The 111,982-nt window shown below is 62.6% G+C and carries 104 protein-coding genes, 2 tRNA genes and 4 pseudogenes; 54 read left to right on the plus strand and 56 right to left on the minus strand.

The features are described from left to right. Window positions 1-190: 190 nt before the first annotated feature. Entirely contained in the window at window positions 191-1,351 is a 1,161-nt protein-coding gene (locus tag AC0NID_RS19540; protein ID WP_473455554.1) for an MFS transporter, read from the plus strand. A gap of 23 nt (window positions 1,352-1,374) precedes the next feature. Here the strand turns inward: AC0NID_RS19540 and AC0NID_RS19545 are convergent, their stop codons facing one another. Next, window positions 1,375-1,911 (minus strand): hypothetical protein, encoded by a 537-nt coding sequence (locus AC0NID_RS19545; RefSeq protein WP_473455553.1) that lies wholly within the window; start codon window positions 1,909-1,911, stop codon window positions 1,375-1,377. A gap of 135 nt (window positions 1,912-2,046) precedes the next feature. On the opposite strand from AC0NID_RS19545, the gene AC0NID_RS19550 reads away from it, so the two are divergent. Both AC0NID_RS19550 and AC0NID_RS19555 read left to right on the plus strand, forming a co-directional pair. Then, the gene (locus AC0NID_RS19550; protein WP_473455552.1) at window positions 2,047-4,122 is read left to right on the plus strand and encodes a prolyl oligopeptidase family serine peptidase; all 2,076 of its coding nucleotides are present in this window, start codon (window positions 2,047-2,049) and stop codon (window positions 4,120-4,122) included. Between the two features lie 221 nt (window positions 4,123-4,343). After that, window positions 4,344-5,723, plus strand: a complete 1,380-nt coding sequence (locus AC0NID_RS19555; RefSeq protein WP_473455551.1) for an aspartate aminotransferase family protein — start codon at window positions 4,344-4,346, stop codon at window positions 5,721-5,723. Between the two features lie 331 nt (window positions 5,724-6,054). Here AC0NID_RS19555 and mmsB read toward each other — a convergent pair whose 3' ends face one another. Next, window positions 6,055-6,939: a 3-hydroxyisobutyrate dehydrogenase gene (gene mmsB / locus AC0NID_RS19560; RefSeq protein ID WP_473455550.1), complete on the minus strand. Its 885-nt coding sequence runs from the start codon at window positions 6,937-6,939 to the stop codon at window positions 6,055-6,057. A 146-nt stretch (window positions 6,940-7,085) separates the two neighbouring features. Then, window positions 7,086-8,252, minus strand: a complete 1,167-nt coding sequence (locus tag AC0NID_RS19565; RefSeq protein WP_473455548.1) for an isobutyryl-CoA dehydrogenase — start codon at window positions 8,250-8,252, stop codon at window positions 7,086-7,088. 146 nt (window positions 8,253-8,398) lie between these two features. Between AC0NID_RS19565 and AC0NID_RS19570 the strand changes: the two genes are divergently transcribed. Next, complete coding sequence (locus AC0NID_RS19570) at window positions 8,399-9,013, plus strand: dimethylsulfonioproprionate lyase family protein (protein WP_473455546.1); 615 nt, start codon at window positions 8,399-8,401, stop codon at window positions 9,011-9,013. Then, window positions 9,013-10,485, plus strand: coding sequence for a cobyric acid synthase (locus AC0NID_RS19575; protein WP_473455545.1), 1,473 nt, complete (start codon window positions 9,013-9,015; stop codon window positions 10,483-10,485). The genes AC0NID_RS19570 and AC0NID_RS19575 overlap by 1 nt, the downstream gene beginning before the upstream one ends. Here the strand turns inward: AC0NID_RS19575 and AC0NID_RS19580 are convergent. From AC0NID_RS19580 to AC0NID_RS19590, 3 genes are all read right to left on the minus strand, one after another. Continuing rightward, a complete protein-coding gene (locus AC0NID_RS19580; protein ID WP_473455544.1) occupies window positions 10,482-10,904 on the minus strand; it encodes a VOC family protein in 423 nt (140 codons plus the stop codon). The two genes, AC0NID_RS19575 and AC0NID_RS19580, sit on opposite strands and share 4 nt — an antisense overlap. 103 nt (window positions 10,905-11,007) lie before the next feature. Then, window positions 11,008-11,841, minus strand: a complete 834-nt coding sequence (locus AC0NID_RS19585) for a helix-turn-helix domain-containing protein (protein WP_473455543.1) — start codon at window positions 11,839-11,841, stop codon at window positions 11,008-11,010. A 99-nt stretch (window positions 11,842-11,940) separates the two neighbouring features. Further along, entirely contained in the window at window positions 11,941-12,111 is a 171-nt protein-coding gene (locus tag AC0NID_RS19590) for a hypothetical protein (protein ID WP_473455542.1), read from the minus strand. Window positions 12,112-12,252: 141 nt separating this feature from the next. Here AC0NID_RS19590 and AC0NID_RS19595 point away from each other — a divergent pair, with 141 nt between their 5' ends. After that, window positions 12,253-12,684: a tellurite resistance TerB family protein gene (locus AC0NID_RS19595; protein ID WP_473455541.1), complete on the plus strand. Its 432-nt coding sequence runs from the start codon at window positions 12,253-12,255 to the stop codon at window positions 12,682-12,684. A gap of 14 nt (window positions 12,685-12,698) precedes the next feature. Here the strand turns inward: AC0NID_RS19595 and AC0NID_RS19600 are convergent, their stop codons facing one another. The 5 genes from AC0NID_RS19600 to AC0NID_RS19620 all read right to left on the minus strand — a co-directional run bounded on the left by AC0NID_RS19600 (window position 12,699) and on the right by AC0NID_RS19620 (window position 19,195). Next, on the minus strand, window positions 12,699-14,321 hold the full coding sequence (locus tag AC0NID_RS19600) for an ABC transporter ATP-binding protein (protein ID WP_473455540.1): 1,623 nt from the start codon (window positions 14,319-14,321) through the stop codon (window positions 12,699-12,701). Then, window positions 14,318-15,187, minus strand: a complete 870-nt coding sequence (locus AC0NID_RS19605; protein ID WP_473455539.1) for an ABC transporter permease — start codon at window positions 15,185-15,187, stop codon at window positions 14,318-14,320. Before AC0NID_RS19605 ends, AC0NID_RS19600 begins: the two co-directional genes overlap by 4 nt. After that, window positions 15,184-16,131 (minus strand): ABC transporter permease, encoded by a 948-nt coding sequence (locus AC0NID_RS19610; protein WP_473455538.1) that lies wholly within the window; start codon window positions 16,129-16,131, stop codon window positions 15,184-15,186. The genes AC0NID_RS19605 and AC0NID_RS19610 overlap by 4 nt, the downstream gene beginning before the upstream one ends. A 133-nt stretch (window positions 16,132-16,264) precedes the next feature. After that, a complete protein-coding gene (locus AC0NID_RS19615) occupies window positions 16,265-17,746 on the minus strand; it encodes an ABC transporter substrate-binding protein (protein WP_473455537.1) in 1,482 nt (493 codons plus the stop codon). A 165-nt stretch (window positions 17,747-17,911) separates the two neighbouring features. Beyond that, window positions 17,912-19,195, minus strand: a complete 1,284-nt coding sequence (locus AC0NID_RS19620) for an acetylornithine deacetylase/succinyl-diaminopimelate desuccinylase family protein (RefSeq protein ID WP_473455535.1) — start codon at window positions 19,193-19,195, stop codon at window positions 17,912-17,914. A 205-nt stretch (window positions 19,196-19,400) separates the two neighbouring features. Here AC0NID_RS19620 and AC0NID_RS19625 point away from each other — a divergent pair, with 205 nt between their 5' ends. Both AC0NID_RS19625 and AC0NID_RS19630 read left to right on the plus strand, forming a co-directional pair. Next, window positions 19,401-19,829, plus strand: coding sequence for a L,D-transpeptidase (locus AC0NID_RS19625; protein WP_473455534.1), 429 nt, complete (start codon window positions 19,401-19,403; stop codon window positions 19,827-19,829). 53 nt (window positions 19,830-19,882) lie between these two features. Further along, window positions 19,883-20,968, plus strand: coding sequence for an IS630 family transposase (locus tag AC0NID_RS19630; protein WP_473455533.1), 1,086 nt, complete (start codon window positions 19,883-19,885; stop codon window positions 20,966-20,968). A 272-nt stretch (window positions 20,969-21,240) separates the two neighbouring features. On the opposite strand, the gene AC0NID_RS19635 is transcribed toward AC0NID_RS19630, so the two are convergent. Continuing rightward, complete coding sequence (locus AC0NID_RS19635) at window positions 21,241-21,906, minus strand: hypothetical protein (RefSeq protein ID WP_473455532.1); 666 nt, start codon at window positions 21,904-21,906, stop codon at window positions 21,241-21,243. After that, window positions 21,907-23,308, minus strand: a pseudogene (locus AC0NID_RS19640) (selenium-binding protein SBP56-related protein). A gap of 320 nt (window positions 23,309-23,628) precedes the next feature. Here AC0NID_RS19640 and AC0NID_RS19645 point away from each other — a divergent pair. From AC0NID_RS19645 to AC0NID_RS19655, 3 genes are all read left to right on the plus strand, one after another. Continuing rightward, entirely contained in the window at window positions 23,629-24,711 is a 1,083-nt protein-coding gene (locus AC0NID_RS19645) for a substrate-binding domain-containing protein (RefSeq protein ID WP_473455531.1), read from the plus strand. Window positions 24,712-24,787: 76 nt separating this feature from the next. After that, window positions 24,788-27,043, plus strand: coding sequence for an ABC transporter permease (locus AC0NID_RS19650; RefSeq protein WP_473455530.1), 2,256 nt, complete (start codon window positions 24,788-24,790; stop codon window positions 27,041-27,043). Next, window positions 27,036-27,815, plus strand: coding sequence for an ATP-binding cassette domain-containing protein (locus AC0NID_RS19655; protein WP_473455529.1), 780 nt, complete (start codon window positions 27,036-27,038; stop codon window positions 27,813-27,815). The genes AC0NID_RS19650 and AC0NID_RS19655 overlap by 8 nt, the downstream gene beginning before the upstream one ends. A 231-nt stretch (window positions 27,816-28,046) precedes the next feature. Here the strand turns inward: AC0NID_RS19655 and AC0NID_RS19660 are convergent, their stop codons facing one another. From AC0NID_RS19660 to AC0NID_RS19695, 8 genes are all read right to left on the minus strand, one after another. After that, window positions 28,047-29,042 carry a lipid A biosynthesis lauroyl acyltransferase gene (locus AC0NID_RS19660; protein WP_473455528.1) on the minus strand — a complete coding sequence of 332 codons (996 nt, stop codon included), beginning with the start codon at window positions 29,040-29,042 and terminating at the stop codon, window positions 28,047-28,049. 4 nt (window positions 29,043-29,046) lie between these two features. After that, complete coding sequence (locus tag AC0NID_RS19665) at window positions 29,047-30,075, minus strand: zinc-binding dehydrogenase (RefSeq protein ID WP_473455527.1); 1,029 nt, start codon at window positions 30,073-30,075, stop codon at window positions 29,047-29,049. A gap of 36 nt (window positions 30,076-30,111) precedes the next feature. After that, on the minus strand, window positions 30,112-31,383 hold the full coding sequence (locus AC0NID_RS19670) for a beta-ketoacyl-ACP synthase (RefSeq protein WP_473455525.1): 1,272 nt from the start codon (window positions 31,381-31,383) through the stop codon (window positions 30,112-30,114). 78 nt (window positions 31,384-31,461) lie between these two features. Continuing rightward, window positions 31,462-32,649, minus strand: coding sequence for a beta-ketoacyl-ACP synthase (locus AC0NID_RS19675; RefSeq protein WP_473455524.1), 1,188 nt, complete (start codon window positions 32,647-32,649; stop codon window positions 31,462-31,464). A 57-nt stretch (window positions 32,650-32,706) separates the two neighbouring features. Further along, complete coding sequence (locus tag AC0NID_RS19680) at window positions 32,707-32,988, minus strand: acyl carrier protein (protein ID WP_010909964.1); 282 nt, start codon at window positions 32,986-32,988, stop codon at window positions 32,707-32,709. A 177-nt stretch (window positions 32,989-33,165) separates the two neighbouring features. Beyond that, the gene (locus AC0NID_RS19685; RefSeq protein WP_473455523.1) at window positions 33,166-34,308 is read right to left on the minus strand and encodes a slipin family protein; all 1,143 of its coding nucleotides are present in this window, start codon (window positions 34,306-34,308) and stop codon (window positions 33,166-33,168) included. Window positions 34,309-34,732: 424 nt separating this feature from the next. Further along, complete coding sequence (locus tag AC0NID_RS19690) at window positions 34,733-35,623, minus strand: IS3 family transposase (RefSeq protein WP_474033314.1); 891 nt, start codon at window positions 35,621-35,623, stop codon at window positions 34,733-34,735. Beyond that, complete coding sequence (locus AC0NID_RS19695) at window positions 35,623-35,979, minus strand: helix-turn-helix domain-containing protein (RefSeq protein ID WP_474033315.1); 357 nt, start codon at window positions 35,977-35,979, stop codon at window positions 35,623-35,625. Before AC0NID_RS19695 ends, AC0NID_RS19690 begins: the two co-directional genes overlap by 1 nt. A gap of 160 nt (window positions 35,980-36,139) precedes the next feature. On the opposite strand from AC0NID_RS19695, the gene AC0NID_RS19700 reads away from it, so the two are divergent. Beyond that, complete coding sequence (locus AC0NID_RS19700; protein ID WP_473459469.1) at window positions 36,140-37,327, plus strand: IS481 family transposase; 1,188 nt, start codon at window positions 36,140-36,142, stop codon at window positions 37,325-37,327. A gap of 41 nt (window positions 37,328-37,368) precedes the next feature. Here AC0NID_RS19700 and AC0NID_RS19705 read toward each other — a convergent pair. Both AC0NID_RS19705 and AC0NID_RS19710 read right to left on the minus strand, forming a co-directional pair. After that, window positions 37,369-37,437: transfer RNA gene (locus AC0NID_RS19705), tRNA-Ile, on the minus strand. Window positions 37,438-37,442: 5 nt separating this feature from the next. Further along, window positions 37,443-37,513: transfer RNA gene (locus tag AC0NID_RS19710), tRNA-OTHER, on the minus strand. A gap of 146 nt (window positions 37,514-37,659) precedes the next feature. Here AC0NID_RS19710 and AC0NID_RS19715 point away from each other — a divergent pair. Genes AC0NID_RS19715 through AC0NID_RS19725 form a run of 3 tightly spaced genes read left to right on the plus strand, consistent with a single transcriptional unit; the run spans window position 37,660 to window position 39,340 of the window. Beyond that, a complete protein-coding gene (locus AC0NID_RS19715; protein ID WP_473459471.1) occupies window positions 37,660-37,884 on the plus strand; it encodes a hypothetical protein in 225 nt (74 codons plus the stop codon). A 17-nt stretch (window positions 37,885-37,901) separates the two neighbouring features. Further along, window positions 37,902-38,483: a glutathione S-transferase N-terminal domain-containing protein gene (locus tag AC0NID_RS19720; protein WP_473459473.1), complete on the plus strand. Its 582-nt coding sequence runs from the start codon at window positions 37,902-37,904 to the stop codon at window positions 38,481-38,483. Continuing rightward, window positions 38,480-39,340 (plus strand): alpha/beta fold hydrolase, encoded by an 861-nt coding sequence (locus tag AC0NID_RS19725; RefSeq protein WP_473459475.1) that lies wholly within the window; start codon window positions 38,480-38,482, stop codon window positions 39,338-39,340. Before AC0NID_RS19720 ends, AC0NID_RS19725 begins: the two co-directional genes overlap by 4 nt. 137 nt (window positions 39,341-39,477) lie before the next feature. Here the strand turns inward: AC0NID_RS19725 and AC0NID_RS19730 are convergent. Together AC0NID_RS19730 and AC0NID_RS19735 are read right to left on the minus strand one after the other, a co-directional pair. Further along, window positions 39,478-40,421 (minus strand): IS630 family transposase gene (locus AC0NID_RS19730; protein ID WP_474033316.1). Its coding sequence is split into 2 segments (ribosomal slippage): window positions 39,478-40,085 and window positions 40,085-40,421, totalling 945 coding nucleotides; the frame shifts between segments, so codons are not numbered across the junction. A 147-nt stretch (window positions 40,422-40,568) separates the two neighbouring features. Continuing rightward, window positions 40,569-41,117, minus strand: a complete 549-nt coding sequence (locus tag AC0NID_RS19735; protein ID WP_473459502.1) for a histidine phosphatase family protein — start codon at window positions 41,115-41,117, stop codon at window positions 40,569-40,571. A 170-nt stretch (window positions 41,118-41,287) separates the two neighbouring features. On the opposite strand from AC0NID_RS19735, the gene AC0NID_RS19740 reads away from it, so the two are divergent. The 4 genes from AC0NID_RS19740 to AC0NID_RS19755 all read left to right on the plus strand — a co-directional run bounded on the left by AC0NID_RS19740 (window position 41,288) and on the right by AC0NID_RS19755 (window position 45,739). Next, window positions 41,288-42,235, plus strand: coding sequence for an AEC family transporter (locus AC0NID_RS19740; protein ID WP_473459504.1), 948 nt, complete (start codon window positions 41,288-41,290; stop codon window positions 42,233-42,235). Between the two features lie 458 nt (window positions 42,236-42,693). Then, window positions 42,694-44,151, plus strand: coding sequence for an NAD-dependent succinate-semialdehyde dehydrogenase (locus AC0NID_RS19745; RefSeq protein ID WP_145723113.1), 1,458 nt, complete (start codon window positions 42,694-42,696; stop codon window positions 44,149-44,151). Continuing rightward, complete coding sequence (locus AC0NID_RS19750; RefSeq protein ID WP_473456626.1) at window positions 44,152-45,183, plus strand: aldose epimerase family protein; 1,032 nt, start codon at window positions 44,152-44,154, stop codon at window positions 45,181-45,183. A 325-nt stretch (window positions 45,184-45,508) separates the two neighbouring features. Then, entirely contained in the window at window positions 45,509-45,739 is a 231-nt protein-coding gene (locus tag AC0NID_RS19755) for a hypothetical protein (protein ID WP_095488311.1), read from the plus strand. A 1,529-nt stretch (window positions 45,740-47,268) separates the two neighbouring features. Here the strand turns inward: AC0NID_RS19755 and AC0NID_RS19760 are convergent. Continuing rightward, window positions 47,269-47,915: pseudogene (locus AC0NID_RS19760) on the minus strand (transposase); the annotation flags it as partial. 1 nt (window position 47,916) lies between these two features. Then, window positions 47,917-48,261 (minus strand): annotated as a pseudogene (locus AC0NID_RS19765) (IS110 family transposase); the annotation flags it as partial. A gap of 456 nt (window positions 48,262-48,717) precedes the next feature. Here AC0NID_RS19765 and AC0NID_RS19770 point away from each other — a divergent pair. Next, complete coding sequence (locus tag AC0NID_RS19770) at window positions 48,718-49,503, plus strand: DUF899 domain-containing protein (RefSeq protein ID WP_473456627.1); 786 nt, start codon at window positions 48,718-48,720, stop codon at window positions 49,501-49,503. 31 nt (window positions 49,504-49,534) lie between these two features. Here AC0NID_RS19770 and AC0NID_RS19775 read toward each other — a convergent pair whose 3' ends face one another. Beyond that, complete coding sequence (locus AC0NID_RS19775) at window positions 49,535-51,541, minus strand: putative bifunctional diguanylate cyclase/phosphodiesterase (RefSeq protein ID WP_473522311.1); 2,007 nt, start codon at window positions 51,539-51,541, stop codon at window positions 49,535-49,537. A 316-nt stretch (window positions 51,542-51,857) separates the two neighbouring features. Between AC0NID_RS19775 and AC0NID_RS19780 the strand changes: the two genes are divergently transcribed. Then, window positions 51,858-52,898, plus strand: coding sequence for a class I SAM-dependent methyltransferase (locus AC0NID_RS19780; RefSeq protein ID WP_473456629.1), 1,041 nt, complete (start codon window positions 51,858-51,860; stop codon window positions 52,896-52,898). A gap of 121 nt (window positions 52,899-53,019) precedes the next feature. On the opposite strand, the gene AC0NID_RS19785 is transcribed toward AC0NID_RS19780, so the two are convergent. Further along, on the minus strand, window positions 53,020-53,949 hold the full coding sequence (locus tag AC0NID_RS19785) for a sugar kinase (protein WP_473456630.1): 930 nt from the start codon (window positions 53,947-53,949) through the stop codon (window positions 53,020-53,022). A gap of 298 nt (window positions 53,950-54,247) precedes the next feature. Here AC0NID_RS19785 and AC0NID_RS19790 point away from each other — a divergent pair, with 298 nt between their 5' ends. Together AC0NID_RS19790 and AC0NID_RS19795 are read left to right on the plus strand one after the other, a co-directional pair. Continuing rightward, window positions 54,248-54,688, plus strand: a complete 441-nt coding sequence (locus AC0NID_RS19790; protein ID WP_473456631.1) for a FixH family protein — start codon at window positions 54,248-54,250, stop codon at window positions 54,686-54,688. A 7-nt stretch (window positions 54,689-54,695) separates the two neighbouring features. Continuing rightward, window positions 54,696-55,895, plus strand: a complete 1,200-nt coding sequence (locus AC0NID_RS19795) for a cytochrome-c peroxidase (RefSeq protein ID WP_473456632.1) — start codon at window positions 54,696-54,698, stop codon at window positions 55,893-55,895. A gap of 262 nt (window positions 55,896-56,157) precedes the next feature. Here the strand turns inward: AC0NID_RS19795 and AC0NID_RS19800 are convergent, their stop codons facing one another. Further along, the gene (locus AC0NID_RS19800; protein ID WP_473456633.1) at window positions 56,158-56,610 is read right to left on the minus strand and encodes an Lrp/AsnC family transcriptional regulator; all 453 of its coding nucleotides are present in this window, start codon (window positions 56,608-56,610) and stop codon (window positions 56,158-56,160) included. A gap of 162 nt (window positions 56,611-56,772) precedes the next feature. Here AC0NID_RS19800 and putA point away from each other — a divergent pair, with 162 nt between their 5' ends. Beyond that, window positions 56,773-60,384, plus strand: a complete 3,612-nt coding sequence (gene putA / locus AC0NID_RS19805; protein ID WP_473456634.1) for a bifunctional proline dehydrogenase/L-glutamate gamma-semialdehyde dehydrogenase PutA — start codon at window positions 56,773-56,775, stop codon at window positions 60,382-60,384. A gap of 64 nt (window positions 60,385-60,448) precedes the next feature. On the opposite strand, the gene hmuQ is transcribed toward putA, so the two are convergent. From hmuQ to AC0NID_RS19825, 4 genes are all read right to left on the minus strand, one after another. After that, the gene (gene hmuQ / locus AC0NID_RS19810; RefSeq protein ID WP_473456635.1) at window positions 60,449-60,763 is read right to left on the minus strand and encodes a heme-degrading protein HmuQ; all 315 of its coding nucleotides are present in this window, start codon (window positions 60,761-60,763) and stop codon (window positions 60,449-60,451) included. A gap of 68 nt (window positions 60,764-60,831) precedes the next feature. After that, entirely contained in the window at window positions 60,832-61,938 is a 1,107-nt protein-coding gene (gene tolA / locus AC0NID_RS19815; RefSeq protein WP_473456636.1) for a cell envelope integrity protein TolA, read from the minus strand. A gap of 7 nt (window positions 61,939-61,945) precedes the next feature. After that, a complete protein-coding gene (locus AC0NID_RS19820) occupies window positions 61,946-62,389 on the minus strand; it encodes a hypothetical protein (protein WP_473456637.1) in 444 nt (147 codons plus the stop codon). A gap of 5 nt (window positions 62,390-62,394) precedes the next feature. Next, entirely contained in the window at window positions 62,395-64,644 is a 2,250-nt protein-coding gene (locus AC0NID_RS19825; RefSeq protein ID WP_473456638.1) for a TonB-dependent hemoglobin/transferrin/lactoferrin family receptor, read from the minus strand. A gap of 208 nt (window positions 64,645-64,852) precedes the next feature. Here AC0NID_RS19825 and hemP point away from each other — a divergent pair, with 208 nt between their 5' ends. From hemP to AC0NID_RS19850, 5 genes are read left to right on the plus strand one after another with little or no spacing between them, the layout of a single operon-like run. Beyond that, window positions 64,853-65,059: a hemin uptake protein HemP gene (hemP, locus tag AC0NID_RS19830; protein ID WP_292157314.1), complete on the plus strand. Its 207-nt coding sequence runs from the start codon at window positions 64,853-64,855 to the stop codon at window positions 65,057-65,059. Window positions 65,060-65,070: 11 nt separating this feature from the next. After that, a complete protein-coding gene (locus AC0NID_RS19835; RefSeq protein WP_473456639.1) occupies window positions 65,071-66,144 on the plus strand; it encodes a hemin-degrading factor in 1,074 nt (357 codons plus the stop codon). An 11-nt stretch (window positions 66,145-66,155) separates the two neighbouring features. Continuing rightward, on the plus strand, window positions 66,156-67,064 hold the full coding sequence (locus AC0NID_RS19840; RefSeq protein WP_473456641.1) for a heme/hemin ABC transporter substrate-binding protein: 909 nt from the start codon (window positions 66,156-66,158) through the stop codon (window positions 67,062-67,064). Between the two features lie 10 nt (window positions 67,065-67,074). Beyond that, window positions 67,075-68,178: a FecCD family ABC transporter permease gene (locus AC0NID_RS19845; protein WP_473456642.1), complete on the plus strand. Its 1,104-nt coding sequence runs from the start codon at window positions 67,075-67,077 to the stop codon at window positions 68,176-68,178. 28 nt (window positions 68,179-68,206) lie between these two features. Continuing rightward, window positions 68,207-68,995 carry a heme ABC transporter ATP-binding protein gene (locus AC0NID_RS19850; RefSeq protein ID WP_473456643.1) on the plus strand — a complete coding sequence of 263 codons (789 nt, stop codon included), beginning with the start codon at window positions 68,207-68,209 and terminating at the stop codon, window positions 68,993-68,995. A gap of 13 nt (window positions 68,996-69,008) precedes the next feature. Here the strand turns inward: AC0NID_RS19850 and rirA are convergent, their stop codons facing one another. Further along, window positions 69,009-69,470, minus strand: coding sequence for an iron-responsive transcriptional regulator RirA (gene rirA, locus AC0NID_RS19855; protein ID WP_473456644.1), 462 nt, complete (start codon window positions 69,468-69,470; stop codon window positions 69,009-69,011). Between the two features lie 209 nt (window positions 69,471-69,679). Here rirA and AC0NID_RS19860 point away from each other — a divergent pair, with 209 nt between their 5' ends. The 3 genes from AC0NID_RS19860 (at window position 69,680) to AC0NID_RS19870 (ending at window position 72,219) form a co-directional block, all read left to right on the plus strand. Beyond that, window positions 69,680-70,975, plus strand: coding sequence for a DUF445 domain-containing protein (locus tag AC0NID_RS19860; RefSeq protein WP_473456645.1), 1,296 nt, complete (start codon window positions 69,680-69,682; stop codon window positions 70,973-70,975). Window positions 70,976-71,070: 95 nt separating this feature from the next. Next, window positions 71,071-71,499, plus strand: a complete 429-nt coding sequence (locus tag AC0NID_RS19865) for a phasin family protein (protein WP_473456646.1) — start codon at window positions 71,071-71,073, stop codon at window positions 71,497-71,499. 222 nt (window positions 71,500-71,721) lie between these two features. Then, window positions 71,722-72,219, plus strand: a complete 498-nt coding sequence (locus tag AC0NID_RS19870; protein ID WP_473456647.1) for a MaoC family dehydratase — start codon at window positions 71,722-71,724, stop codon at window positions 72,217-72,219. Between the two features lie 27 nt (window positions 72,220-72,246). On the opposite strand, the gene AC0NID_RS19875 is transcribed toward AC0NID_RS19870, so the two are convergent. Further along, entirely contained in the window at window positions 72,247-73,650 is a 1,404-nt protein-coding gene (locus AC0NID_RS19875) for an aminotransferase-like domain-containing protein (protein WP_473456648.1), read from the minus strand. Between the two features lie 106 nt (window positions 73,651-73,756). On the opposite strand from AC0NID_RS19875, the gene AC0NID_RS19880 reads away from it, so the two are divergent. Further along, the gene (locus tag AC0NID_RS19880) at window positions 73,757-74,620 is read left to right on the plus strand and encodes a DMT family transporter (protein ID WP_473456649.1); all 864 of its coding nucleotides are present in this window, start codon (window positions 73,757-73,759) and stop codon (window positions 74,618-74,620) included. A gap of 52 nt (window positions 74,621-74,672) precedes the next feature. Here the strand turns inward: AC0NID_RS19880 and AC0NID_RS19885 are convergent, their stop codons facing one another. Both AC0NID_RS19885 and maiA read right to left on the minus strand, forming a co-directional pair. Continuing rightward, entirely contained in the window at window positions 74,673-75,713 is a 1,041-nt protein-coding gene (locus AC0NID_RS19885; RefSeq protein WP_473456650.1) for a zinc-dependent alcohol dehydrogenase family protein, read from the minus strand. A 177-nt stretch (window positions 75,714-75,890) separates the two neighbouring features. Beyond that, the gene (gene maiA / locus AC0NID_RS19890) at window positions 75,891-76,541 is read right to left on the minus strand and encodes a maleylacetoacetate isomerase (protein ID WP_473456651.1); all 651 of its coding nucleotides are present in this window, start codon (window positions 76,539-76,541) and stop codon (window positions 75,891-75,893) included. Window positions 76,542-76,684: 143 nt separating this feature from the next. On the opposite strand from maiA, the gene AC0NID_RS19895 reads away from it, so the two are divergent. Then, window positions 76,685-77,368, plus strand: coding sequence for a response regulator (locus AC0NID_RS19895; RefSeq protein WP_473456652.1), 684 nt, complete (start codon window positions 76,685-76,687; stop codon window positions 77,366-77,368). On the opposite strand, the gene AC0NID_RS19900 is transcribed toward AC0NID_RS19895, so the two are convergent. The 3 genes from AC0NID_RS19900 to AC0NID_RS19910 all read right to left on the minus strand — a co-directional run bounded on the left by AC0NID_RS19900 (window position 77,369) and on the right by AC0NID_RS19910 (window position 80,341). Beyond that, the gene (locus tag AC0NID_RS19900) at window positions 77,369-77,587 is read right to left on the minus strand and encodes a hypothetical protein (protein WP_474033318.1); all 219 of its coding nucleotides are present in this window, start codon (window positions 77,585-77,587) and stop codon (window positions 77,369-77,371) included. A 267-nt stretch (window positions 77,588-77,854) separates the two neighbouring features. Then, complete coding sequence (locus tag AC0NID_RS19905) at window positions 77,855-79,195, minus strand: ATP-binding response regulator (protein WP_473456653.1); 1,341 nt, start codon at window positions 79,193-79,195, stop codon at window positions 77,855-77,857. 9 nt (window positions 79,196-79,204) lie between these two features. Further along, window positions 79,205-80,341 carry an FIST N-terminal domain-containing protein gene (locus AC0NID_RS19910; protein WP_473522312.1) on the minus strand — a complete coding sequence of 379 codons (1,137 nt, stop codon included), beginning with the start codon at window positions 80,339-80,341 and terminating at the stop codon, window positions 79,205-79,207. A gap of 235 nt (window positions 80,342-80,576) precedes the next feature. Between AC0NID_RS19910 and AC0NID_RS19915 the strand changes: the two genes are divergently transcribed. The 4 genes from AC0NID_RS19915 to AC0NID_RS19930 all read left to right on the plus strand — a co-directional run bounded on the left by AC0NID_RS19915 (window position 80,577) and on the right by AC0NID_RS19930 (window position 85,168). Beyond that, the gene (locus AC0NID_RS19915) at window positions 80,577-81,008 is read left to right on the plus strand and encodes a DUF6841 family protein (RefSeq protein WP_473456655.1); all 432 of its coding nucleotides are present in this window, start codon (window positions 80,577-80,579) and stop codon (window positions 81,006-81,008) included. Window positions 81,009-81,264: 256 nt separating this feature from the next. Continuing rightward, a complete protein-coding gene (locus tag AC0NID_RS19920; RefSeq protein ID WP_473456656.1) occupies window positions 81,265-81,756 on the plus strand; it encodes a (2Fe-2S)-binding protein in 492 nt (163 codons plus the stop codon). A 131-nt stretch (window positions 81,757-81,887) separates the two neighbouring features. Beyond that, window positions 81,888-84,236, plus strand: coding sequence for a xanthine dehydrogenase family protein molybdopterin-binding subunit (locus tag AC0NID_RS19925; RefSeq protein ID WP_473456657.1), 2,349 nt, complete (start codon window positions 81,888-81,890; stop codon window positions 84,234-84,236). Between the two features lie 134 nt (window positions 84,237-84,370). Then, window positions 84,371-85,168, plus strand: a complete 798-nt coding sequence (locus AC0NID_RS19930) for an FAD binding domain-containing protein (protein WP_473456658.1) — start codon at window positions 84,371-84,373, stop codon at window positions 85,166-85,168. Between the two features lie 170 nt (window positions 85,169-85,338). Here the strand turns inward: AC0NID_RS19930 and AC0NID_RS19935 are convergent, their stop codons facing one another. From AC0NID_RS19935 to AC0NID_RS19950, 4 genes are all read right to left on the minus strand, one after another. Beyond that, a complete protein-coding gene (locus AC0NID_RS19935) occupies window positions 85,339-85,740 on the minus strand; it encodes a hypothetical protein (RefSeq protein ID WP_473456659.1) in 402 nt (133 codons plus the stop codon). Window positions 85,741-86,483: 743 nt separating this feature from the next. Further along, window positions 86,484-86,969, minus strand: a complete 486-nt coding sequence (locus AC0NID_RS19940) for a GNAT family N-acetyltransferase (RefSeq protein WP_473456660.1) — start codon at window positions 86,967-86,969, stop codon at window positions 86,484-86,486. Continuing rightward, window positions 86,966-87,730, minus strand: coding sequence for a copper homeostasis protein CutC (locus tag AC0NID_RS19945; protein WP_473456661.1), 765 nt, complete (start codon window positions 87,728-87,730; stop codon window positions 86,966-86,968). Before AC0NID_RS19945 ends, AC0NID_RS19940 begins: the two co-directional genes overlap by 4 nt. A 128-nt stretch (window positions 87,731-87,858) precedes the next feature. Further along, window positions 87,859-88,767 (minus strand): LysR family transcriptional regulator, encoded by a 909-nt coding sequence (locus tag AC0NID_RS19950; RefSeq protein ID WP_473456662.1) that lies wholly within the window; start codon window positions 88,765-88,767, stop codon window positions 87,859-87,861. Window positions 88,768-88,892: 125 nt separating this feature from the next. Here AC0NID_RS19950 and AC0NID_RS19955 point away from each other — a divergent pair, with 125 nt between their 5' ends. The 3 genes from AC0NID_RS19955 to AC0NID_RS19965 all read left to right on the plus strand — a co-directional run bounded on the left by AC0NID_RS19955 (window position 88,893) and on the right by AC0NID_RS19965 (window position 90,989). Beyond that, window positions 88,893-89,396, plus strand: coding sequence for a nuclear transport factor 2 family protein (locus AC0NID_RS19955; RefSeq protein WP_473456663.1), 504 nt, complete (start codon window positions 88,893-88,895; stop codon window positions 89,394-89,396). A 61-nt stretch (window positions 89,397-89,457) separates the two neighbouring features. Next, window positions 89,458-90,438, plus strand: coding sequence for an alpha/beta hydrolase (locus AC0NID_RS19960; RefSeq protein WP_473456664.1), 981 nt, complete (start codon window positions 89,458-89,460; stop codon window positions 90,436-90,438). After that, entirely contained in the window at window positions 90,435-90,989 is a 555-nt protein-coding gene (locus tag AC0NID_RS19965; RefSeq protein WP_473456665.1) for a nuclear transport factor 2 family protein, read from the plus strand. The genes AC0NID_RS19960 and AC0NID_RS19965 overlap by 4 nt, the downstream gene beginning before the upstream one ends. A 31-nt stretch (window positions 90,990-91,020) precedes the next feature. On the opposite strand, the gene AC0NID_RS19970 is transcribed toward AC0NID_RS19965, so the two are convergent. Together AC0NID_RS19970 and AC0NID_RS19975 are read right to left on the minus strand one after the other, a co-directional pair. Further along, a complete protein-coding gene (locus AC0NID_RS19970) occupies window positions 91,021-91,455 on the minus strand; it encodes a cupin domain-containing protein (RefSeq protein WP_473456797.1) in 435 nt (144 codons plus the stop codon). A gap of 70 nt (window positions 91,456-91,525) precedes the next feature. Beyond that, entirely contained in the window at window positions 91,526-92,353 is an 828-nt protein-coding gene (locus AC0NID_RS19975) for an AraC family transcriptional regulator (RefSeq protein ID WP_473456666.1), read from the minus strand. Between the two features lie 112 nt (window positions 92,354-92,465). Between AC0NID_RS19975 and AC0NID_RS19980 the strand changes: the two genes are divergently transcribed. Then, window positions 92,466-93,638 carry an amidohydrolase gene (locus tag AC0NID_RS19980; protein ID WP_473456668.1) on the plus strand — a complete coding sequence of 391 codons (1,173 nt, stop codon included), beginning with the start codon at window positions 92,466-92,468 and terminating at the stop codon, window positions 93,636-93,638. A gap of 124 nt (window positions 93,639-93,762) precedes the next feature. Here the strand turns inward: AC0NID_RS19980 and AC0NID_RS19985 are convergent, their stop codons facing one another. Then, on the minus strand, window positions 93,763-94,215 hold the full coding sequence (locus AC0NID_RS19985) for a hypothetical protein (RefSeq protein ID WP_473522307.1): 453 nt from the start codon (window positions 94,213-94,215) through the stop codon (window positions 93,763-93,765). A 61-nt stretch (window positions 94,216-94,276) separates the two neighbouring features. Then, window positions 94,277-94,576, minus strand: a complete 300-nt coding sequence (locus tag AC0NID_RS19990; protein ID WP_473456670.1) for a DUF1236 domain-containing protein — start codon at window positions 94,574-94,576, stop codon at window positions 94,277-94,279. Window positions 94,577-95,138: 562 nt separating this feature from the next. On the opposite strand from AC0NID_RS19990, the gene AC0NID_RS19995 reads away from it, so the two are divergent. Both AC0NID_RS19995 and AC0NID_RS20000 read left to right on the plus strand, forming a co-directional pair. Continuing rightward, window positions 95,139-96,548 (plus strand): sensor histidine kinase, encoded by a 1,410-nt coding sequence (locus tag AC0NID_RS19995; protein WP_473456672.1) that lies wholly within the window; start codon window positions 95,139-95,141, stop codon window positions 96,546-96,548. Then, entirely contained in the window at window positions 96,545-97,228 is a 684-nt protein-coding gene (locus AC0NID_RS20000) for a LuxR C-terminal-related transcriptional regulator (RefSeq protein ID WP_473456673.1), read from the plus strand. Before AC0NID_RS19995 ends, AC0NID_RS20000 begins: the two co-directional genes overlap by 4 nt. Window positions 97,229-97,284: 56 nt before the next feature. On the opposite strand, the gene AC0NID_RS20005 is transcribed toward AC0NID_RS20000, so the two are convergent. Continuing rightward, window positions 97,285-97,830 (minus strand): hypothetical protein, encoded by a 546-nt coding sequence (locus AC0NID_RS20005; RefSeq protein WP_473456675.1) that lies wholly within the window; start codon window positions 97,828-97,830, stop codon window positions 97,285-97,287. Between the two features lie 483 nt (window positions 97,831-98,313). Continuing rightward, the gene (locus AC0NID_RS20010; protein ID WP_473456676.1) at window positions 98,314-99,081 is read right to left on the minus strand and encodes a DUF1236 domain-containing protein; all 768 of its coding nucleotides are present in this window, start codon (window positions 99,079-99,081) and stop codon (window positions 98,314-98,316) included. Between the two features lie 259 nt (window positions 99,082-99,340). On the opposite strand from AC0NID_RS20010, the gene AC0NID_RS20015 reads away from it, so the two are divergent. Beyond that, window positions 99,341-99,646: a DUF982 domain-containing protein gene (locus AC0NID_RS20015; protein ID WP_473456677.1), complete on the plus strand. Its 306-nt coding sequence runs from the start codon at window positions 99,341-99,343 to the stop codon at window positions 99,644-99,646. A 246-nt stretch (window positions 99,647-99,892) separates the two neighbouring features. On the opposite strand, the gene AC0NID_RS20020 is transcribed toward AC0NID_RS20015, so the two are convergent. Next, on the minus strand, window positions 99,893-100,147 hold the full coding sequence (locus tag AC0NID_RS20020; RefSeq protein WP_473456678.1) for a DUF982 domain-containing protein: 255 nt from the start codon (window positions 100,145-100,147) through the stop codon (window positions 99,893-99,895). A gap of 493 nt (window positions 100,148-100,640) precedes the next feature. On the opposite strand from AC0NID_RS20020, the gene AC0NID_RS20025 reads away from it, so the two are divergent. The 3 genes from AC0NID_RS20025 (at window position 100,641) to AC0NID_RS20035 (ending at window position 102,781) form a co-directional block, all read left to right on the plus strand. After that, the gene (locus AC0NID_RS20025) at window positions 100,641-101,327 is read left to right on the plus strand and encodes a hypothetical protein (protein ID WP_473456679.1); all 687 of its coding nucleotides are present in this window, start codon (window positions 100,641-100,643) and stop codon (window positions 101,325-101,327) included. Window positions 101,328-101,364: 37 nt separating this feature from the next. After that, window positions 101,365-101,955, plus strand: a complete 591-nt coding sequence (locus AC0NID_RS20030; RefSeq protein WP_473456680.1) for a hypothetical protein — start codon at window positions 101,365-101,367, stop codon at window positions 101,953-101,955. 319 nt (window positions 101,956-102,274) lie between these two features. Next, window positions 102,275-102,781 carry a hypothetical protein gene (locus AC0NID_RS20035; protein ID WP_473456682.1) on the plus strand — a complete coding sequence of 169 codons (507 nt, stop codon included), beginning with the start codon at window positions 102,275-102,277 and terminating at the stop codon, window positions 102,779-102,781. A 268-nt stretch (window positions 102,782-103,049) separates the two neighbouring features. Here AC0NID_RS20035 and AC0NID_RS20040 read toward each other — a convergent pair whose 3' ends face one another. Then, window positions 103,050-103,259, minus strand: a complete 210-nt coding sequence (locus AC0NID_RS20040; RefSeq protein ID WP_473456684.1) for a DUF2934 domain-containing protein — start codon at window positions 103,257-103,259, stop codon at window positions 103,050-103,052. A gap of 330 nt (window positions 103,260-103,589) precedes the next feature. Between AC0NID_RS20040 and AC0NID_RS20045 the strand changes: the two genes are divergently transcribed. After that, a complete protein-coding gene (locus AC0NID_RS20045) occupies window positions 103,590-104,591 on the plus strand; it encodes a Gfo/Idh/MocA family protein (protein ID WP_474033478.1) in 1,002 nt (333 codons plus the stop codon). A 424-nt stretch (window positions 104,592-105,015) separates the two neighbouring features. Here the strand turns inward: AC0NID_RS20045 and AC0NID_RS20050 are convergent, their stop codons facing one another. Continuing rightward, window positions 105,016-105,684, minus strand: a complete 669-nt coding sequence (locus AC0NID_RS20050; RefSeq protein WP_473456688.1) for a TetR/AcrR family transcriptional regulator — start codon at window positions 105,682-105,684, stop codon at window positions 105,016-105,018. 225 nt (window positions 105,685-105,909) lie between these two features. On the opposite strand from AC0NID_RS20050, the gene AC0NID_RS20055 reads away from it, so the two are divergent. Both AC0NID_RS20055 and AC0NID_RS20060 read left to right on the plus strand, forming a co-directional pair. Next, window positions 105,910-106,863 carry a homocysteine S-methyltransferase family protein gene (locus AC0NID_RS20055; protein WP_473456690.1) on the plus strand — a complete coding sequence of 318 codons (954 nt, stop codon included), beginning with the start codon at window positions 105,910-105,912 and terminating at the stop codon, window positions 106,861-106,863. A gap of 909 nt (window positions 106,864-107,772) precedes the next feature. Beyond that, complete coding sequence (locus AC0NID_RS20060; protein WP_473456692.1) at window positions 107,773-108,057, plus strand: hypothetical protein; 285 nt, start codon at window positions 107,773-107,775, stop codon at window positions 108,055-108,057. A 400-nt stretch (window positions 108,058-108,457) separates the two neighbouring features. Here the strand turns inward: AC0NID_RS20060 and AC0NID_RS20065 are convergent. Beyond that, window positions 108,458-108,526: pseudogene (locus AC0NID_RS20065) on the minus strand (hypothetical protein); the annotation flags it as partial. 278 nt (window positions 108,527-108,804) lie between these two features. After that, window positions 108,805-108,930 carry a hypothetical protein gene (locus AC0NID_RS20070; protein ID WP_473456694.1) on the minus strand — a complete coding sequence of 42 codons (126 nt, stop codon included), beginning with the start codon at window positions 108,928-108,930 and terminating at the stop codon, window positions 108,805-108,807. A 222-nt stretch (window positions 108,931-109,152) separates the two neighbouring features. Between AC0NID_RS20070 and AC0NID_RS20075 the strand changes: the two genes are divergently transcribed. From AC0NID_RS20075 to AC0NID_RS20085, 3 genes are all read left to right on the plus strand, one after another. Then, entirely contained in the window at window positions 109,153-110,226 is a 1,074-nt protein-coding gene (locus AC0NID_RS20075) for a hypothetical protein (protein WP_473456696.1), read from the plus strand. 168 nt (window positions 110,227-110,394) lie between these two features. Further along, window positions 110,395-110,694, plus strand: coding sequence for a DUF1236 domain-containing protein (locus AC0NID_RS20080; RefSeq protein WP_473456697.1), 300 nt, complete (start codon window positions 110,395-110,397; stop codon window positions 110,692-110,694). A 452-nt stretch (window positions 110,695-111,146) separates the two neighbouring features. Next, the gene (locus AC0NID_RS20085) at window positions 111,147-111,830 is read left to right on the plus strand and encodes an outer membrane protein (protein ID WP_473456699.1); all 684 of its coding nucleotides are present in this window, start codon (window positions 111,147-111,149) and stop codon (window positions 111,828-111,830) included. The last annotated feature ends 152 nt before the right edge of the window (window positions 111,831-111,982 follow it).

Genomic DNA, 111,982 nt, shown 5'->3' on the forward strand with positions numbered 1-111,982 from the left:
CCGCAACGGAGGTTGGCGCAAATGGATTTCCTCCTCCGGCCCTTCCTTTCCCGGAATCGAACCGGTCCTTCAAGCGGCGGAGATCTTGAACAAGTCATCCTCAGGCTGTGGCGCAAGCGGTTCTCGCCGCCGGTGCTTCCCGCCGCGCCGCCGAAACGCTAATCCTGCAGCTCCCCTATGGGTGCGGATCATGGACCTGGCGGAAACGAACAGCGGCGAGAGGATGCAGTGGGCGGCGATCACTGGCGTGATCGCCACCGTCTCGGTGTTCGCCATCGCGCAGGGGCTGAGTTATCCGCTGTTGAGCTTCATCCTGCAGCGCCAGGGCGTCTCGCCGGCCATGATCGGCCTTTCGGCGGCGATGACGCCGGTCGGCTTCATCGTCTCGTCGCCGCTCATCCCGGCGTTGGCGCGCCGGTTCGGGGCAGGGCGCACGGCGCTCACCTGCGCAGCACTTTCCGCGATCGTGCTGGCGCTGATCGGCTGGACGCAAAATGTCTATCTGTGGTTTCCGCTGCGCTTCCTGATCGGCGTGGTGACCAATCCGCTCTACGTGCTGAGCGAGACCTGGGTGATCGCGCTGGCGCCGCCGGCGCGGCGCGGTCGCGTGATGGGGGTCTATTCCACAGTCATTTCGGCAGGCTTCGCGGCCGGCCCGTTGTGCCTGCTTGCCGTCGGCACCGAAGGATGGCCGCCTTTTCTCGTCGGCATCGCGGCATTCGTTTTTTGCGGCGCCTGCCTGACCTTGGTGCTGGGACGGCTGCCGAAATTCGACGAGACCGGGCACCGGGTTTCGGTCATGGGCTTCATGCCGATGGCATGGCTGCTGTTGTCAGCGGTCGTCGTGGCCGCCGGTTTCGAACAGGCGGTGCTGGCCCTGCTGCCGGTCTACGGAACGCATTACGGCCTCGCGGAGGCCCGTATGTCGGCGCTGCTGTCCGTGATGATCGCCGGCAACATCGCCATGCAGGTACCGCTCGGCCTGCTTGCCGAACGGCTGACGGCGCGTCTGGTGCGGTTCATCTGTGTGTCGCTAACGGTGCTCGGATGCGTGTTGTTGCCAATGCTCATCGAGACGCCGCTGATCTGGCCATGCGTCTTTATCTGGGGCGCGGTCTCCTACGGCATCTATACGATGTCGATCATCGAGCTTGGCGAGCGATTCACCGGCTCGGCACTGGTCGCCGGCAACGCCGCTTTTTCGCTGATGTGGGGCGTCGGCGGCATCGCCGTGCCGCCGCTGGCGGGCGGCGCCATGGATATTTTCGGTGCGGACGGCCTGCCGATCACGCTTGGCGCCATTTGCCTGGCGTTGGCGGTTACAACCGTCATGCGGAGGCGGATGGTGTGAGACACGCATCGGCGTAATGCCGATTACCTGCCCTGCCGTCTGAAAATGGCCCAGAGGTCGCAGTCGGCGTGATGTTCTTCGGGATGCTTTTTATGCAGCAAATCGCGGATTTCAACGGCGCGATCAAAGTCGTCTATCAGCCCGACACTGGATAGTTCTGCGTTTGCAAACACGTCGGGGAACCCGCCGCAATTGGTCAACGCGCTGATGCTGACGTCCTTGTCCAGCAGCTCATAGCCCATGAAAATGAACCCGTCCCAACCAAGTGAGCGCACGTCTGCCGAAGGCGTTCGGATCACGCCAAGGATGTTGAGGCCGCTCGTATCGGCCAATTCCGAAAGAAGGAAGTCCAGATCCACGAAGAAACTCAGCATAAAGTCTTCATTCACAATGTGGGGCCAGTAGCTATCCTTTATCTCCCCAAGTGCCGTCGGGCAGAGCATGCCATCGAGTGAGACGACCTCTGTCAATTGGGTGAGGCGCGACCACTCAATGTACTTGCCCCATCCCGTGCCGTGGGATGGATCAAACTTCTCGGTTGCAATGTACAGAGGTCGCATGAGATCCCTCGCACTCCATGCAGAGAGCCTTATCACGGCAATCTCCGACCATTCGTATTTACGTGTTCCAGTTGAATGTCGGTAGCGCCATGCCGATGTTTGTGGCACCGAGCGTGACGAATTTTTGGAGACCACATGACCAAGCCGATCACTCAAAAGCAGCCAGGTTCAGCGGGCGAGACAGAAGACCCCTTTCTCTGGCTGGAGGACAGGACAGGCAAGGAAGCGCTCGACTGGGTTCATCGTCAGAACGCGGTTACAACAGGTGAATTGCAGGGCGATCCGTCCTATCAGGCGTCGTTCGAAACCGTGCTCGACCTGATGACGGCCGAGGACAACATTCCGGTCGGGTCCGCGCTCAACGGCCACGTCTACAATTTCTGGCAGGACAGGACCAACGTGCTCGGCCTGTGGCGGCGCACGACGGTTGCTTCCTACAAGACCGAGAAGCCGGACTGGGAGACGATTATCGACTTCGACAGTCTGTCGGCCAAAGAGAGCGTGAAATGGGTGTTCAGCGGTGCCAGCCGGCTTTATCCCGACTTCACCCGCTGCCTGCTCAGCCTGTCGCCGGATGGCGGCGACGCCAGTGAGATGCGTGAATTCGACATCGACACCAAGTCCTTTGTCGAGGGCGGCTTTCGCGCTCCCGCCTCGAAATCGGGCTTCGGCTGGCTGGACAAGGACACCGTCGTCGTTTCGGCCGCCTTCGAGGAGGCGGACAAAACCCAGTCCGGTTATCCGCGCGTGGTCAAGCTGTGGCAGCGCGGCACCAGGCTCGAGGACGCGACCCCGATCTTCGAGGCGCAGAAGCAGGATCTCGCTGCCGGCGGTTCCGTCGAATTCGATGGCGACAAGCGGCATCTGTTCCTGACGCGGACGCTCGACTTCTTCGCCTCGCATAATTTTCTGCGTCTGCCGTCCGGCGAGAACAGACGCATCCCGCTGCCGGACGACGTTACCGACACGGAGCTGTTCAAGGACCAGTTCGTCTTCGGCGTGCGCAGCCCATGGACGGCGCCGGACGGTACGCTGTGCAAGCCTGACGGCCTCTATTCGCTGGACTTCGCGCGCTGGATCAAGACCAATGCGTTGGGACCTGTCGAAACCGTGCTGGAGCCGGCGGATCGCGTCTCGATCGCCGGCATTGCCCGCACGCAAGACCGGTTGTTTATCAATCTGATGGACAACGTGCGTGGCAAGGTCGTCGCCTGCCAACGCGGCCACGGCAGCTGGTCACTGCAGCCCGTGGCGCTGCCCGAAAACGGCAGCGTCGCCATCAGCCACGCCGAGCGTTTCGGCTCCAGCGTGTCGTTCTCCTTTACCGATTTTCTGACGCCGAGTTCGATCATCTGGTCGGACGACAATGCCGCCACACTGACAACGGTGAAATCGCAGCCGGCGCGTTTCGATGCGTCGTCCCTTGTCTCGGAACAGTTCGAGGCGCGCTCGAAGGACGGCACCATGGTCCCTTACTTCGTCGTCAGGCGGCGCGACCAGAACGGGCCGGTGCCGACGCTGCTTTATGGCTATGGCGGCTTCGAAGTGCCGTTGCTGCCCGGCTATGCCGGCGTGCGCGGCAGGCTGTGGCTGGAGAAGGGCAATGCCTATGTGCAGGCCAATATCCGCGGCGGCGGCGAGTTCGGCCCGAACTGGCATCAGGCCGCACTCAAGGCCAATCGCCAGAATGCCTTCGACGATTTCGCCGCGGTCGCGCAAGACCTGGTGAAGCGCGGCATCGCCACGCCGGCGACGCTCGGCATCCAGGGCGGCTCGAATGGCGGCCTGCTGACCGGCGTTTCGCTGACCCAGCGTCCGGAGTTGTTCGGTGCGGTGATCATCGACGTGCCGCTGCTCGACATGCTGCGCTATACCGAGCTGCCGCCCGGCGCGTCCTGGATGGCCGAGTATGGCGATCCGGCGAAGCCGGAAGAGGCCGCCTGGCTGGCCGCCTACTCGCCCTATCAGCATGTAAAGGCCGATGCGGCCTATCCGCCGGTCCTGCTGACCACCTCGACCGCCGACGATCGCGTCCATCCCGGCCATGCGCGCAAGATGGCCGGGCGGCTGCAGGCGGCCGGCCATGCCAGGACACTGTTCTTCGAGGAAACCGAGGGCGGCCATGGCGGGCGCGGCGATCGCCGGCCGCAAGCGGCACAGGCCGCGATGAAGTATATCTTCCTGCAACGGACGCTGAACGGCACTGCTTGAACGGGACGGCTTGAACTGATCGCCTCGGACGGCCTAAGGTGCAGCCCATGGCTCCGATGAGGACATGTTGCGCATTTGGGGTGGCGGTGACACCGTCGCCGCGCACGCTTCGCGCCGAGCTTTTGCGGCTTTGCGCCCGCATCGGCTATTCGCCGCCCGCCTTCCTCTGACGAATCCGCCCCGGCGACGTTGCCGGATTGGTTCAAGAGGAAAGATCAGACATGACTTATCAGAATTATTCGCTGAAGCAGCTTCAGCAGATTGATGCTGCGCATCACCTGCATCCGTTCACCGACCACAAGGAGATGCGCGAGGCCGGCTCTCGCATCATTACTCACGCCAACGGTCCGTTCATTTACGATTCCGACGGGACGGAAATTCTCGACGGCATGGCCGGGCTATGGTGCGTCAACGTCGGTTACGGCCGCGATGAGCTGGCCGACGCGGCTTACGCCCAGATGAAGGAACTGCCTTACTACAATTCCTTCTTCAAATGCTCGACGCCGACGCCGGTGCTGCTGGCCAAAAAGCTGACGGAACTGGCGCCGAAGCACGTCAACCAGGTATTCTACGGCTCGTCCGGTTCGGAGGCCAACGATACGGCGCTGCGGCTTGTCCGCCACTATTGGGCGCTGGAAGGCAAGCCCGAGAAGAACCGTATCATCTCGCGCAAGTCGGCCTATCACGGCTCGACCATCGCGGGAGCGTCGCTGGGCGGCATGGAACAGATGCATAACCAGCTCCACGGCGCGGTTCCCAATATCGTCCATGTGATGATGCCTTACGCCTACGAGCTGTCTCTGCCCGGCGAAAGCGACCATGATTTCGGCCTGCGCGCGGCAAAAGCCGTCGAGGATGCCATCCTCGAAGCCGGCGCCGACAAGGTCGCCGCCTTCATCGGCGAGCCGGTAATGGGAGCCGGCGGCGTGAAAATACCGCCGATGAGCTACTGGCCGGAAGTGCAGCGCATCTGCCGCAAATACGATGTCCTGCTTATGCTGGACGAGGTCATCACCGGCTATGGCCGCACCGGCGAGTGGTTCGCAGCGCAGACCTTCGGCATCGAGCCCGACACCATCACCACCGCCAAGGCGCTGACGTCAGGCTATCAGCCACTCTCGGCGCTGCTGGTCGGCGATCGCATCGCCGCGACGCTGGTCGAGAAGGGCGGCGAGTTCTATCACGGCTACACCTATGCCGGTCACCCGGTGGCCTGCGCGGTGGCGCTGAAGAACCTCGAGATCATGGAGCGGGAAGGCCTGGTCGAGCGGGTCAAGAACGACACCGGACCCTATTTCGCCAAGGCGCTGCAGGAGCGCATTGGTGGTCACGACCTGGTCGGCGAGGTGCGCTCGATCGGGCTGATGGGGGCAATCGAGATCGTCAGGGACAAGGCGACCAAGGAGCGCTTCCTGCCGGCCGGGAGCGCGGCCGTGCTTGTCCGCGACCACGCAGTCGCCCAAGGCATGATGCTGCGCGCCACCGGCGACACGATGATCCTGTCACCGCCGCTGATCTGGACGCGCGAGACGATCGACATGGCCTGCGACCGCATCGCCAAGGCGCTCGATCTGGCGCACGCGGATTTGCGCAAGCGCTAAGGTAGAACGTTCGCCGGGCGCCCCGCAGTCGGACGCCCGGCGTTTGAATGCCGCATTCTGCCGAAGAATTCGCCATGCCAGGATGCGAAACGCAAAAACCGCGCTCCTTCGGGAACGCGGCTTTGCCAGATGGCGCTTTGCCACCAGAACACTTGCGAAACTTACGGGCTCCGGTACGCGAGACCTGATCCGGAGCGCCGGGCGGGAATTGCCGCCTCGCATTCCGTTGTACAGGCACATCGTTACCGGGGGGTTATCGAGAGCTTAAGCAAATCTAAATTCGCGGTGTTTCTTTTGCCGGGAAATCGAACAGTCTTGTCGAGTTCGATGCTTACGCTGGGGCACCGCGCAGAAAGTTTATGATGCCGGAAAAATCGGCGCCGGCATTCCCCTGGGCATTGAACAGCGCATAAAGCTGGGCTGCCTCGGCGCCGAGCGGCGTTACCGCACCGGCGCCCTGCGCGGCTTCCTGCGACAGTTTCAGGTCCTTCAGCATGAGGGCTGCGGCAAACCCCGGCCTGTAGCCATTGTTGGCCGGCGATGTCGGCACCGGGCCAGGCACCGGGCAGTAGGTGGTCAGCGACCAGCATTGGCCGGAGGAGGTCGAGGCGACGTCAAACAGCGCCTGATGCGACAGGCCGAGCTTTTCCGCCAGAACGAAGGCTTCGGCGACGCCGATCATCGAAATGCCCAAAATCATGTTGTTGCAAATCTTTGCCGCCTGTCCGGCGCCATCGTCGCCGCAATGGACGATGCGGCCAGCCATCGGCATGAGGATTGGCTCGGCTTTGGCGAACGCTTCCTCCGAGCCACCAGCCATGAAGGTCAGTGTGCCGGCGGTGGCGCCGCCGGTGCCGCCGGAAACCGGCGCGTCGATCGACAGCAGCCCGTGCCTGGCGGCGATGGCGTGGGCTTTTCGTGCCGATTCGACGTCGATGGTCGAGGAATCGATGAACAGCGCGCCTTTTTTCGCCTTGGGCGCGATGTCCTCGTGGACCGACAGGACATGCTTGCCGGCCGGCAGCATGGTGATGACCACATCGGCATCCTTCACCGCGGCAACGGCATTGGCCATGACGACGACGCCATGCTCCTTGGCAATGACGAGGTTTTCCGGCACCAGGTCGAAGCCGTGCACTGCGTGTCCCGCCTTGACGAGGTTGGCGGCCATCGGATTGCCCATATTGCCGAGGCCGATGAAGGCGATGGTGGTCATAATGGCGCTCCGTGCGGTTGTGCGGTGAATGGTGAATAGTTAGTAGTTAGTAGTTAGTAGTTAGTTGAGATTATGGAGTATCTGGAAGTATAGCCGATATGATCAATTCACCATTCACCATTCACCATTCACCATTCACTAATTCTCTATCGCCCGATCAACGCGCGAGCGATGATGACGCGCATGATCTCGTTGGTGCCTTCGAGGATCTGGTGGACGCGCAGGTCCCGCACCAGCTTCTCGATGCCGTAATCGTGCAAATAGCCATAGCCGCCATGCAGTTGCAGTGCGTCGTTGGCGACATTGAAGCCGATGTCGGTAACGAGGCGCTTGGCCATCGCCGACCATTTCGAGGCATCCGGGGCCTTGCGGTCGAGCTTCGAGGCGGCGGCGTAGAGAAAGATCCGTGCCGCCTGCAACTCGGTCTCCATGTCGGCGAGCTTGAACTGCAGCGCCTGGAACTGGTTGATCTTTGAGCCGAAGGCCTTGCGCTCGGCGGTGTAGGACAGCGCCTTGTCGAGCGCCGACTGGGCGCCGCCCAGCGAACAAGCGGCGATATTGAGCCGGCCGCCGTCGAGCCCGGACATGGCGATGCCGAAGCCGGCGCCTTCGACCGAGAGCAGGTTTTGCGCCGGCACCTTGCAGTCCTCGAAGACGACCTGGCGGGTCGACTGCATATGCCAGCCCATCTTGTGCTCGTTGGCGCCGAAGGACAGGCCGGGCGCGTCCTTCGGCACGACGAAGGTGGAAATGCCTTTCGGCCCTTCGGCGCCGGTGCGCGCCATGACGACGTAGATGTCGCTGTCGCCGGCGCCCGAGATGAACTGCTTGGCGCCGTTCAGCACATAGTCGCTGCCGCTCTTGACCGCGCGTGTCTTCAGCGCAGCCGCATCCGATCCCGAGCCCGGCTCGGTCAGGCAGTAACTCGCCAGCCATTCCATTGAGGTCAGCTTCGGCAGGAATCGCTGGCGCTGCTCGTCGCTGCCGAAGCGGTCGATCATCGACGCCACCATGTTGTGGATCGAGATGAAGGAGGAGAAGGCCGGATCGGCGCGCGAAAGCGCCTCGAAGATCAGCACGGCGTCGAGCCGACCGAGCGCCGAGCCGCCGACATCGTCACGGATATAGATGCCGCCGAGGCCGAGCGGGCCCGTCTCGCGGATCACGTCCGCCGGAAAATGCTTGTTGCGGTCCCAGTCGAGCGCGTTCGGCGCGACACGGTCGGCGGCGAAGGCCTCGGCCATCTCCTGGATGGCGCGCTGGTCGTCGTTGAGTTCGAACTGGCTGGTGCTCGCATCGACAGCGGCGTCCATGGCGTGCTCCCTGATATCTTGGCCAGCCAGTCTGCTGGCCTGTCGTTTTTTGGCTTTGCGCTTCGCTCAATCTAGACCAATGATGCCGCCGCGCAAGCCGACCATCTGCAGGGCGGCTGTGCGCGAATGCGTGTCTGGAGCAAGGCGTGACGACAAATTTCGATGAACTGCTCGAACGTTTCCATGCCACTCTCGAAACATCCGATGATGCGCTGGTGCGCGATGCCGTTGCGCGGATCGGCTGGGCCATGCCGGCGCGTCCTCTCGATCCGCATCCGCTCGCCTGCCTGCGCCAGCTCGACCGTATCGTCGAACTCGTTCCGGTAGGCGCCAGGCCGCTGGCGCGGCTGCTTGCGGAGCGCCGGAACGATCTACGCTGGGGGCAGACCTACAGCGCGGCGGATTTCGGCAAGACATTCATCGACAATTACGGCTGGCTGGAAGTCTTCGGCACGCGCGGTCATTTCGTCAACGACGAGGTTGCGGCCGGTCTGCTGATCCTCGGACCCGGCATCGTCTATCCCGACCATCATCACGTCGCCGAGGAAATCTATGTTCCGCTGACAAGCGGCACCGAATGGCGCATCGGCGGAGGCGGCTTTCGCACGCGCGAGGCGGGCGAGGTGATCCATCACGCCTCTGACGTCAGCCACGCCATGCGCACCGGCAAGGAGCCGCTGTTGGCGCTCTACATCTGGCGCGGCGGACCGCTGGCGGCCAAGTCGACGATCACCGGCACCGTTTCACAGGGCAGAAATTGATGGCGGCCAAGGCGATCATGCTGCAGGGCACGGGCTCCGATGTCGGCAAGACGGTGCTGGTCGCCGGCCTGTGCCGCGCGGCGAGGAAACGTGGGCTGAAAGTGCGGCCGTTCAAGCCGCAGAACATGTCGAACAACGCCGCCGTCGCCGACATTCCAGGCGACAGCGGCGGCGGCGAGATCGGCCGTGCCCAATGGCTGCAGGCGATCGCCTGCGGCGTGCCGCCCTCGGTCCACATGAACCCGGTGCTGCTCAAGCCACAGACCGATGTCGGCGCGCAAGTGGTGGTGCAGGGCAAGGTGTTCGGCGAGGCGCGGGCGCGCGACTACCAGGCGCTGAAGGGCCGGCTGATGGACGCCGTGCTGGAGTCCTGGGCAATGGTCGGGGAGGGCGCCGATCTCGTCATCGTCGAGGGCGCCGGCTCGCCGGCCGAGATCAATCTCAGGAGCCGAGACATTGCCAATATGGGTTTTGCCACGCGTGCCAACGTGCCGGTGATCCTGGTCGGCGACATCGATCGCGGCGGCGTCATCGCCTCGGTCGCCGGCACCCATCTGATCCTGCCGGAAGAGGACCGGTGCATGGTTGCCGGCTATCTCATCAACAAGTTCCGCGGCGATGTCTCCCTTTTCGATGACGGCATCAAGGCGATCGAAGCGTTCACCGGCTGGCGCTGCTTCGGCGTCGTGCCGTGGCTGAAGGCGGCGGCGCGGTTGCCCTCGGAAGATTCAGTGGTGCTCGAACGCCTGGCTTCCGGCGAAAAGCGCGCGCTGAAGGTTGCCGTGCCGATGCTTTCGCGCATCGCCAATTTCGACGATCTCGACCCGCTCAAAGCCGAACCACAGGTCGACGTAGTGTTCGTGCCGCCCGGCCAGCACTTGCCTGAGGACGCAGGGCTGGTGGTCATTCCCGGCTCGAAATCGACGATCGGCGATCTCCTAAGATTTCGCGAGAATGGCTGGGACCGCGACCTCGTCGCCCATCGCAAGCGCGGCGGCCACGTGGTCGGCATCTGTGGCGGCTTCCAGATGCTCGGCCATGTCGTGCGCGACCCCGACGGGATCGAAGGCAGCGTTACCGAAACCAAAGGCCTCGGCCTGCTCGACGTCGAAACGGTGATGGAGCCGGAAAAGACGGTGCGCAATGTCAGCGCGCGCTCGGTGCAGTTCGACCTGCCGCTCGAAGGCTACGAGATCCATCTCGGCCGCACCACCGGCCCGGATACGCTGCGGCCGTCCGCCGTCATCAACGGCGTCGACGACGGCGCGATCTCCGCCGACGGCAAGGTATCGGGCACCTATCTGCACGGGCTGTTTTCCGCCGACTCCTTCCGGGCGAAATTCCTCGAAAACCTCGGCGTCAAAGGCGGCGGCATCGACTATCGAGCCGAGGTCGAACGGGCGCTGGACGAGATCGCAGCCGAGCTGGAGACGCATCTCGACTGCGACGCGATTTTTGGCCTCGCGCGTTAGTTCGCGAGCTCGTTGGCCTTCGGCCAGTAAGTTCCGAACGACCAGACATTGCCTTCCGGATCGCGGCAGATGAACTCGCGGCTGCCATAGTCGCGGTCGGTGAGCTCTTCCAGTATTTCGGCACCGGCCTTTCTGGCCTTGGCGTAGGCGGCGTCGGCATCATCGACGGCGACATAGATCGAGTTGCCGCCGCCGGAACCCGGTGCGCCGACCATCTTGCCGAAAGCGTCCTCGCGCGCGCTGCCAAGCATGATGATCGAAGAGCCGAACGCGAGCTCGGCATGGTGCACGACGTCGCCTTCGCCATAGCGGGCGCGGACGCTGAAGCCGAAGGCCTCGCCCAGCCAGTCGATCATCCTGGCGGCGTTCCTGTAGCGCAGTGCCGGATAAAGCCGCGGCGCTTCGATGGTATTGGGCATGACAATCTCCTTCCTTGGGTTGGTGGATAACCCAGTCTGGGCAAAGGCCGTTTCGGCGTCTTGAAGAAATGTTACCACGCGTCTCGTTGGGACGCCCCAGCGCCTATGCCTGGGCGGCAAGCATCGTCGGCGTTTCGCCGGCAAGGTCGCGGAATTCGCGCACCAGATGCGCCTGGTCGGCATAGCCGCAGTCGGCGGCGATATCGGCCCAACCGCATTTATTCTGCCTTGAAAGGCCGAGCGCGCGGTTGAAACGGACGATGCGCGACAGTGTCTTGGGACCGACGCCGATCGCGTCGGAGAATTTTCCCGATAGATGTTTGCGGCTCCAGCCCAGCCTGCCGGCGAGCGATGAGACGCGAATGCGGCCGCCCGACACGATGATCCGGTCATAGGCCCAGGCGATTTCGGCCGGAGTTTCCCGGGCTTCAGTCAGCCGCGTCGCGACAAAGGCCTCGGCCATGGCAAAGCGTGCGCTCCAGTCTCGCGCATTGCCAAGTCTTTCGCGCAACGCGGTGCCTTCACGTCCGAGCACATCGTCCAGGCCGACCATGCGGTCGGTTAGTTCGCTCATCGGAAGGCCGAAGAAGCGGCGGGCGCCGAGCGGGGTGAAATTGAACTGGACGCAGCAGGCGCCGCCGAAGGATTCGATCACCACCGGACCGGCATAGAGGCCGGCGGCGAAACTGGCGAAGCGGTCGTTGTCGCTGGGATTCTTGCCGAGCCCGATGGCGAAGGGTTCGGCAAAGCTGACGACCAGCGGCACGGTCAGCGATGCAAATTCGACGTTTCGGAAACGGCCGGGTGCCGTTTCGCGATAGCCGCACAGGTCGGTGACCGCGCCTTGAAGCCAAGAGCCTGGCGCGCGCCGCACCATCTCGAACCGATCGGCGACCGAACGGTCCAGTTGATCATGATGCTGCATCTCGACCGGCATTGGCCATCCTTGTGCCCAAGGAGTCTAACAGACCATCCCCCGGAATCAAAAGCGCCCGGCTTGTGGCCGGGCGCTCCGAGTTGCCTGAGATCTGAGCGCTTAAGCGCCGCGCATCAAACAGCCGACGGCGAGCACGATGTAAGCGACGAGCACGATCCACACCGCGGCAAGCGGAATAAACGCAAGAACGCCGAGAGCGGCGAGAAGGCCGATGACGGCGATAACAACGGATATGATGAAAATAAGCTGTGTAGGCGCACTGAGATTCATGTTCGGACCCTCCTCAACATGATTCGTACAGCGGCATACTATCAGGCAGGTGATCATACACCAATCAGAGCGGCGCGATCGGCGTTTGCGCAAGCCCGATTCCGCGCTACCTATTCGCAAAGAATCGGAAAGGGAACCCTGATGGCATTCGCATTGCTGGACCAGATACGTTCGATCTTCGATGGCGACCCCGGCGTGCGCAAGGTCGCCGACGATCCCGTGCTGTCGGCGGAACTGCTCATGCTGTTTCGCATGATCCTGGCCGACGGCTCAGTCAGCGAGAGCGAAATGGCCGCCTTCAGGCGCATCTGCCGGGAAGCCTTCGGCATTCCGGAAGCCAGCATCGACAGCGTCATCGAATTTCTCAACGACTTCGGCTACGAGACCAACAGCTCGCAAGCCATCGCGCAGTTCCGCGACCTCGACGTCGAGCGGCGCAAGCTGCTTGCCCGCCACATGGCAGAGATCGCCAAGGCCGATTCGCAACTTGCCGGAAACGAGATGCAGCTCTTGCACCGCACGCTCGACCTGCTCGACATCAGACCCGCCGATGTGGTGAAGCCGCAAGAGTAAGTCGGTTCGGCCGTTCACCCCTGTTCCTGCAACCGGCGCGCGATCGCCCGGTGCAGATCTGGAGCAGCGGCGACCAGTGCCTTGGCGGCTTCGGATTGCGGATGGTCGAGAATCTCATTCGTCCCGCCGCGCTCGACGATCCTGCCGTCATGCATGACCATCACCTGGTCGGTGATGGCGCGGGCGACGGTCAGATCGTGGGTGATGAACAGATAGGCGATGCCGAGCTTCTGGTTGAGCTCGGCGAACAGGTCGAGGATCTGGGCGCGGATCGAGACATCGAGCGCCGAGACCGGCTCGTCGGCGACAACCAGTTTGGGGCGGGTGATGATGGCGCGGGCGATCGACAGGCGCTGGCGCTGGCCGCCCGAAAACTCGTGCGGATATTTGCCCATGTCGCGTGGGCTGAGGCCGACTTCGTGCAGGGCTTTTGCCACCAGCTCGCGCCGCTCGGCCTTATCCGGCCTCTTCTCCAGGACATGCAGCGGCTCGGCCAGCAGTTTTTCGACCTTCTGGCGCGGGTCGAAGGAGCCGTAAGGGTCCTGGAACACCACCTGCATGTCGCGTCGCGCCGGCCTGAGTTCAGCCTCGCTCTTGCCGGTGATGACCTCGCCGCGAAACCGGATCGTTCCCGATGTCGGCCCGTCCAGCGCCAGGACCATGCGCGCAAGCGTGGACTTGCCGCAGCCGGAGCGCCCGACCAGCGCCACCGACTGGCCCGGATTAATCGACAACGAGACGTCGTCGACGGCGCGGATCGGGGCCCCGCGCTTCAACAGCGACGTGCGTCGTCCGGGATAGTCCCGCGTCACGCTGTCTACCTGAAGCAAAGGCTTGCCTTGGCCGACCTCATGTTTGCCGGCACGCGCCGGCACATGCATCGAGGCCTGCGCCAGCTGCCTTGTGTAGGGATGAAGCTGTTCGGACAAGATGCGCGCCGTGTCGCCGGCCTCCATCACTTCGCCGTGGCGCAGGATGGTGATGCGGTCGGCCATTTCCGTCACCACCGCCAGGTCGTGCGAGATCAAGAGGAGGCCCATGCGATTTTCCGCGACGAGGTCACGCAACAGGTCGAGGATCTGCGCCTGCAGCACCACGTCGAGCGCCGTCGTCGGCTCGTCGGCGATCAGCAGCTTGGGTTTCAGCGCGCAGGCGATGGCGATGACGACGCGCTGGCGCTGGCCGCCGGAGAGCTCGTGCGGATAGCGCGACAGCGGGAATTGTGCCGCCGGCAGGCCAACCCGGTCGAGCATTTTTCGCGCGCGCTCCTCCGCGTCGGCGCGGTTTGCCCCGGTGTGCCAGCGTATGCCTTCGGCGACCTGCTCGCCAATGGTCTTGACCGGGTTGAGTGCCGTCATCGGCTCCTGGAACACCATGCCGATGTCGTCGCCGCGCAGCGCGCACATCTGGTCTTGACTGGCCGCAAGGATGTCGATGCCATCGAAGGTGACGCGCCCCGTGGCGCGCGCCGCCCAGGGTAGAAGCTGCATCACGGTGAGCGCCGTCATCGACTTGCCGGAGCCGGATTCGCCGACCAGCCCCATCACCTCGCCGGGCGCGACCGAGAGTCCGACATCCCGCAGGATTGGTGTGCCGCCGATCGTCAGCGACAGGTTTTCGATTTCGAGCAGGTTCATCGCTGCCGCCGCGACCGGGGATCGAGGATGTCGGCAATGCCGTCGCCGAGCAGGTTCAGGCCAAGCACGGTGACGGCGATCGCCATGCCCGGAAACAGCGCCATCCACGGCGCCGCCACCATGCGCGTCTGCGCATCGAACAGCATCCGGCCCCAGCTTGGCATCGGTGGCTGTGTGCCGAGCCCGACATAGGACAGACCGGCTTCGGCCAGGATGCCCAGCGCGAACTGGATTGTGCCTTGCACCAGGAGCAAAGTGACGATGTTGGGCAGTACATGTTCCAGCGTGATCAGCGTTCTGCCCTTGCCGGCGGCGCGCGCGGCGAGGATGAATTCGCGCGGCCAGATTGCCAGCGCGCCGGCCCGGGCGACGCGGGCGAAGACCGGAATGTTGAAGATGCCGATGGCGATGATGGCGTTGATGGCTCCCGGCCCGAAGATGGCGGTGATCATGATCGCCGAGAGCAGGGCAGGGAAGGCGAAGACGAGATCGTTGAGCCGCATAACCGCTTCGTCGGCGATGCCGCCACGCGCCGCGGCAAAGGCGCCGAGCGGCACGCCGACGCCCATGCCGATGCCGACCGCCACCAGCGCCACGGCGATCGAATTGCGCGCTCCGACCATGATCATCGAAAGAATGTCGCGGCCGAAATGGTCGGTTCCGAACCAGTGCGCCAGCGAGGGGCTTTGAGTCTTGTCGGCGATGATCAGCCTGGTGACGTCAAAAGGCGTCCAGAAGAACGAGACGATGGCGACGGCTGCCACCAGTGCGGTGATGGCGAAACCGGCGAGGAACGAGCGGTTTCGAAACGCCTTGGCCAGGATGCCGGGAAGGTTTTCCTCGGGAAGATCGATGTGCAGCGTCATCGGCGGCTTCTCAGGCGCGGGTCGACGACCGCATAGGAGAGATCGACAACCAGGTTGACGGCGATCACGGCGGCGACCAGCAGCATGACGACGCTCTCGACCACGATCAGGTCGCGCTGGGTGATCGCCTGGAACACCAGCCGGCCGAGGCCGGGCAGGTAGAAGACGTTCTCGATGATGATCGTGCCGGCGAGCAGGAAGGCGAACTGCAGGCCGAGAATGGTCAGCACCGGGATCATGGCGTTGCGGAGCGCGTGCCGCCACAGAACCGCGCGATAAGGCAGGCCCTTGGCGCGGGCGGTCCGAATATAGTCCTCGTGCAGCACCTCGATCAGCGCCGATCGGGTGACGCGGGCAAGGATCGCCGCTTGCGGCAGAGCAAGCGCGACCGCCGGCAAGAGCAGCGACTTCAGCGCCGGCCAGACACCCGCGCTCCAACCCGGGAAACCACCGGCCGGCACCAGCCGCAGCCAGACGGCGAAGAGATAGATCAGCATCAGCGCGAACCAGAAGTTCGGCACCGCGACGCCAAGCTGTGCGGCGCCCATCGCGATCGTGTCGCCGGCGCGCCCGCGCCGGCTGGCGGAAAACAGCCCGACCGGGATGGCAATGACGGTGGACAGGGCAAGCGCGATCAGCGCCAGAGGCAGCGAGACGACGATCCGCTCGCGGACCAGGTCGATGACCGGCACCGAATAGGTGTAGGAGCGGCCGAAATCGAGGCTCAGCAAGCCGCCGGCCCAGCGCAGATAGCGCGCGGCAAGGGGCGCGTCGAGGCCCATCTGGTTGCGCAGCAGACCGACCTGCTCAGCGCTGGCGTTCAGGCCAAGCATCAGCCGCGCCGGGTCGCCGGGAATGATCTCCAGCACGGCGAAGACCACCATGGAGGCCAGGACCAGCGTGGCGACGGCGATGGCGAGGCGTTTGAGGAGATAGGCGGTCATGGGGGGAGCGCCGCTGTGTTGGCTGTCGCAAAGACCGGGCAAGGGTCGCGTTCCCGTCCCACCCCCCTCTGCCCTGCCGGGGCAGAGGGGGGTGGGACGGAGCCCACCTTTCGCCTTTGGCCGGCCAACGGCCTTAATCCATCCACTTCACCTTGGTCAGGTCGTTGGCCTGGATCGGCGCGTTTTCCCACAGCCCTTCGAGCTTGGCGTCCCAGACCCCGGCTTTCGGCAGCTCGTATAGGAAGCCGACCACGGCATCGTCGGCCAGTATCTTCTGCGCCTCGCCGAGCAGCGTCATGCGCTTGGCCTCATCGGAGGTGAGGTTCAGATCGGCGATGATCTTGTCGAAGGTCGGATTGTCGTAGTTGAAGTAATAATCCTTGCGCGAATAGATATCGATGTCGTTAGGCTCGGTGTGGGACACGATGGTCAGGTCGTAGTCCTTCTTGGTGAAGACCTGGTCCAGCCACTGCGCCCATTCCACGGGCACGATTTCCAGATCGATGCCGACGTCGCGAAGCTGCGAGGCGATGATTTCGCCGCCAAGCCGTGCATAGGGCGGCGGCGGCAGTTTCAGCGTCGCCTTGAAGCCGTTCTCCAAACCGGCTTGCTTCAGCAGTTCCCTGGCCTTATCCACATTGTGCGGATAGAGGCCGGTGAGGTCGACATAGGCTTTGCTGGCCGGCGACATATGCGAGCCGATCGGCACGCCGAGACCGGCAGAGGCGCCGTCGATGATCGCCTTGCGATCGAGCGCGAAGGAGATCGCCTGCCTGACCTGCAGTTTGTCGAAGGGCGGCTTCTTGTTGTTGATGGAGAGGATGGTCTCGCCCTCGGTCGAGCCGATCACAACCTTGAAGCGGGGATCGCCCTGGACCTGCGCGACGCTGTCGAGATCGGGGAAGAAGGGAAAGGCCTGGACGTCGCCGGAAAGCAGCGCCGGCACGGCGGCAGCGGCATCGGGAACGATGCGGAACTCCGCCTTGTCGAGGGACACCGGGGCACCCCAGTAAGTGTCCGACCTGATCAGCGTGATCGACGAGCCCTTGGCCCAATTCTGGAATTTGAACGGGCCGGTGCCGACAGGCTTTTCCTTGTTGGTGTCGGCTGTCTCAGGCGCGACGATGACCGCGTCGCCCCAGCCCATATTGTAGAGGAAGGACCCCTGCGGGTTCTTCAATGCAATCTTCACCGTCGCCGGATCGACCACCTCGACCGTATCGATGGCGGCGAACAGGCCCTTTTGGGCGTTGACGGAGTTGTCGGCACGGGCGCGGTCGAGCGAGAATTTCACGTCGTCGGCATTGAAGTCGGTGCCGTCGTGGAATTTCACGCCGGTATGCAGCTTGAAGGTGTAGACCTTGCCGTCATCGGAAATGGTCCAGCTTTCGGCCAGATCCGGCAGCACCTCGCCATTCGGACCGATGCGGGTCAGCCCCTCGAACACGTTGGCGTAAAGCACTTCGTCGATCGCCGCCGCGGCGCCCGCGGTCGGATCGAGATGCGGGGGTTCGAGCGTGACGCCGATGACCAGGTCGGTTCGCGCGGCAAACGCCGATGTTCCGGCAGCCAGCGCCAAAGCCGCAGCGGTGAGAATGGTCTTCCACAATTTCATCGTGCAACTCCCGATATGCTCAAAAAAATGCTCAAAACCCTGGTGGATAGAAGCGTGATTTCGCGAAGGAGTAAATTGCGTTTCGTGCTTTTCGGCAGCGCCGGCGGGAATGTTTTCCGTGAGCCGCCGACCTGAGTGACCAAAGCTTGCCTCGTCGCTGCCGGATTACCGGGCGCCCCTGAGCAGCACGTTGAGCCCGACCGCCATCACCTTGGCCGCGTCCACCATGTCCGATATCCCGACCCATTCGTCGGGCCTGTGGGCGAGGTCGAGAATGCCCGGCCCATAAGCGATGCAGTCGTAGATGTGGCCGATGCGGGCAATGTGCTTCTGGTCGTAGGTGCCGGGTGAAATCACGTAGTCGGGCTCGCGGTCGAATATCTCCATGATCCCCTGCGCCACCGCCTTCACCACCGGGGCGTCGCGCTCGGTCATCAGCGGCAGCACCTCCATCAGATCGCGGATCTCATAGTCGAATTTTTTCCGCTCGCGCTTCAGCCGGTCGAGGATATCGGTCACTTCGCTCTTGACCGTGCCGAGGTCTTCCTCGAGCAGGAAGCGGCGGTCGATGGTCAGCCGGCAGGAATCGGGCACGTTGGGCGAGGGCAGGCCGGGCCGGAAATCCTCCGTCTGGCCGCCATGGATCGAGTTGATGTTCATGGTCGAGCGCTTTGCCCCTTCGGGCACGACCGGCATACGCGTCATCTTGCGGTCGAGCGCCGGGAACAACTCGTCCTCGAACGCCTGCAGCACGGCGCCCATATGGCGCACCGCGTTGTCGCCGAGGAACGGCATCGAGCCGTGCGCGATCTCGCCCTTGGTTTCGATCTCCGCCCACCACACCCCGCGATGGCCAAGACAGATGCGGTCCTTGTTCAACGGCTCGGGGATGATGACGTGGTCGACCTTCGGCTTGGAGAAATAGCCGAGCCTGGCCAGATGGGCGACGCCGCCAAAGCCGCCGGACTCCTCGTCGACCGTGCCCGATATTTCGATGGCGCCGGGAAAGTCGGGGAAGACCTCCATGAAAGCCTCGGCGGCGACGATCGAGCAGGCCAGGCCCCCCTTCATGTCGCAGGCGCCGCGGCCGTAGACCCTGCCGTCCCTGACGATGCCGGCGAAGGGGTCGAGGCTCCAGCCGTCGCCGGCCTCAACCACGTCGATATGCGAGTTGAAATGGACGCAGGCGCCGGGCGAGCGGCCGTCGAAGCGGGCGACGACATTGACGCGGGGGTAGCGGTCGGTGTCGCCGGGCGTGCCTTCGGCGCGGATGAACTCGATTTCAAACCCGCGCTGCTTCAGCCGCGCTCCGACATATTCGGCGCATGGCCGGTAGGCTTCGCCGGGTGGGTTGATGGTCGGAAAGCGGATCAGATCCGCGGTCAGCGCGACGAGATCGTCGACCCGGTCATCGACGGCTTTCAGGAGACGTTCGTTCTTTTCGTTCATTCGGCGAATTGAGCAGCCAACGGCGCGGTTTTGCAAGCCTGTTGGCGGACGTGTCGTTGCGGCAACTATCGCGGGAGATCGTTCAAATTTGCTGCTTTGGATTGGTGAATTCGTCAAGGAGTATATGGTTACCTCGTTCACTTGAGATTAAAAAGATGAAAAACTACGTGAAGGGCAGCAGGCAAGGGGCAATAAGGGGGATCGCATGAAAAAAACCGTTCTCATGGCAGCGGTATTGGTAACGATGCTGTTCGGTTCTTCGGTCGAGGCCTGGGCAGCCAAGCTGGTTGCAAGGATCGACGTGTCATCGCAGACGATGACTGTAAGATACGGTGGTGCGGTTTACCGGTGGCCCGTATCCACGGCGCGCAGAGGTTATATCACGCCGCGCGGCAGCTACCGGCCGCAACGGACGGCGCGGATGTGGTATTCGCGCAAATACGACATGTCGCCGATGCCGCATTCGGTGTTCTTCCGCGGCGGCTACGCCATCCACGGCACGGGCGCGGTGAAGTTTCTCGGGCGTCCGGCCTCGCATGGCTGCGTGCGGCTGCACCCCTCAAATGCCGCCGCCTTCTATTCGATGGTGAGGCGAGCCGGCTTCCGCAATACGCGGATCGTCGTGACCAACTAGTGTCCTGATCGACAAATCGGTTACATTCTCGTGCGGATGAGGAGGAGACGAGAATGGCGAAAGGTCGAGCCGTTGCGATCGTACTGGATGAGCGGGAGCAAGGCGAGTTGAGCGCACTGACGCGCAAACATGGCGCCCCACAGGCCTTGGCGGAGCGGGCGCGCATCGTTTTGGCTGCGGCGGACGGTCTCAACAACAAGGAGATTGCCAGCAAGGTCGGTGTCTGTGCCGCAACGGTCGGCACATGGCGCAATCGCTTCGCGCAGCGGCGGATGGATGGGCTCTACGACGAGCCGCGCCCTGGCGCACCGCGCGAGATCGGCGATGACGAGATCGCAGCCACGATCCGCAAGACGTTAGAGACGCTCCCGAAGGGCGCGACGCACTGGAGCCTGCGGACAATGGCCAAGGAGATCGGCCACGCACCGTCGACCGTGCATCGCATGTGGCAAGCCTTCGGGCTGCAGCCACACCGTGTCGAGACCTTCAAGCTCTCGTCCGACCCGCTGTTTGTGGAGAAGGTGCGCGACATTGTCGGGCTCTACCTGTCGCCGCCCGAGCGTGCCCTGGTGTTGTGCGTCGATGAGAAATCCCAGGTCCAGGCGCTCGATCGCTCGCAACCGCTGCTGCCGATGCGGCCCGGCCAGGTCGAACGGCGCACCCACGACTACAAGCGCAATGGAACGACATCGCTGTTCGCGGCGCTCGACGTGAAGGCTGGAACCATTGTCGGCAAATGCATGCCTCGGCATCGGGCGACGGAGTTCCGCAAGTTCATCGACGAGGTGGAGCGCAATGTGCCCACCGATCTCGACATTCACGTCATCATGGACAACTACGGCACGCACAAAACCAAGCTGATCCGCAACTGGTTCGCCAAGCGCCCACGCTGGCACCTGCACTTCACGCCGACATCAGCCTCATGGATCAATCAGGTTGAACGCTTCTTCGCGCTGCTGACCGAGCGCGCCCTCAGGCGCGGGGTATTCCGCTCGGTCGCCGAACTCGAAACGGCAATTAACGCTTACATCGAGGCCACCAATGCCGAACCGAAATCCTTCCGCTGGACCAAGACCGCAGACGACATCCTGGCCAGCATCCAACGATTCTGCCTGCGAACTCTCGCAGCAAACGCATAGAATGAACCGGACTTCGGAATCGGGACACTAGGGTGTGTTGGGATTCAGGTGATGCCGGCCTGCAAACGGCGGGTTCCTGCGCTTGCCTACAGCGCCGCGCACCCTCTCGGACGCGCAAAGGACGCTGTAGCACTTTGATTTTGCGCATGATCCTTTCCGAAATCGATCTCGATTTCGGGGCCATGCGCGAGTTCACGTACCAAAAGTACGCTCCTCTCCGGTTCTCGGAAACCACCGTTTTCGACTCGGCCTGACCTGAATCTCAATACACCCTAGAGCGCGGAAAATACGCCGATCGCCCCGACCAGAACTAGGCTTAGCGCCCAGATCACATCTAGATCAAACCAGCTTTTCGAAAGAAACCTTAATCCCAGCCACCGATAGACGCCGAAGGCCAAAGCGCCGCCCGCAGTGACCATCGCGCCGGTGTGGACCGCTGCCACGCCGATCGAGAGCGCTGCAGTTCGTGCAATGAGGGCGGTCGCGGCACGATGCCCGGCATCCGTTTCAACGACGCCGCACAGGCCGAGGTAGATCGGCACCAGCATCAGGCCGGCGCCATGCGCGACGGCGACCAGAAAGGACCAGAGTGCCAGTCGCGACGGCGGCACGCGCGCCAGAAATCTAGGATGCCGCCGGTTGAAGAGCAGCCAGACTCCGAGCGCGATGATTATTAGACCTGCGCCAACGCGGATCTCGGTTTGCCAATCAACCAGCGCGGTCATCAGTGCGAAGGGCAAGAGGACCACCGTCATGGCGACAAGATGCCCGAACGCCAGCGCCATGAGTGCGCGCGGCAGCGCATAGGCTCGCCGTTCCATCAGGGCCGCCGAAACGGCAAGCGGCCAGCCCATACCCGGGTTTACGCCATGGTAAATCCCGCTGGCGACCACAGCAAGCCAGAGGCCGGCTGTGGTCGAAAGGAGTTCGGACGACACCTAGACCGATGGGTAGCAGAAACTGTCTGTAGAGCAGTCGCCGCCTTCAAGTCGGATCTGGTGCGTTCGATAGCCTTTGGGGAAGTCGACGAAGAAGTTGGTGTCGAGCATCAGGCCACCATTGGCGCCAACATCGGCCTTCACCATCGCTCCGCCGCGCTCACCGGGATAAAACTGATCGTCCCAGGTCGAATAGAGCGAATTGGTCCAATAGACACGCTTGCCGTCGCGGCTGATCTCGACCATCTGTGGCCCATAGCCGAAGACCTTGCCACAGGGATGCTTGGTCTTCTTGACGATCCCACCCAGTTCGACCTTGCCCGCCAGAACCGGCCTCATCGGGTCGCTGACATCGTATTGGTGCATTTCACCCGTACCCCAACAAGCCACATAGAGATACTTGTCGTCGAGGCTGAGGTCGATGTCGGTGACCAGCGGCGGCACCGCCGAGAAACCCTTTAGAAGATCCGGCAGATCGTCGGCATTGGCCGGTTGAGGCGGAATGGTCGCCGTCTTCTTGGCCTGGAACTTGCCGTCTGCGTCGCGCCACCAAGTCCAGATCGAGCCTTCGAGATTGGTGGTATCGACCACAACGCCGCAGAAGCCGTATTGCTTGACTGGATCATGCGCCGGGCGGATTTCGAGCGCCATTTGGTGATTGGCGCCTAGATCGATCGTCTGAATGTTCTTACGCGCACGCAGATCCCAGAAATGCATGCGGTGGCCGTACTTGTTGGATAGTAGATCCTCCGGGACGATGCCGTTTTCGAACTGCGGCGGCAGGGCCCATTCGGAACTGACCATGTAGTCGCGCGGCAGGTTCCACCAGAAATCGTAGTGCTTGTCCTGGGCGCCACGATCTATCTCCCAGCGGCCAATGACATCGAAGGTCTGGCAATCCATGATGAAAATGCCCGGAGGACCGACGGTACCGTCTTTGCCGCCCCGCCGAGGGTCGAGACATAGATGCCCTCGGGTCCACAGTGGATCGTATGCGGGCGAGAATAGCCCGTCTTGGCAAAGACTTCTGCGGGTCGATGATCTTGTGGATCTTGGCGGCTGTCGGCCCGCCCTTCACATCAATTATGTAGATGCGCGACGAACGCATGCCCGGAATGATCAGATAACGACGCTCCAAAAAGGCGTGGCCAGTCAGTGGTGATAGCGCCGAAGAACATGCATTCCAGCCGAAGTGATGAAACTCATCGCCCTTGTTTGGCATGATCACAGTGTGGACGATCTTGCCGAAATCCGGCGAATTTGGATCGACATTCACCACAGCCAGGCCGTCGGGCTGCGAGAAGTCGGGGCTAAGCATCAACGTGTAGGCAAGAGTTTCCGGCGGCCCTTCCATAGCCAGCTTCGGTGACGGATAGAATGTTGGGTCTGGTCGCAGATTCATTGCGGTATCCTCCCTAAGCGTTTGTGAAACTTTATTTTTGTTGCTCTCTGTGTCGCTCCCTTTTGAAATGCGGCCCAGGTAGGGATCATAGTACACCAAGTCTCCTCGTCTGTCTGACACCGCGCGGCGCTACATCAACGCTAGAAACCGCCGCACCCGGTCAGAATGACTGATCCGCCGACCAATTCGTCGGTGAAAGTGCGAGCGCTATTTACGTGGGCAGGCTTTGAGCAGAAGATACGGCTGGGAGGAAGCATTCGGAAACTGCTGAATAAATGCGCCGAACGGCTTCTTACCGTTGGTTGCAAGGGAGGATAATCATGCAACGTATTTTCTCGCTCGCGGCGTGCGCCGCGGCGTTATCGCTCGGCGTGTCGAACGCCTACGCACAATCGGGGGGCGTCGATAAGGCGGTCGGTGGCTACAGCTTCGAAGAAGCCGCGAAGGAGGCCCCCGGTACCAAGGACTTTCATTCGGCCGATGGTCACCTCACTTTCGCTATCGTGACACACACTGCCGGCAATGGCTTCTTCGATCCGGTCTACGTCGGCGCGACCGTCGCCGGCAACCTGATCGGCGCCAAGATCCTGCTGCTCGGCTCGGAATCGCCGACCGACGACCCTGCCCGCGAGATCGAAATCCTGAACCAGATCGTGCAGGATCCGACGATTGACGGGCTGATCATGACAACGCCCCAGGTTGGCGCCTATAACGACATCGTCAAGGCCGCCGAGGCGAAGGGCATACCGGTCGCCACGACCAATTCCTTTGACGGCACGATCCTCAACCGCAGCGGCATCGGCCACACCGGCCAGGACGCCTCCGCTGCCGCAATCGCCGGCGAGGCGCTCGTCAAGTGCCTCGCGGACAAGGGTATCGAGAAGGGTTCGATCGTCCTGCCGTCGTCGACCGCCATGGGCAACATCGAGGTGAACAATCGCGTCACTTCGGCTTTCAACGCCATCGTCAAGGGCTTGAAGGATGCCGGCAAGCTTGATGCCTTCAAGGTCGACGCGGGTCCGGAGAACACCGGGATCGACACCAATCCGAACGACCCGGTGAACGGCATCGTGACGCTGTTCGAATCGCGCGGCGACGTCGTTGGCGCTTTCGCCGGCAACAACGTGTTCACGCCGGCGCTCGCCAAGGCCGTCGCTCAGACCGGAATGACCGGCAAGATCTGCGCCTACGGGTTCGACCTCGGCCCGGCGCAGCAGGATGCGATGAAGAGCGGCGATCTGACCGGCGCGCTCGGCCAGCAGCCCTTCTTGCAGGGCTTCTGGCCGGTCATGCAGCTCTATCTTGAGATCGATCGCGGCATCGCGGCGGCCAACCTCGACACACGCGCCCAACTCGTGACGAAGGAGACCGTCGAGGACGTCGGCAAGCGCTTCGAGAACTGAGTCCGCTCGGAACGTCTGAAATCACTGCGGGAGGGCGCAGGCTCTCCCGCACGACGGCAACAACCAGAGGGGACCCATGGCGCCCACCGCCACCATATCGCTCGGCCGTGCGCCGTCCCAGATTGTCGGCGGCTGGGAGGTGGGGCTCGTTGCCTTGCTTTTGCTGCTCTATCTCGGCGGCGCTCTCGTCAATCCCGCGTTCTTCGGGTCAACAGGAGCGTTTCACTCGCTGCTCCGCGACACCTCGCGGGTCGCCATCATCGCGGTCGGGGTGACCTTCGTCATCGTCAACAAGGACCTCGATCTTTCGGTCGGTTCAACTTACGGCCTGGTCGCCGTCGTCTTCGCCAGGCTGTTCGCGCCAAGCTTCCTCGATCTCGGCGTCGTCCCCTCGGTGATCCTCTGCCTGCTGCTCGGCGTGTTGATCGGTCTCGTCAACGGCGTGCTCGTCACCATCCTGAAGGTGCCGGCGTTCATCGCCACGCTCACCATCCTCTTCATCGGTCGCGGCTTTGTGCTGGCGCTGACCCACGGCCAATCGATCTACTATCCGGCCAAGGCGACCGGCTATCCGCTTTTTTTTCACCTCGGCGAGACGAACCTTCTCGGCTTCAACAACCAGATCGTGATCTTCGCCGTTGTCGCCGTGATCGGTGCCTATGTGCTCGCCAAGACGCGCTGGGGCTACGAGACCTTCGCCACCGGCGGCAACGAGCAGGCGGCGTCGTATGCCGGCATCCCGACCAACTGGGTGCGCATTCGAGCCTACCTGATCTCCTCGCTCTGCGCGGCGCTAGCCGGCTTGATGTCGGCTGCCCAGGACAAGGGCGTGACGCCCCTCTACGGCGTCAGCAGTGAGCTGATCGTCATCGCCGCCGTGATCATCGGCGGCGCCTCGATCCTCGGCGGTCGCGGCCGGGTCGCCGGATCCTGCCTTGGCGCCCTGCTGGTGGTGCTGCTCGACAAGGTGCTGCGCGAGGGCTGGCCGATCACGCGCGTCATCAAGATCGGCGACGAGGAGATCACGGTCAACGCCGTCTTCTCGCTGCCGGTCGGCGCGGTGCCGGTGTTCCTTGGGTTGCTGCTCGTCGTCGCGGTGCTCATCGAGCCCTATCTCATTCGCCGCCAGGTGGCAGGGCGCCTCTGGGCCTGGCTCCGCGGCCGGCCGCCGCCACCGGCCTACGAGATCGGCGGCATCGCGATCGAAGGGGTGCAGACCAAGGGCGCCATGGCGACCGACATGGCGCTGTCGGCGACCGGGTTCGGTAAGTTCCTCGCCCGGCGCGACGCGCTCGCCATCATCCTGACCGTGTTCCTGTGGCTGACCGGCCTCGCGCTCCGGCCGGACTACTGGTGGAACCTGTCCAACAGCTTCGCGATCCTGCTCAACTACACCGAGCTTGCGCTGATCACCATCGGGCTCACCTACGTCATCGCCGCCGGCGACATCGACCTCTCCGTGGGAGCGGTGCTCGCCCTCGCCGGCAGCACCGCCGCCTATTTCCTCAAGGTCCTCGGCGCCGACCCCTTGACCGCCGTGGCGATGGGCCTGCTCGCGGGCATGTGCGCCGGCCTCGTCAACGCGATCGTCACCGTCGGCTTCAAGCTGCCGGCCTTCATCGCCACGCTCGGCATGTTCTACATCGCCCGCGGCCTCGCCGCCTGGTTCGTCGCCGGACAGCAACTCACCGGCTGGCCCGAGGGCTACAACCTGCTTGGCCGCAAGGTGAACGACATCCTGCTGCACTACCGCATCTCGCTGCCGGACGGCCCCCTGCGCGCGATCGCCGAGGTGGTGAGCATCCAGACCGTCTGGATGCTGTTCGTCGCTCTCATTGCCGGCGTCGTGCTCGCCTACATGCCGTTCGGGCAAAAGGTCTATGCGACCGGCGGCAACATTCGCGCCGCCGCTTATGCCGGGATCAACACCAACCGGGTGCGGTTCCTCGCGCTCATGCTGGCGGCGCTCTGCGCGACAATGGCCGGGATCATCAACGTCGCCTACTTCCGCAGCTTCAACCCGGTGGCCGGCCAGTTCCGCGAGCTCGACGCCATCGCTTCGGTGATCATCGGCGGCGGTTCGATCTTCGGCGGCTACGGCACCGTGATCGGGGCGCTCGCCGGGGCGGCGGTGATCACCTTGATCCGGGCGCTGCTGCAGCTCAACGTTCAGGGCTTCGCCATGCCGCAGCACTGGATCAACGTCTTCATCGGCGGCATCCTGATCGTGGCGGTGCTGATCGACATCTGGGTGCGCCAAGCCAACATCTTCGGCCGCCTGAGGGCGCGCCTGGCGCGCCGCACAAGAACGGCGGAAACCACCCATGCGTGACACGACCAAACCTGCACCGATCGTGGAAATGCGGGGCATCGAAAAAGCCTTCGGTGCGGTGCAGGCGCTCCGCAATGTCGACCTCGTGCTCTATCCCGGCGAGATCCTGGGCCTCGTCGGCGACAACTCGGCCGGCAAGTCGACGCTGATGAAGATCCTGACCGGCGCCTACCAGCGCGACGCCGGCGAGATCTTCGTCGCCGGGCAGCCGGTGCACTTCAAGAGCCCGCACGAAAGCCGCGACGCCGGCATCGAGATGATCTACCAGGATTTCGCTCTTTGCGGGAATATGGATGTCGGCCAGAACATCTTTCTTGGCCGCTGGCCGCGCAAGGGCCTTTTCGTCAATCGGCGGAAAATGTACGCCGAAGCCGACAGCGTGCTGAAGCGGCTCAAGGTCGACGTGAACTCCGTCTATCAAAAGGTCGAGAGCCTGTCGGGCGGCCGCCAGCAATCCGTGGCGATTGCCCGCGCTATTTCCTTCCAGCCGCGCGTGGTGATCCTCGACGAGCCGACAGCCAATCTCTCGGTGATGGCGACCGAGCGGCTGCTCGAAACCATGCTGGAACTGAAAAAGCAGGGCGTTGCCCAGATCATCATCTCCCACCGCCTCGTTGACATCTTCGCTGTGGGCGACCGCGTGATGGTGCTGAAGCGCGGCGAGAACGTCGGCGATCGCTACGTCAGGAACACCGACGAGCATGAGGTCCTCGAGATCATCGTCTCCGGCACGCGAGAGCACGCACTTACGGCCGATGAGGCGAGGCCTTGACCGATCAGGATCACTTTTTTCCAGGCATGGCTGTCAAAAAGCCCTTTCATGAAACTTACGGCGCCGAAAAGACCGAAACTTGAGGCGAGGCGTCTGGCGGCTATCGAGCGGTCGATGGCCAAAACAAAAAACCCGCCTCGGCGGGCGGGTCGTTGGCGCAAATCAGCACCATACCTAAATCATTAGCATAATTGCCGGCACAAAGCAAGAACAAACTTGCCCGGTTTCTGCTCAGGCGGTCTCGCCGCGCGGTCTTGGGTGGCGACGCTTTCGGCGCCGGCCGGTCATTTCCCACCTTTTGTGGAACCACATCCACTGGCCGGGATCCTCGCGCACCCAGCGCTCGACCACGTCGTTGAGAAGCTGGGTGGTGGCGCGGACGTCGACACTGCCGTCGGGGGTGCGCGGCAAGGCCAGCTTGTCCTCGATCTCGAGCCGGAAGCGGTTGCCCGGCAGGCGCATGCAGCGCGCCGGATAGACATCGCAGTCATAGTGCCGCGCCAGCGTGCCCAGCACCCGGTTGCTCTCGCACGGGCGGCCGAAGAATGTCGTTTCGACCCCGCCCGAGAACTTCTGGTCGACCAGCACGCCGATATTGCCGCCGTTCTCCAGGATGGCCGCCAACGCGAATGACGCGCCAGTCGAGGAGGGCAGAAGCGCCCCCATGGTCGAGCGGCGCGTCGAGAGGATGTAATCGGCAAGGTAGGGGTTGTTGGGCGGGCGAAACAGCGCCGTGATGTTCATGCCGAAAGTGGCTGCCGCCACCGGGAGCAGCTCGAAATTGCCGAGATGCCCGGTGAAGATGATATGCGGTTTTTGCTCGCCGGCGATCTCGACGAAATGATCGACGCCGCGGACCTCGACGCGGCCCGGCTTCGTCGCTTTCGGATCGTAATCGAAGAGCGCATCGAGGAAGACATATTCCGCGGCGAGGCGAGCCATGTTGCCCCACATGTCGGAAGCGATGGCCTGGATCTCCCTGTCGCTCTTCTGGGGATAGGCCTTGCGCAGATTGGCGACAGCGACGTTGTGGCGCCCAATCCACGGACCAATGCGGCGGGCGACGCGGTCGGCGAAATTGAGCGCCCTGTCGACCGGCAGCAGACGCAGCACCCAGATCATCGTCATCGCGGCGCGCGCAAGCAGCCAGTAGTTGAACTGGCGGAACCGCCTGCCGTGACGGAACGCCAGGTCCCTGCGGAGCTTCCTGAAGGCGTTACCGAGCAAGGATCTAGCCGACGCGCAGGATGATCTTGCCGAACACGTCGCGGCCTTCCATACGCTTCAGCGCGGCGTCGATGCCGTCGAAGCCGACTTCGGTGTCGATAACCGGAGAAACCAGCCCCGCCGCCATCTTCTGCATGGCGTCGGCCATGTTTTGCATGCGGCAGCCGAAGGAGCCGAGCAGCTTCAACTGCTGCTGGAACAGTTGCATCAAATTGATCTGCGTCGATACGCCCGAGGTCGAGCCGCAGGTGACCAGGCGGCCACCGCGTTTCAGGCACAGCATCGAAGCGGCAAAAGTGTCTGCGCCGACATGCTCGAAGACGACGTCGACGCCCTTCTTCTTCGTCAGCTTGCGCACGACGCCTTCGAAACGGTCCTCGCGATAGTTGATGACATGGTCGGCGCCAAGCGCCCTGGCCTTGTCGAACTTGTCGTTGGAACCGACCGTGGTGATCACGGTGCAGCCCATTTTCCTCGCGAGCTGGATCGCGGCGGAGCCGATGCCCGAGCCGCCGGCATGGATGAGGATCGTTTCGCCGGGCTGCAGCCTGGCATTGTCGAACAGCATGTGCTCGACCGTGCCGAAGGTGACGGGCGCGACGGCCGCGCCGATGTCGGTCACGCCGGGCGGGGCAGGAACCAGCAGGCGCGCCGGCAGGTTTATCTTCTCTTGCGCAAAGCCGTCGAAATGGAAGCCGTGGATGCCCGAGACATGCTCACAGAGATTGTCGCGGCCTTCGCGGCAGGCACGGCAAAGTCCGCAGGTGCGCGCGCCATAGATCGACACCAATTGTCCGGGCACGAGGCTGGAGACGCCGGGGCCGACCGCCTCGACCTCGCCGGACGCTTCGGCGCCGACGACCAGCGGCAGCTTGCGCTTGGCGAAGGCCATGCCGCGCCAGCCCCAGACGTCGATATGGTTGAGCGCCACGGCCTTGATGCGCAGCGTCACTTCGCCGAGCAAAGGCTGCGGCGGAGGCGGCAGGTCCACCGTTTCAAGGCGGCGGTCCTCGATAAGTTGCAATGCGCGCATGAAGCCTGTCGGTTCTGTTGAGCGGAAAGCGCTCGCTTAGACCGGTTCCCGCGCCATGACAAGGCAGGTGTTCTGGCCACCGAAGCCGAAGGAGTTCGACAAAACGGTGCCGACCTCGGCGTTGCGCTTCTTGTTCGGCACCACGTCGAGCACCATCGCCGGATCGGGATTGTCGTAATTGATGGTCGGCGGGATGACGCTTTCGCGCATGGTCATCAGCGAGAACGCGGCCTCGACGGCGCCGGCCGCCGACAGCGTGTGGCCGATCATCGACTTGTTCGACGAGATCGGCATCGAGCCGGTCCGCTCGCCGAACACGGTCGACAGCGACAGATGCTCCATCTTGTCGTTTTCCGGCGTCGAGGTGCCATGGGCGTTGACATAGTCGATCTCGCCTTCGCTCAGGCCCGCATCGGCCAAGGCGGCGCGAACGGCGGCGATCGCCGGCGAACCGTCCGGCTTGGAGCGGGTGCGATGGAAGTCGTCGGCCTTCTCGCCGCAGCCGCGCAGGATGCCGAGAACGGTCGCGCCGCGGGCCAGTGCGGCCCCCAGCGATTCCAGCACAAGCGCGCCCGAGCCCTCGGCCAGCACGAAGCCGTCGCGATCCTTGGAGAACGGTTTGGACGCTTTTTCGGGGATGTCGTTATGCGTGGAGAGTGCGGAAAGCAGCGAGAAACGGATCAGCGCCTCGGCGGTCGCGGAACCGTCGGCGGCGATCGACAGCGCCCGGTCGCATTCGCCGCGGCGGATCGCCTCGACGCCGAGCTGGATCGAGGTGGCGCCCGAGGCGCAGGCGGTCGACAGCGTAATCGGCAGGCCGCGTGTCCCAAAATGGTCGGCGAGCCGGTCGGCGATCGAACCGAACTGGGTGGTCTCGAAAATGTCGAGCTCCCTCAAGCCCCGCGCCACGCGAAGCAGCCTTTCGGCGCCGACGTCGTCCTTGTCGGAATTGTAGAGCGAAAAGCGCTCGCTCCAGTCGAGTTCGACCGGCGGCGAAGCCAGGAAAAGCGGTCCGCCGAAAGCGCCCGAATCAAGACCCGCTTCCGCTATCGCTTCCTGTGCGGCGATCTCGGCGAGGTCGTAGGTAAGGAGGCTGGCGCCCTTCGAACTCGACGGCAGGAAATCCACCATGCCGGAGATGCGGGTGTTCAGATGATCGACCGGAAAGCGGGTGATCGGATGGATGCCTGATTTGCCGGCGGTGAGCGCCGCCCAATTGTCGGCCTTGCCGACGCCCAGCGATGTCACCACGCCGATGCCGGTGACGGCGACGATCGGCCTGCCCATGTGATCGTTCAGATTGGCCATGTTGTTGTCCTGAGACCCTCGACCGTTTCCTTGAGTTGCAGCATCGGATTCGTCCGAAACCGCTTCGCCCTGATAGTTTTAGGCAGCGTTGACCAACGCCACGCCCTCGAATTGGTGATAGCCGATCGCCGTTGCAAGGACAGTCCTGGGAATGCCGTTGAACGGCTTCTCGTTGGCGGCGTCAAAAACCGGGTAGGCGGCCTTGTGTTCGACAGCCAGCGCCGCCAGCGCCACGGCGAAGGGAAACTGTGCTTCCTTCATGTGGCCGGTCAGCGTCGAAAAGCCGCGTGCGGCAATCGCCGGATTGGCGTCGAGCGCCGATTTCTCGGCGGCAGTTGCGGCATGGGCGCCCGAAGCGCCTGAAATCGCCAGCAACTCGCCGTTCGGCAATGCTGCCTGCCTGAGCAGTGCGGCAATCCCGGCATCGAGCTCGCCCTGCCGCCGTCTGGCGCGTCCGGATAGGACCGGGCCGAGTTCGGCATAGATCTTTCGCCCGCGGCTGATCGCGTGTTCGCGCTGTTCCAGGACGAGAAACGCGCCGCCGGATCCGGTCACCACGCCGCCGCCGTCGGCGCCCTGTCGTTGCCAGACCGGCTTCCAGGGGCCGCGATGCAGGTAGCCGGCCAGTTCATAGCCAAGCAGCATGTCGGAATGTTCGGTCTGGAAGGCGCCGCCGACCAGGATATGCGTCGACTGGCCGGAGCGGATGCGGGCGGCGGCCGTCTCGACGGCGGCGACGCCCGCACCTTCCTCGCCCATGAAGGTGCGCGACGATCCCGTCACCTTGTGGACGATGGAGATGTTGCCGGCGAGCAGGTTGGAAAGCTGCGCCAGAAACAGCGTCGGGCGCAATTCGGTGGTCAGCTTCTCGTTGAGCAGCACGTCGCGGTCGTTGCGGCTTTCGGACGCCGCGAGAATGTCGGCGTCGACCGTTTCGTCGCGCTCGCCGCCGCCGGCAGACACCACCATGTCCATGGTCGTGCAGAGTTCGTCGTTGCCCTTGATGCCGGCGTCGTCCAGCGCCATGCCGGCGGCATAGGTGCCGAGCCTCTGCCAGGTTTCCATCTGCCGCTGGTCGCCGCGCTTGGCGATCTGCAGGTTCCAGTCGATCTCCGGCAGCGGGTGGACGGTGTAGGGCGGGAAGCGCGCGGCATCGAGCACGGGCTCCAGGCCCGGCTGGACGAGCTTGCGCCAATGCGCATCGGGACCTTCTCCCAGCGAAGAGACGAGGCCGATGCCTGTGATGACGACGTGGTGGGGGTTCATGGGCGGCTGTTGTGGGTCAGGCGGCAAGGCGCGTCAAGGGCACGCATCTCAACCGTTTCAGGCAGTCTTGGCCGCGACCAGTGCGTCGATCTTGGCGCACAGGTTCTTCATGACGAAGTAATCGTCGGTCGAGGCCTTGCCGTCATTGACCTCTTGCGTCCACTTTTCCAGCGGCACCTTGATGCCGAATTCCTTGTCGATGGCAAAGACGATGTCGAGGAAGTCGAGGCTATCGATGCCGAGATCGTCGATGGTGTGGCTTTCAGGGGTGATCGTGTCGATATCGATCTCACTGGTGTCGGCGATGATCTTGGCGACTTTGTCGAACGTGGTGGACAACGGCTTTTCCTTCGGGTTGCGGGCGGAATCTGTCCGCATGTGGCTGGGCGCTGTCTAATCGGTTTTTCCGGGCAGGAAAAGGCCTGATGCGCCGGGCGCAGATGGGATGGTTACTTGGCGAAAGCAAGAAGGGGCCGCCGGTTGGCCCGGCGGCCCATCCCACGATGTCGCTCCAGCTCAGCTCTCGCGGAGCTTGACCAGATCGTTCAGCAGCCCGCCCGTTCCGTTGTGGACGGTCAGCCGCTCGACCTTGCCGGCGATGGTTTCCAGAGCCTCGAGCTCCTTCAGCCGCAGCATCACCGGGTTCTCGGCCATCACCTTGGCCGTGTTGAGCAGCGAACGCGTGGCGTTCGTCTCCTCGCGGCGGCGGATGACGTTGGCCTCGGCCTGCTTCTCGGCCGACACCACCTGGTTGAGGATCTCGCGCATCTCGCCCGGCAGGATGACATCCTTGAGGGCAATATCGCTGACCTCGATCCCGATCTCGGCCATGTCGGCGCGGACCTTCCCGGCGGCTTCCTCGTCGATCGTCACCTTCTTCTCGAGGATCTGGTCGAGCGTCAGCGCGCCGAGCGTCTTGCGGAAGGCGTATTGCAGGGCGCGGTAGAGGGCTTCGGAGAAGTCCTTCACCGCGCTCACCGCCTGAACCGGGTCGACGACACGGTATTCGGCGGCGATGTTGACGCGGATCGTAACACGATCCTTGGTCAGCACTTCCTGCCCGGCGACGTCGAGCGACTGGCGCTTGAGGTCGACGACCTTGATCTGCACCATGCGCCCGACGTTCCAGAACCCGTGCACGCCCGCCGTCAGCGTCCGCACAAGGGCGCCGTCGACGAAGAGCAGTCCGGCCTGCCCATCCACGACCGGATGGACGGACATCAGCTCGGCCTTTCGGGCCTGGCCGAGCCGGCGCATGACGGCCGGATCGATCGCAAGATCGGTGGCGGTGTCGATCACCGTCACCGTCCACGGCCCGGCGTCCGTCCACAGGACGAGCTTGCGGTCCGGCGCCAGAACGGCATGGAGGCTGCCGTCACGCTCGATGACGGCGACTTCCGTGCGCCCGGTGCGAACGACGGTGAAATGACGCGCGGCCACGTCCGGGAGCTTGTCGAACAACGCCTTCTCGTACGCCGAAACAAATTCCGGGTTCTTCAGATCGTGCCGCGACACATCCAGGCTTCGGCGCCGGTTGGCGAGCCAATGCTCGCCGGGCACCAGAACAGCCTTGATCTCACCCTTGTAGAGGGTGATGGCACGTTCGTTTTCCTTTACGAGGACGCGCTCGCGCCCAAGAACCTTATCGAGAACAGTCATTGTCGTTACTCCTGTCGGGCATGGCCCCATGCGAGGCGTTAAGTCATGCGTCGATCATCCTTTCGCTTCTCGTTTCACGTCTCTCACTTCACGTTTCGGGCACGAATGATCCGGGGACCGGTGGCATCAATCCACGGCGAACCTTCGGGAGCGGATCGCGAGGCAGCAAAGCGGGCGCCGGAGGCCATGGCCTCCCTTGCCGGCGATGCCGCGCCTTGATCGTCACCGCGGGCCTGGCCGCGAGCCGATGGCGTCGGACTTTCGGGCCCAGCCCGCGCCCGAAGGCGTGGTCGGTCCGTCAGGTCTTCCGCATTCGGGTCCCGGACCGTTTTTCAGATAACACCACCTGAATGCCCTTCCCGAGAGATGGGTGACAGTTCATTCCGGAGACATGGTGGACTGCACCCCTTCGGTGAGACAGTAATCAGTAACAGTTCTCCTTGTTGTGGATTGCGTTTGGTGTCTTTTGCCGTAGTTGCATGAGACTGGTCTCGTATGCGTCCGGCGAGAGATAGTCGAGGGCAGAGTGCAGGCGCTGCCTGTTGTAGACCACCTCGATGAACTCGCCGATCCTTGTCGTTGCATCGTCTATGTCGCGATAGGCTTGGCCATCCACCTCCTCTTCCTTCAGGGTCCTCATGAATCTTTCGGCCTTGGCATTGTCATAAGGATTGCCGATCCGGCTCATGCTCGGCTGGATGTCGTGGCTTGCAAGTCGTGCCGCGTAGTCAGCGCAGGCGTATTGGACGCCGCGATCGCTATGGTGAATGACACTTCCCGGTGCCGGCCGACGTGCCGCAATCGCCTTGTCGAGCGCCGCAATGGCAAGTTCCGCTTTCAGGTGGGTCGCAATCGCCCAGCCGATGACCTTGCGGCTGAAGGCGTCCAGGACGATCGCCAGGAATGCGAACTCCTCGGCGAGATGGACGTAGGTGATGTCGGCCACCCAGAGCTGGTCGATGTCGGTCAGTTGAAGGCCTCGGGCCAGGTTGGGCACGATGCACCAGTCATGCCTGGTGTCGGTTGTCATCGGCACGAAGGGCGCTTTGCGCAGACACAGCAGATTGTCCTCCCGCATCAGCCGCAGCACGCGCTTGTGATTGGCCAGCCGGCCTTCCCGGCTCAAAAGCACGCCAATTCTGCGATAGCCGTAATGCGGGTTGGCGAGCGCCAGGCGCTGGATGGCGTCGCGCAGGCCCACTTCCTCCCTGCGCGGCGCCATCGCCTGCCAATGGCGGTAGTAGCCCGCGCGGCTCACCCCAGCCAGCCGGCACATCCGTTCCACACTGATCTGGCCTTGCAGCCCGGACGCCATCATCGCTTCGATGACCGTGTAGATGCCGTCCCGCCAGGCGCGCCGCTCTGCTGGCGCGCTTTCCCGACGTGCTGCAAGGCTTGTTGAAAAAAATCGAGATCGACCGCTTGCTGTCCGACAAGCCGCTCCAATTCCGCAATCCGCGCCAGGGCCTTCGAAAGCTCGTCGCTCGACGAAGACTGCAGCGCGTCGCCTCCCTTTTGCTCATGGCCTGTTGCCGCGCCGCGTCTCGGGCGCCCGACTTCGCGCAGCGCCGCCGCTCCGCCCGTGCGGAACTGCTTTTGCCACTGATACAGGCCTTTGCGGGAAATCCCCAACTCGCGTGACAGCTTGCTGACATTGGCCCCGGCAGCCATTCGCTGAACCGCCGTCAACTTGAACGCGCGACTGAACCGCCGCCCAGGATCGTCCGTCCTCATCAGTCCTCCTAACGGAGAACTGTTACCATTTTTTCTGTCTCAAAATCGGGGTGCACTACAATGGGTTACACTTCTAGCCTTTGCGAGGAGAGCAAAGGTGCCTTGGCAGGAGTGCAACCTTATGGACGAGCGTCTCAAATTCGTTGCGCGGCTTCTGGATGGTGAGAAGATGGCGGTGCTGTGCCGGGAGTTCGGGATATCGCGAAAGACCGGCTACAAACTCATCAATCGCTACAATGACAGCGGCCTGGAGGGGCTGACGGATCGCTCGCGGCGGCCTTACCGGCACGCCAATCAGCTTCCTTTCCAAATCGAGAAGCTGATTGTGCGTGCCAAGCAGGACAAGCCCAACTGGGGCGCGCCGAAGATCAGGGAGCGATTGGTGCGGCTCTACCCGGATGTCCACACGCCGGCGATCTCAACGGTGCATGCGGTGCTCGACCGCCACGGCTTGGTCAATCGCCGCAAGCGGCGACGCAACAGGGCCACCGGAACGCCGCTGTCTCACGTCGCCGCGCCCAATGAGTTGTGGTGCGCCGACTACAAGGGCGAGTTCATGCTGGCGGACCGGCGCTACTGCTATCCGTTGACGATCAGCGACTTCGCCAGCCGTTATCTGTTAGCCTGCGAGGCGCTTCACACCACCAAGGAGGCCTATGCCTTCACCGTGTTCGAAAGCGTTTTCAAGGAGTTCGGCCTGCCTGCCGCGATCAGGACCGACAACGGTGTACCCTTTGCCAGTCCCAACGCGCTGTTCAATCTTTCCAGGCTGTCGGTGTGGTGGCTGAGGCTTGGCATCGCCATCGAGCGCATCAAGCCCGGCTGCCCGCAGCAAAACGGCCGTCATGAGCGCATGCATCTGACGCTCAAGCTGGAAACCACCAAGCCGGCAGGCGCCAACTTCCTGCAGCAGCAGGCCCGCTTCGACGACTTCGTCGAGGAGTTCAACACCGAACGCCCGCACCAGGCGCTCGATATGGCCTGCCCTGCCGAGCGCTACAGCTCATCGCCGCGACCCTATCGGGGACTGCCGGAGCTTGACTACCCTTTCCACGACAAGGCCGTCACCGTCACCACATGCGGGCGCATCTGTTTCGACCGCAAGAAGATCAATCTCAGCCTCGTCTTTGCCGGCCAGACCGTCGGCATCAAACAGGTCGAGGATCGAATCTGGCTGGCTAGTTTCATGGACTATGATTTGGGATATTTCGATGATGAGACATGCAGACTCGAACCACTCGAGAACCCTTTCGGGCCGAAAGTGTTACCTATGTCTCCGGTATAAAATGTAACCCATGTGTCCGGAACGGACCTGAATGTGTGAGGCCAATGGAGAAGGATTCGAACCTTCGACAGTCAGATTATCGATCTGATGCTCTAACCAACTGAGCTATCCGAAATGCAGATGAAGGGAATTGAACCCCCGACCTCCGGACCCAAATCCGGCGCTCTTCCGCTGAGCTACATCCGCGATCCCAACCTCCGAAACGGCGCCGTACACAGGACGGCAATGCTGCCTGCGCGGGCGGAGGCAAAAGCTCCAACCGTTGTGCTCGCTTCGGTTTTCGTGACCGGGAGCGCGCCTATAGCCGCTGCGACCGGTTGTCGCAAGCGGCATTGTCGTGGCTGAATCGCGGCTTCTTTCAGCGGTGGTATTTCGGCAACACAGGTGCCTCCTACCGGCGAGCGTTTGCTCAAGGCCGAGCCGAGCATCGCGACATGAGCCTGGGTGACCTCATCGAGGGCATCGTGCTGCATGCCCATTCGTCGGCCTTCAAAAACCGCTTGCAAGATCACATAAGTGATCCTAATATGCAACTGGTTGCAAAATTAAATCACTAGCGGAAGGAGTCGGATCGATGAAGCTCTACACTTCGCCTGGGTTCACCAGCCTGGCCGACCATATCGCGATGCTGGAGGCTGGAATTCAGTTCGACGTGGTCAAGGTCGATATCGAGACCAAGCAGATTGAAGGGGGTGGCCGCTACATCGATATCAATCCGAAGGGCTATGTGCCCGCTCTCGTGTTCGACGACGGTGAGGTGCTGACCGAGAATGTCGCGATCCTGGCCTGGGTCGCGGATCGTGCGCCGGAGCTCGCGCCCCACGGTCCTCTGGGCCGCTATCGCCTGCTCGAGATGCTGAGCTTCATCGCGACCGAGATTCACAAGCGCTTTCCCACCTACCTGATGCTTCCGGAGGACGTCAGGGAGCCGATCGCCGAGGAAATACTGAAATGGTTCCGCCTGGCCGCGGGCCGGCTGGAGCGGGGGTATCTGTTCGGAGAGATCTTCACCGTCGCGGATCCCTATCTCTTCCAGCTGGCGCGCGGTGCGGCGGAGCTCGGATTTCGACTGCCCGAGCCGCTTCGCGATTACATCGCGCGCATCGAAGAGCGGCCTGCCGTACAAGCGGCTCTGCGCCGCGAGGGGCTGGCATGAACGAGCTGGTGATCCGCGCCGATGGGGTCGTGCTCGCGACGCAGAGCTTCGGCAATCCGGCCAAACCGCCGATACTTCTCATCATGGGCGGGATGGCCTCCATGCTGTGGTGGCCTGAGGAATTCTGCCGTCGGCTAGCCGCACGGGGCCGCTTCGTCATCCGCTACGATCAGCGAGACACCGGTCTTTCGACCAAATATCCGCCCGGCCGGCCGGGCTACGGCTTTGACGACGCGGTCGATGACGCTTTTCGCGTGCTTGATGGCTACAGGATCACGGCGGCTCATGTCGCCGGCTTCTCCCTCGGCGGGATGGTCGGCCAGGGTGCGGCGCTCAAGCATCCGGAGCGGGTGCTTTCCCTGACGGCGATCAGCACCTCGCCGGTCGGGGTGGACAGGTCCAGCCTCCCCGAGAGCGGCAAGGCCTGGTTGGAACATATGGCAGTGGACGTGGACTGGTCGAACCGGGCGGAAGCGGTTGGTTACAGTGTCGAGGACGCGCGCCTGATCGCGGGAACGTCACACCCGTTCGACGAAGCCGAGACCAGAGCCTTCATCGAGCGGGACTTCGACCGTTCCGGCGGTTATCTCAGCGCCACCAACCACAGCGTCCTCTTCAAGATCGGCAGGGCCTGGCAGGGAAGGCTGCACGAGATCAAGGCACCGTTGCTCGTCATTCACGGCACCGCAGATCCGGTCTTTCCGGTCGAGCACGGCGCGGTACTGGCCGAGGCGGTAGCGGGCGCAATCCTCGTGAAGCTCGAGGGCGGTGGCCACGAGCTACACCGGGGCCATTGGGGCCGGATCGTCGACGTGATCGCCGAGCATACGGATTCGAAGCGAGCGGTCGACCGGTGATGACAAGATTCCCTCCATGGTGCGAGTGACGGCAGGTCTTGGCGCAGAGCGACATCTCTGATGAATGAATTCGACCGAAGCCGAACGAGCTTCCGCTTAGAGGTCGGAACCGGTATTTCCCTTAGAGCGGGATGAGATTACCTCCAGTCATATCCTGAGTTTGCGAAATAATTTGAGCACTCGACAGGTGTGACGCGGTTGAGAATCTGGCCGATGGCGTCGCAAACCGTTTCGACGGTCCGTTTTGCGGCCTTTCGCAGCCAGTGCTTGAGCTTGGCGAAGAGCTGTTCGATCGGATTGAGGTCGGGCGAGTATTTCGGCAGGAAGAAGAGCCTCGCGCCGGCGTTTCGGATCGCGCGGCGCACGGCCTTGCCTTTGTGACTGCCGAGATTGTCCAAGACGACGATGTCGCCCGGACGAAGGGTCGGCGAGAGAACCTTCTCGACATAGAGGAGGAACCTCTCGCCGTTGATCGGCCCGTCGATGAGCCAAGGCGCGTCGACGCGATCCTGGCGTAGCGCTGCCAGGAAGGTCATTGTCTTCCAGTGGCCATTGGGAACTTTGGCCTTGATCCGCTGTCCGACCGGCGCCCAGCCCCTGAGCGGGGCCATGTTGGTCTTGGTCCAGGTCTCGTCGATGAACACCAGGCGGGCGGGGTCGATCCGGCCCTGATACTGAACCCACTGCGCCCGCCGGCGCGCCACATCGGGACGGTCCTGCTCGGCGGCGATCAGCGTCTTTTTTTATGCGACAGCCCCTCGGCGTGCACGAACTCCCACCCCGAACGATAGTCGACCTTCAGGCCGCGCTCGCCAAGTTCGGCGACAAGCCCGCGCAAGGTGAAGGCCTTATCCCGGCAACGCTCGACCAGCCAGTCGCGCCACGCCCCCGATATCTTCTTCGGCTTATAGCCGCCGACCTGGCGGGGCTTGACGCTGCCGGTCTCCTCGAAAAGCTTCAGCCACTCGATCGCCGCGCTGTAGCTGACCCCAAAGCGAGCCGCCGCCGCACGCCGCGACATGCCCTCCTGCTTGACCGCTGCCACAACCCGTTCGCGAAGGTCCATCGAATATGATGCCATCCATGCTGGCCTCCTTCCCAGCATCGATGTTGAATCAGATCATTGCTGATTTGGGAATCCTACGACTCCTACAAATCCCATCCCGCTCTAGGGAGCAAGCGCGAGACTTTCACCATTGGCGAACGCTTTAACCGGCGCCAACGCAGATTAGAAGGTGACGCGGCCGAGCACGTGCAGGCTGTCGCCTTGCGGCTCGACGATGACGGCTTCGCCTTCGCGCGGCGAGATGCCGGTGAGCGCCAAGATGTTCTCCAGATGGGTGACCATGACCAGATTGTCGGAGCCGGAATGAGCGCGGATCTCGTCCATGATCGCGGCGATCTGCGCGGCTTTCTCGCTCGCGTCGGTCTTCAGCAGGTCAAGCGGCGGAAAGGGCTCGGGCTCTTCTCTGAAAGCGGTGCGGGCGGTGTCGAGGCTGCGGCAATAGCGGCTGGACAGCACGCGCTCGATGGGTGCCGCGCGGGCGTCGAACAGCGCGCCGATCTTGCGCGCCTGCTGCTTGCCGCGCACCGAGAGGTTGACCTGGGTCGCGCACTTCTCGATGTCGAAATTCGCGGGATCGGTGGTGCCGGTGACCATGGCATGGCGAAGCAGCACCACATGTCCGCCGTCGCGCAGCAATGCCCAGCCGGCTTCAGTCGCATTTGCCGCGGCGGGAATGACGAGCAGCAACAGCGCCAGCACAAATCGAAGCATCAGAGATCCTTTTCCGGTGACCGGCAGGTGGGTTCCGGTGATCGGCATATAGGGACGGCAAACTCAGTTGAAAGACAAGGCATGACCAAGCCCTGGTTGCCTGCGCCGCGGACCGTTTTGGAGAGGCGGGGCGATTGCGCTGCGATCGCGGCTCGCCTATCAGGAGAAAAATGTCTCCACTCATCGAAACGGTCCTTTTTGTCTTCGGCCTTGTCGCGCTCGGCTACTTGGCCGGGCTCACCGGCTATCTTAAGGCCGAAGCGGGCGAGGCCATCGCCGAATTCGCCGTCGGGGTGGCGATGCCGCTGCTTCTGTTCCGTACCATGGTCAACGCCGATTTCCACGGCTCCGCGCCCTGGTCGTTCTGGAGTGCCTATTTCGCGGCGGCGGCAGTCACATGGGCCGCAGGCCATCTGGTCATCACGCGGGTGTTCGGGCGCGATGCGCGTGCGGGGGTCGTCGGCGGCGTTTCGTCGGCTTTTTCCAATCTCGTCCTGCTCGGCATCCCTTTCGTCCTCGGCACATTTGGGCCAAGTGGATTCGAAGTGCTGTCGCTGCTGATCTCCGTGCATCTGCCGACGATGATCATGGCGTCAATCATCCTGTTTGAAATCTTTGGCCGCCGTGACGAGCACGTGCATCCGCTCCGCGTCATCCGGAGCTTCTTTCGAAAGATGTTCTCCAATCCGCTGATCGTCGGCATCATGGCCGGATGGGTATGGCGTATAGCCGACCTGCCGCTGCCGGCGCTGGCCGTCCGGCTGGTCGACGCGTTGGCCAACATCGCCGGACCGGTCGCGTTGTTCGCCATGGGGCTTGGCCTGTGCCGTTTCGGCATCTCCGGCAATGTGCGGCCGGCTCTGGCGCTGTCGGCGCTGAAGCTTTTGCTGATGCCGGCCGTCGCCCTCGGCCTGGTCTGGCTGCTTGGCCTGCCACCGCTGTCGGCGAAGGTGGCGGTCGTGGCGGCCGCGCTGCCATCGGGGGTCAATTCCTACCTGATCGCCACGCAGTTCGGAACCGGTCAGGCATTGGCATCGAACCAGATGACCATCGCCACCGCCTGCGCGGTCGTCACCACGGCTTTCTGGCTGACGGTGGTCGTCCATGTCTTTGGATAGTTCACAGAAGATTTGGTTCTTTGACTGGGCCTGAAGGAGGCTATGATGGGTTGCAGCCGACCGATCTCCAGCTGCCAATCGCTAACGCTGGTGATTACCCATAGCCCCACCATACCTTCGTCATCCCAGGGCGGAGCAAGGAGCGAAGCGACGTGGCGGAGACCCTGGGATGACGAAGGGAAGGGTGGTTCGGCCAATCTCCGAGGTTTGCGATTTGCCCCTGAGCGACGGTCGCTGCCGATCGGCCCCTACCTGTCAAATCACGAACGTAAGTTAAGTCGCGTTCATCGCTCTCGCCTTGGCTGGCCCAAACCCTATATGCCATCTTGCGATTGATTGCGGAGCTTGCCCTAGGTAAAGAGCAGTGGCTCCAGGCGTGCCGGCATCGATGCCTGTGCGCACGCCCACCAAAGAAATCCAGATACCGGCCCGTCAGGGCGCCGAACGGAGGCTAGACCATGCTTCAGAAAACCAGCCATTTCATGCGCCAAGCCAATCTCATCAACGGCGAGTGGGTGCAGGCCGACAGCGGCCAGACGGTCGACGTCAACAATCCGGCCACCGGCCTCAAGATCGGCACCGTGCCGAAGTCGGGCAAGGCCGAGACGCGCCGCGCCATCGAAGCCGCCGACGCCGCCTTCAAGACATGGCGCAAGACCACCGCGCTCGAGCGTTCGAAGCTGTTGCGCAAGCTGCATGACGCGATGATGGACAATCAGGATGTGCTGGCCGAGCTGCTGACCATCGAGCAGGGCAAGTCGCTGTTCGAATCGAAGGGCGAGATCGGTTCGGCCGCGTCCTACATCCTGTGGTTCGCCGAAGAAGGCCGCCGCACCTATGGCGACGTCGTGCCGTCGCCCTGGGCGGACCGCCGCATCCTGGTGACCAAGGAGCCGGTCGGCGTCATCGCCGCCATCACGCCGTGGAATTTCCCGTCCTCGATGCTGGCCCGCAAGCTCGGCCCGGCGCTTGCCGCCGGCTGCACCGCGGTCGTCAAGCCGGCGTCGCAGACGCCTTATTCCGGCCTCGCCTGGGGCGCGCTCGCCGAGGAGGTCGGCTTCCCCAAGGGCGTCATCAACATCCTGACGGGTGCCGCCGGCGAGATCGGCGACGAGATCTGCGCCAACCCGCTGGTCAAGAAGATCACCTTCACCGGCTCGACCGAGGTCGGCAAGATCCTGATCCAGAAGTCGTCGACGACCGTGAAGAAAGTGTCGATGGAGTTGGGCGGCAACGCACCGTTCCTCGTCTTCGACGACGCCGACATCGAACGTGCCGTAGCCGGCGCCATCACCGCCAAATATCGCAATTCCGGCCAGACCTGCGTCTGCACCAACCGCTTCCTGGTTCAGGCCGGCGTTTACGACAAGTTCGTGGAAAAGCTCGCCGCCGCCAGCAACGGTCTGAAGGTCGGTTCCGGCCTCGAGGACGGCGTGCAGCAGGGGCCGCTGATCGACGAGAAGGCGGTGGAAAAGGTCGAGGAACTGATCGCCGACGCCACCGACAAGGGCGGCAAGATCGTCGCCGGCGGCAAGCGCCATGCGCTCGGCGGTTCGTTCTTCCAGCCGACTGTGATCGCCGATGCGACGCCGAAAATGCGCTTCATGAAGGAAGAGATCTTTGGCCCGGTCGCACCCGTGTTCAAGTTCGAAACCGAAGAGGAGGCGATCGCACTCGCCAACGACACCGAATTCGGCCTCGCCTGCTACTTCTACACCGGTGATCTCGGCCGCGCCTTCCGGGTCATGGAAGGGCTGAAATACGGCATGGTCGGGGTCAATGAGGGGCTCATCACCACGCCTGAGGCGCCGTTCGGCGGCGTCAAGGAATCGGGTCTCGGCAAGGAAGGCGGACATCAGGGTATCGAGGACTATCTCGACACCAAATATGTCTGCATCGGCGGCCTCGGCCTCTGATTGGCGATGAAGGACGGCGAGGTCTTCGGCACGACGCAAGCGGGCGAGGCTGTCCGCCGCTTCGCTATCCGTGGCGGCGGCCTCACCGCCAACATCATCGGGCTGGGCGCCATCATCCAGGATCTGCGCCTGGCCGGGCACGATGCGCCGCTGGTGCTCGGCTATGACAGTTTCGAAGCCTATGAAACGGACACGGCCTTCTTCGGCGCCGTCATCGGACGCTATGCCAACCGCATCCGCGATGGCCGCTTCACTATCGCCGGCCAGCGCCACCAGACCGAGCGCAACTTTCTCGACAAGCACACGCTGCATGGCGGCTCGCAAGGCTTTTTTCACCGGCCGTGGGAGGTTTCGCTGCATGGCAAGGATTTTGTCACGCTGACCTTGCACGATCCCGACGGTACGATGGGCTTTCCGGGCGCGCTCGACGTGACCTGCACCTACCGGCTGAAAATCCCCGGCACGCTCAGCGTCGAGATGACCGCGACCTGCGAGGAACCGACGCTGTGCAACCTCACCCAGCATTCCTATTTCAACCTGGATGACGGCGGCGCCGACGATATCCTCGACCACCGGCTGATGCTGAACGCCGGCGCCTACCTTCCAGTCGATGGCGACCTGATCCCGACCGGCGTCGTGCAGCCGGTCGACGGCACGCCCTTCGATTTCCGCCAGGCGCGGCCGTTGCGCATGGAGAACGAGGGCGAGCAGTTCCCCTACGACGAGAATTTCTGCCTTGCCTCGGGGCGCGGGCCGCTCAGGCAGGCATCCTGGGCGCAAGGGGCCAATTCCGGCGTCGAGATGGAGCTCTGGAGCACGGAGCCGGGCGTCCAGCTCTATACCGGCCAGTATCTGGCGCCGTCTTCGCCGGGCCTCGAGGGACGCCGTTACAAGGCTTTTTCCGGCTTCTGCCTGGAACCGCAGGTCTGGCCGGATGCACCGAACCGGCCGTATTTCCCGCAGGCCACGCTATGGCCGGGCCAGATCTACCATCACGTGACGGAATACCGGTTCAGATTGCCTGAAGCCTGAGCCCGGAAACCGGTGCCGGTTTTTGCTACGCTACTTTCGATCCGGAAGGGAATCATGTCCGCCGTTCGTGTCGCTAAGGAATGCGAAAAGCTGGCCTGAAGCCGAAGCCCACACTTCAGATTCTGATCGGCAGCTCTGCGCTTAAACTTGGACCTAGAGTCCAATTTTGCGGTTGCCCGAAAGCAGACATCTCCAGCGACCAGCTGGGGGTCGGGTCGCGCCAGGAACCTGCTATGGCAGTAGAGACGACTGACGGTCTCATCGGTATCGGCGGAGCCGCGAATCTGTGCTAAGCCGCCGCTCAACCAACCAAAGGACGACACCTGTGAGCGAACCGACCGTGGCCCAGGCGACCGAAAGTATCTATGCCTCCCTCCGGGCGGACAATGCCGACATCGACGCACATATCGCGACGCTTAAGGCGGCGCTGACACGAGAAGGGATAAAACAGGCGGTATTCGATCCGACCAAGTTGGCGCAGAACAATCGCTCGGGCCGCAAGTTGATGCAGGCTTATTTTCGGCAGCGCGGCGTGAGCGTGAGATTTTCGGACTAGCAGAGCCGCGCGCGGGTGATCTCAAGCGCGCCGTTGGGAGTTCTCGCCGGTCCGGCGGTTCGCCATCTGGACGTCGGGACTGCGCGTCATGTTGGACGTTGAGGCAAACATACGCACTGCCCGTAGGTTGACGCCCTGGGAGGCACGGGGCAGGTCGAGCGGGTGATATCATCGTCGGCCAACAGGTAATCCCCGATTAGATGCCGAGCTTATGGAAGAATATCTTGTTCCTCATCTCGGCATCAGCAAGGACCTTCGTCCAGCTAAGGACTTCCATGCACAGGCGGATGTTCGGGAACCACTGAAAGTAGCCGAGGCCGTCGGGCATGGTGGTAAAATTCTTCTCATACAGGAGCCAGTCGGCGACCTTGGCGGTAGATCGCAGACCACATAGCCGGAGAAGGTCGTATTCTCGGAGACGAGCACGTCGCGCCCCTTAGGGGTCTTGAATTTTCCCTTCCCTAAACTGGTTAACATAGCGGACAATCTGCTGGACTGGGTCGTCATCCGACGACGGGTTCGCGAAGTCGTGGCGCTGCGGCTTCTTGAACTCGAAGATCGTGATCGGGTTGCTGGGCTGGTTATCGCCCCGGAAGGCGATGCGTCGATTGAAGATCGTTACATCGCTGCGGCCAGTCCGCGCTCCATCTATCGGGAGGTCGGACGTGACGTGGTCGGTGAAGTTCAGGCGCTCGTCGAGAATTCAGAGGAGTGTCTCGGAATCCTTCCGGCGCGGCATTATGATGTCGTGGACGTCACCTTCCGACTGGTACTTGCCCACCTCGTCGGTCTCGAGCACTTTTTCGAACAGATCGAGCACGCACTTGCGCATTTGAGACATAGTGGATCAGGTCGTTCTTGTTCGTCTGCGAGATACTTGCGACGACGTCAGCGACCTGCTGATGGAGCGTGTCCGGGTTCCCGCTTTTGAGAAGCTCCTGCACCTGGGCGCGGGTCTTCAACTCCCGCGCGAACTTCTCCGATTGGAGGTGCAGTTCGATTTCTTGTGAATTGGGCTTCATGGGCAGAGACGAGAAGTCCGCCTCCCGGCCGAGGGCCCGATGCCAAGGCGCATGGGTTGAGATGTATTCCTCGATCCTTGCAGCCTTGCGTTCCTTACGGATCGTGATCTCCGGCCCCATCGCGCCGCGGGCTACCTCCGCCGCTCTGGACTCGATCTGGGACTGCGAGATACCGTAGAGCATGTCAGTGTCGCGCTGAAAGTTGAACGCCCCACGTTCGAGCGACACGTTCCGGTCCAGGTACGCGCCGAAGACATACGCCTTGATCACATAATTGCGGTCACGCTGCGTCCCGGCATCGTCGGCGCTGTCGTAGAATTCGTCGGCGAACTCCGGGATGTAGGTCTGGGTCGCGACGTCGGTGACCTCCCGGCGATGCGCGACGAGCGCGATCTTGCTCTTGTTCATGCGCGGGGCGTAAAATTTGAAGACTCGAACGCCGAACGTCTCGACGTCGTCATGCGCGGAGATAACGATCTCCGGATTCTCGACCGCCAACTCGACGATCTGCCATGGCGATGGGGCGAGACCGGCATAAGCGGCGACCTGCCTTCGATTGTCGAAATGTCGAAACAGGCCTTCCGAATCCAGGATCACCGCAAATTCCGGACCGATTCCCTTGATGCCCGCCAGTAGGCCAAGGGCGCGAGGGTGTCTGCCGCCGCCGAGGCCACCAAGGCATCTCGCTCAACTTCCACAGCCTTGATCTGTTCGAGCAGCAACTCGAGACGGTCGAGTTCGCGGCAAATCTGCGCCTTGATATAGCTGGAGAGAATGCGGCCATCTCCCGTCTGAAGCTCTTCCAGGCGCTTGCGGCGATCACGATGCATGGGTTCGTAGCCTTGAATGCCTTGGCTCAAGAGCAGTCCTTTGATGCGGTTGACGTGGAGAACCCGCTCGGCGACCAGCGCTTTACGCTCTCGGCAAATCCGGCGGCGATCCTCTTCTTCGGGCGTTAGCACCCTGACCATCGAACAAACCCGTGGCTCTCCGCGTTTGAACGCCATCAACGTGCGGATCAGCGCCTCGCCATCAATTCGATCAGTCTTTGCCCATCGGTGTCGGCGCGACACCGCAATCGAGGCGGCATCGACAACGTGACTCTCGATCCAGTCTTCACGATCCAGAACCCGGTGGATCCAGAACCCGTCAAGTCATGCGCGCCAGCTTTGCTTCGCCCTGCAGAAGATCGTGAACGTTGCGCTCGAACACACTGCCGGCGCCCTTGGGCACGACGAGGCCGAACGTCTTCATCAATCCGCGGATCTGGTTGGATATCTGCAAACGCATCTTGAGAAGCTGGCGCCGCGCGGTGATCAGCGTGCGGATCAGCATGCTGTCGAAACCTTTGACCCGAACCTCTCCGTAGAAGCCGACCTCGGCCAGATGTGCCAGGCCATCGGCATCGTTCGCATCGGTCTTGTTCGCGGCCATGTCGAGCGCGGCCTTGGCATGCCGCGCGTCGATGCAGATCGCGGGCAGCCCCTCTGCCGTCAGCGCCACAGCTCTGGTGGCCACCGCTCCCGCGATTACGTCATGTTCGTTCTGCGGCCCTTGGACGAAGCCGCTCGCGCGGCACTGGCGCCCGTGGCGAGGGTGCAGCAATGATCTGAACGCCGTGCATTTGTAGGTTTGCGGTCCTGGCTGACGCTGCGGTTCTTTTTCGGCATCACCTGCGGGCGCGAGGACATGAAGCGGCACCACCAAAGGCGACATTTCGAGATCAGCTCGGTAAGGACAGCTTTGGCGCAACATTCCTGTTCGAAACGCGGTCATAGCACCGAGGCCGCTTCGAGCATCGGCGGATCCATCCAAAATAGCGCCACACTTGTTACTCCCACCGCTCGCCTTCCGGTGCCACACTACCTCATGTCCACAGCGAACGATGAGCAGCGAATGGAATCGCACCTCAGCCACGAGGCGCGGGAATTCGCCCAAATCAGGAGGTTTTGAGCCATGACTGCATCAGCCGAGAACGGACGGAAAAGCGGACCTGCCATGCACACGCCACCGGTAGTGTCGCCGCAGGCGTGGGAGGCAGCCCATGAGCGGCTGCTCGTGAAGGAAAAGGCCCAGACCCGCGCCCGCGATGCGCTGGCCGCCGAGCGCCGGCGGATGCCGTGGATGGCAGTGGAGAAGACGTACACCTTCGAAGGGCCTGACGGGAAGGCAAGCCTGCTCGACCTGTTCGACGGTCGGCGTCAGCTGATCGTCTACCGCGCCTTCTTCGAGCCGGGTGTGTTCGGCTGGCCCAACCACGCCTGCCGCGGCTGCTCCCTGGTGGCCGATCAGGTCGCCCACGTCGCCCACCTGAACGCCCGCGACACCACGCTCGTCTTCGTCTCGCGGGCGCCTCAGGCCGATATCGCGCGGCTGAAGGGGCGGATGGGCTGGAACATACCGTGGTTCACTCTCACCGACAGCTTCGACGCCGACTTCGGCGTGGACGAATGGCACGGCCACAACGTGTTCATCCGCGACGGCGACCGCGTGTTCCGCACCTACTTCGTCAACAACCGCGGCGACGAGCAGATGGGGAGCACCTGGAACTATCTCGACATCACCCCGCTGGGCCGTCAGGAGGTCTGGGAGGACTCGCCAGAGGGCTATCCTCAGACCCCGACCTACAAATGGTGGAATTGGCACGACAGCTATGTCGCGGACGCAGAGCCCGACAAAAAGTGGGTCGAGGTGTCGGACGCCGGAGAGGCGGCGTTCCGGGAGGCGAGTACGAAGCCATGAGCCTCTGGTTCCGGTGGAACCGACGGTCGGTTCATGCGGACTTGACAAGTGAAAGTGAGCGTTTGTGGGTGGCCGGCCTCGCGCGGAACCTCGTGGCGGGGGCGGGACGGCCGAGATAAAAGCCCTGGACTTCATCTATGCCAAGTTCGCGTACAAGGGCCATCTGCTCGTCGGTTTCCACCCCTTCGATCAAGATTTTATGGCCGCGATTTCGGACCAGGGCAATGATGTCCTGCAACATCGCCTTGCCCCTCGGAGCGCCGCAGTCATGAAGGAACGAGCGGTCGATCTTCACCGTATCGAAATCGATCAGACGAAGCCATGAGAGGCCCGCGAAACCCGTCCCGAAATCATCAAGCCAGATCCTGATCCCCAGCAGCTTCAGGTCGCTGATGCAGCGAAGAATGTCGGAGTGTATCTCCATCTCCAACCCTTCGGTGATTTCGAAGGCCAGCCTGCTGCCGGCGACGCCGGTGTCGCTCAAAATGGTCGCAACGGAAGCTGCGAAGCCGGGCGTCTTGAGCTGAATTGGAGAAACGTTGACGCTGACGACACGGACGTGATCCTGCGTCAGGAGCTCAGAGCACACCGTCCTTATTGCCCAGCGCCCGAGCGCCAGGATCGCGCCGGTTCGTTCCGCCACGGGAATGAACAGGCTCGGCGGAACCGACGTACCGTCCAGCATCTTGAGGCGCATCAGAGCCTCGACGGCTTCAACCCGGCCGGACGCGACATTCTGGATTGGCTGATAGACGAGCGAAACGAGATCCTGGCCGATCGCGATCTTCAGCAAAGCCGCAATGTTCTCGCTCTCGTCGCTGCTCTGGGGATCGTTTGGATCAAACAGCCGAGCACAATTTCGACCGCCTGCTTTTGCCAGATAGAGCGCGCGGTCGGCCTCCTGGATGATCTTTTCCAGCTTGGCGCCAGTCTGCGGCCTGGTGAATGCAGCGCCAACGCTCACCGTCACAACCGAGGTGCCGTCCCTGCGGTGCTCGTGGGCAATCGCGAGGTTCTCCACCGTGCTTCGAATGGCTTCCGCGATATCCGCGACCTGTTCTCTTTTCTCCATGTGAGCCAGGACAATGAACTCTTCACCGCCGTAGCGGCCGATTGAGCCATTGTGCTGCTCGACCATATCGGCAAGGGCATTGGCGACAAGAATAAGGCAGCGGTCGCCTTCTTGATGCCCGTAGAAGTCATTGAACCTTTTGAAGAAGTCCACGTCGATGAGGATCGCCACAAAACCGCTGCCATACCTTTGCCAGTCGCTCCAGTAGTGCCGCAGCTTCTCGTCAATCGCACGCCGATTCTCCAGCCCCGTAAGCGGATCGGTTCTCGACAGGTTCAACAGCGCCTGTCCGCGTTCAGTGGCTTCCTTGTGCTGGATTTTGGCTTCGAGGGCGTTCAGGAAGACGTTGTAACGCTCCTGGTTCAGCTTCCAGTTCACGTAGGACGTGAAAACGAAGCATGAGAGATAGAAGGTGCCGAAAGCGATCTGATACGACGTGTCGTGCGGATAGAGGATCATCATGGCCAGGAAGAAAACGGAAAACACAAGGCTCGAGGTTATGACCGACAACTGAAACTGAAAGCTGAAAAACAGGTTCGCGCCCATCATGAAAATGGCGCCGAAAACCATGTAGTACGACATGTTTACCGTGTGCTCGGTCATCATCGACGGGACGAGCCAGATCAAATATCCGAGGAAGACGGCCACGGCGCAGAGCCGGTCCAACCAGGCGGATCTGCCGTTCCAGCGAAACAGCAACTCGAATATCGACAACATTACCACGCCGAACGTGAAGCGCGCGGCGACGGTGTAGGCCGCGACGTCCGGCACCAGCAGGATATCGGTGATCGAGAAGAGCATGTAGACGAAAAACGAGGACCATATCCCTAGCCTGGTCGCCTTCGTTCCATATTCGTCGTGGTACTGCCGGTAGAGAACGGGAAGCTCGTCCCGCGACAGCTGGCGCCGCTGCGGCAGACCTTCTTCGACACGATCGGTCGACGGTTCTGGCACGGACTGACCCAGCGGATTGCCCCCTCGCGCAACGCGATTTGTTACACTTCTCGGTTGGACGGCGTTCGACCCCGATGTTCGTCGCACGCCAGACAGACTGATCCCCCGACCCGACCGCAACTCGTTTCAGGCTCCAACGAGACCACCATAGCAGATGCCTCATTACCTAAGGTTCTTCGGCATTCCGCCAATTTTCATCAAATATTCGGTGGCAACGGGCGCCGACTGCACAGACGCCGACCGTACAGGAGAATTTGCTTTCGTCCTCCTTGGCAAACGCTTTCATTTAGCCCTAAGGTTAATCGAGTATTAACATAAAGGTTGCAGTATGAATCAAATGTCGTTCGACGGGGAAAGTCTTATCACTCCTAAAGCAATCGCGGACGCGTTGGTTTCCCCGCGCCGCCCCCGTCGGCATGACGAGCAGTTCGAAGCCGGCAAGGCCGAGCTGGCGCTAGTCCTGGGGTTTGCCGGGCAAAGGTTCGAACGGGAGAGCGACACGGCCGCGATCATCAATCGCGCCAATGTCGATCTGCATGCATTGCGCGGCAAGGTGCATCCGGAGGTCTGGCAGGAACTCATCCCGATCGCCCAGAACCACCCGGCCCTGGAGTTCTTCCTGCAGGATCCTTTCACGCGCTGGTCGTTCGAAAAGCCCAGGGGGTATTCGGGCGACGCCCATCTGCTTGACTTCATCTACGGCCATCCGAGCGTCGCGGCGGAGATCGCCGGCGCCAGCCCGCTCGGGAAGGCGCTTTACGACAGCACGAAGGATTCCCTTTCCTCGAACGCCGTGAGGGAGCGGCGCGATCTCTTGGCGCGGCATGTCGACGAAACCGCGGCTCTTCAAGGGCGGGAGACGGAAATCCTCACCATCGCCGCGGGACATCTGCGCGAAGCCGATCGTTCCGCCGCTCTTCGTGAAGGGCGGATCAAGCGGTGGATTGCACTCGATCAGGATCCCCAGAGCGTCGGATCGGTCGCGCGCGACTTTCGCGGAACCGCCGTTGAGGCGCTCGACGGCTCCGTTAGTGGCCTGCTGACCAACGCCTACGAACTCGGCCGGTTCGATTTTATCTATGCGGCGGGTCTCTACGATTACCTTACCCACAAGGTAGCCGTTAAGCTCACCCGGTGCTGCTTGCGCAAGCTGAAGCCGGGCGGGACCTTTCTCTTCGCCAATTTCTCGCCGGAAATGATCGACGACGGCTTCATGGAGACGGTCATGAACTGGGCGCTGCTGCAGCGCTCGGAGGCCGACATGTGGAACATCATCAATGCCAGCGTCGACCGCAACACCGTCGAGGCGCAGGTGTTTTTTGGCGAGAACCGCAACGTCCTGTATGGCGTCATCGAAAAGCGCGGATAGCGACCAGCTTGGGCTGCACGCTAGCGGACGTGAAACCTCAAGCACTTTCGGCCGGAATACTCACGCGTGCGGCTAGAAGCGATGGCTCGCACCAGCGGAGCGGAGTTCGACGTCGCTCTCATCAGCCTGCCTGATCTGCGAACGCCGCCCTCAACGTCTCGAACGGCGCCAGCGCGCCGCGCACCTGGACGACGCTTGCTGCGACGCGATGCGCGCGCAGCACGGCCTCGGCCGGGGCATGGCCGGCAAGCCGGGCGGCGAGATAGGCGCCGTTGAAGGAATCGCCGGCGCCGGTTGTGTCGACGGGGGCGGCGACATGCACGGCCGGAACGGAACGTAGCGTTCCGTTTGCGGCGATCAGCGCCGGCTCCTCGCCGTTCTTGACGACGACCTCGCCAACCAGCTTTCCCAGCCGTTGCGCAGTTGCCTGCGGCGCTGCGTCGCCGAACAGCATCTGTTCGTCGGGAAAGGTCGGCAGCGCGATGTCGGTGACTGCAAGCGCATCGAAGATCGAAGCTTGCGCTTCCTCCTGCTGGCGCCACAGCCGCGGCCGGTAGTTGGGATCGAAGGCGACAAGCGAGCCGGCGGCGCGGGCCTTGGCGACCACTGCCAGCAATGTCTTGCGCGCGGCATCATCCAGAATTGCCAAGGTGATTCCGGAAAAGTAGACAAGCTCCTGATTTTCAAGGCTTGTCGTCAAGGCTGCCGGATCGGAGGCAAGCTGCCTTGCGGCCGCATCGCCGCGCCAGTAGGTGAAGGAGCGTTCGGCGCCGGTCAGCGTAATCGCATAGAGGCCGGGCCGTGCGCCAGAAATGACCGGGCTGCCGCCGATGCCGATGCCGTTTTGCGCGAAGAAATCGATCTGGTCGCGCGAGAACGGGTCGTCGCCGAAGGCCGAGACATAGGTCGCCGGCCGGTCGCCGCTCAGCGCGTGCAGCGCCCACAGCGTGTTGAACGTGTCGCCGGCAAAGCCCATGCGCCAGTTCGGTCCCGCCTGGCCTGAAAGTTCCAGCATGCATTCACCGATCGAGGCGACGCCGTTTCCTGTCATGAATCTCTCTCCTTAGTGCATGTCGCCCAAAAGTGCGCAGCGGTTTTGGGATAACGACATGCACAAACCAAAGACCTGGTGCATGTCGCTCCAAAGCTTGCCCTTGGGCCTGACCCGGGGGTGCCTTGCGGTTTTGGGATACAACGACATGCACAAAACTAGAGATCGGTGCTGTAGCTTTTTGCGGCCGGCAGCGCCATGCTTGGCGTCGGCGGATTCTGCGCCAGATGCGCTTTCTCAACGGCGCGGCGGGACGCGATCCGCCCAGTGAGACGTTTTCCCTGGAAGAGGAACCGGTTTGGCATCGTTATGGCGTTACGCTCTGGCAGGTCTCGGTCTGGCTGCCTTGCTGGCCGGCATTCTCGCCGCCGTCTATCTGACCGCGCCGCAAGATGCCGGCCCCGAGATCGCCCGTCCGAAAAAGACGACGAGCGGGCTGTTCGTGGCCAGTTTCGAGCCGGAGCGCGGCGTTGTCCGGCAAGGCGAGCTGCAATCCTGGCTGCTGACCGTCAAGACGGCTGCGGGAGCCCCGGTGGAAGGGGCGGCGATCGCGATTTCCGGCGGCATGCCGCAGCACCGTCACGGCCTGCCGACCAGCCCGCAGGCGACCGGCTATCTCGGCGACGGGCGCTATCGCATCGACGGCGTGAAATTCACGATGAGGGGGTTGTGGCAATTGCATTTCGCCATTTCCGCGGCGGCCGGATCCGACACGGTCGTCTTCGATGTGCTGCTGTGAGCCATAGATGAGCCGCCTTTCGCATCTTCTCGCGCTGATGGCGATGGCCGTGCTCGCCGGCTGCGGCAAGCCGACGTTTTCCGATGCCGAGAAGGAGACCATCGCTTCGCTGGCGCTGTCGGCGCTGCCGCCGCTAAAGACCGACACCACCAACCGCTACGCCGATGTGCCGGCCGCCGCCGCCCTCGGCTCGACGCTGTTCTTCGACACCGGGATGAGCGGCGACGGCTTGGTCTCGTGCTCGACCTGCCACAAAATCGACCGGCAGTTCCAGGACGACCTGCCGCGAGCGGTCGGCGTCGGACGCACCAACCGGCGCACGATGCCGCTGGCCGGCGTCGCGCATGATCCATGGTTCTTCTGGGACGGGCGGCGCGACAGTCTCTGGGCGCAGGCGCTGGCGCCGCTGGAAAATCCGCTGGAGCAGGCCGGCAACCGCGCCGCCTATGCGCACTACATCAAAGCTCGCTTCGGCGAGCGCTATGAACGCATCTTCGGGCCGCTGCCCGACCTTTCCGATGTGCCGGCCAATGCCAGTCCGCTCGGCAGCGATGCCCAGAAGGCGGCGTGGCACGCGATGCCCGCTGCGCAGGCCGAGGCCGTCAACCGCATCTTCGCCAATATCGGCAAGGCGATCGCCGCCTTCGAGCGGTCGATCGCGCCGCCGCAGACGCGCTTCGACCGGTTCGCCGACGCCCTGGCTACCGGTATACAGCCGCAAGGCGACGATGCCTTTTCGCCCGAGGAGATCCTCGGACTGAAGCTGTTCATCGGCAAGGCCAATTGCGTGACCTGCCATACCGGGCCGCGCTTCACCGACGGCAGTTTTCATAACACCGGCGTGCCGCCGGTTGCGAATTTACCGGCGGACCGCGGCCGCGTCGACGCGGTACGCCAAGTCGAGGCCGATCCGTTCAACTGTTTCGGCGCCTTTCGCGATGGCGAGGCCAGCGCCTGCGGCGAGCTGCGCTTCATGGTGAAGACCGGACCGGAGCTCATCCGCGCCTACAAGACGCCGTCGCTGCGCGGCGCCGCCACCCGCCCGCCCTACATGCATGCCGGGCAGTTCTCGTCGCTCGACGAAGTGGTGGCGCACTACTCGAAGGCGCAGGCAAGTGTCGAGGGCGTGTCCGAGGTCCACCCGCTGCAGCTTTCGGACCGCGAGCGCGCGGCGCTTGTGGCGTTTTTGAAGACGCTGGCGGAGTGAGTTTGATATCGGTATTTGAAGACGCGGTCGCGAGGATGCAGGACTTCTGATGCTCACGGGAAAGTACCCCCCCTCTGTCCTGCCGGACAACTCCCTCAAGGGGGGAGATCGGCCGTCATCTCGGCTTTCGCCAATCTCCACCGTCGCAGGAGTAGCGGAGCACCGAAGCTGCCAATCTCCCCCCTTGAGGGAGGTGTCCGGCAGGACAGAGGGGGGTACTGTCCCGCCAGCATCAAAGGTTCGGCACCGCAGCGGCAGCCTGCTACCGGTCCTTCACCGTCTCCATCGCCACGAAGGTCGAGGTCTGGGCGACGTGGGGCAGGGCGGAGATGCGCTCGCCGAGCACGCGGCGATAGGCGGCGATGTCGGTGGTGCGGACCTTCAGCAGATAGTCGAAGCTCGACGCCATCATGTGGCACTGCTCGATTTCCGGCACCGCCTGCACGGCGCGGTTGAAGGCGTCGAGGGCGGCCGAGCGGGTATCGGACAATTTCACCTGGACGAAGGCGACATGGCCTTCGCCCATGCGTTCACGGTCGATGATCGCCTGGTAACCACGGATGACGCCGTCCTTTTCCAGCCGCTTGACCCGCGCCTGCACCGGCGTCTTCGACAGGCCGACTTTTGCCGCCAGTTCCGACATGGAAAGCCGCCCGTCGCGCGCCAGTGCCGACAGGATGTTCCTGTCGATGCGGTCCAATTGGTCTTCTGTCATCGGATATGCGGTCAAATTGGAGAAAATCAGGCCGCACGATAGACCAATAGACCTGTCACGTCGATTTCTTTGGACCGACTGAAATCGGGCTTTGTGCTAGCTTGCGCCATTCGGTCCGGTGACCGCCGGCCCGCTCCCTGATGCTCGCTCTACAGGACCGCCATGCCAGCGCTCGATGCCATCCGTCAGCAGATTCGCGCCAATTATTTGCCTGACGAAGACGAGGCCGTGAAGCGGCTGGCCGAGGCGACAGCGCTTTCGGGGAAAGAGCGGAAGGCAATCTCGGCCCGCGCGGCCGATCTGGTGCGGGCGGTGCGCGGCTCGTCCGATCCGCGGCTGATGGAAGTGTTCCTGTCCGCCTACGGCCTCTCCACCAAGGAGGGCGTGGCGCTGATGTGCCTGGCCGAAGCGCTGCTGCGCGTGCCCGACACCGAGACGATGGACGATCTCATCGCCGACAAGATCGCGCCGCATGACTGGTCGGCGCATTCGGGCGGCTCGAGCTCGATTTTCGTCAACGCCTCGACCTGGGCGTTGATGCTGACCGGCCGGGTGCTCGACGAAGGCGAGGGCGGCATCGAGGGCACGCTGCGCGCCATGGTACGCCGGCTGGGTGAGCCGGTCATCCGCAAGGCGGTCGCCGCCGCGATGCGCGAAATGGGTGAGCAGTTCGTGCTCGGCCGCAGCATCGCCGAGGCCGTCAAGCGCGGCCGGACGATGACCCAGAAGGGCTATCTCTATTCCTTCGACATGCTGGGCGAGGCGGCCCGCACCGAGGCTGACGCCTTGCGCTATCTCAAGGCCTATGCCGACGCTATCTCATCGCTCGATGCCGGCGCCAACGGCCCCGACATCCGCCAGAACCACGGCATCTCGGTCAAGCTGTCGGCGCTGCATCCGCGCTACGAAGTGGCGCAGAAGGAAAAGATGCTGCCCGTCATGGCCGAGCGGCTGCTGTCGCTGGCGCTGGCGGCGCGCCATTCGCGCATGGGCCTCAACGTCGATGCCGAGGAGGCCGACCGCCTCGACCTGTCGCTCGACGTCATCGAACGGGTGCTGGCCGAGCCGGAGCTCGCCGGCTGGAACGGCTTTGGCGTCGTCGTCCAGGCCTATGGTCCGCGCGCCGCCTTCACCATCGACTGGCTTCATGCGCTGGCGAAGAAATACGACCGCACCATCATGGTGCGGCTGGTCAAGGGCGCCTATTGGGACACCGAGATCAAGCGGGCGCAGACGCTCGGGCTCGACGGCTATCCGGTCTTCACCCGCAAGGCCAACACCGACGTGTCCTACCTGGCCTGCGCGAAGAAGCTTTTGTCGATGACCGACCGCATCTATCCGCAATTCGCCACCCACAACGCCCACACGGTCGCCGCCATCCTGTCGATGACCGGGGAGCGTGACTCCTTCGAGTTCCAGCGCCTGCACGGCATGGGCGAGGCGCTGCACGAGACGGTGCGCCGGGCCGAGGGCACGCGCTGCCGCATCTATGCGCCGGTCGGCGCGCATTCCGACCTGCTTGCCTATCTGGTCCGACGGTTGCTCGAAAACGGCGCCAACTCCTCCTTCGTCCACCAACTCACCGATGAGGAGGTCGAGCCGGAGGAGATCGCTCGCGACCCGCTCGAAACGGTCGAGAATCAGGGTCCGGCCGCCAATCCGGCGATCGCCCGGCCGTCGGCGATCTTCGGCGCCGGCCGCCGCAATTCGAAGGGGTTCGACATCACCGACACCGTCACGCTGGCTGCGATCGAGACGGCCAGGGCGGAGTTCGCCGGGCCGGAACGCTGGCACGCCAAGCCGATCACGCGGGCCGCCGGCTACGGCAAGCAGCGCCCGGTCGCCAATCCGGCAAAGCCCGACGAGGTGGTCGGTACGGTCAGCGAGGCCGCCCCCAAGCAGGTCGCGACTGCCGTGCGCATCGCCATGGAAGCGCAGCCGGCCTGGGCGAAGCGTGCCGTTGCCGAGCGCGCCGCCATCCTCAACCGCGCCGCCGATCTCTATGAAGCCAACGCCGTCGAGTTCTTTGCGCTCGCCACCCGAGAGGCCGGCAAATCGCTGGCCGACGGTGTTGCCGAGGTGCGCGAAGCGGTCGATTTCCTGCGCTATTACGCAGCCGAAGCGGCCAATGCCGAACCGGGAACCGAGGCGCGCGGCGTGATCGCCTGCATCTCGCCGTGGAACTTTCCGCTCGCCATCTTCACCGGCCAGATCGCGGCAGCACTTGTCACCGGCAATTCGGTCATCGCCAAGCCGGCCGAGCAGACGCCGCTGATCGCCTTCCGCGCCGTCGAATTGCTGCGCGAGGCCGGCGTGCCGGAAGACGTCATCCAGCTTCTGCCCGGCGACGGTCCCTCGGTCGGCGGCCCGCTGACCGCCGATCCGCGCATTGCCGGTGTCTGCTTCACCGGCTCGACCGAGGTCGCCAAGTTGATCGAGAAGCAATTGGCCGAGACCGCGGCGCCCGACGCCATGCTGATCGCCGAGACCGGCGGGTTGAACGCGATGATCGTCGATTCCACAGCACTTCCCGAGCAGGCGGTGCGCGACATCCTTGCCTCGGCCTTCCAGAGCGCCGGCCAGCGCTGCTCGGCGCTGCGCGTGCTCTATGTGCAGAAGGACGTCGAGAAGAAGATGCTGGAGATGCTGAAGGGGGCGATGGAGGCGCTCAGCCTCGGCGATCCCTGGCGGATTTCGACCGATGTCGGCCCGGTCATCGATGACGAGGCCCAAAAATCGATCCGCGACTATTGCACCAAAATGGGCCTGCAAGGCCGGCTGATCGCCAAGCTCGAAGCGCCGAAGAACGGCCGCTTCGTTGCGCCGCATGTCTTTCGGGTCAAGGGCATCGAGGACATGGAGCGCGAAGTGTTCGGGCCGGTGCTGCATGTCGCCACGTTCGACGCCGACGACATCGATGCGGTCATCGCCGCGATCAACCGCAAGGGCTATGGGCTGACCTTTGGCCTGCACACCCGCATCGAAGGCCGCGCCCAACATTTTGTCGACGGCATCCATGCCGGCAACATTTATGTCAACCGCAACCAAATCGGCGCCGTCGTCGGCTCGCAGCCCTTCGGCGGCGAGGGGCTTTCCGGCACCGGGCCGAAGGCCGGCGGGCCGCACTATCTCAGGCGGTTCCGCAAGGGGCCGGAGGCCGGCACGCCTATTCTTTACGGCCGCAAGGTGACGGCGACTGAACTCGCCGACAATCTGCCGGACCCCACGCTGGGCGGCTGGTCGATTCGGGCGGACCGCGTGGCGGTGCTCAGAAAGCACTTGCGCGGCAAGGGTGCCGCGGCCATCGGCGCCGCCGCCGGCATCGATTTCGGCCAGGTCGATTTGCCCGGACCGACCGGCGAAGCCAACACGCTGTCGCTGTCGCCGCGCGGTCGCGTGCTGTGCCTGGGGCCTGACGCCGACACATTGCTTGCCCAGACCATTCAGGCCCTCGCGGCCGGCAATGCGGTGCTGGCCGTCGCGCCGGGTGCGCCGGCCGCACTTTCGGCGCTGACCGGCAAGGGCCTGCCGCTTGCGGCCATAGACGGTCGTCCCGACCCGGTCGAGACGCGTTCGCTGCGTGTCGACGTCGTCGCCTTTTCCGGCACGCCCGAGGCCGCGCGCATCGTGCGCAAGGTGATCGCCGACCGCGCCGGCCCGATCGTGCCGCTGGTCAGCGAAGTGCTCAACCCGGCGGCCTATGCGCATGAGCGCGCCGTCTGCGTCGACACGACGGCTGCGGGCGGCAATGCCAGCCTGCTGGCCGCGGCTTAAGGGTCACTCAGGCTTTCGCCCGAATAAAGACGCGCTGCAAATCCGGCCACCGGGCGAGGCCATGTCACGCGCCCTCGACGACCGAAAAGCCCTCGAACTGCGGATGACCGAGATAGTGCACCTTGGTGGTGCCGGTATTGCGGTGTGCCGCGCGAAAGTTCTCGGATTTGGTCCAAGCGACAAAATCCTCATGGCTCGCCCACACGGTGTGCGAGGCGAACAGCGTGTAGCCTTCGGCTTCGTTGACCGGACCGCGCAGCAGATGAAACTCCTTGAAACCTTTCATCTCCGAAAGGCTGGAATCACGGCTTTTCCAGACGTCCTCGAAGGCCTCTTCAGAGCCGTTCTGGACCTTGAAGCGGTTCATGGCGATGTACATTGGTGGTTCCTCTCAGATGGAGCGTGATTGACGTTTGATGGATTGGCTGAAACGGCGAGTGGAGATTCTCAGAATGGGCCGATCGGCACTTTGAACGGCCAGCTTGACATGCCGATCTCGGGCGGAATCGGAGGGAAGGGGGCTTGTTGGCGCACTAGCTTCAAGGCGAATTGATCAAGTTCTTGAGAGCCTGAGCTCCTGGCCAGTTGCAAATCGCTGATGCTGCCGTTGCCGAGCACCACGAACGCCACCATCGCATTGTTGCGGGCCTTCGTTTGCGCTGATTTCGAAACACGGCGGTTGGCGCGGGCCAACTTGCTCGCCACCTCGCCACTGTATCGGGACGCTGCCGCTTCGCCGGCATCGGCCTGCTTTCTGCCCTTGCTGGCAATTGCCGCCTTGGTTTCTTGGCCATTTGCCAAGCCGCGTGCATCGTTGGTTTTGCTTGATCCTCTAAGTCCAGCTGTCGTGCTTGGCCTCGCGGTCGGGATCGGTGGCTGCCGAACAACAGCAGGAGGCGCCTTGGAGCTCTCTGACTGAACCGCAGACGATGCAGGCGTTTCACTCCTCGGAACTATACTCTGGTCATCATGGCGTGGGGCGCCGGCCGCCAGTATGTCCGGCGCGGCCGTTGGCTGCTTGATGGGTTCCGACAAAGGCATGGAAGCCTGTGTCGTCGTTTCCTTTGTCGGCCGATGAGCGTCGATTGGCGGCCTGTTTTCTATAGGCTTGGCAGGTTGAGGATCAGGTACCAAGGTAACGTTCATCGCGCCCGGTGATTGGCCATCCGAAGCGCTGCCGACCACGTCAGCGCCGGACTGGTCGGCGCCTTCAATCTGGTTGCTGTCGCTAAGATCGAACGTCCCGGCAGGCGTAATCAGAAAAACCGCCGCGACCGCGGCATGTGCCAGGCAGGAGACGATGACTGCCGCGGCCCATCCTTGCCCTGTCGGGCGCGCCTGTGCGAGCGGCCCGACCGGCGTTGCGCCAAGTTCGGCCCCGGTGCTTGGGCCGGCAACTGGGCCGATGGCTGGGATGGAGCTGATCTCCTGCATGTCGCGGAACGGAAACTGCAGCGGCCCGCTTGTCAAATCAAGATCACTTGCCCCCGGCGGCAAGACGCCGGCCAACGGCCATGTGAGGGTGTTTCGGCCGAGTGCGGGCTCCAGTCCCACTGTCTTCTCAGACCCCGAACGCGATGCCGGTCTTGGTCTCGGTCTTCAGTCCGCGCATGCAGGCGTCCGGCTCGATGCCGGTGCCCGCGCATTCGGTCGCGCTGTTGATCAGCACGCGGCTGATCTTGGCGCAGTCGGTGCCGGCAAGATCGAAACGCGTCACCTTGGTCTTGCCCGCCGGCAGGGCCTTGAAGTCGAGCACGGTCAGCCGGTCGACGACGCCGGCCTCGTTGAACAGCGCGATCTCGAACGCCGCCTTCGAGAGGTCAGCGCCGAGAGCGTTGTTGACCACGAACGTCAGACGGCAGCCCTTTTCGGAGGGTTGTGCGCCGTTGAGTTCAAGTGTGAGAGCAGGGACCGGCGCGGACTCCTGCGCCCACGCCGGACCCACCACAAGCGGCATTGCCAGTATCGAGGTCAGCAGGCGAAGCGATGCCGTCAAGCTTGCCATTGTCGTCAGCCTCCAAATCGCATTGTCGCCGCCAGCTTCAGCGTGACGCCGGGCTCGTAAATTACACTCGTGGCCGATGCATTCAACGGATTGGTGTATTTCACGTCGAACAGATTGTCGGCGCGAAAGTCGACCTTGAGATTGTCGGTCGCCTGGTAGCTGGCGAAGGCATTGACCAGCGTGTAGTCCTTGGCCACTGCGTTGCCCTTCGGCTTGCCATTGTACTGCACCTCGCCGCCGACGGTCAGTCTGTCTTCCAGGAAGCGGAAGCCGAGTTGCGCGGTGACCTGGGAGGAAGGAACGGTAACGAGGTCGGCCCGCTCGCCATCATAGGAGATGGTGTGGCCATCGATGATCGAGGCCGAAAGCCCGGCGAAACCCCAGGCGGCGTCGTAGACGCCTTCCATTTCAAAGCCGCGGATCTTGGCTTTTGCGAAGTTCTGGTACTGGAAGCAGATCGGGATGCCGGGGCCGAACGGGCAGCCGCTGGTCGGGTCGAAGGCTGACAAGGTGACGCCGTCGATGTAGTCTTCGACGTCATTGTTGAAGTAGGCCGCCTTGAAGCGAAACGCGTCGCCGGCCTCCAGCATGTCGTTCTGCTTGTAGTTGATGCCGAATTCGACGGTCTTGCCGGTTTCAGGCTTCAGATCGGGATTGGGGAGAAACGGGAAGGTGACGCCCGCCGGATGGTTGCCGCTGATGAGGGTTTCCGATAGCGACGGCGAGCGATATCCCTCCGCATACGTGCCGTAGAATTGCAGCCCCGAAAGGCTGGCGGTTTCGAACGGCGAGACGCCGACGGTGATGCGCGGCGACAGCCGGTCGCCGGAGGTTTCGCCGACATCGCTTTCGAGCTTGTAGCTGTCATAGCGCAGGCCGGCGATTACCTCGAGCCAGTCCCAGGTGAGCTTATCCTGTACGTAGGCGCCGGAAACGTTTCGCTTGCCCGAAGGGGTGTAGAAACTGTCGCCGCCCGCGGCGCCACCCGTCTCGACGTCGTCGCCGACCCAGTCGCCGCCGTAGGTCAGTTCGTGCGCGATGCCGGCGGTCTCGAAGCGCGAGGTGTTCCAGATGTCGATGCCCGAGGTGCCGATATCGAAAGTCGACATCGAACCTGCCGGCAGGACGATAGGGAGACCGGTGACGGGATCAAACCGGTTCTGCGGGACAAGGCTTGTCATGTCCAGCTTGGTCTTGTTGTAGGAGGCGTTGATATGGAGATCGAGCCAGCTCTTGTCTTCATCGGTGATGTTGTAGCGGGCGGTGAAGGTATTCGCCTCCAGGTCGACGTCATTCACCGGCGTGCCGCCGCTGACCTCGTTCCACCCGTCGCTCGTGCCGTTCCAGCCCAGCTTTAGTTCGCTGTTTTCGCTGGGGCGGATGGTTGTCTTGAGAAGGCCGCTCAAGACGTCGAAGCCGCTGCCGTTCACCATATCGCCGCCGCCATCCTTGTAGTCGTCGTAGTCGCGATAGACGATGTTGCCCAGCACATCCCAGTTTTCGTTGAACCGGTAGGCGCCGGCGGCGCTGGTCGTCCAACCTTCGCCATTGCTCTCGTAGCGTCCGGTCGCGGACGCCGCCCAGGTTTCGCCGTCGCGAAGATAGTCGTCCGCGTCCTTGGTCTCGAAAAAGACAACACCGCCGATGGCGCCCGAACCGTAGGTGTTGGCGACAGGTCCGCGGATGACGTCGACGGATTTGATGAGCTCCGGGTCGACATAGAAGGTGGATTGCGTGCCGTGGTCGGAGCGCTGGAAATTCTGGCGCGCACCGTCGACGATCACCGCGACGCGGCCGAAATCCTGCAAGCCACGGATGTTGATCGAGGAACTGACGCGCCTCGCGTCTGCCTGGACCGCTACTCCAGGCACACCCAACAACATCTCGTTGGGCGTCGTCGCCATGCGCCGGTCCAGCTGCTCCTGATCGACATGACTGGTCGATGACAGGGATTCGATCGCCGTCTCGCCGGTGCGGCTGATGACCAGGATCTGGTCGAGCAGCGTTACGCCTGCCTGGGCCTGCCCAGCTTCTTCAGGCGCCTGCGCCTGCGCGGCCTGCTGGTCTGTTGCCGGTTGGGCGGCCTGTTGCGCGTTGGCCGACTGAGCATTGGCCGGCGGGCTGAGCAGCACGATCGCCGCGGCGCCCGCCAGCAATGCCGCAGTTCCCTTTGCCATAGACCGGCCCTTTGCCATAGACCGGTGTGCCAGGCCCGCGTTGCTGTCCGCTAGCCGTCCCCAATTCGCCAACCCCATGCCCCAACTCCAAAAATCCTGGTTCGACGCTGGCTGGCTTGAGGCTCGCTGGCATTTTTTATCGTGTCCGGCGTCTTAAATGTTGACTCATTTAGTCCGGTATTGCACTGACTAGTAAACATGATTATTCAAGTCAAGAAATGAATCGGCATTTCACGCAAGCGCCCAGCCAGCTGACCAAGCCCGGCCCAGGAAAGGGATCGAACAGATGAACACGCACAATCCCAGTGACTTTCGCTATCGCGTCCGCCGTTCCGACGACAATTCGGCTCGTTTCGATCGGCTTCCGTTGACCGTGAGGACCCTGTCCAGCAACACGCTGTTCCAGGGCGAGCACGAGATCGGCATCGAGCATCACGGAGCGCTCTACCGGCTGAAGATCACCCGCCAGGGCAAGCTCATCCTCAACAAGTAGGTATCAAGAATATGGACCAGCGCGTAAAACCCGCTCCGCACGAGATCCGGCGGGCGCGGGCAGACAATCCGAAGGCGCGCGAGCGCGATCTCGCCGCCCAGCTCGGCATTTCGGAGGCTGAACTGGTCGCCGCGCATTGCGGCGACGGCGTCGTCCGCGTCGAGCCGCGCGTCAGCGATCTTTTGACCGGCCTCGAGGCCGTCGGCGAGGTCATGGCGCTGACCCGCAACGAAAGCGCCGTGCATGAGAAGATCGGCGTCTACGACAAGGTCGTCACCGGCAACCACAACGCCATGGTGCTTGGCGAGAACATCGACCTGCGCATCTTCCCGAAAGTCTGGGCGCACGGCTTTGCCGTCGAAAAACGCGACGGCGGCGATATCAGGCGCAGCCTGCAGTTCTTCGATGCGGCAGGCGAGGCGGTGCACAAGGTACATCTCAGGCCCGCATCCAACCTCTATGCCTATCAGAAGCTGGTGGCCGAACTCGAATCGCCGAACCAGGAGCCGACAGTTGCGATTTCGCAAGGAGTTGCGGAGCGCGGATTTGCCGACGAGGCCGAGGTTTCGGACGCTTCCGCCAATGTCGACGACCTGCGCGACCGCTGGAGCCGGCTGACCGACGTTCATCAGTTCTTCGGCATGCTGAAGACGCTGAAGCTCGACCGCCGCCAGGCTATGCGCATGGTCGGCCAGGATTACGCCTGGCTGCTCGACAACGACGCCATCAGCGCCATGTTCCACCATGCCGCCGAGGGCGAGATGCCGATCATGTGCTTTGTCGGCAATCGCGGCTGCATCCAGATCCATTCGGGCCCGATCAAGTCGATCAAGCCGATGGGGCCATGGATCAACGTGCTGGACGAAGCCTTCCATCTGCATCTGCGGACCGACCACATTCATGAAGTGTGGGCCGTGCGCAAACCGACCAAGGACGGCCATGTTACGTCGCTCGAAGCCTATGGCGCCGACGGCAAGATGTTCATCCAGTTCTTCGGCAAGCGCCATGAGGGTGAAAGCGAGCGCGAGGACTGGCGGTTCCTGGCAGAGAACCTGCCGCGCATTCCAAGCCCGACCGCAGCCTGAGGACGACGATAATGGCTCCTTTGCGTAAACGGGCGCGTGTTTTCACAATGGCGCTTCTGCCGGCGATCGGCCTTTCCCTGGCCATCGCAGCATCGCTGCCGGCCCGCGCCGCCGAAGGGACGGAGGTCTTCGCGGATCCGTCGAAGATCGCAGCCATCGGCGGTTCGATCACCGAGATCGTCTTCGCGCTCGGCGAGCAGGATCGGCTGGTCGCCCGCGATTCGACCAGCCGATATCCCGAGGCGGCGCTCAAGCTGCCGGATGTCGGCTACATGCGCCAGCTGTCGCCGGAAGGCGTCCTGTCGGTCAATCCGTCGGGCATCCTGGCGCTGCACGGCAGCGGGCCGAAGGAAGCCGTCGACGTGCTGAAGAAGACGAGCATCCCGTTCATCGGGGTGCCCGAGCGCTACGATCATCAAGGCATCCTCGAAAAGATCCGCATCGTCGGCAAGGCGCTTGGCGCGGACGCCAAGGCCGATGCGCTGGCGGCCGAGATCGACGCCAAGCTGAAGGCCGCCGAAAAGCAGACGTCCTCGATCAAGGACCGCAAGCGAGTCCTGTTCGTGCTGTCGATGCAGGGCGGCAAGATCCTCGCTTCCGGCAGCGAGACCGCCGCCGACGGCATCATCAAGCTTTCGGGTGGCGTCAACGCGGTCGACGGCTTCTCCGGCTACAAGCAATTGTCCGACGAGGCTGTCATCACCGCCAGGCCCGACGTGATCTTGATGATGAACAATGCTGGTCCCGCCGCATCGGATGACGAATTGTTCGCGAACCCGTCCATCCTGTCGACACCGGCGGGCGCCGCGCGCAAGGTGGTCCGCATGGATGGCGGCTATCTGCTCGGCTTCGGCCCGCGCACCGCCGACGTCATCCATGATCTGGCCGTCTCGCTTTATGGCGGGCAGGTCACGGACTGAGCGAGCGCCGATGGCCGATCAATCCATCGCAGGTGCGGCGGGCATTATGGCGACTGCATCCGAAGGTGACCGTTCGGGCCGCGCCCGCATCGCCATCCTGTTTTTGTGCCTGGGGCTTGCCGTTGCCGTCCTGTTGTCGCTGACATCAGGCGCATCCGATGCCTCGGCCGTCAGCGTCGTCGGCGACTGGCTGTTGGGCGCAGCACCCGGCAATGAGGCGCTGAGCGCCCGCGACCGCCTGATCGTCTACGACATCCGCCTGCCGCGCGTCATCCTCGGTGTGCTGATTGGCGCGGCACTTGCCGTCTCCGGCGCGGTCATGCAAGGGCTGTTCCGAAACCCGCTGGCGGACCCCGGTCTCATCGGCGTTTCGGCTGGATCGAGCCTCGGCGCGGTGGCCGTCATCGTGCTTGGCGCCACGGTACTGGCGCCGGTAACTTCGATGCTGGGAACGCTTGCCTTGCCGCTGGCGGCATTCTGCGGCGGGCTGGCCACGACCTTGCTGCTCTATCAGGTCGCCACCAGGCATGGCCGAACCTCGGTCGCCACCATGCTGCTCGCCGGCATTGCGTTGGCGGCCTTGGCAATAGCGCTGACCGGCGTCCTGATCTTCATGGCCGACGACCGGCAGTTGCGCGACCTGACCTTCTGGCAACTCGGCTCGCTTGCCGGCGCGACCTGGCAGAAGATCGGTTCGGTCGGGCCGATCATCGTGCTGGCGCTTTCGGCGATGTCGTTCCTGGCGCGTGGACTCAACGCGCTGGCCCTGGGCGAAGCCACCGCCGGCCATCTCGGCATTCCAGTGCAAAGGCTGAAATACACGGCCATCATCGGCGTTTCGGCGGCTGTCGGCGCGTCCGTCGCCGTCAGCGGCGGTATCGGCTTTGTCGGCATCGTCGTGCCGCATCTGCTGCGCCTGGCCATCGGCCCGGACAACCGCTACCTGCTGCCCGCATCAGCCCTGCTCGGCGCCTGCCTGCTGCTTCTGGCCGATGCCGTCGCCCGCACCATCGTGGCGCCGGCCGAGCTGCCGATTGGCATCGTCACCGCGATCGCCGGCGCGCCGTTTTTCCTCTGGATCCTGCTGCGAAAGCGGGGAGTTGTTGACCTGTGAGAGGACTTTCCATGATTGACGTGCGGGCATGATCGAAGCGCGGGATGTGTCGGTGGCGATCGGCGGCAAGCGCATCGTCGCCAATGTCGATTTCGATATGCGGCCCGGCGAAATCGCAGCCATTGTCGGCCCCAATGGTTCGGGCAAGACGACCTTCCTCAAGGCGTTGTCCGGCGACCTCGCCTATTCGGGAGAGGTCACCATCAACGGCCGCGACCTGTCGGCGATGAAGCCGGTCGAGGCAGCTATGCTGCGCGCCGTGCTGCCGCAGGCGACGACGCTGTCCTTTCCCTTCACGGTGCGCGAGATCGTCAGGCTCGGCCTGCTCGGCGGGCGCTCGGGCGCGCTGCCCGGCGAGGACGAGCGCCTGCCCGAACGGGCGCTGGCGCGTGTCGATCTCGACGGCTTTGCCGGCCGTTTCTATCAGGAGCTGTCGGGCGGCGAGCAGCAGCGCGTGCAGTTGGCCCGCGTGCTCTGCCAGGTCTGGGCACCGGTCCTCGACGGCAAACCGCGCTATCTGTTTCTCGACGAGCCGGTTTCCAGCCTCGACATCAAGCACCAATTGATCATCATGAACATCGCCCGCGATTTTGCCAGACGGGGCGGCGGCGTGGTCGCCATCCTGCACGACCTCAATCTGACGGCCATGTATGCCGATCGGATTTTCGTCATGCATCGCGGCCGGCTTGCCGCCACCGGCTCACCACGGGACGTGCTGAGCGACGATCTGATCGAAAAGGTGTTCGATTGCCGGCTCAGGGTGGGCGTGCTGCCGGCCGGAGAGATGCCGTTCGTGTTGCCGCAGTCAGCAGCTTAAGCAAAAATCGAAATCAGGCGGCCGGTGCTCTTTGTACCAGCATGTCGATGCCGAGCAGGTGGCGCACATTCGGGCGTGCCGCCACCATGTCGGCGATCGTATGGCGCGCGAGCACGGCGAAGAAGGCGTTGAGCGCCTCGCGCAGCGCCGAATTCAGTGCGCAGCTGTCGACCAGCGGACATTCGGCGGCATCGTTCTCGAAGCATTCGGCCATGGCAAAGCTCTCTTCGGTCACGCGCACGACGTCGAACAGGGTGATGGATTCGGCCGGGCGGCCGAGCCTGACGCCGCCGTTCCTGCCGCGCACCGTCTCGACCAGACCATGCTCGACCAAAGGCTGCAGGATCTTGAAAAGAAAAAGTTCGGACACCGAGTAGGCGGCAGCGATCTCGGGAATCCGGCTCAGCCGATCGTTATTCGCGGCGCAATACATCAGGATGCGCATGGCGTAGTTGGTCTGGCGTGTCAGCCGCATTTTGTCCTCACGAAGCATTAGCTCAAGCCTAATATGGCCTATACCTTGGAATAATTCCAGACAACCACCGCATAATAGGTGAATTTATTTGTCAAGTTTGTATGCGCGTTCGTGCAAAAGCATGACCCCGGTCTGGCGGGCATTCGGGTGGGCGCATCACTAGATTAAGTCGGCGAGATCGACACGAGCAGTTCGTCCCAGGAGCATCCATGTCACAATCAGCACCGACTTCGGCATCCGCCCGGTTCGACGCCGACGCGGACGCCAAGCTTTCGGCGCTTCGGCGCACCAAGTTCGCCGCCGCCGCAGCGCTCGCGCTTTGCGTCCTCATCTTTGCGGTGGCCAAGTCGTTCGAAGGGCAGCATGCGTGGCTGGGGTTCGTCGCCGCTTTCGCCGAGGCCGCGACGATCGGCGGGCTGGCCGACTGGTATGCGGTGGTGGCGCTGTTCAGACGGCCGCTCGGCCTGCCGATCCCGCACACCGCCATCATTCCCGAGAACCAGAATCGCATCGCCGACAATCTCGGCCGCTTCATCGAGGTCAATTTTCTGGCGCCGGAGCCGGTGCGCGAAAAGCTCGCCGAGGTCGACTTTTCCGCGCTCGTCGCGGACTGGCTGGCCGACCCCAACCGCGCTGGCGATCTGTCGCATTTCGTTGGCCGGCTGGTGCCGCAGACGCTGGCGGCCGTCGAGCAGTCCGGCCTGCGCGGTTTCGTCACCAGCCGCATGCTGGAGCAGATCGAAAAGGTGCCGCTGGCGCCGCTCGCCGCCGAACTGCTGTCGGCCCTGACCGACGACCGCCGCCACCAAAGACTGTTCGACGAATTCACCAAGGTCGTCGGCCGCTTCCTGAGCGACGAGCAGGCGTTGGCGACGATGCGCGAGAAGATCCGCGAGGAACTGCCGTCGCTGTTCAACCTGTTCCGCGCCGACGCCTATCTTTTGAAGAAGATCGTCGCCTCCGCCGGCTCGCTGCTCGACGAGGTGAGGGCCGATCCCGATCACCCGATGCGCGCCGAGTTCGACCGTTTTGTCCTGACCTTCGTCGAGCGGCTGAGGACGTCCAAGCAATACGCCAGGCGCGCCGAGAAGCTGAAGCGCGATTTCCTCGCCCGGCCGGAGCTGAAGGCGCTGGCCGGCGACATGTGGGAAAGCCTCAGCCTGTTCATCGAGCAGGACGCCAAGGCGCCGAATTCGATGATCCGCGCCCATCTCGCCAACATGTTCGTCGAGGTCGGCCGTCATCTTGCCGGTGATGCGCAGATCAGGGCGGACATGAACCAGGGTTTCGTCGTGGCGCTGGCTTCCTTCGTCGAAACCCAGAAGAGCGGCGTGTCGAAATTCATCGCCGATCAGGTCAAGCGCTGGGATCTTGCCCAGCTCACCAGGCTGATCGAGATGAACATCGGCAGGGACCTGCAATATATCCGCTTCAACGGCATGGTCATCGGCGGTCTTGCCGGCGTCTTGCTCCATATCGTGGAACGGCTGTTCCTCGTCGGCTGAGGCGCGGCGCATTGCGCGTGCGAATGGACCGCGAAGCTCCAGTGCTCTATTCTCCCTTTCGGTCACCGCATTCGCGGCAACAGGGGAGAACCACCATGGCAAAGCAACCGGATTCCGACTCCTTCATGGACATGTTCGGCAGGTTCGGCCGCGATCTGAAGCTGCCGAAAGTCGATGTCGAGGCGATCCTCAACCATCATCGCAAGAACCTCGAAGCACTGGAAAAATCGGCCAGGGCAAGTGCCGCCGGGGCGTCGTCGCTATTCTCCAGACAACGCGAGATGCTGCAGGACACGCTGCACGAAATCGCCGACATGGCGCAGGGCTACAGGGCGCCGGGCGATCCTCGGGACTTGATGGCCAAGCAAGCGGCGTTTGCCAGGAAATCCTTCGAGACCGCATTGAAGAATGCCGGCGAGGTTGCCGAGTTGGCCAGGAAATCCGGCACCGAATCGGTCGAGATCCTGCGCGCCCGCATCAAGGAGGCCATGGAGGAAATCCGCACCGGCTACGACAAAAAGTAAGCTGTTCCCAAATAAAAGCATTGGACTTTTCTTCCGTCTATCCGGCTCCTGAAAGCCGTATTGTTGCGCCTCGCTTCGGCGAGGCGCACAAAGTTTCTCCTGATCCTGGTAAATCTGTTTCCACTGGACACAGGCATTGACGCGGCGTGATCTCGCGGAGCGAATTGACAGAGGCGGCCGGTTCGTGGTCCGGAGACGGGGCAAGCGATCGGGAAAGCAGGAATGACGCAAACACGGCTGAGGACGCCGCCGACCTACGAGCAGCTCAGGGCAATGACGGGGCGGGAGCTTGGCGTGTCGGACTGGACGACGGTCGACCAGGGCCGCATCGATCAGTTTGCCGAATGCACGGGCGACCGCCAATGGATCCATGTCGATCCAGAGCGGGCGAAGCAGCAAAGCCCGTTCCGCACCACCATCGCGCATGGCTATCTGACGCTGTCGATCATCGGCGCGCTGGCGCTCGACATGGGAATCGTGCCCGAAAACACGCAAGCCGTGTTCAACTATGGTTTCGACAAAGTCCGGTTCCTGGTGCCGGTCAGGGCCGGCGCGCGCATCAGGCTTCGCATCGCGCTTCTGTCCATGGAGGACAAAGGCGCCGGCCAGTATCTGATGAAGGCCGCCAACACCGTCGAGATCGAAGGTGAGCGGAAGCCGGCGCTGACGGCCGAAACGCTTGTCATGCTTTACGAACGGCGCAAGCGGGGCAGAGCCTGAGGGGCGAAGCGCCAAGGCCTGCACTTTTCAACGCGGCATCGCCTCTTCGAGCGTCCTGAAAATCCTCTCGTCTGACGATTGCGCGACGTTGAAGCGCAGGAAACGGTTTGCTGTTTGCGACAGGCTGAACGCATTGCCGGGCGCCAGCACGACATTGGCCGACAAGGCGCGGCGAGCTATTTCAGCCGCATCCACGCCTTCCGGCAGCCTGCACCACAAGAACATGCCGGCCGGCTGGTCGATCCACGGCGTGATGCCGATCGCCTTCAGGCGGGTGTTTGTCTCGACCATGGCGCGTGAAAGCCGCGTGCGCAGCAAATCCATGTGCTTGCGATAGCTGCCGTCCTTCAGCAGCGCCAGCACCAGTTCGGAGGCAAGCCGCCCGCCGCCAAAGGATGTCGCGATCTTGAGGTCGGTCAGTCTGTCCATCCAGTCGCGCGGCGCCGCGATGAAGCCGCAGCGCACCGACGCCGAAAGCGTCTTGGAAAAGCTGCCGATATGGACGACGCGACCAAGGCCGTCGAACGCCGCCAGCCTGGGCGCCGGCGTGTGTTCGAAGTCGGCGAAGATATCGTCCTCGATGATCGTCAGATCGGAGCGATCGGCGAGCTTGAGCAATCGATGGGCGACGACCGGCGACAGAATTGCACCCGTTGGATTGTGAAGCGCGGAATTGGTGATGTAGAGGCGCGGCCGGTGCTCGGCCAGCGCCTGCGCAAACAGCTCGATATCCGGCCCCGAGGGCGTATAGGGAACGCCGACCACCTTGGCCCGGTGGGCGCGCAGCAGCGCATGGAAGTTGAAATAGCAGGGATCGTCCACCAGCACCGTGTCGCCCGGCTCGAGCAGGAACCGGCACAGCAGGTCGATGGCCTGGGTGCCCGATTCCGTCAGCATGATCTGGTCGGGAGACGCCTCGATGCCGTGCTCTGCCATGCGCCGTGCGAGCAGGTGACGCAGCGGCGGCAGCCCGAGAGGGGTGCCGTAATCCGTCAGCGCGACGTCACCGCCGCGTGCCATTGCGCGCAGTGCCCGGCGCAATCCGGCCTCCGGCATCCACGAGGCAGGCAGCCAGCCGCAGCCGGGTTTGAGCACGCCGTCGCCGGCTTCCAGCGACTGGCGCGAAACCCAGAGCGGATCGACAGTACGGTCAAGCCTGGGGCCGATCTCGGCCAGGGACAAGGGAGCCAGCGGCCCGGCGGCATAAAAACCCGAACCTGGACGCGAGCGGATCATGCCCTCCGCCGCAAGACGCTCATAGGCTTCGACCACGGTGGATTTGGAAACCCGCATGAGCTTGGCAAAGGCCCGGATCGAAGGCAGGCGTGTTCCCGGTGTCAGGCTGCGCGCGGCGATCCTGTGCCTGATCGCCGCCATGACGCTTTCGACAAGCGTCCCGCTGCCCTCGCTTACCGTCGTCTGCTCGTCCATCCGTACTGCTCAAAATACCATGACAGTTTTGTCGAACTGTACCTCATTGTCTCTGGCGGCGCCATACGTCCGGCCCGATAGAGGGCGAAAGCATCAGGAGCGTGCGATGGACAAGACGGCGGGTGGTTGGATCAACGGATTCGTAGGCGTCCTGATTTTCAGCGGATCGCTTCCGGCAACGCGCGTGGCGGTAATGGATTTCGATCCGACCTTCTTGACCGTCGCCCGTGCTGCCACGGCAGGCCTACTCGGCCTCGCGCTCCTGCTCATTTTCCGCGAGAAGCGTCCGGAGCGGCAGGATCTGTTCTCGCTGGCCATCGTGGCGCTCGGCGTCGTGGTCGGCTTTCCGCTGCTGACCGCGCTGGCGCTCAAGCACGTCACTTCGGCCCATTCCATCATCTTCATCGGCCTGTTGCCGCTGGCGACCGCGATCTTCGGCGTCATTCGCGGCGGCGATCGCCCCAAACCGGCTTTCTGGCTGTTTTCATGCCTTGGCAGCGCCCTTGTTGCCGGTTTTGCGATGACGCAAGGCGTGACGGCCTCACCGCTTGGCGACATGCTGATGCTGGCCGCAATCATCGCGTGCGGACTGGGCTATGCGGAAGGAGCCAAACTGTCCCGCAAACTCGGCGGCTGGCAGGTGATCTCTTGGGCGCTGGTGTTGTCGCTGCCGATCATGCTGGCTCTGACGCTTATCACCATGCCGAATTCGTTTGCGGGTGTTGGTTCCAACGCCTGGATCGGCCTGGCCTACGTCTCGCTGTTCAGCATGCTGATCGGCTTTGTGTTCTGGTATCGCGGGCTGGCGCAGGGCGGCATCGCCGCGGTCGGGCAGTTGCAGCTCCTTCAGCCTTTCTTCGGCCTTGGGCTGGCGGCAACGCTGCTGCACGAGCAGGTCAGCCCGGCCATGATCGCCGTCACCGCCGCCGTGGTGCTTTGCGTCGTCGGTGCGAAGAGATATGCGAGATAGGCGCCAGCCCCTGCTTCCTTCGCCCCTTGTGGGAGAAGGAAGAGCCGCACCACTAGAACTTGGTCACCACGCCGATGCCGATGCCTTCGAAGCCGCCCATCGCCATCAAGGCCGCGGGCGCCTCGTCGAGGCTGATCCGCTTGCCGACCAGCAGTTCGGGCTTGAGCTTGCCGGTGCGGATCATCTCCATCATCGCCTGGTAGCGGTAGGCCTGCATGCCGTGGCTGCCGCGGATTTCGAGCTCGAAGGCGATCACCTTGTCCATCGGCACCTGCGGCCTGGCGTGATCGCCCAGCATCAGGCCGACCTGCACATGGCGGCCGCGCCGGCGCAGGTTGGCGATGGAGTTGAACGAGGTGGTCGGATGGCCGAGCGCGTCCATCGACATATGCGCGCCACCATTGGTGATCTGCTTGACCGCCTTGACCACGTTCGGCGTCTTCGCGGCGTTGATCGTCGCCACGGCGCCGATCTTGCTGGCGAAGTCCAGCTTCTCGTCGGTCAGGTCGATGGCAATCACGTTGGCGCCCATGGCGCTGGCGATCATGATCGCCGACAGGCCGACGCCGCCGCAGCCATGCACGGCCACCCATTCGCCGGGCGTCACCCGGCCCTGGTCGACAATGGCGCGGAACGAGGTGACGAAGCGGCAGCCGAGGCTGGCGGCGGTGGCGAATTCCATCTCGTCGGGCAAGCGGACCAGGTTGGTGTCGGCATGGTCGATCGCGACATATTCGGCGAACGAGCCCCAGGCGGTGAAGCCGGGCTGGGTCTGGTGCTCACAGACCTGGTGGTTGCCCGAGCTGCATTCGAAGCAACGGCCGCAGCCGACCGCGAACGGCACGGTGACGCGCTCGCCGGCCTTCCAGCGGGTCACCTGCTTGCCGGCTGCCACCACGACGCCGGCCAGCTCGTGACCCGGCACATGCGGCAGGCGGATGCTGTCGTCGTGCCCCATCCAGCCATGCCAGTCGCTGCGGCAGAGACCGGTCGCCTCGACCTTGATGACGACGCCCTCCGGAGCCGGCTCCGGGTCGGGCACGGTCTGGATCGTCGGCGTTTCACCGAATTTTTCGAAGACGACGGCTCTCATTGGCAGTTCCTCATGCTTTAGGCTGTGTTGATATTCAGGTGATGCCGGCCTGCGAACGGCAGTTTCCTGCGCTTCCGGTGCTCACGTACCCAAAAGTACGCTGCGCTCCGGTTCTCGGAAACTACCATTCTCGGCGCGGCCTGACCTGAACCTCAACATACCCTAGTCCAACTTGCTCTATTCGGCATCGATCTGGTTCCCGGGTGCGGCCTTTTGGAAGGCCGGCAGCGCCATGCAGGCGGTGTGGATGCGGATGATCGTCGGGTAGGGCGTCATGTCGACGCCGAAACGGGCATTGCTGGTAACCTGTGCGACCAGGCAGATGTCGGCAAGCCCCGGCGCGTCGCCATGGCAGAATGTCCCGGTTTCGGACGACGAAGCCAGAATCTTTTCAAGCGGCTGGAAACCTTCGTTCACCCAGTGCCGGAACCAGTTGGCGACATCCTCGTCGCCGGCGCCGAACAGCGTGCGCAGCGAGGTCAGCACGCGCAGATTGTTCACCGGATGGATGTCGCAGGCGATCATCTGGGCCAGCATCCTGACGCGGGCCCGGCCAAGCGCGTCCTTCGGCAGCAGCGGCGGTTCGGGCCTGGTCTCGTCCAGAAATTCGATGATTGCCAGCGATTGGGTCAGCAGCGTGCCGTCGCCCAGGATCAGCGCCGGCACGAGTCCCTGTGGGTTGACCGCGAGATAGGCAGGCTCCAGATGCTCGCCAAGGCGCAGATGATGCGGCACGTATTGGTAGGTCAGGGCCTTCATCTCCAGCGCGATCCGCACCCGGTAGGAGGTTGAGGAGCGGTAGTAGTTGTGGAGGACGATGTCGCTCATCGCGGCACATTCGGCCGATTTGGACGACCGGGCAAGGCATGATGGTCGGAATTCCTTCGGCCGGGGATGGCGATGTACTATTTGCCAATAATCTGGCCATGGTCACTGGGCTATTCTATCCTGCCTGAAATGAAACGAACGCCATGACCGCAGTCAACGATAGCGCCCGGTTTCTGATCATCGACGACCACCCGCTGTTTCGCGAGGCGCTGCACAGCGCCGTGCAAATGGCCTACCCGGACGTCGACACCGTCGAGGCGCGTTCGATCACCGAGGCATTCGAGCTTCTGGCGGATGCCAAGCCGTTCGATCTCGCGCTGCTCGACCTCAGCATGCCTGATGTGCATGGCTTCGACGGGCTGCTGCAACTTCGGACCCGCTACCCGCGCCTGCCGGTGGTCATTGTTTCGGGGCATGAGGAGCCCAAGATCATTTCCGAGGCGCTGTCCTATGGCGCTGCCGGTTTCATCCCGAAATCGGCGCGCAAGAGCGATCTGGCCGCTGCCATCCGCTCGGTCATGGAAGGCGCGATCTACGTGCCCGAAACCTATGAAGGCCAGCCGCCGGACGTCGAGAGCACCGACCGCGCCGAGATGGTGCAGCGTCTTGCCAAACTGACGCCGCAGCAATTGCGGGTGCTGCAGATGCTGCGCCAGGGCCTTCTCAACAAGCAGATCGCCTATGAACTGCAGGTCGGCGAAACCACCGTCAAGGCGCATGTTTCCGAAATCCTGCGCAAGCTCAACGTCTACAGCCGGACGCAAGCCGTCATCGAGGTTTCGAAGCTCGACAGTGCCGATCTGTTTCGCGGTCAGGCGGGGCTTTGACTATTCGGGAAAATATTCAATGTCGAGTGAAGCCCCAATTTTGCCTAGAAAGGCAATCGTCTCATCGGAGAAAAACAAGGGGACATGCTCGTTTTCCGGGGCAATTGCGATCTTCACGGATATCTTATTCAGATGCTCGTGATGGCGTAGCCGGAACAAATTTTCTATTTTTTCGCCAAGCCGCAAAGCCAGCTCGCGAATAGCGATATCGAGGTTCACGTACTCTTCGAATCTGCAGCTGATATTCCAGCCATGACGGCCACGCCTTGGCAGGTGTCCTCCGACTGCCTTTCACGACTTCCTTATCGGCGTCAATTTCCAAGAGGTCAGATATCTCGTGTGGGGCTGGCGTCCTTGACGTCACGGATAGAAACGCTGTGATCCTTGTCATCTTCACTCCCGGTGCGGCTACATCGGCCTTAGATCCCCGTCGTTGGACTCACCTCGGTGACCACTTCTATACGCCAATGGAAAAACAGCCGCTCTCTAAGCCAGCAAATGCGCCAGCAACGCGCGAAGTTGTGCCGGTTTCAGCGGCTTGCGCATCAGCTCGATGCCGGCCGTGCGGGCAGCTATGGCAACGGTTTCCGAACCGTCGGCGGTGACGATCAGCGCCGGTACGGCGCGGCCGAGACAATCGCGGACCTCGGCGATGGTCGTGGTGCCGAGATCGCCGCCGTCGAGATGCTGGTCGGCTATGACGATGTCCGGCACCCAGTCCGTATCGCCAAGCATGTCGAGCGCATCACCGGTCGAGGTGGCGGGGCGCACCAGGCATTGCCAGCGCTCGAGCAGGAAGGTCATCGCCTGCAGCACCTCGATGTCGTTCTCGACCAGCAGCACCTTTGTGCCGAACAGACCGTAGCCGCGCGGCCGCTCCATCTCGGCGGCGTTGGCGATGACGTCGGCCGTGGCGCCGATCCCGACCGGAACGTCGATATGGAAGATCGTGCCGTGTCCGACCTTTGACGAAAACGTCACGGGATGGCCGAGTGCGGCGGCGATGCGGCGCACGATGGCCAGGCCCAGGCCCAGCCCGCCGCCAGCAAGCCCGGCATCGGACGAGATCGTGCCGCGGTGGAATTCCTCGAACACCGCCTCGCGCTGGTCGTCGGGAATGCCGCAGCCGGTATCGGCGACATCGATGCGGATCGTGTCGCCGCGATGCCTGGTGCCGACCAGCACGCCGCCGGAGCGGGTGTAGCGCAGCGCGTTGGAAAGGATGTTCTGCAGGATGCGGCGCAGCAAGGTGCGGTCGGAGCGCACGACGGCGTTGACCGGCCGGAATTTCAGCGTCAGGCCCTTCATCTTCGCGACCGGCTGAAAGTCCGAACGCAGCGACGAAAACAGCGTCTCCAGGCTGACGTCGCCGATGTCGGGCTGCACGACGCCGGCGTCGAGCTTGGAAATGTCGAGCAGGGTGCGGAGCAGATCCTCCATCGTCTCCAGCGACCGCTCGACCTGCCGGACCAGCTTCTTGCCTTCGTCGCTGGTCTGCACTTCGGCCAGCGCCGAGACCGAGAGGTGTGCTGCGTTGAGCGGCTGCAGCACGTCGTGGCTGGCAGCTGCCAGGAACCTGGTCTTGGACAGGTTCGCCAACTCGGCGTTTTCCTTGGCCGCGCTCAAATCGATGTTGGATTGTTCCAATCTACGCAGTGTCGAGTGCAGTTCCTCGGTGCGCGTGCGCACTCGATTCTCGAGCGAAATTGCGGTCTGGAACAGCGAGAACGCGTTGCCCTGCTGGTCCATCGAGCGCTCGACGCGGCTGACAAGGGCCGCGTTGATCTTCTTCAGCTTCTCCAGATCGTTGATGTCCTTGAGCGGCATGAGAACCTCCTACTCCGCCGCCTGCCGCTCTCCGAAGGCGATGCCGGTAAAAGTCTGGTTCAGATGCATCGACCGGTACTGTTCGCCATAGGTGCCGAAGCCGATGACGTTGTTGACCTTGTAGAGTTCCGAAATCTCTCGAAAGACCTGCCGGTTGCGCGCGTCGAGCCGGCGCAGCACGCAGTCGAAGCCGAGGATCATGTCGATGCCGCCAAGCCTGTCCTCGACATCCCTAAGGGCGGCACGTGTCGATTCAACCATGCCCTTGGGCTGGGCGATGGAAAGGACGACGCCATCGTCGATGGCGCAGAAGAACGACAGCGAGCCGTCCGCGTGCATCTTCTGGATCGAGCGGCAGTAAAACTCGCCGCCCACTTTCACCACCACCGGGTGCGAGGCAAAACTCAGCGGCGTCAGCATCTGCGGGATGACGCCGACCGAGGCGGCATATTCCTCCGCGGCATTGGTGGCGTTGAATTCGCGCACGGTGCGGTGATCGGGATCGGACGCCGTCACCACCAGCTTCTGGTCGGTGGGAACGAAATTGTCGGTCTTGAACACGTGGAAGGGAATTTCCGTGGTGATCAGCACGATGATGGCACTGTCGGAGGTAACCCTGCCGTTCGAGATCAGCCGCGTCGTCTCGAACTTCAGATCGTCTCCGGCCGATCCGCCGATCAGAGGAATGTCGTCGAGGCCCCAATGGATGGCCGAGGTCACCGCTTCCTCGGCATAGGACAGCCCGTCGATGAAGCAGAGCGCGAAGGTGGTGTTGGTCCGTTCGTACCCGACGCGGCCCTGCAGCGAGCGCCGCAGCGCCCCGACTTCATCGGTGATCCTGTCCATGCCCGACGAAGAGAGATTGTCGACCATGGTGCTTGCGACCGAAAACGACGCCGACGGAAGCAGCAAGGCCAGGATCTGGCCTTCCTCCAGACCGCGCGGCGTGATTTCGCCGGCGGTGGAGCAGCCGGCATAGGCAAGTGCCGGCGCATTGATCTTCAGCGCGTTCGACAGGGCCGCCGCATCGACGAGGCTCTGGGAGAAAAAGAGCAGGGCGAAGCCGGCATCAATGGCCGCGGCTTCGGTCGCGATCGCCCGGGTGAACGCATCGGCGTCGGGCTCATCCGTGGTGAGCACCGACAGGCCGCATGCATAGCGCGTCCGTGAACTGGCCAGCGGCTTCCTCCTCCATTCCTCCGACGCTCTTTTGTGCGCGGCTCTTTTTTGTGCTCCTCGGCGCGCCGGCGTCGACGTCATTGTTGTCTTCAAGTGCTGGTTTGGCAATGAGCCAACATGATGGATTTGAAGTTTCTGCTATTCTGACGGCATCGGCGCTCGGAAACTTCAACCCCGAACTACACTGGAAGGGAGCTGATCCGTGGAAGCACAGGTCCGGAAGCTGTTCGAAAGGTATGAGCAGCTTTTCCAGAAGTCCCTCGCCGGCGATGCCGACATGGATGAGGTCGCATCGGTCTATGCCTCCGCCTTCATCGCGGCGTCGCCTGCCGGCGTCATGGTCGGGAACAACGACGACCAGCTCAAGCAGGCCATGGAACAAGGCTATGCTCATTATCGGGCGATCGGCACGAAGGCGATGCGGAAGCGGGATGTTCGGATCTCGCCGATAGACGAGCACCATTGCATTGCCCATATCGCCTGGACCGCGACCTATGCCCGTCAAGGCCGGACGGACGTTACGATAGATTTCGACGTCCACTACCTCGTGCAGAAGCTGGGCGGAGAGCCCAAGATATTTGGCTGGGTGTCAGGCGATGAGCAGGAGGTTCTCAGGAAACACGGCATCGGCTGAGATCGGCTCGCAGCCGCTCATGGCCGGAAGGCGGCATTCGCACGGCGATCGAAGCTCTCGCTTCATCGTGCCGTTTTCGCTGTCTTTGCGTGACCGAAAGTACAATATGCGGATTCTGGGACGAACTGCATTCTCGCAATCCCGGCATTTCGCGGCACTTTTTCCCGTGCATAATGCAGTATAAGAATGGCGGACAGACTGAGGGCTCGGGCACCACCGACGCCAAACGACCAAGGTTAGCACCCAGGGAGGTTTTATGTCGGATATATCGTTGACGGTGAACGGAAGACGAGTCAGCGGCGCGGCCGAAGACCGTACGCTTCTGGTTCATTTCTTGAGGGAGAATCTCGGCCTGACCGGGACGCATGTCGGCTGCGACACCTCGCAATGCGGGGCCTGTGTGGTCCATGTCGACGGCAAGGCGGTCAAATCCTGCACGATGCTTGCGGTGCAGGCTTCCGGGTCGAGCGTCGTGACGATCGAAGGGCTGGCGGAGGGCGCCGACCTGCATCCGGTACAGGCGGCGTTCAAGGAGCATCACGGGCTGCAGTGCGGGTTCTGCACGCCGGGCATGATCATGGCGGCGACGGACATGATCGCCCGCCACCCCGAAGGCCTCGACGAGGCCACGGTGCGCGCCGAACTCGAAGGCAACATCTGTCGCTGCACCGGTTACCACAACATCGTGAAAGCGATCCTCGCCGCATCGAAGACGATGGCCAAGGGCAAGGCCAGGCGGGCGGCGTGAGGAACAGAGTGAGTAGTGAGTAGCGGGTAGTGAAACTAGCCGCCTGTTCAGGTCGAACTACTCACTACTCACTATTCACCACTCACTACTTTCCTACTCACTATTTCCGCAATTCGGGAGGAATTTCTGCGATGGGCATTGAGGGTGTTGGCGCTCGTGTAGCGCGCAAGGAAGACAAGCGGTTCATTACCGGCGCCGGGCGCTATGTCGACGACATGGTGGTTCCCGGCATGAAGCATGCGGCCTTCGTGCGCAGCCCGCACGCGCATGCGCAAATCAAGAAGATCGATGTCAAAAAGGCCCAAGCCATGCCGGGCGTCATCGGCGTGCTGACCGGCAAGGAGCTCAAGGCCGACGGCATCGGCAATCTCATCTGCGGGTGGATGATCCATTCCAAGGACGGCACGCCGATGAAGATGGGGGCGTGGTCGCCGCTGGCCTTCGACAGGGTCCGCTATGTCGGCGATGCGGTGGTCATCGTGGTCGCCGAAACCAAGGGCCAGGCGCGCGACGCGGCCGAAGCGGTCGACATCACCTACAAGGAGCTGAAAGCGGTCGTCGATGCGCCGAAGGCGCTCGAGAGGAGCGCACCACAGATCCATCCGGAAGCCGACAGCAATCTGATTTTCGACTGGGAACTCGGCGACAGCACGGCGACCAACGCGGCGATCAAGGCCGCTGCCCATGTCACCCGCATGAAGATCGTCAACAACCGGCTGGTGCCCAACGCCATGGAGCCGCGTGCCGCACTTGGTCATTACGACAAGGCCGAGGACCACTATACGTGCTGGACGACTTCGCAGAACCCGCATGTCGCGCGGCTGGTGATGAGCGCTTTCTACAATGTCGCCCCCGAAAACAAGCTGCGCGTCATCGCGCCGGACGTCGGCGGCGGCTTCGGCTCGAAGATCTTCATCTATCCGGAAGAGATCATCTGCCTGTGGGCCTCGAAGAAGACCGGCGTGCCGGTCAAATGGGTTGCCGACCGCACAGAGAGTTTTCTCACCGATGCGCATGGCCGTGACCATGTCTCGACAGTGGAGATGGCCTTCGACCGGGACAACAGGATCACCGGGCTGAAGGTCGACACCATCGCCAATTTCGGCGCCTATATGTCGCTGTTCTCGTCCTCCGTGCCGACCTATCTCTACGCGACGCTGTTGTCGGGCCAGTACGATATTCCGGCGATCCACGCCAATGTGCGCGCCGTCTACACCAACACCGCGCCGGTCGACGCCTATCGCGGGGCAGGGCGGCCGGAGGCCACCTATCTGCTCGAACGCACCATGGAGACCGCCGCCCGCGAATTGGGCGTGTCGCCGGCGGAGCTTCGTCGAAAGAACTTCATCACCTCGTTCCCGCACCAGACGCCGGTCATCATGAACTATGACGCCGGCGATTATGGCGCCTCGCTCGACGCGGCGATGAAGGCTTCGGACTACGCCGGCTTTGCCAAGCGCAAGGCTGACGCCGTCAAGAGAGGCAAGCTGCGCGGCATCGGCATGAGTTGCTACATCGAGGCCTGCGGCATTGCGCCTTCGGCGGCTGTCGGTAGTCTTGGAGCGGGTGTCGGTCTTTGGGAAAGTGCCGAGGTGCGTGTCAACGCCGTCGGCACGATCGAGGTGCTGACCGGCTCGCACAGCCATGGCCAGGGCCATGAGACGACCTTCGCACAATTGGTCAACGAGCGTTTCGGCGTGCCGATCGATAGCGTCTCGATCGTCCACGGCGACACCGACAAGGTGCAGATGGGCATGGGCACCTATGGTTCGCGCTCGGGTGCCGTCGGCATGTCGGCCATCGTCAAGGCGCTCGACAAGGTCGAGGCCAAGGCCAAGAAGATCGCCGCCCACCTGCTCGAAGCCGACGAGGGCGACATCGTTATCGAGAACGGCGCGCTGAAGGTCGCCGGCACCGATAAGAACGTGCCGTGGTTCCAGATGGCGCTTGCGGCCTACACGGCCCACAACCTGCCTGGCGGCATGGAGCCCGGGCTGAAGGAAACGGCATTCTACGATCCGTCGAACTTCACCTTCCCGGCGGGCTGCTACATCTGCGAGGTCGAGATCGATCCGGAAACCGGCGTGACGGAGATCGTCCAGTTCGTCGCCGCCGACGATTTCGGCAATATCATCAACCCGATGATCGTCGAAGGCCAGGTGCATGGCGGTATCGCGCAGGGCGTCGGCCAGGCGTTGCTGGAGGGCGCGCACTATGACGCCAGCGGGCAGCTTCTGACGGCGAGCTACATGGACTACACCATGCCGCGTGCCGACGATCTGCCGTCCTTCAAGATCTCGACCTCGAACACGCCGTGCCCCGGCAATCCTCTCGGCATCAAGGGCTGCGGCGAGGCAGGCGCCATCGGCTCACCGCCGGCGGTGATCAATGCCATCACCGACGCCATCGGCATCACCGATATCGCCATGCCGGCATCGCCGTCCACGGTCTGGGCAGCGATCCGGGCGACGAAGCACTGAAAGAGAGTGAGTGGTGAATAGTTAGTAGTGAATAGTTTCGATTGAGGCAAACTCGGTCAGAATATATCCAACCACTACTCACTACTCACTAATGACTACTCACCACCAGTCATTTATTTTCACGGGAGAATCCCATGTATGTAGTCAACTACCACCGGGCCGGCTCCGTCACCGAGGCCGCCAAGCTGATCAAGAGCGGCGACGCCAAGTTCCTGTCGGGTGGCATGACGCTGATCCCCGCCATGAAGACGCGGCTTGCCGCGCCTTCCGACCTGGTCGACCTGTCGCGGATCAAGGAACTGCAGGGCGTCAAAGTGTCGGGCAAGACCGTCACCATCGGCGCCGCCACCACGCATTACGATGTCGCCAGCGACGAGAAGCTGAAGAAGGCCTGTCCGGCGCTCGCCCATATGGCGTCCCTGATCGGCGATCCGGCGGTGCGTCACAAGGGCACGATCGGCGGTTCGATCGCCAACAACGATCCGGCGGCCGACTATCCGGCAGCACTTCTTGCGCTCGACGCCACCATCGTCACCAACAAGCGCGAGATCGCGGCCGGCAAGTTCTTCACGGGCCTGTTCGAGACGGCGCTGAAGGACGGCGAGATCATCACCGCGGTAACCTTCACCGCGCCGGCCAAGGCGGCCTATGAAAAGTTCCGCAATCCCGCCTCGCGCTACGCCATCGTCGGGGTGTTCGTGGCCAAGGGCAAGGACGGCGTCAGGGTTGCCGTCACCGGGGCCGGCGACGACGGCGTCTTTCGTTCGAAGGAAATCGAGGCAGCGTTGACCAAGAGTTTCACGTCCGCCGCGCTCGACGGCGTGAAGGTTTCGGCGAAGAATTTGATGAGCGACCTCCACGCCTCGGCCGACTACCGGGCCAATCTCATCGCGGTGATGGCCAAGCGCGCGGTGACCGCCGCGAACGCCTGAAGGCTTTCGACTGCCAATTTCGGTAGTTTTGGGATTGCCAGCTTTGGGGAAGGGGCCTTCGCGGCCCCTTTTTCGTGGCTCTCGGGTCTGATGGCCGGACATGCGAAGGTGAAGCGCTTTTGCCTTAACCGCTGGTGGAGATCGGTGTGTTGGTTGGCGCAGTGACGAGATCAGCGCGTGCGTGATGTTATCTCACGGTATGAGAATAGTGCGTAGATAAAGGTCAGTGTCCCGGCAAGTTCGAGACCTTCTTCGATGTTCGCCAGCATGCGATAGCGCAAGGATTCCACACCTTCCGCCTCTGCAACGCTGCCGCCGACCATTTCAAGCCCGACCGCTCCACCAAGAAACAGCGCCGCCGAAACCGCCAACAGCACGGCGAGTGATGTTGGGAAAGAGCGGATGAATGGAATAAAGGCAGCTAGCCCCACCAAGCTAAGGATGCCTGCCGGCGCGGCCCATGCAAAATACAGCAGGCCCGTATTGGTTGACCTCGCAGCCAACGCAGAGGATAGTTTCTCATGAAGGCCAGCGAATTCATCGAAACAAAGAAGCAGGAATAGGAAGCCCAAGAAGTACCAATGCCGGGTGAACTGACTGTCACGGCCCGCCGCATCGTCTCCACACTGAAATAGAAGACGGCTGCAGGAAAAAGAACAGCACGGAGACCCAGGTGAATGCGCTCCGTTCTACATCGACATCAAGGATCCATATCTTTGTCGAAAGGTCTGTCTCCTGTCCAGTGTGTACAAAATTAAATCTTGTATAAAACTTGCACAAAGAATCAGCAGAGATAATTCTGCAACAGTGGCGAGTATCGGTCTCCATTTGCTGAACAGAAGCGGGGCTTTCTTTTCCATACTTGAAATTGTCATAAAAGTGTCACATAAAGGTTAGTAGCTTGTCAACCATTGGCGTTCCAATGCGTAGCGACGGAAACAAGTTCGAGTCACTGCTCGGAGTGGGCTTGCTTGCCCTGCTAATAGTTTTGGCCGGGCTCATCGTTTTCTACGAGGTCGAGGTGGTATTTCCGTTGGGGTGACGCGTTGACAATCGCGGGCGGGCATCTCGAGCCTGACTTATGAGAAACCCAGTCCTAAAATTGCCGCATCAAGCTGATGCACACAGTGTAGGGCCGGCGCTGAACGTCAAACGGATCGAGCCGATCAGGCGAGGGGCCGAAGGCGTCGCCGGACTTCCGTCAACCTGGTCCGCTGCAGCGAGGTCATAACATCAAATCTCACGAGACTGGGCAGTTGCGGTTCACCGATCAAGGCGGCGTGGCAGATAAACGTTGAAGGGCAGTGCTGTCGCCTCAGCCGGTGATCTGCCTGGTGTAGTAGCGTACCGCCTTCTTGCCGCCGTGGATCACCGCGTCGCCGACCTCGACGAAGCCGAGGGCCGCGTGAAAGGCATCCGAGGCCGGGTTGGGCGGGTCGGCATTCACCTCGCAAGTGACGATGGTCTGGCCGGCACGCGAGACATAGTCGAACAAATCCTCATAGAGCCTGCGGGCATGGCCGCGGCCACGCGCTTCTCCGGCGACGACGACACGGTCGACATAGACGAAGCGCTGGTAGCGCTCGCGGAACCACAGGAAATTCGGACTGTCGTAGCGGGCGTTCTGGTCGAAGGTCATGATGAAGGCTTCCAGCGCACCGATGCGGCGCGCATAGAAAGCTTCACCGAGCAGAAAGGTCAGGCGTTCTGGCTCAAGCCACGACAGCTCGGCCGCGTGCTCGTTGTTGAGGGCGAGGATGGCCGGCTCATCCTGCGGCGAGACCCGGTCGATCGGCGTCATGCTCTCGCTGCCGCTATCGTCGCCGCCACCAGCGCCGCGTCGGTCACGGTGTTGCGGTACTCGCGGTCGAGGTCGGTGCCGCCCATGCCAACCTGGGGATTGCGGTAGCGCATGGCGCTCGGCACGTCCTTGAGTGCGGCGAAATGCATTTCTGTCAGTCCGGTTCTCTCTCGCACCTCGGCGATATTCCTAGGGTCGAGCCCGCCACAGCCAAGGATGATGATGCGCTTGCCGGCCTGCCGGACGAGGTCCGCCAGCAGGGCCACGCCTTCCAATGCGGTGTCGCGCTGGCCGCTGGTCAGCACGCGGCCGACCTTGCTGCGGATCAGCGCTTCCAGCGCCTCGGCCGGATCGCGCGTCATGTCGAAGGCGCGGTGGCAGGTGACGTTCAAGGGCCCTGCCGCCTGCACCAACTCGCCCATGCGCTTTTCGTCGATGGTGCCGTCGGCGTTCAGGCAGCCGACAACGACACCAGCTATGCCAAGCTCGCTCAGCGCGCGCACATCGGCGAGCATCGAACCGTATTCGGCGTCACTGTAGAGAAAATCGCCGCCGCGCGGCCGCACAATGACGTGGAACGGGATCGTCGCCATTTCGCGGGCCGCCCGCACGGTGCCGAAACTCGGCGTGATGCCGCCGTCGACGAGGCTGGCGCAGAGCTCGACGCGATCGGCGCCGGCTGCCTGCGCGGCCAGCAGGCCGTCTATGCCTTCGACACAGATTTCAATTAGCGGCAGGCGAGGGCGTTCGGCGTCGGTCACGGGCGATCCATTGGTCAATTCGGCTGATCCTGCCCTAGCATTGGGTCCATTGCCGTGAAAGCCGGAACTGTTGGCTCAGCCTGAGCTGATTGGAACCGGCTCGCGATCCACGGCGGCGCAACGACACATCAGATCCGCAACTTGTGAGCGTTCGCGCGCACGAAGTCGATGAAGGCCCGCAGCTTCGGCGGCACGAGGCGGCGACTGGGATAATAGAGGTGGAGCGGCTCGTAAGTGGGACAGAAAGGCTCCAGGACCTTGACCAGCGCGCCTGAGGCGAGAAGCGGCGCGGCGAGGCCTTCGACGGCGAAGGCAAGGCCAACCCCTTGCGCGGCGGCTATGATGCAGAGCGGAAGCGTGTTCACGATCAGACGTGCGTCGGGCGTGAACTCGACCTGGCGTCCATCAACGACGAACTCCCAGGGCGAGATGGCGCGGGTGCGGGTGAAGGCGAATGCGATGCAGCGGTGGGCGGCGAGGTCGGCCGGCCGCTTGGGCGTGCCGTTACGCGCCAGATAATCCGGGCTGCCCAAAACGACCGTCTGCAGCGGCCCGCCCAGGCGCGCGCCGATCATATCCTTATCGAGGAGCTCGCCGATTCGCAGACCGGCGTCGAAGCCCTGGGCGGCGATATCGACGAAGCTGTCGTCGAAGATCAGGCTAAGCCGCACTTCGGGGTAGGCGTCCATGAACGGCCCCATCAGCGGCTCGATCAGCAGTGGCGCGGCAATCCATGGCAGGCTCAGGCGCAGCGTGCCGGCGGGGCGATCGCGGGTCTCGCGCAGCGCCGCGCCTGCCGCCCAGACCTCTTCGGCCGCCGGGCGCACGTGGTCGAGGTAATAGACGCCTGCCTCGGTCAAACCGACGCTGCGGGTCGTGCGATTGAGGAGCCGCACTCCCAGACGCTCCTCGAGCCCCTTGACGGCCTCGCTCAACGAGGCCGGAGCGACGCCGAGTTCGGCGGCGGCGCGGGTGAAGCTCCTGGTCTCCGCCACCTTGACGAAGGCGACGATGCCGCTGAACTGGTCAAGGCGCATTGTAAGGATATTCCAAATAGCCTTGTCGAACCATACGGGCTTTTCCGGTGAACAAAAAGCCTCATGTTAGGTCGACGAACGAGCTTCGCTGTTGCGACGGCTCGAAGGCAAGGAGACAAAAGCCAATGACCAGGCTTGCTTCGCTCGCCGCCGGCGCTCTCCTGGCGGTGTCCACAGCTCCCGCGAATGGCGGTCCGCAGGAAGACCGCAACATCCAGCTTATCAAGGACTACTACGCGGCTTACGCGACCGGGAACCCGGATGCCGTCCGGCCCTTCCTGGCGCCCGACATCGTGTGGCGCATTCCCGGCCATCATCCGCTCGCCGGCGACAAGCGCGGGCCGGAGGAGGTGGTCGCCTTCTTCCGTGGCCTGGCCGACGGCAAATTCAAGGCCGAGCCGATCTTCTTCCAGGCGCAGGGCGACCTCGTCGTCGACATCCATCGCGGCTGGTCGAATGCCGGCTCGGGTCCCGAAATCGACCAGCTCTACGCCCTGATGTTTCGCATCGAGGATGGCAAGATCGCCGAGGCCCAGAATTTCCTGACCGACATGTACCAGTCGGACGCCTTCTACTGGGCGCACTACCCGCTGAAGCCGCTGCCCGGCCGGCTGGCGGATGACCGCTGAGACAGCGGCTTTCCTCACCGGTCGCGCCGCGCTTCCCGCTCCAAGCCAGAGGAGACTTGCGATGCTGAAAACCCTGACACTTGCCGCGGCAACCGCCGTCGCGCTTGCCTTCAATGCCGTCGCCGCACCGCGCGTCGAGCGCGTCACTTTCGCCTCGCACGGTGAGCAGATCGTCGGCGATCTTTATCTGCCCGAGGACCTGGACGCGGCGGAGCCTCGGCCCGCGCTGGTCGTGACCGGCGCCTGGATGACGGTGAAGGAACAGATGCCGGCCCGCTACGCCCGCGAGATGGCCGACCGCGGCTTCGTCGCCTTGACCTTCGATTTTCGCGGCTGGGGCGAGAGCGGCGGCGCACGTCGCCAGTACGAGGATCCCAGCACCAAGATCGCCGATATCCAAGCGGCGGTCACCTATCTCGCGACCCGGCCCGAGACCGACAAGGACCGCATCGGCGGGCTCGGCATTTGCGCCAGCTCCGGCTATATGGTCGCTGCCGCCGCTAAGGATGCCGCGATCAAGTCGGTCGCCCTCGTCGCGCCCTGGCTGCACGATGCCGAGGTGGTCGAGCAGACCTATGGCGGCAAGGACGGTGTCGCCAGCCTTGAAGCGGCGGGCAATGCAGCCGAGGCCACGTATCGCAGCACCGGGAAACAGGCATTCCTGCCCGCCGCCAGCCTGACCGACGACCGTGCGATCATGTTCAAGGCGCCTTACTACACCGAGGCCGGTCGCGGGATGATCCGGGCCTGGCGCAACGAGGCCGATCCGGCCTTCTGGCACGGCTGGCTAACATTCGATGCCATCCAGGCTGCTCCGCGTCTGCATCAGCCCTTCCTGATGGTGCATAGCGAGGCGGCTGCCATTCCGGAGGGCGCGCATAAATTCTTCGCGCGGCTGACCACCTCCAAGCAGGAGCTGTGGCTCGATGAGGTCACCCAGTTCGACTTCTACGACCGCGCCGCGCCGGTGAAGGCGGCGAGCGACGCCGTTGCCGCGCATTTTCGCGCCACGCTGGGCGATGCAGGTGAGGCGGGACAATGAACTCCGTCAACCGCCGGCATGTCTTGATCTCGGCAGTTTTCGCCGCGACGCCTGCCGCTACCTCTGCGCCGGCCTTGAGCGCCTCGCGAGCTGCGCTGACGGTCGAAGACAGGGTCGTCATTGCCGAGGCAGTTGCCGGAATCGGCCTCTATGCCGACCTGCGCGAATGGAACCGGGTCAAATCCTATTTCGCGGCAAACGTTATGACCGACTATACCAGCCTTTTCGGCGGCGAGGTCGCGACCAGCGACCGCGACGCGCTTGTTGCCCAGTGGCAAGGCGTGCTGCCGGGGTTCGACGCCACCCAGCATCTCATCACCAACATCGTTGTCGAGGGCGCGGGCAACGATGCGATTGCGCGTAGCCATGTCCGCGCGACCCACTGGATCGACGCCCGGTTCTGGACGGTCGGCGCCAGCTATCTCCACCGGCTGGTGCGGACACCGGAAAGCTGGCGCGTCAGCGCTATCGCCATCCATCGCTTGTACGAGGAGGGGGACCGCGCCGTGCTGGCCGCCGCCGCGGACCGGGTGAACGGGGGGACGGAATGAGCAGCCGGCTAATGGCCACCACTGTTGCCAGCTACTGGCGCAACACCGTGTTCTTGGAGCCTTCTTCGACCTGATCGATCACCAGCAGCTTGACCGGATCGGCGCCGACATTGGTGCCCTGATGCCACTGCCCGATCATTTCGATGATGAAATCGCCTGACTTGTATGTGGTGCTCTTGCCGGTCTCGACATTGGTGACTTGAAGCGTCCCAGCCTCGACATAGGCATAACGGGGAAACGGGTGCTTGTGGACCGGCAAGGTCGCGCCCGGCGCGATCTCAAAGGACGAAACCAGGACCTGTACGTTTTTCTGCGGCAGCGTTATCGGCTGGCCGGATGCGGTTTCCGTGCGTGATGCAAGTGGAGACACGACAACCGGCGTTCCACTGCTGTCCAGCGCCTGAGCGGCATTCGCAAATAGCGCGGCCGCGAGCAGCAGCGGCGTCGATATCAGGATTTTTCGCATGATTCCTCCCAAGCCCAGCTTCACCATCGCGCAGCAAATATCCGCACGCAAGCGTCTCCTTTCGGGAGGGCTAGCGGCCTCTCCTGAACATGCCAGGCGTCATGCCGCGCGTAGCCCGGAAGGTGCGGGAAAGATGGCTCTGGTCGGCGAAACCCGCCGCAATGGCGGCTTCGGCGAGGCCAAGCCCCTGTTCGATCAGGAAGCTGGCGCGACGCAATCTCCGGTCGCGGATATAGGCCGCAGGCGTCAGGCCGATCGTCTTCTTGAAATCCCGGATGACCTGGAACCGGGTGACGCGCGCGGCGTCGGCGAGCCGCTGAAGATCGAGCTGCGAGGCAAGTCCGCTTTCCACAAGGTCCTCGTAGAGCGAAAACCTCTGCCGCGATCCGGAGCTCTCGACCTCCTCGGCCTGCCCGCTCCAATCGCCATGCCGAACGATGAGGCGCCTCAATGCGACCAGAAGCGACGCCTCGGCTTGCGTCGCATCCTTGGACGTCGACCCTTCATGGGCTGCCGCCAACGCGGCCGCGAGGTCGCTGTCCTCGATCACCGCGCGTGAGAAGACCGGAGCGCGGTCTTGACCCAGCTCGCGGCTGACCGCCGTCATCAGCGGCGCAGAGGGATAAAACGTGCGGTAGGCCCAGCCTTCGTCCCCACCTTGTTCCCCGTCATGCCATTCCTCGGGATTGACGACGGCAACGGTGCCTGCCGGAGCGACAACGGTCTGGCGGCCGATGCGGATGCGTTCGCAGCCAGCCGTAATCAGCGCGATCACATAGGTTGGATGCGTATGCAGCTCGTACCGATGCTGCGTGAAGCGCGCCTTGAACAGGCCAAGGTCGGGGAAGCAGGGATGGCGCCAGTATGTCCTGGTCTCCGTCGCGTGCACGTCTTTCATCCCTGCTGCTTTCATCCCTGCCGCGGTCAATCTGGTTCAAGACGCCTGTTGTGCGACTTTCTAATCCTGATCCCGGATCAAACCGCCTTTGCCGGCGCTGAAGGAGAGCATCATGCTGCATAATGATCCCATCGCCGCGCTGACGCCAGAGGTCATAGCCTGGCGGCACCATATCCATTCCAATCCCGAACTCGGATTCGAGGAGAACGAAACGGCACGTTTCGTTTCTGAAAAACTGCGTGCCTTTGGCTTCGACGAGGTTCATGAGGGGATCGGCGGCACCGGGGTCGTCGGCGTCCTGCGCAGCGGCACGGGCACGTGCGCCATCGGTCTTCGCGCCGAATTGGACGCGCTTCCGGTCATGGAGAAGACCGGCTTGCCGTATGCGTCCCGAAACGAGGGCGTGATGCACGCCTGCGGTCACGACGGCCACACTGCCATGCTGCTCGGCGCCGCCAGGCTGCTCAGCCAATCCCGCGCCTTCGACGGCACCGTCTACTTCATCTTCCAGCCAGCCGAGGAAAACGAAGGCGGCAGCATGCGCATGATCGAGGACGGCATGTTCAAGCGCTTCCCGGTCGAGGCGGTGTATGCCGTCCACAACTGGCCGGGCGTCAAGCTCGGAACGATCGCCGCTCGCACCGGAGCACAGATGGCGGCCGTCGACAATTTCGAGCTGACCTTCGAGGGTCTTGGCGCGCACGCCGCCATGCCGCAGCTCGGCGACGACCCGATCCTGGCAGCAGGGGCCTTTGTCCAGGCCGTCCAGCGCATCGTCAGCCGCTCGGTCGATCCGCAAACCGCGCTGGTCGTCAGTGTCACACAGATCCACGGCGGCAATGTCGGCAACATCGTGCCCGGCAAGGTCTGGCTGCAGGGCACCTGCCGTTTTTTCGAGCCCGGTCATTCCGATCACTGCCAGGAGCTGATCGGCGAAATAGCCCAGGGCATTGCTGCGGCGCATGCGCTCAAGGCCACGCTCGACTACAAGAAGGGCTATCCGCCGCTCGTCAACACGGCTGGCGCCACGGCTCGCGCCGTCGAGGCAGCTGCCGCCGCCGTTGGGAGGGAGAACGTTTCGACCGAGTTCAGCCCGAGCCTCGGCTGCGAGGATTTCGCCTTCATGATCCGCGAGGCAGGCGGCTGTTATGCGTGGATCGGCGCCGGCGATTTCGGTCCAGGCGAAGGGCTGCACGGCGATCGCTACGTCTTCAATGACGAGATCGTGCCGACCGTGATGTGCTACTACGTCAATCTGGTCGAGCAGGCGCTTCCCGCCTCGTGAACCGTCAGTCCCAGAGGGAAAACAGATGTTCAGCGAGACGTGCCGAGCTGGCTGCGCTTGGTGGCCACAGGCTGGAAATGCAAGCTTCGCATGTCAAACGCCGGTCTCGCCAACCCGTCGTACCTCACCCGGCTGCGGCCGCGAACTGCGTTACGTGGACGGGAGGATCGAGCGCTGCCTGCGCGATGCCGGCCTGCTTTTCATCGACTTGCACAATCACAAAAATGACGCCTTGTGCAACGTTTGGTTCATCCGGCTTTCTGGCAGAATCGGATGCCCGGAGAAGCCTACGAGCAATGCCGCCGCAGGCCGCGCCGACGACGACCATGCCAGCCGCCGCTCCGACAGGATCAATGCCGGTGGCGCCAGACGCACACAGGCCGATCAATAGACCAACCGCCACGCCAAAGGCGGTACCGCCCGGACCGCGCAAGGCAGTGCCGATTTCGTCGTCGTAAGGTCCGACGACGCTGATCTGTTCGTGAGAAACTCCTACGGCCTGAAGCGCGGCAATGGCGCGCGCTGCCTCGTCGTGGGAATCGAAGAGCTTGCTGATTGTTCGCATTTGACGGCCCATAGCACAGACGTCGCCCGCCGCTCATTTCGAAGCGGCGGGCTTCTCCTCCCAGTCGCTTAGGTCATTCGATGATTTTGACGATCTTGCGTGTGCCTGGATCAACGACAACCGTCCGATTGTCGACGACGACGTAGCGGTATTCGACGTCGGGAACTTCATGAAGCTCGACCGTGTCGGGCAGGGTCGAGCCGATATTGAGTTCCACCCCAGGGATTTTCACCGACGCGAGCGGCTGCTTTTCCACATATTCCCTGATGACGGTCTCCTGTTCAGGAGCGATGATCACGTCCTGAGCGGCAGCGGCGCCGACGCCTGCCAGCAGCAGAAACCCCGCGGCTGCAGTGGAAAGACGCATTGTCATAATTGCCTCCTGTTATGTGATCTCGCTTGGCTTCGCGCCAGACCCACTCAAACATGGGACCGCTGCAAACGTTCCTTGGCTGGGCTTCGGTCCCATCCGAGACGCTTTGCCGTTGGACTTAGGTCTGATCTGCTGCGCGCAATGGGTCTGGATATCGAGCCGTCCGGAACCGCGGCTGCTCGTTCGCAGGTTCGCGGAGGGAGTCCATGAAGGAACGTGTCCACCATCTCATGCCGCAGTCTGCTCCGACCTGCCGAGGAATGGTAAAGATCAGCTTACTATTGCTCGAGCGGTGAGGGCATTGACCATGAAAAACCGCCGCGCCTTTCGCGGCCACGGGCAATCAGGCATTATATGTACGAAGGAATGCCGGGAGATCGAAGCCTTGGAGCTAGCGTGTGACGACTTGCTGCCTTGCGTGAGCGGTGGAACTTACGTAAAAAATCGTCGGGCGCAGTTTCCGTCTGGTCGGTAAGCCCTAAGTTCCCTAGCGATTGATCGGTGCAACCGAAATGGCGTCGCTTGGCGTCGCTCGACAACAAATTGGCCGGTTCGCTGGAATATGGCGCCATACAGAGCGACAGGACTGATCGATCGGTGGAATGCACTGTCGCTGGCCACTCAGTTTCTGCTCGCGGGCGGGCTGTTCTCGCTATCGGCGATGATCGTGGTGGGAATTTCCGTGACGAGCCAGATAGAAGCCGCGGTTACCCGGAACTCGGCTTCTGCCACCGCGCTTTACGTCGACAGCGTTATCGCGCCGCTGCTCCCCGACATGCGCAGGAGCGAAGTGCTGGAGGAGAGCGTTGCTCATGCGCTGGATGAAACGCTGGGGCAAGGCGCACTCGGCACAAGGCTCCAATCCTTCAAGCTCTGGCGCCGCGATGGAACCATCCTCTATTCAACCGACAAAGAATTGACTGGGAAGCGCTTTCCGCCCAGCGACAACCTTCGGACTGCGTTCGCAGGTCGCATGGTCTCGGAGTTCGACAAGCTGGATGACCTGGAGAGCCAGGCCGAGCGAGACAGTGGGTTGCATCTTCTTGAAATCTATAATCCGGTGCTTCAGCCGTGGTCGGGCGAAGTCGTGGCTGTTCTGGAATTCTACGAGATCGCCAACGATTTTGAAAAGGACCTCCGGCAGGCACTCGTTCGAACCTGGTCCGATGTTGCCGCCGTCACCGCAATTTTCTTCCTCGGGCTTTCGGCGATCGTTTTTCGTGGCAGCCGTACGATTCGTTCCCAGAGCCGATCATTGAAGCAGCGCATTGCCGAACTTTCCGATCTGCTTGCTCAAAACAGAATGTTGAGGTTGCGGGTCCAGCGCGCTTCGCAACGCGCCACGGCGCTTAACGAACGTTACCTCAGGCGCATCGGCGCGGACCTGCACGATGGGCCGGCGCAACTGGTTGCCCTCGCTGCGCTAGGGATCGACAGCCCCGTGCTTGCCGATCCTGCCACGCCGGCCGCGGCGCGCGCACGGGAATTGCGGGCCGTCAAAGCCAATTTGGACGACGCCATGCGCGACATCAGGAACATCAGCAAGGGCCTTGTGCTGCCGCATGTCGAGAATGCAGAGTTGACGAAGATCCTCGAGCTTGCCGTGCGAGCGCACGAAGAGCGGACCGGCGTCAAAGTGATGCTGTCCATGACCGGGGGGCACACACCCTTGTCACCGGCAGCCAAGATCTGCATCTTCCGCTTCATCCAGGAGGCGCTGAACAACGGCTTCCGCCACGCCGGGGGTGCCGGTCAATCGGTCGCGAAACATTTCGACGGGGAGCGCGTTTGTATCGAGGTTTCAGACACCGGCCAAGGTTTCGACCCAAAGACCGTCCATCCTGAGAGGCTGGGGCTCGTCGGGCTGCGTGAGCGGGTAGAAAGCCTCGGCGGCCAATTTGCCGTAACGTCTTCACAGAATGGGACAGTGGTGAAAATGGTTCTCAACATAGCTGAAATGGGACAAGCATGACGATGACGCCAGCGGCCATAAAGCTCGCCGTCGTCGACGACCATCCGCTGTTCAGGGAAGGCGTCGTGCGCACACTCGACCAGATCGGCGGGTTCGAGATCGTCGCCCAAGGCAGCAGCCGGGATGACGCCTTGCGGATATCGGAAGACCGGCAGCTCGATATCCTTCTGATGGACATTTCGGTGCCTGGAGGGGGGCTGGGCGCGATCGAACCTGCTCTGCAACGGAACCCGGATCTGAAAATCGTCATGCTGACCGTCTCGGAGGAAAATCAGGACGTCCTGACCGCCTTGCAAAGCGGGGCAAGAGGCTATGTCCTGAAGGGTGTCGGATCGAGAACGCTGGCCGCCATATTGCGCACGGTGGCGTTGGGCGAACGCTATGTTTGCCCGCAATTGTCGGCGCGTGTGCTGGTCGACTTGTCCAGCCAGTCAACCACGGCCGCGAAAGTCGACGTGCTGGCCGAACTCACCAGTCGTGAGAGAGAGATCCTGACCTTCGTTGCCGCGGGATTGAGCAACAAGCGGATCGGTCTTCAGCTGAGCCTGCACGAGAAAACCATAAAGCATCACATGACGCGCATTCTCGCCAAGCTCAATGTGAGCAACCGGACCGAAGCCGCAATGACATTGCGCGACGCGACCGAGCGTAAGCATTCGCCTGTCCGCCATCCTGCATGAATCGTGGGGTAGCTTGCGGTGCGGCCAGATGGCTTGCGCCTTGTGAAACCTCGCCATCACTCGATCATGTCGAGCAGTCTCGACCGGTCGGAGCGGGTCGCCACGCGCCGAATGATGGTCCGGCCCTTGGCATCGCGCATTTCATAGTGGCCGCCATCGATGCGCTCGCTGAGCCCGTTGGAATGCATAACATCAAGGCTCGATCCGCGCACCTCAATCCGGTCTCCCGTAGTCGCGTTGATATACAGTTTTGGCTTGCCCTTGGGGGTTACCGCGGTGACCGGAGTTTGAGGGGGACTGTCTTCCGGTGATTTTGCTTTGTTCTTGCCCGCATTGCTGTTGGAGTTCGAATTCCCAGCAGTTCCAGAATTCCCGGCGTTTCCGGAATTCCCAGCGTTCCCAGAGTTTCCGGAATTCCCAGAGTTTCCCTGACCGCCATCCTTTGCCCAGGCGGCCTGCGGGCCGAGCGTCGGTGACAATCCGTCTTGTGCTACACGGTAGGGGCTCACGGTGAGAATGAAGGTCAGTGCTGTAAGGCAGATGGCGATGCGAGGCCTTGGTCGCCGTATGGCGGGTGCCGTCGATAAGCTTGCCACCAGCATGTTAGAATGTCCTCTAACCGTTACCGCGCGTTGCATTCTGCCTGCTGTTTACACGCTTCCTTCACCATCAGGCGGTGTCAAGACCCACCAGTCTCATGGGGGAGAAACCGGTGGGTCTAGCTGGCGCAGGAAGGGACTAATTACTGCGCAAGCGTGCAGCTTCAACGCAACGACGCCTGCAGGCGCGCGGTTCCTGAGAACGTCTCCACTCAGGCTTTTGCGACAGCCCTTCCGGACCAAAGCACTGCTTGCGACAGCCCATGGTCTGCCAACAGGCAGACTGAAGTCCTATCTCGGGTCCTTGAACGTGAAGGGCGATCCCAGCCGCAAAAGCCCGCCAGCTTGAACGGCGGGGCGTAACCGACGACGTAAATGGCGGTCGTCGTCCGACGAGGTGGAGACTTGCTTCTCCAATTTCAATCGATGAATGTTGAAGGGCCCGCCCTGGATTGCGGCGGGTCCTTCAAGCCGAACAAAGGCGCGTTAGGTCAGAATAAGCACGATCTCGAGCGAATCCGGGTCGACGATAACGATTCGGCCATCAGCCAACACGAAATACATGTAGGATTCGTAGGCCGGGACGATCTTGACGATGCGCGGTGGCAGACGGTACAGCCTGACCTGGTCGCGTGGGACCTCGACGCCCACGGAGATGTCAAAATCGATGTTCGCGACCGGTTCGACCTTCTCTTCCTTCAGGATCTGAGTGATTTCCGTTTTCTGCTCAACGGTCACATTTTCGATTGAGCCGGTCGAAGTCTCGTCCTGTTGCTCGGTAGAGGTCTTGCCCTGCCTTTGCTGCTCGGTTTCGGCGCCGGCCTCGCCTTGTATCTGCTGCTCGGTCTGGACCTTGGCCTTGTCCTGCGCCTGCTGTTCGGTTGTGGCGCCGGCCTCGCCTTCGGCCTGCTCCTCGGGGCGGACCTTGGCCTTGTCCTGCGCCTGCTGCTCGGTTTCGGCGCCGGCCTTGCCTTCGGCCTGATCCTCGGGCTTGACCTTCATCTCTTCCTGGGCCTGCTGGTCGGTTGTGCCGGCCTTGCCCTGGGCTTGCTCATCGGTCTTGAGCTTCGCCTTGCCTTGAGCCTGCTCCTCAGTCTTGGTGCCGGCTTCGCCCTGGGCCTGTCCGCCCATCCTCGAACCGTCCGGGCAATCAGCTGTGCCGGGTGCGCAACTGGTGCCGGCGCCCGATTGGCTTTCGGCCGGCTGCTGTTCCTGGGCGAGCGCTGCTCCACAGCCAACGCCGATGGCCAGCATACTGGTGATCAGAACTTTTCTCACGAGACATCTCCTTCGAAAAAGTGTGTCCCTTCACGGGGAAAACCACCTCTGGAAAATTTTGTTCCAAGCGAATTGACCCGGTGGAAGCGGTCGGAGCTTGGTGGAACGAGCAGTCCTCCGCATTTCGAACTGATGTCCTTGACTGCAAAAAATGCTCTTCACATATTTCCCGCAGCCGTCGCTCACGGCTCTCTCATGGAGGCTCAAACACTCGTTCAGTTGAATGGAGGTTCTAATGAACGACAGGACTTTCGACCGGCCTGTTTTCGTCAAGAAAGGAGGAGGGGTTATGGTGGAGGAAATCGGATGCTTGGCTGATGCCTTCGGATTCCTGCAGGAATGGCCGAAGCATCGCCGAGGGCCAATCTTTGACACAGCGTTTCGAGCTTGCCAGCGCGCCTACGATGGTCAAGTTCCCATGTCGGTTGCACGTGACGCTTTCGCCGGCTTCGCGAGATCGGCCAAAATCCTCGAGGACATCTCCGCAACCATGCCCTGGATGACGGCGCCTAAAACCGGTCGTGGTGGCGTGTCGGCGTAACCGCTAGCGAAGATGGCCGGCGCCGCAGGGGCGGGGGAAGGCGGGGTGCCTGAGTGGCGCCGGCCAGGCGGCGTTGGGATTCGCCACGACGAAAGAATAGCAAAATTCGCCGGATTGATTATGGCGTGATCGCGGAAGGTCGCCGCTGATCGTGCTCGGCCTGCCGCGCGGAACGCGCAACGACCAACATTATGGGCGGTTGGGATCGAGCGATTATCCGAACAGGCGCGGCTTGACGGCGCCGGTCTAGATTTGTTCACCGAGCAGGATCCTGGCATCCTTGGCCGCGACGATGAACGCTTGACGCGCGACCCTTGGCGGCTTCTCGCCGCGGATAACAGCAAGGCAGGCTTCGATCGCGGCGAGCCGCGTCTCCGAGGCTGGCGCCGGCCAGTCCCTCAGCAGCACTTTAGCCGCATCGGACACCGACAAAACAACCCGGTCGCGATCGATCCGGCCAGGTTGAACGACTATCGGTTTTCTAAAACGTCTCGTACGCACGACACTCTCCAAAGCAACGATACGTTAGCTGCGTCTGATCTTTTTCGCCACCCCAAATATTAATTGCCCGTCGGGCTTGCCACTGCCCTGTGCAAGGTGATGCCATGAAGGTGATCTCCCAGCCACAGTTCCGGCTGGATTTGGCTATCAGGTTCCAGCCAAGGAGCAGACCGACGCTGTGCTTCACGGAGGCCAGGCATGGCCGTTGCGGACATTGTGTATTCGCCCGTTCTTTCTGTTTGGAATGCGGATAAGCGCGGTCACCATCTTGATCGTTGTCGAGCCCCTATCCATTTTTCCGCCGTACGCCAATTGGCCAGGTTCGCCGAGCACTCCCGACAATATATCGTGTCGTCTTCCACTCGGGAGGATGAGATGAACAGGTGGCTCGTCGCAATATTTCTCGGGTGCTGTTCAAGCAACGTCGCCCTGGCAAACGATGCCTTGAAGGGCCGATGGGAGGGAAGATTCAGCTGAAGCTGGAACCCGGCTCGTGGATCATGCAGCTTCTGGCTTCCGAGCCTCGGGTCTGCGCGGAGAACTCGTTGAAATGGGAGGTCGCAAGACCATCACGGGCACGTTCACGCAATGCAGAATTGGAAGCTTCTCGGCATCCCTGCAAGAGCCGATCGAAGCGCCTCCGCCCCCTCTCTCGAAAAGCATGTTCGACAGAAAAGGCTCTGCGTGGGTCAATACGGTTCGCGGCAGAATTCGGGAGTTCGCGAACAAACGCGAGGACAATCACCTTTGGTGGAGACAACTCGAGCACGAAGTCATTTTTAGCCGCGTCGACAAACCGACCCAAGAACAGCTGCTGGCGGAAGTTCGGGAAGCGCGAGCGAACGTCAACGCCGATTCCCTTCTTGCTTACCTGGCTTCTGGCCCCCGAGAATTTCCCCAAGGTATCGGGCGAGCCCTCTTCCTTTTCAGCCAGGCCCAGAGGTCGGAATGGCCGGCCAAGGTTAAACTCCGGCTCTGTCAAGCATGTCGAAAACGGGTAACTGAGGTGCTTGGACCGGAGCTGGCGCAGGCGAGAGCATTGGCGGCAAGCCTGCCTATCTCCCTGGACGGCTTGATCACGGCACGCGCGGCACTGGCACCCGTTGAAGAATACCGAGATTCGCTAGAACAAGCTTTTGGAACGCTCGATCAGGAAAACCTGCTGATGCCCCTATGGTAACAGATCGCAGCGCTAGAATCGAATCCGGATGTCGCAATTGAATTCCGTGCGGCACTTGAAAAAAGCGCGGCAGCAGCCCGATCCTCGCTCTGTTACCGAGAACGTGATCTTCAGCGTGCTCGGCCGGCGCGAATCTTCCTCTACCCTGTCTGTAATTGCGAAGGAGGGGAGGCGGCTGGCCGCATTGAGCGAAGTTGAAGTGGAAAGCATAGCTCAGAACGAAGACGGCTCTGAACCGAGTGCAAGCGACATTGCCGCGTACATGCACGGTTGCCTAGAAAACATCAACGCGACGTTTGCCGCGATGCGATGTGCTCCGGGCAAATACGACTTCGACCCGATCATGATCGCCAGATGCAAGATGGGTGAACTAGAGGTGCAGCTTAAAAAGGTCGTCAAGACTGGGTGCCGGGCCGAGAAGCCACGACAGCAGTATGTCTGCGAATTCGATCAACGTTCGCAACTCGTTTCCTTCCGCACAGGAGAACCCGTCCAATTAGAGGACAGCTTGTCGCTTCAGGCATATTTCCCCCGCGGCAGGCTGGCGAGTTCCACCCGAGCGCGCTTTGTCCGCAATGTTCTCAGCCACGGATGGATCGGCTCGCGCGTTGCCGGAAATCAGAACTAGAGCGGCGGACTTTCAAGTCGAAAGCGTACCGCCGCTCTACCTCTTGTTTGAGCATTGGATTTTCCCAAAGCCGGTAGCCACCTCCGGGTCAGGCCCGGGGGCAGGCTTTGGGTCCGATGCCCTGGAGACCAAGGGTTGCGGTTGACGACGTGCGAGCGTCGTCGATTGACCCTGGACCGTACCAGTCCTCCGACGCCTCCGACATGGTTTCCCGGCGATTGGCGGCGGCTTGCCGAACAAGAGCGATGCGTCAGTGCTGGCGGATGGAACATCTGCCGATAATCGCCGTTAATATGTTCCTCAGGCGAAAGGGCTGCATATGTCAAAACTTCAGGCGGCAACCCCAGAGCAGTTGCAGCGGCTAAAGCTCGAGGCGTCGGCTTACTTTGGCCCGAAAATGCTCAACGAAGCACTATTGCGCCTTTGCCAGGCTTGCGGAAGCGATAGCCTTGGCCAGTTCGAGAAAGCAATGGTCGACCGTATCGAGGCAATGCATGATGACGGTAGAGCCAACTTCGAAACGCTGAAGGAATTTGCCATCGAACAGCTTTATGCCTGTGTTCGAGAGGTCAAGTCTTCACCGACGATGAAACAGCCACCGAAGGAAACAAAAGCCCGAAGAACACCTGGTCGGTCGGAAGAACCTGAAATCTTGGAAGATCAGTTGCAGGCCGGCCTTGAGGATTCTTTCCCCGCAAGCGACCCGCCTGCCGTGGTGTCCACAACGATATCCGGCGGGTCGAAAAAGCTGGTCGGAACCGACGAAGTCCTGAAAAGGCAGCGAGAGGAGGCGGCCAAGAATAGCGGCCGGTCATCTTCGGGCTAGGGGAGATCGCGGCCACCCGGCCGTTCGCCTCATTCGCTCTGGTCTATCGCATGAGGCGCCGGCGGGTTTCGCTGCTATCGGGTCTTTCGTCACGCCCGATCCAGAGCCAGGCGGCAAAGACCACCACCAGTAAAATCACAATCCAGGTGACGAGACGAGGCATTGGGCCTCCTTTCGTTCAAGAATAGTCCGGCCGGTCAACAGCGAGAGCGATGACGAAGCGGGCCGGCACGCCATTTGGCGCCGATTCCGCCGATGTCGGATCGCGTCATTTCCGAGGTTTGGCGCCACGCAGGTCCGGGTCGGAGCCGGCTCCGACGGCCGGATCGGGTACGACCGGGTCGCGCTGGTCTTCGGAACTCTCTGCCTCGACCTCCTGCACCGCCTGATCCCAATGCTCGCGCTCCCTGCCTTCCGGTCGGCCTTCGCGCTCCCAGATTTCATGGGCTCTCCGCCTGATGCGCTCCATACGGTCCATGATCCTGCGTCCTGATGCCCTAATTCGGCGATCGGTGGTTTGTTCCGTGGGAGCAGTTGCCATCCCGGGCACGTTGCGGAAGTATTCCTCGACACGGCGATGACGTCGATTGGCTCAAGCCCGACCAGGCTCGGTTCGGCGCAAGCGGTAACGATCGCACTCGGCTGCATTGTCATCGGTATGGCAGCTTGTATCGTACCGGCATGGCGCCATACGGCAGCTTCGACGCGGTTGCGCAATCGCCCGCACAGAGGGTATCGGCATGCCTCGCCGTATCGAAACAAGGATTATCCTCCCGTGAAGACGCGCATCGCAATCGTGGGCCTCGGCATGGCGGTGACGCCGCATGCCCGCGGCTTGATGGACCTGTCGGATAGGGTCGAGGTGGTCCACGCCTTCGCTCCGAGCGAAGCGCGGAGACGTGCTTTCGGCGAGAAGTTCCCGTTCCCGCTCTGCGACAGTCTGGACACCATCCTGAATGACGGCAGCGTCGAGACGGTCGCCGTCTTCACGCCCGCCAACACGCATCGCGAGATCGCGATGCGCTGCGCCGAGGCGGGCAAGCACGTGCTGATGGAAAAGCCGCTCGACATCACGACCGCCCGCGCCGAAGAACTCGTCGCCGCCTGCCGTAAGGCCGGCGTCAAGCTCGGCGTCGTCCTGCAGCACCGCTTCCGGCCGGCGGGAGTGAAACTGGCCGAGATTCTAGCGTCCGGCGAACTCGGCGCGATCATCGGCTGCTCGACGGTCATCCGCCTTTGGCGGCCGCAGAGCTACTACGACGAGCCGGGTCGGGGCTCGTTTGCGCGGGACGGCGGCGGCGTGCTGATCTCGCAAGGCATCCACACGCTCGACCTGATGCTGAGCCTGGCGGGACCGATCGCCGAGGTGAGGGGATTCGCTGCGACCACGCCCGTTCACAGCATGGAGACAGAGGACATGGTCTGCGCCGCGGCGCGTTTCGCCAACGGCGCCTTCGGCACCATCGACGCGACGACGGCCGCCTATCCCGGCTTTCTCGAGGAGATCGTGTTAACCTGCGCCAAAGGCACGGCCCTGCTGCGTGGCACCGAACTCTTGGTGCAGTTCCAAAACGGCCAAAGGATCGCGATCGAGCCGGACCGCTCGGCCGGTGGCACCGGCGCCGACCCGATGGCCTTTCCACACGACCACCACCGCGCCGTGATGGCCGACTTCGTCGAGGCGATCCGCGCCGGCCGCGAGCCGAAGGTGACCGGCGAGGAGGCGCTCAAGGTGCACCGGCTGATCGATGCGCTGATCGAGTCCGCCAAGTCGAGCGGTTCTGTCCGCGTTGCCGAGGCGCAAGCATGAGCCGCCCGTTCGCAGCAATCGTGCTGGATCACCGCCATCGCGCTGGCACCTGCCACATCGACGCCAGCGGCGAGCCGCTCACCTACTCCCGCAACTATCTCGCCGACGTATGCACCGCATCTCGACGGCGTATGACCACGTGCTGACGGTTACCCGCCTCGCCATCAAGGCGCAGGCGGCCGCGACGGTTCTTTCCGGCCTTAGGGGGTCGCTCACCGCTAGTGCCCGCGACAACCGAAGCAAGGTTCCAGGTCGGAGCAGGGGCAGCTTGGTTTGGCGATCCTACTCGCATCAAGCTTCTTGCCAGACGCCAAGAATCCGCGCCGAAGATCGCGCGATGGCGGCGCCAGGCCGCGAACGTTACGCCGCCAAAGCGGATAGTCTGCGGCGGAGAAGTCCGTGGAACAGACGTGGATCTCAGCCATCACGCGACCGCAGGCTTACTCGACTGCGATGGCGTGCGGGCGGGAGAAACGCCGAGGGCAGGCGCGGCGAACTGCATCTTGACAAAGGCGCGGTAGGCCATGATCTGGCGAGCAAGACGATCCGGATCGCCCGTGACCTTCGCCATGATGATGCCGCCGTCGATGATGCAGGACAGCATCTCTGCCATGACGTCGATGTCGACCGGCTCGCGCGGCGGGTAGGCGGCTGCGATCGTCTCCAGATGGGCGCGGATACGTTCGTTGACGCTCTCGATCGCCTCGCGGTTAAGATCGACGACACGGCGGTCGAACAGCCGCTCCTGGTAGCAGATCGATGCGATCATGCAGCCGGGATGTCCGCCGGGAAGGTCGGCCATCAGCTCGGCTAGCATCTTCAGCCCGATCAGGAATGCCTGCAGCGGGTCGTCCGAGAGTTCGGCTGCCCGGCCGAACAGCTCGTCGAGTATGCGGTGGTCCTCGGCGATGTAGCGGCGAAGCAGTTCGTGCGCGAGCTCGTTCTTGTCGCGGAAGTGGTAGAAGAAGCCGCTCTTCGTGATGCCCACCTCGGCGATCACCTCCTCGATAGAGGTCGCGCCGAAGCCCTTGGCGAGCACAGAAGCCTCGGCCACTTCAAGAATGTGTTCGCGCGTCGCCTCGCCCTTGCGCATGAGAGGCCCCCAAAACTGTACTTGCAGTACGGAAATGCAAGGCGCCGACAATATCACATTCCGCCGGGATATCGCCAGACAATAGGCAAGCTTTTGAAATTGCTTCCGAATGTCAAGCAGGCCATTCGCTGTACCACGCGTTCCCTAGTTTGCATGCATACGATCTGGGAAAACCACGCCGTCCAGGGCGGTGACGCCGCCCGCTGTCACGGAGGCTTTTTAACCATGGCGAAGTATCGTCACGCATTGCCGCAGGCCGATGGCGGCCTGTTTCTGAGCGACGGTGGAATGGAAACCGCGCTCATCTTCCTGCAAGGGCTCGACCTGCCGCAGTTTGCATCCTTCGTTCTGCTCGACGACGAGAAGGGCCGCGCGGAACTGGTGAAATACTACGAGCATTTCCTGCCGATCGCACGCAACCGCGGCCTCGGCTTTGTGCTCGATACCGCCACGTGGCGGGCAAGCCTCGATTGGGGCAGGCTGATCGGCTTCGATGCCGAAAGGCTGAAGGAGGTCAACATCGCCGCCGTGGACCTCGTCGCGGCACTTCGCGAGGAGTGGGAGACGCCGGCGACGCCGATCGTGCTCAATGGCGTCATCGGGCCGCGCGGCGACGGCTACAAGGCGGGCTGCATGGAGGCCGGTGAGGCCGAGGATTATCACGTCTTCCAGGTCAACATCTTCGCCGGCACGCGGGCCGACATGGTCTCGGCGATCACCATGAACACGGTGAATGAGGCCGTCGGCATCGCGCGCGCCGCAAAGTCGGCTGCGATACCGTGTGTCGTCTCCTTCACCGTCGAGACCGACGGCAGGCTAGTGGACGGCACCACGCTGCGCGCCGCGATCGAGGCGACCGAGGAGGCAACGGAAGGGTCGCCGGCCTACTACATGGTCAACTGCGCGCATCCGATCCATTTCGAGCAGGCGCTGGCCCGTGGCGAGGCCTGGGTGAAACGCATCCACGGCGTGCGCGCCAACGCCTCGGCAAAGAGCCACGCGGAACTCGACGAGTCCGAAACGCTCGACGCGGGCGACATGACCGATCTTAGTCGCCGCTACAAAGCGCTGACGCGGGCATTTCCATCAATGCGCATCCTTGGTGGCTGCTGCGGCACCGACCACCGGCACATGGCCGCCATCTGCGAAGCCTGCGCACCGGCGTCGGCCGCGGCCTAGGCCTTCTCGATCAACCAGACATGAAGCGGCGGGCGGAGCGCGACTCCGTCCGCCGAGGAGATATTTCGATGTTCCTGCACACAATGATCGGTCTGCTTTGGCCGGCGCACGCCGGCGTGGCGCTCGCGATCTGCCGCGCTTGCCCGCCTAGGGGCCTAAATGCCCGCCGCTCAACCTTAGGGGAACCTAGCGCGACTGTCGCGGGCCGCTTTGCTGCTGAGATGCGAGCAAGCCGGCTTGCCAGCGCCACCGACGCGCTAGGCTACCTTCTGGTGCAAAGGCGTCGTTCCCGGCGGCCGGCGGTACTTCCTCACCATCTGGACCGTGCCGGCATCGACCGTCAGGCGTCCCAGCACTTGGACAGTAATCCAGCCTAACTCCTCGTCGACATGGACGACTTCCCCTCGAACCGGATCTTGCCGCCTGGCTTCGACTTTCGAGGATCGAATAGGGAAAGTTGGCAGTTGGGACATGCAGGGCCACGTGATCGTCCATCCGCTTTCCCGCCGTGGCGATGATAGTCACCTTGTCACCGATATTTGATCTCCCGCGCCATCGTTAGGATTCTGGAGCAGCGCGTCTGGCCGTCAAGAGGATGCTAATATATGTGAGATTGCAAAAACAATAGCGCCCCAGCACCCACAGCGGGGTCGCCAGCAGTGCCGGGCCCAACCGGCGTGAGGGGATTGAGAGCGGCGCCGGTTGGGGTGGCATTCCAATCAAATTCATGCGCTTCTGCTAATATAGCAGGACGGATGCGGCATGCGAGATTCTCCTCCCATTGCAGGTGCCGGCTACCCCCAATCTCCAAGTTGATCAAACGACAGTTGTTCCGTTAGCCTGCAAGAATTGCAGGGTGCAACGCCGGGTGTCGGAACCCGGCAATTGGGGCAGTTGGGGAGACGCATCATGACCGATCCCATCATGGACTTAGTCGAAACGGCCATCATCCCCGATGTCTTCATTTCAGGGATGGCCGACATGGAAAATTTGGGAGACGGGAATTTCCGGTGCACATTTTACAGCCGGCAGCGAGCGATCTACGAGCGTGGTAAGTTCGAACACGTGATTGTGTGCCGACTCGTCATGTCGGCCGGCGCGGCTCATGCGATGCTGAAACAAATCGCACACGCCGTTGAACGAGGATCGGATAACACGGATTCCACCGGCTTTCCTGGTGGGGCACTGCAATGACACCTTCGTCTGCACTTCGCTATTAGGTCTCACTCGGCCTAAGCAAGGGTGCGCCGTCATTCGGCTGAAGGCCCGGCCCGCGCGGATCAAAGGGCGGCCGCAGAATGCGCCTGGCATTTCAGCGCGCTCTCACGCGGCGCGCGCAGGCCGGCCCGGGGCCGCGCATATAGTGGAGCTCTGGCCGGTAGCGTGGTGCAACGAATTCGCGAAAGGCTGATGCCAACCGAGTGATCAAAGCCCACCGCTCCATGACACAATCTCTGCAAGACGCCGCTGCAGGAGGCGGTTCATTTCCGATTTTTGTCTGGGCTATCCACAGTCTCGCGGCCATCGAGGCGCTCCCTATGACCTTGTGACGGCCGTCGGACATGATGGCAGAGTCCGCGATGTCGACGCCGATGCGGTCTCTGCTGATAGACCGCCTGAACAAAAGACCGAATCGGATCGGGTCGCAGTCAGAAATCCCCATGAGGTCTCGGACGACCAGAGGGCTACTCCCACGGCCGCGGCCAAGAACGCTACGAGAAGGCCGAACAGAAGCTTACGCGAAATCATTTGTCCCAACCTCACAGGCCGGTATCGATATGGAACAGCGTGTTTTTTGCGCCCGGTTGTCTGAAGCTGTGGAGGCAAGAACCGTGCCACGCTTGACGACTTCGCAGGAGTTAGCGGGGGGCAGGGCAGTAACGGATGATCGCATCGCGGGTTCTGCAATTTGCGGTATGCTCAATTCCATGCGGGATCCTGCTACAATCCCCCATGGCCGTTCGAATAGCGGTTGTCCTGGCGCTTCTTTTCGCCTTCGCCTACGGATTCGCCAAACTCGTGGAACGGTATGGCGGCGTTGGCGATCAGCCCTCTCCGTGTGAACAATTGTCAAACCTTGATTGCGCCGACCCGAATGCGCCGCCTCCTGAGCCCGAGCCTTCCTGAGACTCACCCCGGCCGCCGTTCTCTCGGGGATAAATTCGACGCTGGCCGCGGGCCGGCGATCGCGTCCTGGTCAAGGACCAGACCGACGCGACCCAGAACGGCATTTACACCGCCTCGGCCGGGGAATGGTATCGGGCGTCTGATGCCCGCACGTCGCGGTCGATGCAGAAGGGCACCACGGTTCACGTCCAGGATGGGACGGTTTCGACCGGCGTCACCTATTCGTTCCAAGCCATCGACCCGGTGATTGGAACAGATGACATTTCCCTCGTCTTCTACCTCTCCGGCGATGTCCTTGGAGATGTGGCGGCCGCGGCATCGGGAGCGACAGAAGCGGCGGTGGCGGCGGCGGCAGCATCCGCAGCGGCAGCGGCAGCCAGCGTCGACGAGGTCGAAACCCTTCTTGACGGTTACAGCGTCCTCAGCATCGGCACTGTCACGACGTTGCCGGCTGGAGAAGACGCAACGGTAACGAATGTCGGCACGCCGGGAAATGTAATCCTCGATTTTGCCATTCCGATGGGTGAAGCAGGCTCTCCAGGCGCGGGAACTGGCGATGTTGTTGGACCGGCTGCAGCCACGAACAACGGCTTTGTCAAGTTCAATGGAACGACCGGCAAGCTGCTGAAAGACAGCGCTGCGACAATCTCTGTTGCCGATGGCGGCACCGGAATCCCGTCCTATGCCGCTGGAGACATTCTCTACGCGACCAGCGTGACAACTCTTGCCAAGCTTCCCAAGGGCAGCGCACTGCAAGCGCTTCGCATGAACGCCGGTGCCACCGCTCCAGAATGGGCCGGTGGTGGTGGTGGTGCCCCGGATGCAGTCATGGAGGATCAAAAGGCTTCCGGGACGAACGGCGGTTCGTTCAACAGCGGCTCCTGGATCACGCGCACCCTGAACACCGAGGTGCGGGATCCGTTTGGCCTCATCAGTTTGGCCTCAAATCAGTTCACGCCCACGGTTGACGGATGGGTCGAGTGGAAATGCCCGGCGCAAGAAGTCGAGAGGCACCAATCCCGCCTGTTCAATGTCACTGATGCCGTGGCTGTCCAATCCGGCACCAGTGCTATTGATGAGCCGAGTGTGACAATAAGTGCTGGCGGCGGAGCCGTCGAGGCAGGGAAAACTTATCGGATTGAGCATCGCTGCAGCACTGGCAGCGCCACCGGTTTTGGCACCGCCTCGGGTTTTGGCACGGAAGTCTACACCCGCGTCAAGTTCTGGAGCGCCTGACGGCCCAATCGGCAAGCATGGCGCTGCTGCAATCGTTCTCAAGTATTAATCAGGTTCAGCGGATTCGCGCACTGTTAGTGGAACAAGAATTGCTCCACACCGTTCAAGCTAAGCAACCCGCCGCGGAAGCAATGAAGCGTCGCAGTGGAGTCTGCTTGGAGGTTTAATATGAGAAATCACCTTTCCGCGGCTGCGGCAGGAATCCTTCTGCTCGTTGGTGTCAGCGCCGCCGCCGCCCAGGACGTTATCATTCAACCCGAGCAGGATACTGTGATCCGGGAATATGTGAAAAAGAAACCGGTGGCATCCATCAGCCTTCTCGGCGTGGAGCTCGCCATCGGCTCACCTCTGCCGGAGACAGTCGAGCTTTACGAGGTGCCGGACGTTCAGTACCGGTACGTAATCGTCGATGGCCGGACCGTCTTGGTCGACCCATCTACCCGCAAGATTGTGAGGGTCTACGACTGACACGAACTCTTCAGACTGACGCCCGCCGTGCTGAAAGGTGCGGCGGGCTTCTTGCATTCAATTCACAGCCCCAACGGGCCTGCTCTTCATCGGCGGGCGAGGACACTCAGGGCAGTGCAGCCGTCGGTGGAACTTTGATAAATCCTACTGATTGTCTGTGACCAGTGGGCACGCCCCCCGTTGCCCGCTGCAGATCGGGCCCCAACCCGATCGGGCCCGCGCTCTCCGCGAGAGGCGCGGGCTTTCTTGCCCGCACCGTGTATTCTGAAATCTAATATACCAGAAGGATTGAATCGCGGTCTGTGTATTCATCAAAGGCGCGCGCAGGCTGTTGTATTTTTGCCACTGCGTGGACCTATTGCGGTCTGGTCTGTTTCGATCACTGGACCGAAAACTCAAAGTAGCATACGAGCAAGTATCTCTTTATTCCTCTTCTTATCAAGGATGGTTTTATGTACCGACTGCTTCTCGCTTCAACCGTCCTGCTCTCCATGGGAAGTGTCGCACTTGCTGCTGACGCCGTGTATTCCGATCCGGTCGTGGAAACGCCGGCTTCGGCCTACAACTGGTCAGGCTTCTACATCGGCGCGCATGCAGGATACGCTTGGGGCGATTATACGCTGTTCAGCGCTTCTGGCGGCGGCCCAAATGTAGATGTCGACGGTTTCGTGGGCGGTGCAACTATTGGCTACAACTGGCAATGGGACTATTTGGTCCTTGGCATTGAAGCTGACATCTCGAATGGCCCCGATGGAACCACTTCCCAAGGTACCGCAGGACCAGTGTGGAGTTGTATTACAGGCGATTGCAACGCCGAGATTGAGTACTTCGGCACGGTTCGCGGACGTCTCGGTGTCGCATTCGACCGCTGGCTGGTCTACGGCACGGCAGGCTACGCTTACGGAGAAGTCGAAGGGGGCATCGAGAACTCCGCGCAACAGGGCGGCGGATCGGCCGACGGATGGGCCGCTGGCCTCGGGACGGAATTCGGCTGGACGGAACACTGGTCGACGAAGGCTGAATATCTGCATGTTGATCTGGGCGACATCCCATTCGGCACAGGGGTTGGGACCGAGGATTTCGAAGGAGATGGCGACTTCGACGTATTTCGTTTGGGCGTCAATTACAGGTTCTGAGCGCAGCTAGCTTCAGGGGCCCGGCCCAATGCCGGGCTTTTCGTTCTCGAAGTTTAATAACTGAACATTTCGGCCACAAGCAGGCGTCAGGACGCGCGGGGATCTTCTCCGCTATCAGGACAGCGGCCAGCCGAAACGCGCGCTGGTGAGGC

This window comes from Mesorhizobium sp. WSM4821, from assembly GCF_055901555.1.

What these genes read in the sequence shown, in the direction of transcription:
- AC0NID_RS19930 (WP_473456658.1), top strand. Translation starts at nt 84,371, where the DNA reads ATGTATGTAGTCAACTACCACCGGGCCGGCTCCGTCACCGAGGCCGCC.
- AC0NID_RS20015 (WP_473456677.1), top strand. Translation starts at nt 99,341, where the DNA reads ATGAACGACAGGACTTTCGACCGGCCTGTTTTCGTCAAGAAAGGAGGA.
- mmsB (WP_473455550.1), bottom strand. Translation starts at nt 6,939, where the DNA reads ATGACCACCATCGCCTTCATCGGCCTCGGCAATATGGGCAATCCGATG.
- AC0NID_RS19835 (WP_473456639.1), top strand. Translation starts at nt 65,071, where the DNA reads ATGGACCAGCGCGTAAAACCCGCTCCGCACGAGATCCGGCGGGCGCGG.
- AC0NID_RS19600 (WP_473455540.1), bottom strand. Translation starts at nt 14,321, where the DNA reads ATGAACCTGCTCGAAATCGAAAACCTGTCGCTGACGATCGGCGGCACA.
- AC0NID_RS19860 (WP_473456645.1), top strand. Translation starts at nt 69,680, where the DNA reads ATGTCACAATCAGCACCGACTTCGGCATCCGCCCGGTTCGACGCCGAC.
- AC0NID_RS20075 (WP_473456696.1), top strand. Translation starts at nt 109,153, where the DNA reads ATGCAGAAGGGCACCACGGTTCACGTCCAGGATGGGACGGTTTCGACC.
- AC0NID_RS19840 (WP_473456641.1), top strand. Translation starts at nt 66,156, where the DNA reads ATGGCTCCTTTGCGTAAACGGGCGCGTGTTTTCACAATGGCGCTTCTG.
- AC0NID_RS20000 (WP_473456673.1), top strand. Translation starts at nt 96,545, where the DNA reads ATGACGATGACGCCAGCGGCCATAAAGCTCGCCGTCGTCGACGACCAT.
- AC0NID_RS19690 (WP_474033314.1), bottom strand. Translation starts at nt 35,623, where the DNA reads ATGGCGTCCGGGCTGCAAGGCCAGATCAGTGTGGAACGGATGTGCCGG.
- AC0NID_RS19850 (WP_473456643.1), top strand. Translation starts at nt 68,207, where the DNA reads ATGATCGAAGCGCGGGATGTGTCGGTGGCGATCGGCGGCAAGCGCATC.
- AC0NID_RS20045 (WP_474033478.1), top strand. Translation starts at nt 103,590, where the DNA reads ATGGCGGTGACGCCGCATGCCCGCGGCTTGATGGACCTGTCGGATAGG.
- AC0NID_RS19960 (WP_473456664.1), top strand. Translation starts at nt 89,458, where the DNA reads ATGCTGAAAACCCTGACACTTGCCGCGGCAACCGCCGTCGCGCTTGCC.
- AC0NID_RS19820 (WP_473456637.1), bottom strand. Translation starts at nt 62,389, where the DNA reads ATGGCAAGCTTGACGGCATCGCTTCGCCTGCTGACCTCGATACTGGCA.
- AC0NID_RS19685 (WP_473455523.1), bottom strand. Translation starts at nt 34,308, where the DNA reads ATGACTGTTCTCGATAAGGTTCTTGGGCGCGAGCGCGTCCTCGTAAAG.
- AC0NID_RS19870 (WP_473456647.1), top strand. Translation starts at nt 71,722, where the DNA reads ATGACGCAAACACGGCTGAGGACGCCGCCGACCTACGAGCAGCTCAGG.
- AC0NID_RS19590 (WP_473455542.1), bottom strand. Translation starts at nt 12,111, where the DNA reads ATGAATCTCAGTGCGCCTACACAGCTTATTTTCATCATATCCGTTGTT.
- AC0NID_RS19720 (WP_473459473.1), top strand. Translation starts at nt 37,902, where the DNA reads ATGAAGCTCTACACTTCGCCTGGGTTCACCAGCCTGGCCGACCATATC.
- AC0NID_RS19615 (WP_473455537.1), bottom strand. Translation starts at nt 17,746, where the DNA reads ATGAAATTGTGGAAGACCATTCTCACCGCTGCGGCTTTGGCGCTGGCT.
- AC0NID_RS19955 (WP_473456663.1), top strand. Translation starts at nt 88,893, where the DNA reads ATGACCAGGCTTGCTTCGCTCGCCGCCGGCGCTCTCCTGGCGGTGTCC.
- AC0NID_RS20040 (WP_473456684.1), bottom strand. Translation starts at nt 103,259, where the DNA reads ATGGACCGTATGGAGCGCATCAGGCGGAGAGCCCATGAAATCTGGGAG.
- AC0NID_RS20055 (WP_473456690.1), top strand. Translation starts at nt 105,910, where the DNA reads ATGGCGAAGTATCGTCACGCATTGCCGCAGGCCGATGGCGGCCTGTTT.
- AC0NID_RS19735 (WP_473459502.1), bottom strand. Translation starts at nt 41,117, where the DNA reads ATGCTTCGATTTGTGCTGGCGCTGTTGCTGCTCGTCATTCCCGCCGCG.
- AC0NID_RS19555 (WP_473455551.1), top strand. Translation starts at nt 4,344, where the DNA reads ATGACTTATCAGAATTATTCGCTGAAGCAGCTTCAGCAGATTGATGCT.
- AC0NID_RS19995 (WP_473456672.1), top strand. Translation starts at nt 95,139, where the DNA reads ATGGCGCCATACAGAGCGACAGGACTGATCGATCGGTGGAATGCACTG.
- AC0NID_RS19780 (WP_473456629.1), top strand. Translation starts at nt 51,858, where the DNA reads ATGAATCAAATGTCGTTCGACGGGGAAAGTCTTATCACTCCTAAAGCA.
- AC0NID_RS19725 (WP_473459475.1), top strand. Translation starts at nt 38,480, where the DNA reads ATGAACGAGCTGGTGATCCGCGCCGATGGGGTCGTGCTCGCGACGCAG.
- AC0NID_RS19985 (WP_473522307.1), bottom strand. Translation starts at nt 94,215, where the DNA reads ATGGGCCGTCAAATGCGAACAATCAGCAAGCTCTTCGATTCCCACGAC.
- AC0NID_RS19740 (WP_473459504.1), top strand. Translation starts at nt 41,288, where the DNA reads ATGTCTCCACTCATCGAAACGGTCCTTTTTGTCTTCGGCCTTGTCGCG.
- AC0NID_RS19655 (WP_473455529.1), top strand. Translation starts at nt 27,036, where the DNA reads ATGCGTGACACGACCAAACCTGCACCGATCGTGGAAATGCGGGGCATC.
- AC0NID_RS19795 (WP_473456632.1), top strand. Translation starts at nt 54,696, where the DNA reads ATGAGCCGCCTTTCGCATCTTCTCGCGCTGATGGCGATGGCCGTGCTC.
- AC0NID_RS20005 (WP_473456675.1), bottom strand. Translation starts at nt 97,830, where the DNA reads ATGCTGGTGGCAAGCTTATCGACGGCACCCGCCATACGGCGACCAAGG.
- AC0NID_RS20010 (WP_473456676.1), bottom strand. Translation starts at nt 99,081, where the DNA reads ATGCTGGCCATCGGCGTTGGCTGTGGAGCAGCGCTCGCCCAGGAACAG.
- AC0NID_RS19585 (WP_473455543.1), bottom strand. Translation starts at nt 11,841, where the DNA reads ATGCCGGTCGAGATGCAGCATCATGATCAACTGGACCGTTCGGTCGCC.
- AC0NID_RS19880 (WP_473456649.1), top strand. Translation starts at nt 73,757, where the DNA reads ATGGACAAGACGGCGGGTGGTTGGATCAACGGATTCGTAGGCGTCCTG.
- AC0NID_RS19925 (WP_473456657.1), top strand. Translation starts at nt 81,888, where the DNA reads ATGGGCATTGAGGGTGTTGGCGCTCGTGTAGCGCGCAAGGAAGACAAG.
- AC0NID_RS19825 (WP_473456638.1), bottom strand. Translation starts at nt 64,644, where the DNA reads ATGGGGTTGGCGAATTGGGGACGGCTAGCGGACAGCAACGCGGGCCTG.
- AC0NID_RS19630 (WP_473455533.1), top strand. Translation starts at nt 19,883, where the DNA reads ATGGCGAAAGGTCGAGCCGTTGCGATCGTACTGGATGAGCGGGAGCAA.
- AC0NID_RS19695 (WP_474033315.1), bottom strand. Translation starts at nt 35,979, where the DNA reads ATGGCTGCCGGGGCCAATGTCAGCAAGCTGTCACGCGAGTTGGGGATT.
- AC0NID_RS19550 (WP_473455552.1), top strand. Translation starts at nt 2,047, where the DNA reads ATGACCAAGCCGATCACTCAAAAGCAGCCAGGTTCAGCGGGCGAGACA.
- AC0NID_RS19970 (WP_473456797.1), bottom strand. Translation starts at nt 91,455, where the DNA reads ATGCGAAAAATCCTGATATCGACGCCGCTGCTGCTCGCGGCCGCGCTA.
- AC0NID_RS20060 (WP_473456692.1), top strand. Translation starts at nt 107,773, where the DNA reads ATGACCGATCCCATCATGGACTTAGTCGAAACGGCCATCATCCCCGAT.
- AC0NID_RS19565 (WP_473455548.1), bottom strand. Translation starts at nt 8,252, where the DNA reads ATGGACGCCGCTGTCGATGCGAGCACCAGCCAGTTCGAACTCAACGAC.
- AC0NID_RS19575 (WP_473455545.1), top strand. Translation starts at nt 9,013, where the DNA reads ATGGCGGCCAAGGCGATCATGCTGCAGGGCACGGGCTCCGATGTCGGC.
- AC0NID_RS19605 (WP_473455539.1), bottom strand. Translation starts at nt 15,187, where the DNA reads ATGACGCTGCACATCGATCTTCCCGAGGAAAACCTTCCCGGCATCCTG.
- AC0NID_RS19990 (WP_473456670.1), bottom strand. Translation starts at nt 94,576, where the DNA reads ATGACAATGCGTCTTTCCACTGCAGCCGCGGGGTTTCTGCTGCTGGCA.
- AC0NID_RS19625 (WP_473455534.1), top strand. Translation starts at nt 19,401, where the DNA reads ATGAAAAAAACCGTTCTCATGGCAGCGGTATTGGTAACGATGCTGTTC.
- AC0NID_RS19595 (WP_473455541.1), top strand. Translation starts at nt 12,253, where the DNA reads ATGGCATTCGCATTGCTGGACCAGATACGTTCGATCTTCGATGGCGAC.
- AC0NID_RS20080 (WP_473456697.1), top strand. Translation starts at nt 110,395, where the DNA reads ATGAGAAATCACCTTTCCGCGGCTGCGGCAGGAATCCTTCTGCTCGTT.
- AC0NID_RS19650 (WP_473455530.1), top strand. Translation starts at nt 24,788, where the DNA reads ATGGCGCCCACCGCCACCATATCGCTCGGCCGTGCGCCGTCCCAGATT.
- AC0NID_RS19905 (WP_473456653.1), bottom strand. Translation starts at nt 79,195, where the DNA reads ATGCCGCTCAAGGACATCAACGATCTGGAGAAGCTGAAGAAGATCAAC.
- AC0NID_RS19675 (WP_473455524.1), bottom strand. Translation starts at nt 32,649, where the DNA reads ATGAACCCCCACCACGTCGTCATCACAGGCATCGGCCTCGTCTCTTCG.
- rirA (WP_473456644.1), bottom strand. Translation starts at nt 69,470, where the DNA reads ATGCGGCTGACACGCCAGACCAACTACGCCATGCGCATCCTGATGTAT.
- AC0NID_RS19800 (WP_473456633.1), bottom strand. Translation starts at nt 56,610, where the DNA reads ATGACAGAAGACCAATTGGACCGCATCGACAGGAACATCCTGTCGGCA.
- AC0NID_RS19665 (WP_473455527.1), bottom strand. Translation starts at nt 30,075, where the DNA reads ATGCGCGCATTGCAACTTATCGAGGACCGCCGCCTTGAAACGGTGGAC.
- AC0NID_RS19620 (WP_473455535.1), bottom strand. Translation starts at nt 19,195, where the DNA reads ATGAACGAAAAGAACGAACGTCTCCTGAAAGCCGTCGATGACCGGGTC.
- AC0NID_RS20035 (WP_473456682.1), top strand. Translation starts at nt 102,275, where the DNA reads ATGTCAAAACTTCAGGCGGCAACCCCAGAGCAGTTGCAGCGGCTAAAG.
- AC0NID_RS19580 (WP_473455544.1), bottom strand. Translation starts at nt 10,904, where the DNA reads ATGCCCAATACCATCGAAGCGCCGCGGCTTTATCCGGCACTGCGCTAC.
- hmuQ (WP_473456635.1), bottom strand. Translation starts at nt 60,763, where the DNA reads ATGTACATCGCCATGAACCGCTTCAAGGTCCAGAACGGCTCTGAAGAG.
- maiA (WP_473456651.1), bottom strand. Translation starts at nt 76,541, where the DNA reads ATGAGCGACATCGTCCTCCACAACTACTACCGCTCCTCAACCTCCTAC.
- putA (WP_473456634.1), top strand. Translation starts at nt 56,773, where the DNA reads ATGCCAGCGCTCGATGCCATCCGTCAGCAGATTCGCGCCAATTATTTG.
- AC0NID_RS19770 (WP_473456627.1), top strand. Translation starts at nt 48,718, where the DNA reads ATGACTGCATCAGCCGAGAACGGACGGAAAAGCGGACCTGCCATGCAC.
- AC0NID_RS19895 (WP_473456652.1), top strand. Translation starts at nt 76,685, where the DNA reads ATGACCGCAGTCAACGATAGCGCCCGGTTTCTGATCATCGACGACCAC.
- AC0NID_RS19610 (WP_473455538.1), bottom strand. Translation starts at nt 16,131, where the DNA reads ATGACCGCCTATCTCCTCAAACGCCTCGCCATCGCCGTCGCCACGCTG.
- AC0NID_RS19980 (WP_473456668.1), top strand. Translation starts at nt 92,466, where the DNA reads ATGCTGCATAATGATCCCATCGCCGCGCTGACGCCAGAGGTCATAGCC.
- AC0NID_RS19540 (WP_473455554.1), top strand. Translation starts at nt 191, where the DNA reads ATGGACCTGGCGGAAACGAACAGCGGCGAGAGGATGCAGTGGGCGGCG.
- AC0NID_RS19975 (WP_473456666.1), bottom strand. Translation starts at nt 92,353, where the DNA reads ATGAAAGACGTGCACGCGACGGAGACCAGGACATACTGGCGCCATCCC.
- AC0NID_RS19845 (WP_473456642.1), top strand. Translation starts at nt 67,075, where the DNA reads ATGGCCGATCAATCCATCGCAGGTGCGGCGGGCATTATGGCGACTGCA.
- AC0NID_RS19950 (WP_473456662.1), bottom strand. Translation starts at nt 88,767, where the DNA reads ATGCGCCTTGACCAGTTCAGCGGCATCGTCGCCTTCGTCAAGGTGGCG.
- AC0NID_RS19885 (WP_473456650.1), bottom strand. Translation starts at nt 75,713, where the DNA reads ATGAGAGCCGTCGTCTTCGAAAAATTCGGTGAAACGCCGACGATCCAG.
- AC0NID_RS19645 (WP_473455531.1), top strand. Translation starts at nt 23,629, where the DNA reads ATGCAACGTATTTTCTCGCTCGCGGCGTGCGCCGCGGCGTTATCGCTC.
- AC0NID_RS19940 (WP_473456660.1), bottom strand. Translation starts at nt 86,969, where the DNA reads ATGACGCCGATCGACCGGGTCTCGCCGCAGGATGAGCCGGCCATCCTC.
- AC0NID_RS20085 (WP_473456699.1), top strand. Translation starts at nt 111,147, where the DNA reads ATGTACCGACTGCTTCTCGCTTCAACCGTCCTGCTCTCCATGGGAAGT.
- AC0NID_RS19965 (WP_473456665.1), top strand. Translation starts at nt 90,435, where the DNA reads ATGAACTCCGTCAACCGCCGGCATGTCTTGATCTCGGCAGTTTTCGCC.
- AC0NID_RS19545 (WP_473455553.1), bottom strand. Translation starts at nt 1,911, where the DNA reads ATGCGACCTCTGTACATTGCAACCGAGAAGTTTGATCCATCCCACGGC.
- AC0NID_RS19875 (WP_473456648.1), bottom strand. Translation starts at nt 73,650, where the DNA reads ATGGACGAGCAGACGACGGTAAGCGAGGGCAGCGGGACGCTTGTCGAA.
- hemP (WP_292157314.1), top strand. Translation starts at nt 64,853, where the DNA reads ATGAACACGCACAATCCCAGTGACTTTCGCTATCGCGTCCGCCGTTCC.
- AC0NID_RS19670 (WP_473455525.1), bottom strand. Translation starts at nt 31,383, where the DNA reads ATGGCCAATCTGAACGATCACATGGGCAGGCCGATCGTCGCCGTCACC.
- AC0NID_RS19785 (WP_473456630.1), bottom strand. Translation starts at nt 53,949, where the DNA reads ATGACAGGAAACGGCGTCGCCTCGATCGGTGAATGCATGCTGGAACTT.
- AC0NID_RS19745 (WP_145723113.1), top strand. Translation starts at nt 42,694, where the DNA reads ATGCTTCAGAAAACCAGCCATTTCATGCGCCAAGCCAATCTCATCAAC.
- AC0NID_RS20050 (WP_473456688.1), bottom strand. Translation starts at nt 105,684, where the DNA reads ATGCGCAAGGGCGAGGCGACGCGCGAACACATTCTTGAAGTGGCCGAG.
- AC0NID_RS19920 (WP_473456656.1), top strand. Translation starts at nt 81,265, where the DNA reads ATGTCGGATATATCGTTGACGGTGAACGGAAGACGAGTCAGCGGCGCG.
- AC0NID_RS19865 (WP_473456646.1), top strand. Translation starts at nt 71,071, where the DNA reads ATGGCAAAGCAACCGGATTCCGACTCCTTCATGGACATGTTCGGCAGG.